Here is a 112929-nt window from a genome sequence, read left to right on the forward strand (position 1 = left end):
CATGGTCGAGGCCGCCCAGCACGCTCACCGTGATCCTGACAGGGTCTCCTTCATCGCCGCACTCCGCATCGCCCGCCGCTCCGTGGCTCAGGGCGTTTTTTCCCCCTCCCCACTTTGACCACGCCAAAGCGGTCTGGCGCCATGCGGTACTAGCCCTGATCCGACGGCTGAACCCCGCACGACGACGGCGTTCAAACCCTCGTGTCATCAAGCGCAAGGTCTCGAAATGGCCCGCCAAACGCTTCCATCACGCCGACTGGCCACAACCCCGCCACGAGCCAGAAATCACCCTTCACACGCTTAACTGAACGGTATTGCACTTAGGGGCGATCGCCTCCGATAGACCATTCCTCTTAGCAATCTGCCTCAACGGGCGGGTAGATTATGGGCAGATCTGGGGGGAGAGGGCTATGTTCACGACGCAGTGTGCGTGCGTTAGCGGTGACGCGACTCTCGCCCGGCCCGTCAGTGTCACCCTGGGGTTGTGGGTGATGAGGCCATGATGCGTGCGCGGGTTGATGCCGTCCTGGTCTGGACGATGGGCCTGTGTGCGGCGGCCTACCTGGGCGGAGTGGTCTGGCAGGGCGGAGAATCTCATCCGGCGGTGGATCTCTGGTTGTCGTTGTCGACGTCCTGGTCTCCCGCGGTGGTGTGTTGGCTGGCGGTCGCCCGGGCCGTGTCTCGTCGCAGGGAAGTCCTGCTCGCTGCTCTGGCGATGACCTTCCTGGCTGTCGGGGACACCTATTACGTCCCGTTGACCAGCGACTGGTCACCCTCGTTCCCCAACCCGGGTGACCTCGGCTACATGCTTTTCTATCTGCTGATGTTGGTCATGCTGGTCCTGCTGGTGCGCCGCGACGTTCGCGGGCAGTCGCGGTCGGTGTGGCTGGATTGTGCCGTGGGCTCGCTCGGGGCGGCCGCAGTGTTGGCAGTTGTGCTCAACCCCGTGATGGCCTCAGCCTTGGCGGGTTCCTGGTCGTTGGCCACGGCCGTGGCGGTCGCCTACCCGCTGATGGACATGTTTCTGATGGCAGCCGTCACGGGGATAGTGGTCGTGCGTGGTTTCCGTGGGGGCGATCGGCTGGTGGTGCTGGTCCTGGGGCTGATGCTTTACACACTGGCGGACATTGTCTACGCGTTGCAGGTGACCACGGATGCCTACATGCTCGGAACTCCACTCGACGCCCTCTGGGCGATCGGGATCGCCCTGATCGCGCTGTATGTGCACGGTTCGGAGCACCGAACCGTGTCGAAAGTTTCAGATCTGCCTGCCCCGACCCGTGCGGCGGCCCTGATCATGTCGGGGCTCGCCACCCTCGCTGGGCTCGGGGTACTGGTGATGGGCACTCGCACTTATATGTCTTCTCTGGCCGTTGTGTTGGCCGGGGCCACGGTTTTCGCGGCGGCAGCTCGCACTCCGGTGGCCTTTCGTCAGATTCTGCGGATGGCGGACTTGCGCCGTCAGGCGACGAGCGACCATCTGACCGGCCTGCCGAACCGGCGGGCGCTGTATGCACAAGCGGGCGCTCGGATGGGGGATCCGGTTAGTGAGCGCCACGCTTTGCTGTTGATGGACCTGGACAGGTTCAAGGAGGTCAACGACAGCCTGGGCCACCAGGCCGGAGACAGGCTGCTGATCCAGGTGGGTGGCCGCCTGAGCGAGCAGTTGCGTTCGGGAGACCTCCTGGTGCGTCTGGGCGGTGATGAGTTCGCGCTCCTGCTCGACGGCGCGGGCGCCGAGCAGGCCACCGCGGTGGCAGCCAAGCTCTGCGCGGCCCTGGCCGAGCCGTTCGCCCTGGATGACGTCGCAGTCCACAGCGCGGTGAGCATCGGCTTCGCCCTGTTCCCCGGCGACGGCCATGACCTTGACACCCTGCTGCGCAAAGCCGACGTGGCCATGTACAAGGCCAAAGCCTCTGGCGACGGCTTTCACGCCTACGGCGGTGGCGACGACACCGACTTCACCACGCAGCTGCGCACGGTCGATGAGCTGCGAGCCGCCCTGACGACTGGCCAGTTCGTCTTGCACTACCAGCCCAAGATCAACCTGCCCGCCGGCGACGTCCACGATGTGGAAGCCCTGGTGCGCTGGAACCACCCCACACGTGGCCTGCTCTACTCGGACGCCTTCCTGACTCTGGTCGAAGAAGCCGGACTCATGCGAGCCCTGACCCGAGTAGTGCTCCACATCGCCCTGGACCAGGCCGCCGTCTGGCTCGCGGAAGGCCGAAACCTTACGGTTGCTGTGAATCTCTCGGCCAGTTCCATGATCGACACTGACCTGCCCGATGAGGTGGCCGCCATGCTCATCGCCCGGCATCTCCCACCGGGCGTCCTGAAGTTCGAGATCACTGAGGAGTTCCTCATGGCCGACCGTGACCGGGCCCGGGACATCCTGACGCGGCTCCGCCTGCACGGTGTTCAGATCTCCATTGATGACTTCGGCACCGGGTACAGTTCGTTGTCTTACTTGCGGGACCTGCCCATTGACGAACTCAAGCTGGACCGTTCTTTCGTGACCCCCATGGTCGATGATGCCCGCGCCGCAGCCCTGGTCGCCTCGACCATCGGGCTGGCCCACAGTCTGGGCATGCGCATGGTTGCCGAAGGCGTCGAGAGCGCTGGCGCGTACGACGAGCTCGTCGCCCTCGGCTGCGACCAAGCCCAGGGCTATCACATGTCCAGGCCAGTGCCCGCCGACGAATTGAGCGTCTGGCTCAACGCCCGGGGCGCCATCGGCGAACTCACCGCCCCCGCCCGCTTCTGAGGATCACGGTCGCGAGGGTGAAGCCGGCGAACGCGTTGCACGCTTCGCACGCTGAACAGTTGAAGTCCCACGCCGATTTCCCGTGTCCGGCTACTCGCCGCGTGCTGCCTCGGCGGACGCCGTGCGCTTCTGGACTGTCAAGTAGACGACGAGCGCGAGGATCGCGGTGAGGAAGACGGCGCTCGTTCCGACGGTTCCGATCCCGAGGCCGCCATCGTGACGAGGCTGGGAGAGGTAATCGCCCAGGGACGCGCCAAGCGGGCGGGTCAGGATGTAGGCGACCCAGAACGCGACCACGGCGCCGCGCCGGGCGATGAAGTGGGAGCTGGCCACGAGCGCGATGGCTCCGGCGAAGATGAGTGCCGACACCCAGTAGCCCAGGTTCAGGCCTTCCGCGATGAGGTCACCGGCAGCGGTGCCCAGGGCGAAGGTGAACAGGATCGTCAGCCAGTAGAAGGCTTCCCGCCTCGTGGAGGTGATGGTGTGGATGGAGAGGGTCTTCTCGCTGGCATACCAGGCGATGAGGGTTGCCAGGAGGGCGGCGGCGAAGACGATGGTGGTGGTTTCGAGGCTGACACCGAAGTTGTCGGTCAGGTTGTCGGTGATCAGGGTGCCGACGACGCTGATCAGCACCACGGCGAGCCAGTAGATGCTCGGCGCGTGCCGGACGGAACGGAACTGTACGACCAGGGCGATGGCGAGGAGGGCGCCCATCACATAGGTCGTGTTGGTCAGGCCCAGGTTCAGGTTGGTGGCGAGGAAATCGGCGAAGGTCTCACCGACCGTGGTCGCCAGGATCTTGATGATCCAGAAGACGAGGGTCGGTTCGGGAACCTTGCTCATGCTCGATGGGCCGCGTGTGGCGACGGTTTCGGCCGTGCTGGTTGTCATGGACATCCTCAGGTCGTTTCGCGAAAGCGCCACCGGAACAGGGCGCGGAGAACAACCGTATGGGGGCGAAGCTGGCAGCAGCCCCGGCAAGTGCCGTTGAAGACGAGAGCATTCACAGAGTCGGGCACCGGCTTGATGGGCCGGGCGCTGTACTGGCACCTGTGAGGCTCTGTCCGGCTCCGCCGGCGGGCTTCAGTCACGCGGCTTGGGCATGCCGAACTCGTTGACCGGCCCGTCTCATGGCTGCGGTTTGTGCTCCGCCGGGCAGTTGAGGACCGCGTTCTGGGTGGAATGGTCAATGGTGTGCTCGGCCATCGGACGGCCGCAGACCGGACACACCGCCTCACCGACACGTTTCACAACCGCGTCGTAGGGGCCCAGGGGAGCCGGACCCATCGCCCGCACGAGTTTTTGATCCAACCAGTCGATGAAGTGCACGTATCGTTCGCCCAGGCCCTGCCCGTGAGTACCGGTGTCATTCATGCCGCGAGCGTAACGCCGCTCCCACTGCACGGATAGGCGCCGGCCCCGGTCCTCAGGTCAGAGCTCCCGGCAATGTCATTTCACGGCAACGATCTCAATCAACCGGATGTCCGGGTCCTTGGCGAGGAGGGTCGGACCGTGCTCGGCCAGGGCCTTGGGAATCGCGCCGGCGAGGTGCGCCTGCCGACCCTCTTCGGTCTCGAACGTGTCGAAGATCCCGAAGGTGGCGTTGTCCACCCGGAACGCGTACCAGGTGCGGGTCTCCGGCTCGCCGAGCACGATGTCCCGGCCTCCGCTGAGGAAGTCCCACACGTCCTGTTCCTTGCCGGGCTTCGCTTCGACGAGAGCCAAAACTCCGAATTCAAGTGCCATCGCGGTCTCCTCGCTTTTCGCTTTCGAATGGGCCGGCCGCCGGTCATGCCCAGATTCGGTTCCGGCCAGTGTCGGTTCTGCCCCGAGTCTAGGAAGTTGTCCCTGCCGCGGCAAGGGGTCACAATGTCGCGTGCTCGGCCGACTCGTCGAGGTCGTCGTGGTGGATGCGCTCGTCGAGGGTGCCGAGCGGCTGCCCGGTGCCGCCCCACTGCCCGGCGATGATCTCGGCGGCGATCGACACGGCCGTCTCCTCGGGGGTCCGCGAGCCGAGGTCGAGGCCGATCGGGCTGTGCAACCGGACCAGGTCGCCGTCGTCGAGTCCGGCCTCCCGGAGCCGGGCCAGACGGTCCAGGTGCGTGCGGCGCGAGCCCATCGCCCCGATGTAGGCCACCCGAGGCGCGCGGAGGGCCAGCTCGAGCAGGGGAACGTCGAACTTGGGGTCATGGGTGAGCACGCAGATGACCGAGCGTGAGTCCACGAGGCCGGCCGCGAACTGCTCGGCCAGGTAGCGGTGCGGCCACGCGACGATCACCTCGTCGGCGTCCGGGAAACGGGCGGGCGTCGCGAACACCTCCCGCGCGTCGCAGACGGTGACGCGGTAGCCGAGGAACGCGGCCAGGCGGGTCAGTGCGGCGGCGAAGTCGATGGCGCCGAACACGAACATCCGTGGCCGGGGCGCCTGACTGTTGACGAACACCCGCATCCCCTCACCCTGCCGTTCACCGTCGGGGCCGTAGGTCAGAGTCGTGTTGCGGCCGGCGGCCAGCAGACCCTGGGTGTCGTCGCTCACGGCTCGGTTCGCCCGGTCAGACCCAAGATCACCCTCGAACCCGTTCGGCCTGACCACGAGGTGCCGGCCGATCAGGTCGACATCCGGATGCTCGATCACCGTCGCCACCGCCACCGGACGGGAGGCAGCGATGTCGGCGCAGACGTGGTCCAGCTGGGCGAATGTGTGCTGCGAGACAGGCTCGACGAACACGTCGAGGATTCCGCCACAGGTCAGCCCGACCGAGAACGCGTCATCGTCGCTGATCCCGTACCGGACGAGGACAGGCCGGCCGTCCGCCGCGACCTGGGTCGCGACGTCGTACACCGCACCCTCCACACACCCGCCCGAGACCGAGCCGGTGACCGCTCCGTCGGGGGTGACCAGCATCGAAGCACCTGCCGGGCGCGGGGCGGACTCAAAGGTGCGCACCACTGTCGCGAGGCCGGCGGTGCCTCCGCTCCGCCAGCCGGGCATCAGGGCGTCGATGATGTCACGCATGGTCGACGGGGGAACGCATCATCGGGAGCTCCTGCGGCCGACCGCGCGGCCGATCCGGTAGGCGAGGAAGGCCACCCCGGTGAGGAGGCCGATCAGTTTCCCCGGGTTGCTGAGCTGGTCGGCCAGCATCCCCTTGGCGAGGTCCAGGGCGTTCAGGCTCGTGGCGGCCGTGCGCGGGGCCTGGTGTTGCAGCGGACGGGACACGGGAGGCGGCGACGTCTGCGACCCGGCCGGCGCCGCGGCCGGTTCGCCGGCGGCCGGAGGCGCGGTGGGTTCCGTTCCGGAACCGGTGACCATGGCCTGCAGGTTGTCTGCGAAGAGCGCCATCATCTGGTCGGTCACGCTGCCGATGATGCTCTTCCCCATGGCAGCGACCTTACCGGAGAGGTCCACCTCTGCGCTGACCGTGCCGGTGGTCGTGCCGTCCGTCTCGACGAGGGACAGGGTGGCGGTGCCCTGGGCTGTGCCCTGCCCGTGGGCCTCCTGGGCGCGGCCCTGGAATACGGCACGGTGCGCGGTCGCATCGCGCTCGATCACGTTCATCAAACCCTTGTACTGCATGGACACGGGGCCGAGTTTCACCTTCATTCCCACCTGGTAGGCGTCGTCGGAGAGTTTGTTGAGCACCTCGGCGCCGGGAACACAGCCGGCGACGCGCTCGAAGTCCATCAGGGTCTCCCACACCGTGTCGATCGGGGCCACAACGGTGAATGTGCTGTCGAGTTGCATTATTTCGTCCCTCTGTTCGCGGATTGTGGAATGCGGTCGGCGCGGATCGCCGCCGCCACTTCCGCCAGGGCCGTGTAGCTGTGACCGCTGACGAAGGCGTCGATGTAGGGCAGGGCAGCGGCCATGCCGCCCGCGAGTGGCTGATAATCCGGCGCCACTTTCCGAGGGTTGACCCAGACGATCCGGAAGGCCAGCCGCCTGAGCCTCGCCATCTGGGCGTCGACCTCTGCCGGGTCGTCCTGAGCCCAGCCGTCCGAGATCAGCACGATCACCGCTCCGCGGGCGAGTCCGCGTCGGCCGTGGTCGTCGATGAACCGTCGGATGCTTTCGGCCAGGCGGGTGCCTCCGGCCCAGTCCTCTGTGCCCGCAGCGGCCTGCGCGAGAGCCTGGTCCGGATCCCGCAGTGCCAGCTGCCTGGTGAGCCGGGTCAGCCTGGTTGAGAACACGAACGCCTCGGCCTGCGCGCCGGACACTGCGCCCTGGAGCAGGGACAGGAAGACCCTGGTGTAGGGCTCCATCGAGCCGGAGACGTCGCAGAGGAACACGAGGCGGCGGAGCCGGGGGCGGCGCCGGGCGTAGACGAGACGGGCCGGGTCCCCGCCCGTGCGGCCTGCGGCCCGCACGGTGCGCCGGAGGTCCAGCCGGGCGGTGCTCGTCGCGGAGGCCCGGGTGCGGCGACTCAGGCGCGTCGGCGTTGACAGGGAGATCCGCTGCACGAGGTGGCGCATCCGGGTGATCTCGTTGATGGTCAACTCGGCGAAAGACATGTCGTGCAGCCGTTCCTCGGCCGAGGCCATCATCAGAACCGTCTCCCGCTCCGGGCCGTCCACGCCGGAGGAGTCGCCGCCCGGCACGAGGGCGGGCGGCTGCGATGCGCGTTCGGCGCTGTCGGCTCCGAGCGGGCGGTCATCCGGCGGGGCCGGCCGGGAGCGGGGTTCGGCGCCGATCGACGGCGGGGCCGTGGTGTCGCCCCGGCTGTCGGCGGGGTCGAGAAGCCCGCCGAAGACCGCCGTGAACACTCCGTCGAAGACGGGCAGCTGGTCCTGGGAGGTGACCAGGACCACCCGGCTCGTCCAGTACAGCGGACCGAGGGCATACGGCGGGACGAGCCGGAGCGCCTCCGCCAGCCGGGCGGCTCGGTCCAGGGACACCGGGAGCCCTGCCCGGCGCAGAGCGGTGCTGAACCCGGCCGCAAGGGCGGCGGCCTCCACCCGGGGTTCACCCCGGACTGCCTGGGTCTCAGCCATGGTCCGCACCGATCAGCCACGCGGTCCCGCGCGAGCGGGCCAGGTCGAGGTCGTCGCGATTCTTGAGAATCGATCCCCAGGTGTGGTCGATGCTCGCCGGGCCGAGCCGGTCGACGCCCAGCACGGCCAGCGCCGACACCCAGTCGATCGCCTCCGCGATGCCGGGCGGTTTCGCCAGGTCGAGCGAGCGGAGCGCCGTGATGGCGGTCGCAGCCTGCAGGGCGAGCGGTTCCGCGCTGGACGGCACGCGTCGCCGCACGATCTCCGCGATGCGTTCGGGTGCCGGGTAGTCGATCCAGTGGTACAGGCAGCGCCGGGTGAGCGCGTCGTGCAGGTCGCGGGTGCGATTCGAGGTGAGGATGACGATCGGCGGGTGGCTGGCCCGCACGGTGCCGAGTTCCGGGATGGTCACGGCGGCCTCGGCGAGCAGCTGGAACGTGAACGCCTCGAACTCGGCATCGGCACGGTCGATCTCGTCGAGCAGCAGCACGGCCGGGCGCGGCCCCGGATGCTCGATGGCCGCCAGCAGCGGGCGTCGCAGCAGGTACTCCGGACCGAACAGCTCCGTCTCGGCCAGGGTCACGTTGCGCGCCTCGGCCAGCCTGATCCCGAGCAACTGGCGAGGATAGTTCCACTCGTAGAGGGCCTCGCCGGCGTCGATTCCCTCGTAGCACTGCAGACGGAACAGCGGCGTGTCGAGCACGCGGGCGAGCGCCTTCGCGGCCTCGGTCTTGCCGACGCCCGGCTCACCCTCGAGCAGGATCGGCTGCGGCATCCGCACGGCCAGGAACAGCGCGGTGGCCAGTCCGGAGTCCGCCAGATAGTCGATCTCGTCGAGCCTCGCCAGCAGGGAATCCACGTCGGGAATGAGCGCCTTCACCTCGTCTTCGGCGCCTGCGCGGGCCGACGGGGTCATCGTGTCCGCCCGAGTGCGCCGGCGACCCTCGCCTCAGGCTGGGCTGGCATACCGCTCCGGATCGGCGAGGAAGGCAGCGCGGCAGCCCGTTGAACAGAAGTAGGTCGTGAGCCCGTCGAGTTCCGCGTGGGGGGTGGTATCGACGGCGGCGACGCTCATGCCGCAGACCGGGTCGATCGCGGTCGCCGCCACGGCCACGGCCACGGCTGCCGCGGTTCCGGGCGATCGCTGCCCGGCACGCTCGGCGACCAGCTGGGCCAGGATCGACAGCGCGACCTCGGCCGGGGTCCTGGCGCCGAGGTCCAGCCCGGCCGGGCTGAACACGCGGGAGCGCAGCCCATCCTCGACAGTGAGGGAGGCAACCACGGCGGAACCCCGCTTCGCGCTGGCGACGAGGGCCACGTAGGGGACACCCGCACGGAGCGCGGCCTCGAGGGAGGCTTCCTCGTCGTGGCCGTGCGATGCCACGATCAGGGCAGCGTCGTCGGGGTGGGGTTCCGTCGCCGCGCCGTCCGCCAGCTCCATCTCGAACCCGAGCCCGGCGCCCAGCACCGCCAGGGCCCGCGCGACGGGGGTCGCCCCGACCACGACGACGCGGGGCGCCGGCACGGACGGTTCGAGGAAGATCTCGACGGCGCCTCCGCTCAGGCAGGGGTTCGACACCTCGACGGCGCCGTCCTCCCTGCTGTGCGACGGTTCCCCGGCGACGACCCGGAGCAGGAGCGGTTCGCGGGCGGACAGCGCCTGCAAGCCGTATTCCCGGACGGAGGCCTCCACGCAGGCGCCGCCGACGAATCCGTCCAGGTGCCCGTCGGCGTGAAGGAGCGCCGTGTCACCCGCGTGGGCGCTCGTGGGCCGCTGGGCGCGCACCACCGTGGCGCGCACGAACGCTTCGCGCCGACCGGCGAGTTCCTGGGCACGCTGTTCCAGTGCCCCGCCCACGACCGGCATCCTAGATCGGCGGCGTCGCGCGGCCCTGCATGGCGGCCCAGACCCTGGCCGGGGTGCACGGCATGTCCATGTGCGTGACGCCGAGTGGCGAGATGGCGTCCACCACGGCATTGAGGATGGCGGGCGGTGAGCCGACCGTTGCCGACTCGCCCACTCCTTTCGCCCCGATGGGGTGGTGCGGCGACGGAGTCACGGTGAACCCGGTCTCCCAGTTCGGAACCTCCATCGATGTGGGGATGAGGTAGTCCATGAACGACCCGCCGAGGTTGTTTCCGGCCTCGTCGAAGCCGATGAACTGCATCAGCGCCATCCCGACGCCGTCGGTCAGGCCGCCGTGCACCTGGCCTTCGATGATCATCGGGTTGATCCGGGTGCCGCAGTCGTCGACGGCGATGAACCGGCGCACCTTGACGTGGCCGGTTCCCGGGTCGACGTCGACGACGCAGATGTAGGCGCCGAACGGGAAGGTGAGGTTGGGCGGGTCGTAGGTCACCTCGGCGTCCAGGTTGCCGTCGATGCCTTCCGGCAGGGCCACGGTGCCGTGCGCGCCCATGGCTATCTCGGCCATGGTCTTGCCGACGCTCGGGTCACCCTTGACGAACCAGCGTCCCTTCTCCCATTCGAGGTCTTCCGGCCGGGTTTCGAGCATCGCGGCGGCGATGAACTTCGCCTTCTCCCGCACCTTCCGGGCGACGAGGGCGACCGCAGCGCCGCTGACCGGGGTCGACCGGCTCCCGTAGGTGCCCAGACCGAAGGGGGTCTGGTCGGTGTCGCCGTGCACCACGTCGATGTCCTCCGGGGGGATACCGATCTCCTCGGCCACGATCTGCGCGAATGTGGTCTCGTGGCCCTGGCCCTGGCTCTGCACGGAGATCCGCACGACGGCCTTCCCGGTCGGGTGGATGCGCAACTCGGCGCCGTCCGCCATGCCGAGGCCGACGATGTCCATGTGCTTGCGCGGGCCGGCTCCGACGGTCTCGGTGAAGAACGAGACGCCGATCCCCATCAGCTCGCCGCGGGCACGTTTCTCCTTCTGCTCCCGTCGCAGGTCGTCGTAGCCGGCGATCTCCATCGACAGTCGCAGCGCCCGCTCGTAGTTGCCGGAGTCGTACTCCCAGCCCGTCTTGTTCTTGTACGGGAACTGCTCGGGTTTGATCAGGTTCTTCAGGCGGAGCTCCGCCGGGTCCATCTCCAGTTTCCGGGCGAGCATGTCGACCATCCGCTCCACAAGGAGAACGGCTTCGGTGACCCGGAACGAGCAGGCGTAGGCGACCCCGCCCGGCGCCTTGTTCGTGTACACGCCGGTGACCTTGCAGTGCGCGGCCTGGAGGTCGTAGCTGCCGGTGAAGATGTGGAAGAAGCCGGCCGGGTACTTCGAGGGCTGCGCCGTCGCGTTGAACGCCCCGTGGTCGGCAAGCACGTTCGTGCGGAGGGCGAGGATCTTGCCGTCCTTCGTGGCCGCGATCTCTCCCTGCATGATGTAGTCGCGAGCGAACGACGTCGACATGAGGTTCTCCGAGCGGTCCTCGACCCATTTGACCGGGCGGCCGGTGACGATCGACCCGACGACGGCCAGGATGTAGCCGGGGTAGATGCCGACCTTGTTTCCGAAACCGCCGCCGATGTCGGGGGACACGATCCGGATCTTGTGCTCGGGAATGCCGGACACGATCGCGAACAGGGTGCGGTGCGCGTGCGGGGCCTGGCTGGTCTCGTACAGGGTGAGGGCGCCTTCGATCGGTTCGAAGTCGGCGACCGCCCCGCAGGTTTCCATCGGGGCCGGGTGCGACCGCGGATAGACGATCTCCTGTTTGACGATGACCTCGGCGGACGCGAAGACCGCGTCGGTCTCGGCGGCGTTGCCGGCCTCCCAGTCGAAGATGTGGTTGTCGGTGCGCCCCTCGATGTCGTCCCGGATGACCGGGGCCCCTGGGTCGAGGGCGTGGCGGGCGTCGATCACAGGCGGGAGAACGTCGTAGTCGACGTCGATGAGTTCGAGGGCGTCCCGCGCGGCATACCGATCCTCGGCGATCACGAACGCGACCTCCTGACCCTGGAAGCGCACCTTGTCGGTGACGAGCACAGCCTGCACGTCGGCCGACAGGGTCGGCGCCCAGGCCAGCTTGAGCCCGAGCAGGTCCTGGCCCGTGATCACCGCCACGACACCGGGGTGGGCGAGGGCCCGGGTGGTGTCGATGGAGACGAGCCGGGCGTGCGCCACCGGCGACCTGAGGATGGCGCCGTGCAGCATCCCGGGAAGCACGATGTCGTCGACGTAGTGTCCCTTGCCGCGCACGAAACGGGGGTCTTCCTTGCGCTGGATGCGGCCGTAGCCGATCGGGCGATCCGCGTCGCCGGCTGCAGGGTTCGGGGCGTGGGCCTCTGTGATGGTCATGCCGGGACCTCTTCTCCAGCGTTCTCTGTGACTACGGGGTGTTCGGCGGCCCATTTCACCGACCGCACGATCGTGGCGTACCCGGTACAGCGGCAGATCTGCCCGGAGATGGCCTCGCGGATCTCGGTGTCATCCGGGTGCGGATTCCGGTCGAGCAGCGCCCGCGCCGTGAGCATCATTCCCGGCGTGCAAAAGCCGCACTGCAGCCCGTGTTCCTCCATGAAGCCCTGCTGCACCGGGTCGAGGGTCGCCCCCGTCGCCAGACCCTCCACCGTGGTGATGGCATGGCCGTCCGCCATCGCCGCGAGCACGGTGCAGGATTTCACCGGGACGCCGTCCATCAGGACCACGCAGGTGCCGCAGTTCGACGTGTCGCAACCCCAATGGGTGCCGGTGAGTCTCAGCTCATCGCGGATGAAGTGGACGAGGAGCACTCGAGGCTCAATCTCACGGGTGATCTCATCGCCGTTCATGGTCATGCTGATCTGCATCGACTTCAGCCTTCCTGCGTTGTCGTGGTCTGGGTTTCGAGAGCTCGCGCACACGCACGACGCAGGACCCTGCGGGTGAGTTCATCGGCAAGGTGCCGTTTGTAGTCGACCGGTCCGCGCTGGTCGGCGACGGGCATCGAGGCCAGTGCGGCGAGCCTCCCGGCCTCCTCGAACAGCTCCTCAGAGGGCCGCCGGCCGCGGAGCACTGCCTCCGCCTCCGCGATGGTGCCGTCGAGGCCCACCGCGGTGAGGCCGATGGCCACATCGTCCACGGACCCGTCCTCGGCGAGGTTGACGGCTGCGCCGGCCGCCACGACGGCCCAGTCGCCGACCCGGCGTTCGACCTTCTCGTACGCGCTCCCCGCACGCGGACGGATCGGGAACCGGATCTCGACCAGCAACTCGTTCTGCGCGACTGCCGTCTCGTAGGGTCCTTTGTGGAATTCGTCCATCGTGAGGATGCGCTCGCCCCCGGGGCCGCGCACGACGGCCTGGGCGCGCAGAACGTCGCACACCGTGGCCAGGTCCTCGGCCGGGTCGGCCTGGCAGAGCGACCCGCCGACGGTGCCGCGGTTGCGCACGATGGGATCTGCGATCACCCGCTCGGCGTCGATCACGATCGGAAAGAGCCTGGCCACGTCGGCTGATTCCAGGAGCGTCGAGTGACGGGTTAGGGCGCCGATTCGTAGTTGGGTTGCCTCGGGGAGGATGAAATCGAGTTCGTACAGGTCGTTGATATCGATCAGCCACTCCGGCCTGGCAAGCCGCAGTTTCATCATCGGCAGGAGGCTGTGCCCCCCGGCGACCACGCGGGATTCCGGGCCGTGGCGGTCGAGCAGGGCGAGGGCGTCTTCGATCGTGCTCGCCCGTACATAGTCGAATTGAGCCGGAATTTGCACAATGCCTCCCGATCGCGGCGCGCCCGGTCTGATCGATGGGGCGGATTTGAGACTCATAGTGCTCCCGGGACCACGGGATGTCAATAAGGTGGCAGCGGTTCACAGGTCAGGATCACCGCCAGGAATTCGCACTTCTGCCGGGGTTTTAACTTCGCCGTGCGCAGACTGTCGAACCCACAGGACGGGTCATCGGGTTCTGCGCCGTGATGATTCTCCGCAATCCTCTGGACACCGGCATCCGACGGGCTCGACTCGACCTGTGCTGCCCAGTTCGACCCGGCAGGACCGCCCGCCGAATACTCCGGCGTGGTCGACACCCACCCCTACGCCAGCCTGGCGCTGTCTGATGCCGTGTACGTGGCCGATGCGGGCGGCAACGCCATCCTGCGCGTCGACTACGACGGAACCGTGTCCGCCGTGGCAGTGCTGCCGACCGGAGACCCGATCCTGATCACCGCTGAGATCGCCGCCGCCGCCGGCTTGCCCGCCTGCGCTGCGGACCACGACTACCGGTTCGAGCCGGTGCCGACGGACGTCGAACTCGGCCCCGACGGCTGGCTCTACGTCACGACGTTGCCGGGCGGGCCTGAGGACGCGAGCCTGGGCGCGCGCGGATCCGTGCACCGGGTCGACCCGGACTCCGGAGACGTCGAACTGGTCGCGACCGGGTTCGTCGGTGCGACCGGGCTGGCGGTGTCCCGCGGGTCCGGCAGGATCTACGTCGCCGAGCACTTCGGCGGGTCGGATGGCACGGGGCAGGTGTCCGTGTTGGAGAGCGGATCGGACACGCCGAGAGTGCTGACCGCGATCTCGTCGCCGGCCGCGATCGAACTGCGGAAGGGTGACCTGTACCTGACCACCGATTCGGTGGTGCCGGATGCGACCGGGGCGCCGCAGCCGATCGGCAAGGTGACCCGGATCGCGCTGGCCGGCGACCGCCACAGCGACGATTCGAGCCAGGACTGGAACCGGGACTCGCGCCACCACTCGACCGATTCCTCCGACGAGGAGTGAACGCCGGGTTCACGTCACATCTCAGGCGTCGGGGCTGAACCGATAGCCCATTCCGGCCTCGGTCAACAGGTACCGGGGCCGGGAAGGGTCCGGCTCGAGCTTCTTGCGCAGTTGGGCGAGGTACAGCCGCAGGTAGCCGGAATCGGTGCTGTGGTGCGGACCCCAGATGTCGGTGAGCAGGGACTGCCGAGGCACCAGCTTTCCAGGGTTCCGCAGCAGGAACTCGAGGATGCGCCACTCCGTGGGAGTCAGACGAACGGGCTCCGGCCGCCCGAGCCTCTGACGGCTGACGCTCCTGGCCGACAGGTCGACGGTGACGTCGCCGAAGACGATGACGGGTTCATCGTCGGCCGAGGACACGCGCCGGGTGAGCGCACGGATCCGGGCGAGCAGCTCGTCGATCGAGAAGGGCTTGGTGACGTAGTCGTCGGCCCCGGCGTCCAGGGCGTCGACCTTGTCGGCCGCGCCGCTGCGGCCGGAAACGACGAGGATCGGCACCTGCGTCCAGCCGCGGAGCCCCGCGATTACCCCCAGCCCGTCGAGGTGGGGCATCCCGAGGTCGAGCATCACCAGGTCGGGGTGGTGCTCAATGGCTGCGTTGAGTGCCGCAGTGCCGTCCTGGGCGGTGACGATGTCGTAGCCGCGGGCCGTCAGGGTGATCCGGAGGGCGCGGAGGATCTGCGGGTCGTCGTCCGCGATCAGGATTCTCATTCGGTTCCCTTCGGGGTCGGCGCGCGGTCGAACGCGGGGAGGGACAGCACCATGGTGAGGCCTCCGCCGGGAGTGTCCTCGGCGTAGAGCCTGCCGCCCATCCCCTCGGTGAACCCCTTGGCCAGGGCCAGTCCGAGGCCCAGCCCGGTGAGGTTGTCGGTGTCGCCGAGCCGTTGGAACGGCACGAAGACCTCGTCGCGCCGGTCGACGGGGATGCCGGGGCCCCGATCCACGACTCGGAGTTCGACGCTGCCCGCGAACTGGCTGGCGGAGACCAGCACCCGGGTACCGGGCGGGGAGAACCGGATGGCGTTGGCCAGGAGGTTGACGATCACCCGCTGGAGCAGGCCGGCATCCGCCAACACCGGCGGGAGGTCGGCGGGAAGGTCAAGTTCGACGCCGGCCGGACCCAGGCCGAGTTCGTCGAGGGCCGGCAGGATGACCTCGGGGGCGTCCACCGGGCCGAGGGAGACGGCGAGAACCCCGGCCTGGAGCCGGCTCACATCGAGCAGGTTCGTGACGAGGGCGGACAGCGCGGCGAGGCTCTCCTCGGCGGTCTCGAAGAGCTCGTCCCGGTCGGAGGGAGACAGGGTGACGTCGGTGGAGCGGAGCCCGCTCACCGCAGCGGTTGCCGCGGCCAACGGCCGACGGAGGTCGTGGCCGACGGCAGCCAGCAGGGCGCTGCGCATCCGGTCCGCTTCGGCCAGGGGGCCGATCGCGCTGGCCGTGCGGGCCAGGTCGCGATGCTCCAGCGCGGCGTCGAGCTGGCTGACGATCACCGCCAGCAGCCGCCGCTCGGAGGCATCGAGTTCGGCGCCGCGCAGCTCGAGCACCGCCCGGCTGCCCACCGGAACAGTCGAGACCTGATCCTCGTCCCCGGCAGTACCCGCTGCGGCGAGCACCTCGGGGCCGTCGAGGAGCCTCACCCCGGTGAGGTGGAACGCCTCCCTGGTGCGCGTGAGCAACGCCTTGAGCGCGTCTTCGCCACGGAGGACACTCCCGGCGACGGTCGCCAGGAGCTCCGATTCGGCGGCGGCGCGCAGAGCGCTGCGGTTGCGCCTGGCCGCCTGGTCGACGACGTAGCTGACCAGGCCCGCATTGACGAGATAGAGCACGAGGGCGACCGCGTGCAGTGGCTCGGCGATCGTGATCGTGTAGAGCGGCGCGACGAAGAAGAAGTCAAGCGTGAACCCTGACAGGAGGGCCGCGAAAAGCGCCGGCCAGAGACCGCCGACCAGCGCGACCAGGACGACCAGGAGCTGGTAGCTCAGCACCTCGCTCGTGATGGATTCCTCCGTGCGCAGCGCCACGAGCATCCAGGTGATCAGCGGGCCGCCGACAAGCGCCAGGGAGAGCCCGGCCAGGCGACGCTTCGGCGTGAGGGCCCCGCCCAGCCGGGGCAGGGTGATCGTGCCGCCGGCGGCCGAGTGGGTGACGACGTGAACGTCGATGTCCCCGGATTCGCGCACCACGGTCGCCCCGATGCCTGGGCCGCTGAACGCTGCACGCAGGCGGCTGCGGCGACTGGCCCCGACCACGAGCTGGGTGGCGTTCGCCGCGCGCGCGAAGGCGACGAGCGCGGTCGGGATGTCATCGCCGACGAGCTGGTGATAGGTTCCACCGAGCTTCTCTACCAGTGCGCGCTGGGCGGCGAGGGCGCCCGGGTGCGGCGACCGGAGCCCGTCCTGGCTGATCACGTGCACCGCGATCAGTTCGCCGCCCGCGGCGCGACCCGCGATCCTGGCCCCACGCCGAAGGAGGGTCTCACCCTCCGGGCCGCCGGTGAGCGCCACGACGACTCGTTCCCTGGCTTCCCACTTGCTGTCGATCCCGTGTTCGGCGCGATACGCCTGGAGCGCGGTGTCGACCTCATCGGCGAGCCAGAGCAGGGCGAGCTCGCGCAGTGCCGTCAGGTTGCCGAGCCGGAAGTAGTTGGACAGGGCCGCGTCGATCCGCGCCGCCGGGTAGACGTTGCCCTCGGCCAACCTGTCGCGGAGCGCCTGGGGCGCCAGGTCGATCACCTCGACCTGGTCCGCGGCACGCAGCACGGCGTCGGGCAGGGTCTCTCGTTGGGGCACGCCGGTGATCTGGTGCACGACGTCGTTGAGGGACTCGATGTGCTGGATGTTCACCGTGGAGATCACATCGATTCCGGCCTCGAGCAGGGCCTGAACGTCCTGCCAGCGTTTGTCGTGGGCCAGGCCGGGCGCGTTGGTGTGGGCAAGTTCGTCCACCAGTGCGATCTGGGGGTTGCGGCGGATGACCGCATCCAGGTCCAGGTCGGTCAACTCGACGTCCCGGTGCCGTACCGTGACCCGGGGCACGATCCCGAGCCCCTCGAGCATCCCGGCGGTGGCCGCGCGGTCGTGGGTCTCCACGACCGCGACCACCACGTCTTTGCCTTCGCCCTGCAGCCGGCGCCCCTCCTCGAGCATGGCGTAGGTCTTGCCGACCCCGGGGGCCGCGCCCAGCAGCACACGAAGCCGACCGCGTTTCATCGTCAGCCTTTCAGCCCCGCCAGGGCGAGATTCAGTTCGAGAACGTTCACCGTCGGTTCGCCCAGATAACCGAGTTCCCGTGCCGCAATCCTAGACTCGACCAGCCGCCGAACCTCCGCCACGGCCACGTGGCGGGCAGCGGCGACCCGGGTCACCTGCAGCCGCGCATAGGCCGGGCTGATGTCGGGGTCTAGGCCGGAGGCCGACCGGGTCAGGGCATCGGCCGGGATCCGATCGGGCGCCACCGCGTTGAAGTCGGCGATCGCACGTTTCTGGCGGACGATCTCGGACACCAGGGCGGGATTTTCCGGACCCTGGTTGCTGCCGCCCGACGCCGCGGCGTCATAGCCGGTGCCGGCCGCGGAGGGTCGTGGCTGGAACCATCCGGGGTGTGGCGCGCCGGTTGAATCGGTAAAGGATTGCCCGATCAGCGCGGAACCGACGACGTGCCCTCCCTGCCGGAGCAGAGATCCGTTCGCCTGGCCAGGAATGGCGGTCTGGCCGATCGCGGTCACGACCAGGGGGTAGGCCAGGCCGAGCGCGACGGTCAGAACGAGCATGGCGCGGAGGGCGACTCCGAAGTGGCGGGTGTTCGTGCGAGGTGAGGCCATGGTGCTGCTATCCGTTTCTTTGGGGCTCAGAACTCGTCGGGCTTCAGAACCCGGGAGCCAGGGCCACGACGAGGTCGACGAGTTTGATGCCGATGAAGGGGGCGATCACTCCGCCGAGGCCGTAGACCAGCAGGTTCCGGCTGAGGATCTGGGACGCGGCCAGGGGCCGGTAGGCGACGCCGCGGAGTGCGAGCGGGATCAACACGATGATGATGACCGCGTTGAAGATGATCGCGGACATGATCGCCGACGCCGGCGAGTGAAGTTGCATCACATTGAGCACCGCGAGGCCGGGGAAAACCCCCGCGAACATGGCGGGGATGATTGCGAAGTACTTCGCGAGGTCGTTGGCGATGGAGAACGTGGTCAGGGCGCCGCGGGTGATCAGGAGTTGTTTGCCGATTCGCACGATATCGATCAGTTTGGTCGGATCCGAGTCGAGGTCGACCATGTTGCCTGCCTCTTTTGCGGCGCTGGTCCCGGTGTTCATGGCCACGCCGACGTCGGCCTGGGCCAGAGCGGGTGCGTCATTGGTGCCGTCACCGGTCATGGCGACGAGATTGCCGCCCTCCTGTTCCCGGCGGATCAGGGCGAGCTTCTGCTCCGGCGTCGCCTCCGCCAGGAAATCGTCGACCCCGGCCTCGGCGGCGATGGTCTTCGCGGTGAGTGGGTTGTCCCCGGTCACCATGATGGTCCGGATGCCCATGGCCCGAAGCTCTGCGAAACGCTCGGCGATGCCTTCCTTGACGATGTCCTTGAGGTAGACCACGCCGAGGATGCGCCGGGCTCCGTGGCCGTCGGCCGCCGCCACGACCAGCGGTGTTCCGCCGACCCGGGAGATCCGGGCCACGGCATCATCCAGCTCACGGGACACGGCCGGGTCGAGCTCGGAGGTCTCCTGCACCCACGCGAGCACCGCCGAACCGGCGCCCTTCCTGATCGACGATCCGTCGGCCAGGTCGATTCCGCTCATCCGGGTCTGCGCGGTGAAGGGCACGATCTCACCCTCCAGGCTGCCCTGGTGCCGGAACCCGGTCGTGGCCGCGAGATCCACGATCGACTTCCCCTCCGGGGTCGGGTCGCTGAGCGAGGACAGGGCTCCGGCCCGCACCAGCTCCGACTCGACCACCCCGGCCAGCGGCGAGAACTCGCGCGCCTGCCGGTTGCCGTAGGTGATGGTGCCGGTCTTGTCGAGCAACAGGATGGTCACGTCGCCGGCGGCCTCCACCGCCCGCCCTGACATGGCGAGCACGTTGCGCTGCACAAGCCGGTCCATTCCCGCGATTCCGATAGCCGACAGAAGCGCGCCGATGGTGGTGGGGATGAGGCAGACGAGCAGGGCGACCAGCACAGGCACGCTGACGGCCGCGGCCGAGTACCCGGCGATCGGATTGAGGGTGAGCGTGACGACGAGGAAGACGATGGACAGGCCTGCCAGGAGGATGCCGAGGGCCGTCTCGTTGGGAGTCTTCTGACGAGACGCCCCCTCGACGAGCGCGATCATCCGGTCGACGAACGTCTCGCCGGGGTTGCTGGTGATCCGCACCACGATCCGGTCGGAGAGCACCCGGGTGCCACCGGTGACCGCACTGCGGTCGCCGCCGGACTCCCGCACCACCGGGGCGGACTCGCCCGTGATGGCCGACTCGTCGATGGTGGCGATTCCCCAGACGATGTCGCCGTCGCCGGGGATGAGTTCGCCGGCTACGACGACCACGGTGTCGCCGACCCTGAGGTCGGCGGAGGACAGTGTCACGAGGTCCTGTCCCTCCGCGCCGCCGTGAACGGCGGGGTCGTAGCCGGTCACCCGGTGGGCGCTCGTGCTGGTCCGGGTCTGGCGGAGGCTGTCGGCCTGGGCCTTGCCTCGGCCCTCCGCCACGGATTCGGCCAGGTTGGCGAAAACGACGGTGAGCCAGAGCCAGGCCGCGATGCCCGCGGTGAAGCTCGGCGGCACGGCCGCGCCCCCGGATCGGGCGGGGCCGCCGAGGAACGGTTCGGCGACGGCGAGCACCGTCGTCAGTGCGGCGCCGACCTCGACGATGAACATGACGGGATTGCGCCACATCCGGCGCGGATCGAGCTTGCTGAGGGCGCCGGGGAGGGCCGCGACCAGCTGCCGGGAGCCGATGGCGCCCGGCTTGGCGGTTCGCTTCCGCTCCGGGCCTGACCTCCCGTTCACGTCGGTGGAATCCGTGAGTGTCGTCATGGTGTTTACTGCAGCCCTTCCGCCAGGGGACCCAGCGCGAGTACGGGGAAATAGGTCAGGGCGGTGATGATGATCGTGACTCCGATCAGCAGACCGACGAACTGGGGCCTGTTGGTGGGCAGGGTGCCGCTGGTCTCCGGGACCGGTACCTGGCCGGCCAGCGCGCCGGCCAGGGCGAGGACGAAGACGATCGGGAGGAAACGGCCGAGCAGCATCGCCACGCCGAGCGCGGCGTTGAACCACGGGGTGTCTGCGGTGAGGCCCGCGAACGCGGAGCCGTTGTTGTTCGACGCGGACGTGAAAGCATAGAGAACCTCGGACAGGCCGTGGAGGCCCGGATTCGCGATCGAGGTTGCCTCGACATCCGTTCTCACCGCGGGGATGGCGAAGCTCAGCGCCGTCCCGGCCAGCACCAGGCTCGGCGTGACCAGGATGTAGAGGCTGGCGAGTTTGATCTCGCGCGGTCCGATCTTCTTGCCGAGGTACTCCGGCGTGCGGCCGACGAGGAGGCCGGCGATGAACACGGTGATCACCGCGAGGATGAGCATGCCGTAGAGTCCGCTTCCCACGCCGCCAGGGGCAACCTCGCCCAGCATCATGTTCAGCATCGGCATCATCCCGCCCAGGGCGGTGAATGAGTCGTGCATCGAGTTCACTGCCCCGGTTGAGCTGAGCGTGCTCGCGGTGGCGTAGAGCGCGGAGCCGGCGATCCCGAAACGGGTCTCCTTGCCCTCCATCGCGCCGCCGGCCGCTTGCGGGGCCGTGCCGGATCCGGACGACTCGAACACCGTCAGCAGGGTGAGCGAGACGGCGAAGATCGCGGCCATGGCGCCCAGGATCGCGTATCCCTGCCGCCTGTCGCCGACGATGGCGCCGAAGGTGCGCGGCAGGCTGAACGGGATGACCAGCATCAGGAACACCTGGAACAGGCTCGTCCAGGCCGACGGGTTCTCGAACGGGTGGGACGAATTCGCATTGAAGAAGCCGCCCCCGTTCGTGCCGAGTTCCTTGATCGCCTCCTGCGACGCGACCGGCCCGCCCGGAATCGTCTGGGTCCCTCCGCTGAGCGTGGTCAGGTCCGTGAAGCCGTTGAAGTTCTGGATGACCCCGCCGACCATGAGCACGATGGCCGCCACGATCGACAGCGGCAACAGCAGCCGCAGGATGCCGCGGGTCAGGTCGACCCAGAAGTTGCCGATCGTTCCGGTCCGGTGCGCCGCGAAGCCGCGGACCAGGGCGATCGCGACCGCGATGCCCACCGCGGCGGAGACGAAGTTCTGCACGGCGAGTCCCAGGATCTGGATGCTGTAGCCGAGGGTGACCTCAGGCGAGTAGGACTGCCAGTTCGTGTTGGTCACGAACGACGCTGCGGTGTTGAAGGACAGTCCCGCCGGGACGGCAGGCAGGCCGAGCGAGTAGGGCAGGATCGCCTGGGCGCGCTGCAGCGCGTAGAGCGACAGCACCCCGACGAGGGAGAACGCGAGGACGCTGCGCAGGTAGGACTGCCAGGTTTGAGAGGATCGAGGATCCACCCCGATCAGCCGGTAGAAGCCACGCTCGACGCGGAGGTCTTTCTGCGACAGGTAGAGCCTCGCCAGGTAGTCGCCGAGGGGCCGGTGCACCACCGCGAGGAGGAGGGCCAGGGTCAGCGCCTGGAGCACGGCCAGCCACACGACCATCAGAACCGCTCCGGCTTCACGAGGGCGAAGACAAGGTAGCCGACGGCGGCGACGGCAAGAACCGCCGCGATGACGTCAAAGACGATCACAGCCGCTCCACCCCCCGGGCGACGACCCAGAGCAGGGCGAACACGGCGATCACGCCGAGCAGGTAGACGAGGTCCAACACAAGAAATCTCCATCCGGAGCGAACCGTGCCCCTGGTCGGGGCCGGATACGAGTGGTACAGCACGAGTAGACACCGGCACTGACCCACGAGTCCGAGTCCTTACGATTCCCATGCGCCGCGGGCCGTGAACCTAACGGTTCCCGCTCAGGGACGAACCCCGCCGGCATCGACAAACGGCTCCGCACACGGCAGGATCGACGGCGCAGGGCTGCAACCCCGTTGCGAGGGGGAAACCGAGCGGGAGAGCCATGTTCGAGGACAGGAGCGATGCCGGCCGGAGACTGGCCGATCGGCTGGCGGTGCTGGACCTTCACGACCCGGTGGTCTACGCGCTGCCCAGGGGAGGTGTTCCGGTCGCCGTCAGGATCGCCGAACGGCTGCACGCCCCCCTCGACCTTCTCTTCGTCGGCGGTTCCGGAGCCGGCCGGTCAGCACGCCGCGAATCGACCGAACTGGAGCGCCGCCGCATCCGCTACCGCGGCGCCCGACCGCCGGTGCCCGCGACGGGCCGGGTCGCGCTGGTCGTCGACGACGGCATCGCGACCGGGGCCACGATCAGGAAGGCGCTGGCGGAGCTTCGGAGCCAGGGGGCCGCCCTGGCAGTGGTCGCGGTCCCTGTCGCACCGGCCCGGGTCATCGCCGAGCTCGGGGAGGTCGCGGACCGGGTCGTCGTCCTGGAGTCACCCGAGGACTTCTGGGCGATCGGCCCGTTCTACCAGGATTTCCACCAGCTCTCCGATGACGAGACCGTCGATCTTCTGCGCGAGTTCTGGGCCGGTGCGTGACACCGCCGGCGAAAACGCCGGCGCACGCGCGCGCACCGCCGTCGGCGGCACCGGGCAGAATGGAACGTGTACCTATTGGCCGGACGTACCGGCAACGGGGAGTTCCTCGTCGTTCCCCTCGACTCCACGGGGCTCGAGATCGCGCCCGCGCGCCGGCTCTCGTTCGCCGAGTTCCTGGGCGAGGTCATCGCGGCCGAAGAGGGGTCGCCTCGCTGGGTCTGGGAAGACACGTCGCGGCTCTACCCGTTGCTCCTCGCCGCGGGGGTGCGGGTGCAACGCGGCCACGACCTGCGCCTCTGCCACGCCATCCTCCGCCAATCGTCCCTGACGGCGACGAGCGACCTTGCCACGGCGGCCCCGAGCCGCTGGGACAACGGGCTCGTCGTTCTGCCGGAGGAACCATCACCCGGCTCGACCCTGTTCGACCTCGGCTTCGCCGAGGATGGGACCGCTGAGGCCTCATCGGACTCCGACGCGCAGGCAGAGTTCCGGCTGCAGCTCGCCGCAGTGGCCGCCTGCGCGGAGCCCGGTCGGCTCCGCCTCCTCCTGGCCGCCGAATCGGCCGGTGCCCTGATTGCGGCCGAGATGCAGTTCGCCGGGCTGCCCTGGCGCACCGAGGTGCACGACCGGCTCCTCACCCGCGAGCTCGGCCCGCGCGTGGCTCCCGGCCTGCGGCCGGAAAAGCTCGAGAGCCTGGCCCGCCGCATCCGAACCGAACTCGGCGACCCCCAGGTGAACCCGGATTCCCAGCAGGACCTGCTGCGCGCCCTCCAGCGGGTCGGCCTGTCGATGAGTTCCACCCGCGCCTGGGAGCTGCAGAAGCTCGAGCACCCGGTCATCGCGCCGCTGCTCGAGTACAAGAAGCTCGCCCGGCTTCTCAGCGCCAACGGCTGGTTTTGGATGGACACCTGGATCGTCAACGGCCGGTTCCACCCGGAGTACCTTCCCGGCGGGGTGGTGACGGGCCGCTGGGCCACCCGCGGTGGCGGAGCGTTGCAGTTGCCCAAACAGGTGCGCGGAGCCGTCATCGCCGACGACGGCTGGAAACTCGTCGTGGCGGATGCCGCGCAACTGGAACCGCGCATCCTGGCCGCGCTGTCGGCCGACACCGCCATGGCAACGGCGGGCCGGGGCACCGACCTCTATGCCGGGATCGTCGCCAGCGGCGTCGTCGAAACCCGCGACCACGCCAAGGTGGCCATGCTCGGCGCGATGTACGGCGCGACCACGGGGGAGAGCGGGCGCCTGCTGCCCCGCCTGGCCAGGGCCTACCCTCGCGCTCTCGCCCTGACCGAGACGGCCGCCCGGGCCGGCGAACGCGGTGAGACGGTGACGACCAGGCTGGGCCGTTCCTCACCCCGTCCGGGCGAGAGCTGGCTGGCAACGCAGGCGCAGGCCTACCACCCCGGGGCGACGGATGCCGACGAGCGCCGGGCGCGCAGCCAGGCGAGGGACTGGGGCCGATTCACCCGCAACTTCATCGTGCAGGGCAGCGCCGCGGAGTGGGCGCTCTGCTGGATGGCCGAGATCCGCCGGGAACTCCGCCTGCTGCGGGCACCGGAGGGAACCGTTCCGGGAGCCTCCCCGGTCTTCTCCGACGCCCCCCACCTTGTCTTCTTCCTGCACGACGAGGTCATCGTGCACACCCCCACGGGTCTGGTGGAGGAGGTCGAGCGGATCGTGACCCGGGCGGCGGCCACGGCCGGCCGGCACTTGTTCGGCGATTTCCCGGTCGATTTCCTGCTCACCGTCGCCACCGTCGACAGCTACGACCAGGCGAAATGAGCCGGTCCGCCTGAACCGAACCTGCCGAGGGGATCAGGCGACGGGCACGGGGCGCCGGCCGCGGCGCGGCCTCACGGCGCTCAGTCCGCGCTGGAAGGTGGCGGCGCGCGGATCCAGCAGCGACTCCCCGACGGAGTCCAGCCAGGCGACCGCGGCGGAGGCGAGGGCGGTGCGCGCACCGGCCTCCAGCAGCTCCTGTCCGATCGGGGACGCCTGGTTCCCGGAGGGCTCGGCGCTGGCGAGCCAATGCTCGCGGTAGCGCCCGATCAGGGCGAGGGAGTCGACGTGGGGGAGCGAGGAGGCGAGCAGCACCCGGTCGACGAGATCGTTCCACTCCTCGCCGCGCGGGCTCTCGACCGATATGAGCCAGTCCAGCGCCTCCGCCCGGCCCGAGGTCGTGATGCGATACAACGGCAGGCCGTCGGCTGTCGCCCCTCCCGACTCGACGGCCCCCTGCTTGACCAACCGCTCGAGGGTGCCGTAGATCTGGCCGACATTGACCGCGCGGCGACCGGCCGTTCGCGACTCCAGTTCGCCGTGCAATTGGAAACCGTAGGCCGGTCCAATGGTGAGGATCGCCAGCAGGGTGGTGCGAACGGACACAGGGCCTCCGATAGATTCCTCGATAACCATACCGAGTATGCCCAAGGCGATCAGGCAACGCCGCGCAGATCCTTGTGATTTCACGGTCGGCTGAGGCATAATTGCGCTAGCGGCCCAAGGGCCGTACAAGTTCACAGCTTCGCTGCAGTGCGCATCGTTTCAGCAGTGTTTCGTTCAGAGGTCGTTGGGGAAGACGCATCTCACAGAACGGAGAAGAAACGATGGCGGCAACAACGGCAACACAGACTCGCCAGGCACCGTCTGCGCGAGGAGTACTTTTTGTGCACTCATCGCCTCGTGCGCTGAGCCCCCACGTCGAGTGGGCGGTCGGTCGCGCGCTCGGTGAGGCGGTGAACTTCGACTGGTCAGACCAGCCGGTACTCAAGGGCGCCCAGCGGGCCGAGTTCTACTGGGAGGGCGAGCCGGGAACCGGCGCGACCCTGGCCTCGGCGCTGCGCGGCTGGGAACACCTGCGCTTCGAGGTGACCGAGGATGCCGGGCTCGGCACCGATGGCGGGCGCTGGCTGCACACACCCGACCTGGGCATCTTCTTCAGCCAGACGGATACCGCCGGCAATGTGGTGATCCCGGAGGACCGGGTGCGCAGCGCCATGGAACGCGCCGGGGCGAACGCCCTCGAACTGCACCGGGAACTCCGCCTGGCGCTCGGGCAGGCCTGGGACGACGAACTCGAACCGTTCCGCCACGCAAGCGATTTCAACTCCGTCGTCTGGCTGCACAAGGTCGGCTGAACGACATCGACTCCCCGAGGATGGCGCATGGCGCGTTGACCGGTTGACTCTTCCCGGTGGCGCGTGAGCGAAATACGAGGGATCTCAAAGAAATGACCCCGACCGGAACCCGGTCGGGGTCATTCTGTGCCACAGGGCCGGCGCGGCTACACCGAGCGGAACCCGACGACGGCGTTGTGGCCGCCGAATCCGAACGAGTTGCTGATGGCGAGGAGATCCCCGGCCGGAAGCGCCCGCGGCGTGGTCACCACGTCGAGGGGGATGTTCGGGTCCTGGTTGGCCAGGTTGATGGTCGGCGGCGCGATGCGGTCGGCGAGGGCGAGCACGGTGAACAGCGCCTCGATCGCGCCGGCGCCGCCGAGCAGGTGGCCGGTGGACGCCTTGGTCGCCGAGACGGGGATGCCCTCGAGCAGGTCACCGAAGACGCGGCGCAGCGCGTTGTATTCGGCGATGTCGCCGACCGGGGTGCTGGTGGCGTGCGCGTTGATGTGCGAGACATCCGACAAGGAGGCCCCGGCGTTGTGGATGGCCGTGATCATGGCGCGGGCGGCCGCCGAGCCCTCGGGGTCGGGGGCGGTGATGTGGTACGCGTCGCTGGTGACGGCGCCGCCGACGAGCTCGGCGTAGATGCGTGCCCCACGTGCCTTGGCGTGCTCCTCGGTCTCGACGACGAGCGCGGCGGCGCCCTCGCCCAGCACGAAGCCGTCCCGGGTGATGTCGTAGGGGCGGGACGCGGTCGCCGGGTCGTCGTTGCGCTTGGACAGCGCCTGCATGGCGGCGAAGGACGCAATCGGCAGCGGGTGGATCGCGGCCTCGGACCCGCCGGCGATGACGATGTCGGCGAGCCCGGCCTGAAGCCGGTTGTAGGCGTTGACGAGTGATTCAGTGCTCGAGGCGCACGCGGACACGACAGTGGTGATGCCGGCGCGGGCGTGCAGGTCCATCCCGATCGCCGCTCCGGGGCCGTTCGGCATGAGCATGGGGACGGTCATCGGGAGGACGCGGCGGGGGCCGCGCTCGCGCAGCGTGTCCCAGGCGTCGAGGAGGGTCCAGACCCCGCCGATTCCGGTGGCCCAGTCGACGGCAAGTCGTTCGGGGTCTGCCTCGGGGGAGCCGGCATCCGCCCATGCCTCGCGCCCGGCGATCAGGGCGAACTGGCTGGAGGGGTCAAGGCGTTTGGTCTCGTGGCGGGCGAGCACCTCGCTGGAGGGGACCTTCGCCTGGGCCGCGAACGTCACGGGAAGCTGGGTGCGCTCCACCCATTCATGGTCCAGCGTGCTGGCACCGGATTCGCCGTTGAGCAGGGCCGCCCAGCTTTCGGCGGCCGTGCCGCCGAGCGGGGAGGTCGCCCCGATGCCGGTGATAACGATCTTTTTGGTCATGACGAGACTCTCTATCAGCGTGGAAACGGTGGGCCTGACCCACAGATCAGGCCGGACGGCAGCTGCCGGCCGGCCTGTTCCTTGGTGGGGTTAGTCCTGTGCCTTGACGATGAAGTCGACGGCGTCGCCGACGGTCTTGAGGTTCTTGACCTCTTCGTCGGGGATCTTCACGTCGAACTTCTCTTCCGCGTTGACGACGATGGTCATCATCGAGATCGAGTCGATGTCCAGGTCGTCGGTGAACGACTTCCCCAGCTCGACCGTGTCGGCAGCGATGCCCGTCTCGTCATTAATGAGCTCGGCCAGGCCGGCAAGAACTTCTTCGGTGGACAATGCCATTTTTTTCTCCTTGGGGGTGTCTCTCGTATGACCGAGATTCAGTTTAGAGGTCTTGCGGGGGATCTACGGGAGGACGACGACCTGCGCGCCGAAGACCAGGCCGGCTCCGAAGCCGATCTGGAGGGCGAGGCCGCCGCTCAGTTCCGGGTGCTCCTGGAGCAGCCGGTGGGTGGCCAGCGGGATCGACGCCGAGGAGGTGTTGCCGGTGGTGGCCACGTCCCGGGCGATCACGACGGACGCCGGGAGCTTCAGCTGCTTGGCGAATTCGTCGATGATGCGCATGTTGGCCTGGTGCGGGATGAACGCGGCGAGCTGGTCGCTCTCGATTCCGGCGGCCTCGAGGGCCTTCTTGGCGACCTTGGCCATGTCCCACACGGCCCAGCGGAAGACGGTCTGGCCTTCCTGGCGGAGAGTCGGCCACTCGGTCTCGCCCCTGCGGTACTCCTGCAGGGTGCTGTTCATGGTGATCGCGTCGGCTTTCGACCCGTCCGAACCCCAGACCGTGCTGGAGATCCCCGGGTAGTCACTCGGGCCGATGACGACGGCGCCGGCGCCGTCGCCGAGCAGGAACGAGATGCTGCGGTCGGTCGGGTCGACCAGATCAGACAGCTTCTCAGCGCCGACGACGAGGGCGTAGTGCGCCACGCCGGTGCGGATCAGGGCGTCGGCCTGGGCGATCGCGTAGGTGTAGCCGGCGCAGGCGGCGTTCACGTCGTAGGCGGCGGCCGGGTTCGCGCCGACCCGGTCGGCCAGAACGGCGGCCATCGACGGCGTCTGGCGGCCGTTGCTGATGGTCGCCACGATGACGGCGTCGATCAGCTTCGGGTCGATGCCCGACTTCTCGATGGCCTCCCGGGCTGCATCCGTGGCCAGGTCGACGGCCTGGATGTCCTGGCCGGCCCGGGTACGGCTGATGATCCCGGTGCGCTGCTGGATCCACTCGTCAGAGGAATCGATCGGCCCGATGAGGTCAGCATTGGGAACCGACAGGTCGCCGCGGGCGGCGCCGACGGAGAGAATACGGGTGTACTGGGGACCGTGCGACTGCTGGAGTGTTGGCTTGGTCATGATCTCTTTCGGTCAGGCTTGGTTCTGCTGGTCGATCAGGTCGAACGCTGCGGACAGATCGTCCGGCGTCTTGATCGCGACGCTGGGCACGCCCTTGAGCGCACGCTTGGCAAGGCCGACGAGGGCTCCCGCCGGTGCGACCTCGATGATGCCGGTCACTCCCGCAGCGGCAAAGGACGCCATGCACAGGTCCCACCGTACCGGCGAAGAGACCTGGGCCACCAGCAGCTCGACGAAGCCGGCCCCGCTGGAGACGAGGCTTCCGTCCCGGTTCGACCAGATCGGCAGAGTGGGGTCGTGGGGGGTCAGCCCGGCAGCGACCTGGGCGAGTTGCTCGACCGCAGGCTGCATGTACCGGGTGTGGAAGGCCCCCGCAACCTGGAGCGGGATGACCCTGGCTCGGGCCGGAGGGGAAGCGGCGAGGGCAGCGAGGGCGTCGGGCGAGCCGGCCACGACGATCTGGCCGCCTCCGTTGAAATTCGCCGGTTCGAGCCCGAGTTCGTCGAGGCGGGCCAACAGCTCCGTCTCGTCGGCGCCGATCACGGCGCTCATCCCCGACGGCTCGATGGACGCCGCCCGGGCCATGGCGCTGCCACGGTCGCGCACGAAGCCGACCGCCTCGGCGGGGCTCAGGATGCCGGCTCCGGCGGCGGCCGTGATCTCACCGACGGAGTGACCGGCAATACCGGCGATCTGGCCGCGGCGTCCACCGGCGAGGAGGGCATCGAGGGTCAGCAGTCCCGCCGCGACGATCAGGGGCTGCGCGATCTTCGTGTCGCGGATCGTGTCGGCGTCGCTGATCGTGCCGTGCCGGACGAGGTCGATCCCACAGGCATCCGAGATCTCGTCCAGACCGGCGGCGAAGCCTGCGTCGCGGAGCCACGGCTCGAGGAATCCGGGGGTTTGCGAGCCCTGGCCGGGGCAGACGACAACAATCATGTGACCAGTCTCCCAAGCTCATTTCCTGGACGGGTGTCGAGTGCGCACCAAGTATTCGCGAAACGTTTGTTGATAATCACCAGATCGGACGTCTCGGTCACCGGCGTCGGGTGGAACCGTCGTGATCGCTGATCGACCCGATAATCAGGGCCGCTTGGAGGATAAGGGCCTCCCGCGCCCCGGTGGCGTCGTAGCCGATCACCTCGGACACCCGCTTGAGCCGGTAGCGCACGGTGTTGGGATGCACGAAGAGTTCTCGGGCCGTCGCCTCGAGCGACCGGCCGTTGTCGAGGTAGCACCAGAGGGTGGTCAGCAGTTCGGTGGAGTGCGCCTGGAGCGGGCGGTAGATGCGGTGGATCAGCGTCGCCCGGGCGAGGGGGTCGCCGGCCAGGGCTCGTTCTGGCAGGAGATCGTCGGCCTGCACGGGGCGCGGGGCGTTCCGCCAGGAGCGGGCGACGGCGAACCCGGCCAGCGCTGCCTTGGCGCTCTTCGACGCGTCGACGAGGTTGGGAACCTCGTGGCCGAGCACCAGGTGCCCGGCGCCGAAGCTCGGTTCCAGCTGAACGGCGATCTCCATGAAGCTCAGGGCGGATGCCGTGCCGATGGCCTCCTCGGCTTCGGTCGGTTTCGGGTGGGCCCGGCCGATGACCAGGACCAGCCGGTTGCCCTGCACCCCGATCAGCACGTCCGCGGCCATGTGCCTGGCCGAACGCCGCAGCTGGTCCACGTCGAGCATCTTCGGCGTCGTGCCGACGAGGACGCACACCTCGCCGTGACCGTGCCAACCGAGCGCGGCGATGCGGCTGGGCAGTTCGTCGTCGTACTCGCCGCTGAGGATCGAGTCGACGACGAGGGCCTCGAGGCGCACGTCCCAGAGGCCGCGCGCCTCCGCGGCCCTGGCGTAGACATCCGCGGCCCCGAATGCGATCTCCCGGGAGTACAGCAGAATGGCCTCCCGGAGGAGTTCGCTGCCGTCCTTCACCCGTTCCTCGACCACCTCGACGGTGACCCGGATCAGCTGCAGTGTCTGCTGAAGGCTGATCGAGCGGAGGAGTTCCCGGGGGGCCGCGCCGAAGACATCCGCCGCGATCCATGGTGTGGACCGCGGGTCGTCGAACCAGGAGATGAACGACGTGATGCCTGCCTGGGCGACCAGCCCGACGGCGGACCGCCGCCCCGGCGGCATGTCGCCGTACCAGGGCAGCGTGTCCTCGAGCCGTTTCAGGGTCGCCGTGGACAGCTCGCCGGAAATCGTGCGCAACCAGCTGAGCGTCTGTTCCTTTGTCTTCGGAGCGGGTGCCACGGGGCCTTAGCTCTCGCCCCCGGCCGAGCCGGTGGTGCCCGCGGTCACATCGTACAGACGGTACTTCGCGATCGCCTGGCCGACGAGACTGCGGTCCACCTCTCCGCGGCGGGAGAGCAGTTCGAGGGTGCGAACGACCATGGACGGTCCGTCGATCTTGAAGAAGCGCCTCGCGGCCGGCCGGGTGTCGGAGAATCCGAACCCGTCCGCACCGAGCGTTGCGAAGTCGCCGGGCACGAACTGGCGGATCTGGTCGGGTACGGCGTGCATGAAGTCGGTCACGGCGACGAACGGTCCGGCTGCGCCGGCGAGCTTCTCCGTGACGTACGGGGTACGGGGCGTCTCATCGGGGTAGAGGAAGTTGTGCTCCTCCGCGGCGATGCCGTCTCGGCGGAGTTCCGCCCAGGACGTCACCGACCAGACGTCGGCCGACACACCCCAGTCGGCGGCGAGCAGCGCCTGCGCCTCGAGTGCCCACGGCACCGCCACGCCGGAGGCGAGGAGCTGGGCCTTGGGCCCGGTGATCGGCGAGTGGTTGATGCGGTGGATGCCGCGGACGATACCGTCCACGTCCACCTCTTCCGGCTCGGCCGGCTGCACGGCCGGCTCGTTGTACACCGTGACGTAGTACATGACGTTCGGGTCGGGGTGCTGCCCGCCGTACATGCGCTCGAGGCCGGACCGCACGATGTGCCCGATCTCGTAGCCGTAGGCCGGGTCGTAGGACACGACCGCGGGATTGGTCGAGGCCAGCAGGGGAGAGTGGCCGTCGGCGTGCTGGAGACCTTCGCCGGTGAGGGTGGTGCGGCCGGCGGTCGCACCGATCATGAACCCGCGGGCCATCTGGTCACCCGCCGCCCACATGGCATCGCCCGTGCGCTGGAAGCCGAACATCGAGTAGAACACGTAGATCGGGATCAGCGGCTCACCCTGGGTGGCGTAGGAGGTTCCCACGTTGGTGAAGGCTGCCATGGCGCCCGCCTCGTTGATGCCCACGTGCAGGATCTGGCCCTGCGGGCTCTCCTTGTAGGCGAGCAGCTGGGCGTGGTCGACCGAGGTGTACTGCTGGCCGTTCGGGTTGTAGATCTTCGCGTTCGGGAAGAATGCGTCGATGCCGAAGGTGCGGGCCTCGTCGGGGATGATCGGCACGATCCGGTTGCCGAAGTCCTTCGCCCGGAGAAGCTCCTTGAGCAGCCGGACGAAGGCCATCGTGGTCGCGATCTCCTGCGTGCCGGAGCCCTTCTTGGTCGGCGCGTAGGTGGCGTCGCCCGGAAGGTTGATCTGGGTGTACTTGCTGCGGCGTTCCGGCAGGTAGCCGCCGAGCGCGCGGCGGCGCTCGTGCAGATACTGGATCGCCTCGTCGTTGTCGTCCGGCCGGTAGTACGGCGGAAGGTACGGGTTCTCCTCGAGCTGGGCATCCGTGATCGGGATGCGGGTGCTGTCGCGGAAGGTCTTCAGGTTGTCGAGGGTGAACTTCTTCATCTGGTGGGTCGCGTTCCGGCCCTCGAAGCTCGGGCCGAGCGCGTAGCCCTTGACGGTCTTCGCCAGGATGACGGTGGGCTGGCCCTTGTGTTCGGATGCCGCCTTGAACGCCGCGTACACCTTGCGGTAGTCGTGGCCGCCGCGCTTGAGGTTCCAGAGTTCGTCGTCGGTGTAGCCCTCGACGAGCTTGAGCGCGCGCGGGTCGCGACCGAAGAAGTGCTCGCGGACGTACGCGCCACTCTCGGCCTTGTACGTCTGGTAGTCGCCGTCCGGGGTGACGTTCATCAGGTTCAGCAGGGCGCCGTCGACGTCGCGCGTGAGCAGGTCGTCCCACTCGCGGCCCCAGACCACCTTGATGACATTCCAGCCGGCGCCGCGGAAGAAGCTCTCCAGTTCCTGGATGATCTTGCCGTTGCCGCGCACGGGTCCGTCGAGGCGCTGCAGGTTGCAGTTGATGATGAAGTTGAGGTTGTCGAGACCCTCGTTCGCGGCAACCTGGAGCTGGCCGCGGCTTTCGACCTCGTCCATCTCGCCGTCGCCGAGGAACGCCCAGACCTGCTGGTCACTGGCGTCCTTGATACCGCGGTTGGTCAGGTACCGGTTGGTCTGCGCCTGGTAGATCGCGTTGATCGGCCCGAGGCCCATCGACACGGTCGGGAACTGCCAGAATTCGGGCATCAGGCGAGGGTGCGGGTAGGAGGAGATGCCGTTCGGGCCGTGGGACTTCTCCTGGCGGAAGCCGTCGAGCTGGTCGTGGGAGAGGCGGCCCTCGAGGAATGCCCTGGCGTAGGTGCCGGGGGAGGCGTGGCCCTGGATGAAGACCTGGTCGCCGCCGCCCGGGTGGTCCTGGCCGCGGAAGAAGTGGTTGAAACCGACCTCGTACAGGGCGGCGGAGGACGCGTAGGTCGAAATGTGGCCGCCGACGGAGATGCCGGGGCGCTGGGCGCGGTGGACGAGGACCGCGGCGTTCCAGCGGATCCAGGCACGATAGCGGCGCTCGATGTCCTCGTCGCCCGGGAAGTCCGGTTCGTTCCCGGCGGCGATCGTGTTGATGTAGTCGGTTGTCGGCACCATGGGCACGCCCAAGTGCAGTTCCTTGGACCGCTTGAGCAGGCTCAGCATGATCTCCCGGCCGCGCTGGTGTCCCTGCGCGGCGACAAGCGAATCCAGCGATTCAGACCACTCCGCGGTCTCCTGCGGGTCCGCATCCGTGCTGTTCACCGAGTACGGGTCCTGGTCGTTGACAGTCACAATCGACCTCTCTGTCCTGGGCAGACCGTTGTTCTGTTCTGCCGAATTAGGCGTGCCGGATTGCGGTCGGGTGGGACCAATGGCACTTCGCAAGCCTACAGATTCCGGCTGTGGTCCGCGCACGCCGCTCTGCGGGCTCTTCGCGGGGTGCAAGGAGGCATTCTTGGTTCCCACAACCGGCGGGGCTAGGCTGTGTCGCTGCGCTCCACTTCACCGGTGGGCGAGGGAAAGGAAGCGCTCCATGGCTTTGGAAAACGACACGCAGGCACCCGACTTCGAACTGGTCAACCAGTTCGGGCAGCGCATCCAGCTCAGCCAGTTCCGGGGAGAGAAGTCGGTGGCGCTGGTCTTCTTCCCGCTGGCCTTCTCCGGAATCTGCAGCGGTGAGTTGTGCGAGCTGCGCGACAACATCGGGCTCTTCGCCGATAGCGCGGTGGAAGTGATCGGCATCTCGGTCGACTCGAAGCACACCCTGCGCGCCTGGGGCGAGCAGGAGAAGTACACGTTCAACCTCCTCGCTGATTTCTGGCCGCACGGTGCCGTCGCCAAGGAATACGGGGTGTTCCTCGAGGACAAGGGGTTCGCCAATCGGGCGACGTTCCTCGTCGATCGACAGGGCATCATCCGGGCGAGCTTCATCACCGCCCCGGGCGAGCCCCGTTCCCTGGGGGCGTATTGGGCCGCGATCGAGGAACTACAGCCCGCCTGACAGTCGGGTAGGGCCCGTCCTGGAACCGGCACGCGGCATCCGTGCGCTGAATCTGTATAGTGGTGAGCGACCCATCAGGGTCGAAGCGCAGGGGCCTTTAGCTCAGTTGGTAGAGCGCCACGTTTACACCGTGGATGTCATCGGTTCGAGCCCGGTAGGGCCCACCCCTGGACGCCGAATCTCCGCCCCGTTCGCCGGGCGGAACGGGGCTCATGATCGAATGTCCGGCAGCACCACGTTCACTGGCGCTGAGTGCCGCGATACGATGTGAGGAGTGCGGCGATTCGCGTCGCTCCCAGCCAGTACGGAAGCCATTCGCTCCATTGAGGAGCTGAGAGGTCGTGACGGCCCATGTTTCCCTGGCTCCCAGCCTGGATCCTCCACGCGCGTCGTCAGGTCGACGCCGGGGCGGGGGCGTGATGGCGTCCTCTGACCGTCGAGCCTTTGCCGCGGCCGCCCTGGAGCTTTCCGAGGCGGCGGAGGGCAACCCCGATCTCTGCCGGCCGTTCCTCCGTGCCCTCCCGATCACGGGCGCTGCGATTTCGACCCTCGGCGCTCCTTTCGGGACCGAAACCGTCTGCGCGAGCGACGACCGGGCCGCTCAGATCGACGAGTTCCAGTTCGACCTCGGCGAGGGTCCGTGCTGGGAGGCCCTGACGACCCGGCGGCCGGTACTCAGCGCCGACATCCGGCATACGTCGGGTTCCTGGCCGATTTTCGCCCGGGCCATCGCGACAACGGATGTCGGCGGTCTCTTCGCCTTCCCCATGTTCATCGGCTCGCTCAACATCGGCGCGGTAGACCTCTACTCCACCCGGCCCGGCAGCCTGTCAACGTCGCAGATCGACGACGCGACTGTGCTCGTGGACCTGGTCGCACGCCAGGTCCTCCGGCGAGCGTTGCCGGCTCGTCCGGAAGTGCCCGGTGTGATCGAGGAAGAGGGGTATTCGCGGCGGGTGGTGCACCAGGCAACCGGGATGCTGTTGGCGCAACTTGACCTCCCGGCGGCGGATGCATTGCTCGTGCTTCGCGGCTATGCTTTTTCTCACGGTAGGACGGTGCGTGACGTTGCAACTGATGTAGTGGCACGGAAGATCACTTTTCCGGCAGAATACGACGGCTCCTAGTGCGACGTCCTTCTTAGAATGGGTTCATGGTGACCAAGACACGTGAAGGTCAGTTGGTTGAGACCTTCGTCACTTTGGCGGACACACTCGTCGTCGGCTACGACATCGTCGACCTGTTGCACACGCTCGTCGACAAGTGCGCCCTCTTGTTCGAGGCGTCCGCCGTCGGCATCATCCTCTCCGCCGGCGAAAACGACGAACTCGAGGTTGTCGCCTCGACCAACGAGCGTAGCCGCCTCGTCGAAATCCTCCAGCTTCGGGCCGGGAACGGACCGTGCGTAGAGTGCTACACGACGGGCAGGCCCGTTGCGATCCCCGACCTCGACGTCGTGGCACCCCAATGGCCCAGGTTCCGTGCCGGGGCGCTCGAATTGGGCTTCAAATCGATGCATTCCGTTCCCCTCCGCCTGCGTCAGACGACGATCGGCTCACTCAACCTCTTCTGGGACCGCCTCGGTGGCCTGGGAGCGGACGATCTCCTCACCGTCCAGGCCCTCGCGGACACGGCCACGATCGGCATCCTGCAGGAGCGGGCCCTGCGCGAGAGCGGCGTCGTGCGGGCGCAGTTGCAGCATGCGCTCAACAGCCGGGTACTGATCGAACAGGCCAAGGGCGTCGTGGCGTACACCCGCAACTCGAACATGGAGGAGGCCTTCGACGTGCTGAGGTCCTACGCCCGGAACAAGGGCCTGCCCCTCGTCGAGGTGGCCGAAAGGGTCGTCAATCGCAGGCTGTCCCTCTGAGCCCGCCCGGGTGCCCGATTCCCGGGTGGCCGATTCCCGGGTGGCCGGCGCGAGGTGACTGGTCCTCGTGACTTGCCCCTGAAACACTCGCTCGCCGGCAGGGATCGCTTTATACTGAAAGCGCGCCCCAGACCCCGGCAGCACCGCCATTTGGTGAGCTTCGGAGGGACGACCATGAAACGCATTTTTCACCCGGGGGGTTCAGTCGTCACGGGCAGCGATCTTGCTGACGCGGTGATGGAATACGCCGAGTCGCTGAGCGGTCGGAGCCAGGTTGACGTGGTCGACATCCCCGTGCTCACCGATTCGGGCCTGCCGGCCCGGGCCCGGTTCCTGATCGGGGCGTCCAGCCAACTGGTGAGTGTGACGAGCGAGCCGATCCTTCGCGAACTCATCGAGTCAGGGACGTCCGAGGACCTGCGCCGCCGAGCGCTCGTCGGCGCGGATACGGCGCTGGTCGGCTGGACGGGCGACGGTCTCGACTCTCCTCAGTTCGACGAGTTCGACTACTGATCGTCATCCTCTCCCTCGAACGAGCCCGTTTCGTTGCCGGGACCTTGGCCTCTATCCGTCTCTGACCTGGGCGGCGACGATGGTGGCGTTGCCGGGCAGCGGAGGAGCACCTGATGAACAAGCGGATTGTGGTTGGGCTGAGCGGACGGCCGACGGACGAGGGCGCCATGCGGTGGGCCCTCGGGTACGCTGCGCCACGCCGGTTCGAGGTCGATCTCGTGCATGTGGTCGACGAAACCTGGGGAGACATCCCGGCCGGCTTCCGTGGCACTGCCCGGGCCCAGGCCGAGACAGAACTCGCCAGGGAACTGGCCGAAGCGGTCCGCCTGGAACCGAACCTCGACATCCACTCCACAGTGCTGGTCGGGTCCCCGACCGCGGCGCTGGCGAAGAGGGCCGCGGGCGCGGAACTCCTCGTTGTCGGCTCCCACGCCCTCGGCCGGTTCCGTGACTACGTGTTCAGCACTCGCGCCGCCCAGATCGCCGCTCGCGCGCCCGGATCGGTGGTGGTGGTCCCGGACCGCGCGGAGTCGCCGGGTCGCGGCGTCGTAGTGGGGGTGGACGGGTCTGACACCTCGCTGGCGGCCGTGCGGTTCGCCGCCGAGGAGGCCGACCGACACGATGAGCCGTTGACCGCCGTCTATTGCTGGAGCGCGCCGACCCCATGGACGGCGGAAACCGCGCTGATCGATTGGCCGATGGAGCCGGACGACTCCGACCGCCTCGTGCTGGCCGAGGCCGTTGCCGGGCTGGCCACGCAGTATCCGGACCTCGACCTCGACCTCCGCCTTGAGGTCGGACTTCCCCCAGAAACATTGGCCAGGGTCGCGGCCGGTGCCAGGCTGCTGGTCGTCGGCAGCCACGGAAGGCACGGCCTGCAGCGCTTCTGGCTCGGCTCGGTCAGTCAGGTGATCGTCCTCACGATGCCCTGCCCGGTGGCGGTGATCAGGCCCGCGCTGAGCGGGTCAGAATCGAGCAGGTCAGAATCGAGCGAGGCCGGACTGGGTGAGGCCGAATCGAGCGAGGCCGGACCGGGTGAGGCCGAATCGTCCTGAATGTACCGGTCGCGTCAGGCTCGGGCGATGAGCACGGGCACCGTGATATTCATCAGCACGTCGTGGGTGACCGAACCGACGACCGACTGGGTCACCGCGTGGGGGTGGGAGACTCCGAGGATCAGGAGCGATGCGCCGTTCCCGGCGTCGAGGAGAGCCTCCGCTGGTTCCCGGTGCACCAACCGGCGTCGAACCGTGATCAGCGGGGCGGCCTGTGTGGCGCGGTCGGCGGCGTCAGCGAGGAGCCGTTGGGCCGCACCCGTGCTGCCCGCCAGATCAATGGACGGGTGCACATGGCTCACCGGCAAGGCGTGCACCAGCAGCAGGTCCTGGCCCAGACGGGCGGCCTCGCGCGCCCCGCGAACGACGGCGGCGGCGGACCCGTCGAAGCGGTCGATGCCGACAACGACCCCCCGCCTGGTGTCGAAGGTGGTGTCGGGTGCGACCGCAACCGAGCAGCGGGCGGCTGCAGCCACCTGAACACTCCGGGAGCCGAGCACGCGCCCGTGCAGAAAACCGGTCTTGTGGGTTCCGACAACCAGGAGATCGTCGGAGGACGGCAGGCCGGCCAGGGTCCACGCCGGGCTGCCGTGCACGATCCTTGCACCCACGTCCACTCCCGGATACCGGCGCCCCGCCTCGGCCAGTTCGACATCCAGCAGTTCCCGGCCCCGCCGCTCGGCCTCGGCGGCATAGCCCGCTCCGAGCAGTCCCCATTCATCGTCAACGACGTGGACGAGGACGACCGGGCTGCTCTCTCCGGCCGCGCGGGCGAGTGCCCAGCGGATTGCTGCGCGACTCGGGCCGGATCCGTCAGCTCCGATATAGGTTGTCACGGCTCCACCGGGTCCGGCACGCGGTCAGGTCGCGGGATCACCGCCACGGGGCACTTGAGGTTGAGCAGCACGTCGTGGCTGACCGAACCGAGGAAGAGACTGCCGACCGCGCCACGGCCGTGCGTGCCGACCACGACCAGTTCGGCCTCCCCGGAAGCGCCGACGAGGACCATGGCCGCGGGACCCTGTTCGAGAACATCCCTGACCTCCAGCCCGGGGTGGGCGGCGCGCACGCGCCCGGCGGCCTCGGCAAGGATGGCGGAGTGAGCCTCCCTGAGCTCGGCGAACGGGATGACCGCCCCGTATTCGACCGCAATGGTGGCCGGAATCGACCAGGCGTGCACGACGTCGAGCACCCGTCCCCGTCGCACCGCCTCGCCGGCCGCGAAGGCGAGCGCTCCCGCGGCTGTGGCATCGTCCGCGAATCCGGCAACGATGCTCCCGGCCTTCGGCTTCCAGGTGGCGGGCACGACGACCACCGGGCAACGCGAGTGTGCGGCAAGGCGCAAGGGCAGGGTTCCATAGACGGCGCCGGCCAGGACCCCTGTCTTGTTCGTGCCGATGACCAGCAGATCAGCGGATTCCGAGGCCCTGACCAATTCATCGGCCGGCACGCCGCGTCGCACGTAGCTCGTCTTCTTGACGTTGGGGGCCTCATGCTCGACCCGCCGGGTCGCGTCGGCGAGAGCCCGTTCATAGACCGGCTGGAAGTCGTCGTCGGGCCTGCCCGCCGGGGCCCAACCCAGTTCGACGACGGTCGTCAGTTCGAGGTTCACGGGCTGGCCCTTCGCCCGTTCGAGGGCCCAGTCGAGGGCGGCCGTGCTGGCCGGGCCCCCGTCGATGGCAACGACCACTCTTTCGACCATGACCGGACTCCGTTCCATCCTGGAAAACCGCACCATTCCTCGGTCTCACCAAGGTTCGCAGGGTGAACCCGGTGGGGAAAGGGCCGAACGTCCCACGCGAGTAGAATCCGTGCAAGAGACCGAGAGGCGGACCATGGCCATGCCCCCTGAACGCATGCTCAGCACCGTCACCGACCGGCTTCCCCTCCTGGCCGCGGCAACCGAGCCGGAGGTGCGCCTGCGCAGCCTGCTCCAGGCCAGCCAGTCCGTGGTCGAGCAACTGGACCTCTCCGCCGTGCTGCGCCGCATCGTCGACGTCGCGGTCGAACTCGTGGGGGCGCGCTACGGCGCCCTCGGCGTGATCGGGTCGAACGGCGGGCTCGAGCAGTTCCTCCACGTCGGCATGCCGGATGGTCTGGCCGAACGGATCGGACACCTGCCGGTCGGCCGGGGTCTGCTCGGGGCTTTGATCGATGACCCGCAGCCGATCCGTCTGGCCAGGCTCGGAGACGACGACCGGTCGGTCGGCTTCCCGGAGGGACATCCGCCGATGGACGGTTTCCTGGGTGTTCCGGTGCGGGTTCGCGGAACGGTCTTCGGGAACCTGTATCTGACCGAACCGGCGGCGGGCGCCTTCAGCGGCGAGGACGAGGAGCTGCTCAGCGCACTTGCCGCCACCGCCGGGATCGCGATCGAGAACGCACGCCTGTTCGAGGAGACCCAGCGACACCAGCGGTGGTCGGCCGGCACCGCGGAGATCAGCGCGGCGCTGTTATCGGAACGGGCCGACGACCCGCGGGCGCTGCTCGCCGATCGGCTGGCGGCGATCGCGGATGCCGACCTCGTCTGCGTCGTCGTGCCCGGAAGCTCCGAGACACTCCTGGTCGACACCGCACGAGGCGTGCTCGCCGACCAGGTCCGCGGTCTCGTCTTCCCGGCATCCGCTGCGGTGTGCGGGCGGTCGCTGGAAAGCGGCCAGCCCTTCCTGACCTCCGGCGCGGCCGGGCATCCGGACGGGGCGATCCTGATCGGACCGGCCATGGTGATTCCGCTGCGGACGAGCGGTCGGCCCGACGGGGTGCTGACGGCGTCGCGCCGGGCGGGGCGACCCGGCTTCTCGCCCAGCGAGCTGGAGATGGCAACCGACTTCGTCGCGCAGGCCGGTGTCGCACTCGAACTGGCCAGAGGCCGGGCGGTGCGGCAGCGGCTGGCCGTACTCGAGGACCGCAGCCGGATAGCACGGGATCTGCACGACCAGGTGATCCAGAGGCTGTTCGCTGCCGGGCTGGGTCTGCAGGCCATTGCCGGCACGGTTGTCGAGCCGGACCTCAGGAATCGGATCCTCGACCAGGTCACGGCGCTCGATGCCGCCGTCTCCGAGATCCGGACGGCCGTCTTCGCCCTCTCGGCCCAGATCCACCCCGACCGGCCGTCGGTTCGGCACCGGATCCTCGACCTGCTCGCCGAACTCGGCCCGCTCTTCGAGAACCCGCCGCGGATCACCTTCTCCGGCCCGATCGACCTGCTCACCCCCGACGCGCTGGCCGACGACCTCGTGGCGGTCCTCCGTGAGGGGCTGACCAATGTGCTCCGTCACGCCGAGGCCAGCGAGTCAACGGTGTCCGTCGGGGTTGCCGGCGACACCATCACGGTCGACATTCTTGATGACGGGGTCGGGCCCCTCGGGGCCGACAGGTCAAGCGGCCTGGCCAATCTGGCGGCGCGTGCCCGGAACTGGCAGGGTGCGCTGTCCCTGACCGCCGTCGACACGGGCGGAAGCCTGCTTCGATGGAGCGGGCAACTCACCGCCGAACGGGAAGGGCAGGCACAATGATCCGCGTCTTCCTGGTCGACGACCACGAGGTCGTGCGCCGAGGCGTCGCCGATCTGATCAACGCGGAAGCCGATCTCGAGGTCGTGGGGGAGGCGTCGACGGCCAGGCAGGCGGTGGCGCGGGTCGCCGCGACGCTGCCGGACGTTGCCGTTCTCGACGTGCGCCTGCCCGACGGCAGCGGGATCGACGTCTGCCGTGCGATCAGGTCGAAGAACCCAACGGTGCAGTGCCTGATCTTCACGGCATTCGACGATGACGAGGCCACCTACGCCGCGGTTCTGGCCGGGGCGTCCGGCTACGTGCTCAAGGACATCCGTGGCCAGCGGCTGATCGAGAGCATCCGGCGGGTCGCCCTGGGCGAGACCCTGGTCACCCGGAAGGTTGCCGCGCACGTGGTCACCGCGCTCGGGACCGATCGGGCCGAACCGGCGGCAACCCTCACCGCCAGGGAACGCCAGGTCCTCGAACTCATCTCGCGGGGCCTGACCAACCGCCAGATCGGCGAACACCTCGACCTCGCGGAGAAGACGGTCAAGAACTACGTCTCCGGGCTGCTCGGAAAACTCGGGATGCAGCGGCGCACCCAGGCCGCCGTCTTCGGCGCCGAACTGCACCACCACGAACCGGCCGCCACGGTCCGGAATCGGTCAGTCGGTCCCGGTACGCTGGCCGAATGAAACCAGAGCGTATTGTGCCGGTCGTTCCCGGCCCCGGGCAGGAGTCGGTCTGGGACTACCCGCGTCCGCCCCGCATCGAGCGGAGCACCGAGCAGGTGGTGGTCCTGCTGGGCGGCACCGTCATCGCGGACACGTACGACGCGGTGCGGGTTCTCGAAACCAGCCACCCGCCGGTCTACTACCTGCCGCGAACGGCGTTCCGCCCGGGCAGCCTGGTGCCCGCCGACGGGCGGTCGATCTGCGAGCACAAGGGCCAGGCTGCCTACCTGACCGTGATCGCGCCCGGCCGGCGCGAGGAGGCCGCGGCCTGGACCTACCCGTCGCCGTGGGGCGGCTATGAGGAACTCGCCGACCGGGTGGCCGTGTACCCGGGCCGGATGGACTCGTGCACCGTAGACGGTGAGGTCGTGCAAGCGCAACCCGGGGACTTCTACGGCGGCTGGATCACCTCTCGGGTGGCCGGTCCGTTCAAAGGTGCGCCTGGCACGCTCGGCTGGTGAGCTCCCTGACGGGGAACTGCCGGCCGCGGCGCCCGGCGCTCAATCCGCCGAACAGACCTGAGCATTCTTCGATACAATGCGGCCATGCCCGAGTTCGCCTCGCCGGGGCAGGATCCCCTCGCACCTCCCGGCCCTGACGCCGCAGGCCCGGATCCGACCGGCCCTGGACAGCCCGGCCCTGCCCAGCCTTCCCTGGCTGCCGCTGGTCGTCCCAGCGGTGCATCGGGGGAGACCTCGACTGCCGGACCGCCCGCAACGGGATCTCATCCCGTGCTCCCGGCCGGCGTGGACGAGGACCTGCCGGACGACGCCGACGATGTGGCGGTCGGGGTCCCGCCGCCGCGAGCCAGTGCACGGGTTGAACCGGAGGAGACCGTGATCCAGGGTGCGCTGCGCCGGGGGCTTCGCCGCTGGTGGCCGCCGCGTTGAGACGCCGACCTCCCGCCCGGCCGCGCATCGGGCGGCTCAGCCGGAAGGCGGCTGAGCTCGGCCGACGGTAGGCTGGCGACGTGTCATTCTCGCTCGCCGCAGTCACCCGCACCGTCCACGAATTGTGGCCTCTGGCCGGGGCAGAAGGCTGGGACGCGCCCGGCCTGGCCAGCGGTGATCCGGCGCGCGGCGTCGACGCCATCCACCTCGCGGTCGACGCCGTGGCGATCACGGTCGACGAGGCCATCGAATCCGGTGCCGACCTGCTCCTGGTTCACCACCCCTTGCTCCTCCGCGGGGTCACGTCCGTTGCCGCCGACCGGTACAAGGGAGCACTCCTCAGACGTCTGATCCGGGCGGATTGTGCGCTGCTCGCCGCGCACACCAACGCGGACGTCGTCGCCGACGGTGTTTCGGACATCCTGGCCCGCCGCCTCGGCCTCGTCGACAGCCGGCCGATCACAGAAGGGTCGACGCCTGGAACGGGCATCGGACGCGTGGGACGGCTGGAACACCCGACCACGCTGGGCGGGCTGGCTCGCCGGGTCGCTGATCTGCTGCCCGCCACCGCCTCGGGCGTGCGGGTGTCCGGCGACTACGGCAGCACGGTGGAGACCGTGTCCGTGTGCGGCGGCGCCGGGGACTCGCTCCTCGGCACCCCGGGCGTGGTCGGAAGCGATGTCTACATCACCGCGGACCTGCGGCACCACCCGGCGTCCGAGGCTCGCGAACAGGCCCTCCTCAACGGAAACACGCCGGCACTGATGGACGTGTCACACTGGGCCAGCGAATGGCTGTGGCTGGACACCGCAGCCGATGCCCTCCGGGCGAAGCTGCCCGGAGTCCGCGTGACCGTCAGCGACCTGCGCACCGATCCGTGGGACTTCGTCATCGTGCAGTAACCTGCCCAGAACTCACCATTCCGTTCCAACTCAATACTGCAAGCCCAATACCCCGAAGGTCAGGACACAAGTGAAGGCATCTCCAGCAGAACAGAAGGAGCTTCTCCGGCTTCAGGCCCTCGACATCAGGCTGCAGCAGGTCGAGCACCAGACGAAGGCGCTTCCTCAGCACGCCGAGCTCAAGGAACTCGCCGTCACCGCGGACAAGACACGGATGACTCTCGGCACCCGCAGCGGCGCCGTGGAAGACATCCGAATCGAGCTGCGACGGATCGAGTCGGATGTCGACGTGGTCGAGAAGCGGATCGCACGGGACGCCGACCGGGTTCAGCACACCTCCTCGGTCAAGGACGTGCAGGCGCTCGAGACCGAGCTCACCGCGCTCCGCAAACGTCTCTTGGCGCTCGAGGAGATCGAGATCGCCGTCATGGAACGGCTCGAGGAGGCGGAGGCCGCCGTCGCTGAGGTGGAGGCTGATCGCGACGCGATCGCCGCCCGGGTCGCCGAAGCCGAGCAGGCTCGGGACCTGAGCCTCGCCGACCTGAACCGTCAGCTCGGTGAGTTGCGCCGGGACCGTGCGGCCATCGCCGGCAGCATCACCGACGAGCTGGCGGCGCTCTACGAGAAGCGGTTCGTGTCGGGGCGCGGCAACGCGGCGGCCCTGTTGCGAGCCCGCACCTGCAGCGGTTGCACGATGACCCTGACCGGCAGCGACCTGGATGCCGTCCGCTCCTCGCCGGCGGACGAGGTCCTGTTCTGCCCGGACTGCGGCGCGATCCTCGTGCGCACGGAGGAGTCCGGGATCTGAGTCGCCGTCCGCCCCTGTAGGATTGACTCTCGGAATGGGTCGGCAAGACGGTCGCGACATCCGGTGCCGCAGGGCAACGGATGGCGAGGAACGTCCGGGCTCCACAGAGCAGGGCGGTGGGTAACACCCACCCGGGGCAACCCGCGAGACAGTGCCACAGAAAGTAGACCGCCACCGGCTTCGGCCGGAGGTAAGGGTGAAACGGTGGTGTAAGAGACCACCAGAGGCCAGGGTGACCTGGTCGGCTTGGTAAACCTCGTCCGGAGCAAGGTCAGACAGGAAACGTCAAGGCGGCTCGCCGAGTTTCCGGGTAGACCGCTAGAGGGCTGCGGCAACGTAGTCCCCAGATAGATGACCGTCCATGGTGCTTCGCGCACCGGGACAGAACCCGGCGTATCAGCCGGCCCATTCCCCTACTTGGCCCGGTCTGCAGGGACCAGGCAAGTCCGTCAGCGGCGGAGCCACGGCCTCAGCGTCAGGCGCGGTTCTTGACGGCGAGAGCGGCCGCGCCGAGGATGCCGGCGTTGTTCCGGTGGACCGCGGGGATGATCGGTGTCTTCAGGTTCAGCAGTGGCAGGAACTGCTGGTGGTGCTTGGATACGCCGCCGCCGACGATGAAGAGGTCGGGGGAGAAGAGAGCCTCGAGGGTCGAATAGTACTTCTGCAGGCGGCCGGCCCACTTCTCCCAGCTCAGGTCTTCCCGCTCCTTGGCGGAGTACGCCGCCCTGGTCTCATAGTCGACGCCGTCGATCTGCAGGTGTCCGAGCTCCGTGTTCGGCACCAGGATGCCGTCGTTGAGCAGAGCGGTTCCGACGCCTGTCCCGAGAGTGGTCAGGATGACGACCCCGGGGACGCCCTTGGCGGCGCCGAATTGAGACTCGGCGTAACCGGCGGCATCCGCGTCGTTGACGAAGTGGATGGGGTGGCCGAGTCCCTTCTCGAACAGCTTCTCCGCGGCGAGGCCGATCCACTTGTCGGAGACGTTCGCCGCCGACATGGTGTGGCCGTTCTTGACGATGGCGGGGAAGCAGATCCCGACGGGGAGGTCGGGGGCCGCGGCCTTGTCGGAGACGGTCTTCAGCAGGTCCTTGACCGTGTCGACGATGTCGGCCGGACGACCGCCCTTCGGCGTGGGCAGCTTCACCCGATCGGAGAGGAGCGTGCCGGTCGACAGGTCGACCACCGCACCCTTGATTCCGGTGCCGCCGATGTCGATGCCGATTGCCGTGGTTGAACTCATGGTTAGAACCTACCGGTTAGGGAAGCGTCAGGATCTCGGCACCGGTCTCGGTGACGACGAGGGTGTGCTCGAATTGCGCGGTGATGCTCTTGTCCTTGGTGGTGACGGTCCAGTCGTCGGCCCACATGTCCCAATCGGGCGAACCCAGGGTGAGCATCGGTTCGATCGTGAAGACCATGCCGACCTCCATCACGGTGTCATAGACGGGCGCGGAGTCGTAGTGCGGGATGATCAACCCGGAGTGGAAGGCCTCGCCGACGCCGTGTCCCGTGAAATCGCGCACGACGCCGTAATCGAAGCGCTTGGCGTAGGACTCGATGGTGCGGCCGATCACATTGACCTGGCGTCCGGGGGCTACGGCCTTGATGCCGCGCGCGAGGGCCTCGCGAGTGCGTTCGACGAGCAGGGTGACCTCTTCGCTGGCCTGGCCGACGATGAACGTCACGTTCGTGTCCCCGTGCACGCCGTTCTTGAAGGCGGTGATGTCGATGTTGACGAGGTCGCCCTCCTCCAGCACGGTCGTGTCGGGGATGCCGTGGCAGATCACCTCGTTGACTGAACTGCACAGCGACTTCGGGTACCCGCGGTAGCCCAGGGTCGACGGGTAGGCGTCGTGGGCGACGAGGAAGTCGTGGCCGACCGCGTCGAGCTGTTCGGTGGTGACGCCGGGACGGATCGCCTGCCCGACCGCTTCAATCGCCCGGGCCGCGATCCGGCCGGACTCGCGGATGAGTTCGATCTTCTCCGCGGAGTAGACGTCCGACCCGGTGAATCGGGCCGGTGATTCCTTCCCGACGTATTCCGGGCGGGTGATGTGGCGGGGAACGGGACGGGTCGGGGACACCGTTCCGGGGAGCAGGTGACCGATGGAATCCTTAGGCATAGGATCAAGCTTATGTCCGAAGATGAGCGAGAGCAGTTCTGGTACAACATGCGCACCGGCGCGGTCGAACAGGGTTTCGAGTCCCCGTCCGTCGACCGGGTCGGCCCGTTCGCGACCCGGGAGGAGGCGTCGCACGCGCTGGAGAAACTGCGGGCGAACAGCGCCAAGTGGGCCGCCGACGATGCGGCCGAAGGGCGCTGACGCCTATTCGTAGCTGTGCTCAGGGCCCGGGTACGCGCCGGTCTGGACGTCGTCCTTGAACCGGTGCACGGCATCCGTCAGCACGCTGCGCACGTTCGCGTACTGGCGCACGAACCTCGGCACCCGGCCGTCGGTCATCCCGGCGAAGTCGGTCCAGACCAGAAGCTGGCCGTCGACGTCCGGGCCGGCACCGACACCGATGGTCGGGATCTCCAGCCGCGCGGTGACCTGCGCGGCAACGGTCGCCGGAACCATCTCGAGGACCACGGCGAAGGCCCCGGCCTCCTGCACGGCCAGGGCGTCCTCGATCAGGCGCTCGGCGTCGTCCCCACGCCCCTGGATGATGTGCCCGCCCAGGCCGTGCTCGCTCTGCGGAGTGAAACCGACGTGCCCCATCACCGGGATGCCGCTGGACACGATGCGCTTGATCTGCTTGTAGCTGCGAACCCCGCCTTCCAGCTTCACGGCGTGGGCCTGGGCCTCTTTCATGAACCGGACGGCCGTGTGCAGCGCTTCGGTCTGGCCGGTCTCGTATGAGCCGAACGGCATGTCCGCGACGACGAGGGCGCGGGTGACGGCGCGGGCCACGGCGCGGGTGAGCGGGATGAGTTCGTCGACGGTCACCGGGAGGGTTGTCTCGTAGCCGAACACGTTGTTGCCCGCGGAGTCGCCGACCAGGAGGAAGTCGATCCCGGCCGCGTCGAAGATCTGCGCCGTGAGCATGTCGTAGCTGGTCAGGCCGGTAATCGGGATGCCCTGTTGCTTGGCGTTGTGGAAGTGCCTGGTTCGCACCCGTTTGGGTCCGGCTGGCGCCGGGACAAACGGGTTCTGCGTGGTGACGGCTGCTGGCACGTCGGACGAGGTCGGCTCTGGCATGCCTCAAGTGTAGTCAGAGCGGCATTCGGGCGGTCGGCGGCCCGTTTCACCCCGGATGCGACGCCAGCCAGTAACCTAGGGAGCAACAAGAAGGGGCGTGAATGGACAAGCAGCGCGATTTCGTTCTTCGGACCATCGAGGAACGGGGCATCAAGTTCATTCGGCTGTGGTTCACCGACGTCGTCGGCACACTGAAATCGGTCGCCATCGCGCCGGCGGAGGTCGAGGGAGCTTTCGCGGAGGGGCTCGGATTCGACGGGTCCGCGATCGAGGGACTCACCCGCTCCTTCGAGGCCGATGTGCTGGCTCACCCTGACCCGACCACGTTCCAGATCCTGCCCTGGCGCGGGGAGGTCGACCCGACGGCCCGGATGTTCTGCGACATCACCACGCCGGACGGCCAGCCCGCCGTCGCCGACCCGCGCAACGTGCTCAAGCGCACCCTGGCGAAGGCGGCCGAACGCGGATTCACGTTTTACACACACCCCGAAATCGAGTTCTACCTGCTCAAGTCGTCCAAGTACGGCAAGAACGGGCCCACCCCGGTCGACTCCGCCGGCTACTTCGACAACGTGCCCGGCGGCACGGCGCACGACTTCCGGCGCCGATCGGTCCGGATGCTCGAGGACCTCGGCATCTCGGTGGAATTCAGCCACCACGAGGCCGGCCCGGGGCAGAACGAGATCGACCTCCGCTACGCGGACGCCCTGACCACCGCGGACAACATCATGACCTTCCGCACCGTGATCAAAGAGGTCGCGATCGAGCAGGGCGTGTATGCGACCTTCATGCCCAAACCGATGTCCGACCAGCCCGGCTCCGGAATGCACACCCACCTTTCCCTCTTCGAGGGCGACACCAACGCGTTCTACGAGGCGGGTGCCCAGTACCAGCTGTCGAAGACCGGCCGGCAGTTCATCGCAGGCCTGCTCAAGCACGCGCCGGAGATCACGGCCGTGACGAACCAGTTCGTCAACTCCTACAAACGGCTCTGGGGCGGTGACGAAGCGCCCAGCTTCGTCTGCTGGGGACACAACAACCGCTCCGCACTGATCCGGGTACCGCTCTACAAGCCGAACAAGGGCCAGAGTTCCCGGATCGAGTACCGCGCGATCGACTCCGCCGCGAATCCGTACCTTGCCTACTCCCTCATGCTGGCCGCAGGGCTCAAGGGGATCGAGGAAGGCTACGAGTTGCCGCCGGAGGCGGAGGACAACGTCTGGGGACTCAGCGACACCGAGCGCCGGGCGCTCGGCTACCGCCAGCTTCCCGCGAGCCTCGACCACGCCATCCAGTTCATGGAGGAATCCGAGCTGGTCGCGGAAACCCTCGGCGAGCACGTCTTCAACTACGTGCTGCTCAACAAACGCCAGGAGTGGAAGGAATACCGTTCCCAGGTGACTCCGTTCGAGCTCGACAAGAACCTGGAGATGCTCTGACCCGCGCCGAGGAAAGGGACGCAATGAAGCGGGAACCGCTGACCCTGACCGACCTGGCCCGGGTCGGTTTCGTCGAACTCGGCGAGGTCAGGGGCCGGCTCGAGGAGGTCGCCGATCTGGGCGGCCCTGAGCCGTCGGTTCTGCTGCCTCTGCTCGCCCGGACGGCGAGCCCGGACGGCGCCCTCACGGGGATGCTCGCGCTGCTCCGTCAGGCTCCGGACGAGTTGCGGGCACTGCTCGCTCGCCCTGATGCTCCCTTGCGCCTGCTCAGGGTCCTCGGCGCCTCGACCGGGCTGGCCGAGTTCTTCCTTCGGCATCCCGAGGAACTGGGAGTGCTTGCGGAGTCGCGCGCCGGCCTGCCCGACGGTGCGGCGCTGACGGCCGACCTCCTCGATTCGGTAGGCGCCGTCGACGGGTTCGCGGCGCTCGTGGACGACGCCGGCTGGGTGGCCCTGCGGGTGCGGTATCGCAGGCGCCTGGCCGAGCTGGCGGCGTTCGACCTGGAACAGGCCGACCCGGTGGCAGGCCTTGACGGCATCGCCCGGGCACTCGCCGACCTCGCGGCCGCTGCGCTCGAGGCGTCACTGGCCGTGGCCCGCAGCATGACGAGCGGGCCGGTGGCCGCGCCCGGGGTCTTCCCCGAGGCCGAGGTCCGGGCCACCAGGCTGGCCGTGATCGGAATGGGCAAGGCCGGCGCCGCGGAACTCAACTACGTGAGCGACGTCGACGTCATCTTCGTCGCCGAGGCGGACCCTGCTACGGAACTGGAAGCATCGCGGGCGGTCGACATCGCCACCCGGCTGGCGATCCTGATGATGCGGGGACTCAACCAGCCGACGATCGAAGCCGAGCTGTGGGAGGTCGATCCGAATCTCCGGCCCGAAGGCAAGTCCGGGGCGCTTGTGCGTTCCCTCGAATCCCATCTTGCCTACTACGAGCGCTGGGCCAAGAGCTGGGAATTCCAGGCCCTGCTCAAGGCCAGGCCCCTCGCCGGCCACCTGGACCTCGGCCAGCGCTACATCCAGGCGGTGGCCCCCAAGGTGTGGACCAGCGCAAGCCGCGAGAACTTCGTGGAATCGGTACAACGGATGCGCGAGCGGGTCACCGAGAACATCCCGGACGACGAGGTCGCGGTGCAGCTGAAACTGGGCCCCGGCGGGCTGCGCGACATCGAATTCACCGTGCAACTGCTCCAACTCGTGCACGGCCAGGCCGACCCCGCCGTGCGCCAGGCCGGCACCCTTCCGGCGCTGTCAGCGCTGGCGGACAGCGGATACGTCGGCCGGGCGGAAGCGGCCGAATTCGCCCAGGATTACCGCATCCTCCGGCTGATGGAGCATCGGCTGCAACTGGAGCGGCTGCGGCGCACCCACCTGATGCCCCGGGACGAGGCGAGCCTGCGCATTCTCGCCCGGGCGACGGGGCTGGCCACGAGCGCCCCGCAACTGACCGTGCGCTGGGCCGAGGTCAAGCGCCGCGTCCGCGGCCTGCACGAACGACTGTTCTACCGTCCGCTGCTCTCGGCCGTGGCCGCGCTTCCGGCGGAGGGACTCAACCTCACGAGTGCCCAGGCCGAGGCGCGGCTTGCCGCGATCGGGTTCCGGAACACCAAGGGAGCCCTCGGCCACATTGCGGCCCTCACCGGCGGGGTGTCCCGCCGGGCGACCATCCAGCGTCACCTGCTCCCGGTGCTCCTGCAATGGTTCTCCGAGGGCGCGGATCCCGACTACGGCCTGCTGTCCTTCCGGCGGCTCAGCGACAGCCTCGGGTCGACCTACTGGTTCCTGCGGATGCTCCGTGACTCGTCCGGCGCGGCCGAACGGCTCACCCGTGTTCTCTCCTCCTCCCGCTTCATCGGGGAACTGCTCGAGACCATCCCCGAGTCCGTGGCCTGGCTGGAGAACGAGGACGATCTGCGCCCCCGGTCGGTTGCCGTTCTCCAGGAGGAGACCCGTGCGGTGCTGGCCAGGCACGAGAGTCCCGACGCGGCGGCATCGATCATGCGCACCGCCAGGCGCCGGGAGGTGCTGCGGCTCGCCTTCTCCGCCATTCTCGGGCGGCTGTCGATCGACGAGCTTGCGGCCGGGCTCACCGATGTGACGGCCATCATCATCCAGGGGGTGACGGCCGCCATCCGCGGGACGAACCTGCTGGGGGAGCCGGACGGCCCCACCGACGGCATCGAATTCGCCGTGATCGGGATGGGCCGATTCGGGGGCGCCGAACTCGGGTTCGGCTCCGACGCCGATGTCATGTACGTCTTCCGGGCCGGCACGCTCGACGGGACCGCGGCGCATGACCGCGCGAAGTTCATCGTGCGCGAACTGAACCGGCTCACCGACGACAACCGCCTTCCGCTGGACCTGGACATGGGCCTGCGCCCCGAAGGCAAGAACGGGCCGGTGGTCCGTTCCCTCGAATCGTACGAGGCCTACTACCGGCGATGGTCGCTGACCTGGGAGGCGCAGGCTTTGCTGCGCGGCCGCGGTGTCGCCGGCGACACCGCGCTCCTCCGAGACTTCGACCGGGTCGCCGACGCGGTGCGCTACCCGGAGAGCATCGGTGAGCAGGAGGTGCGGGAGGTCAAGCGCATCAAGGCCAGGGTCGAGAGCGAACGGCTCCCTCAAGGTGCCGACCCGAACCGGCACCTCAAGCTGGGGCGCGGCTCGCTCAGCGACGTCGAGTGGTTTGTGCAATTGCTTCAGCTCCAGCATGCGGCGCGTATTCCGGCGCTGCGCACCTCGTCCACCCTCGGCGCGCTCCGGGCCGCCGTGGAGGCAGACCTGGTCAGCGAAGCGGATGCCGAGACGCTCCGGGCGGCCTGGCTGTTCGCCTCCCGGTGCCGTTCCGCGATCACCCTCTGGACGAACCGGACCGCGGACGTGCTCCCCGCCGACCGGATCCAGCTGGAGGGCGTCGCGCGGGTGCTCGAATACCCGCCCGGCTCGGCAAACCGGCTCGAGGAGGACTACCTGGCCGTGACCCGTCGCGCACGGGCAGTCTTCGAACGACGTTTCTACGGCCCCGTCGAACGCGCCGGGCCCTTCGCAGGCTGACCGCGGCCTCCTCTTCTCCGTTGCTCGCGTTCGGCTGAGGCCGGATCACGAGAAGGGCCGCACTCCCGGGGGAGTGCGGCCCTTCTCAGTGTCATCCTCAGTGCCATCGCTGCGACGACTGGTTCAGCCGCCGGTGCGGTTTAGACCCCGTAGTACAGTTCGTACTCGAACGGGTGCGGGCGCTGGGCCAGCGGCTTGATTTCCTTCTCGCGCTTGAAGTCGATCCAGGTCTCGATCAATTCGGGCGTGAACACGTTCCCGGCCAGCAGGAAGTCGTGGTCCTCCTCGAGGGCCAGCAGCGCGGCCTCGAGGGAAGCGGGAACCTGGGGGATGTTCTTGGCTTCTTCGGGCGGCAGTTCGTAGAGGTCCTTGTCGACCGGCTCGTGCGGCTCGATCCGGTTCTTGATCCCGTCGAGGCCGGCCATCAGCTGGGCGGCGAAGGCGAGGTACGGGTTGCCGGAGGCGTCGGGCGCGCGGAATTCGATCCGCTTGGCCTTCGGGTTCGTGCCCGTGATCGGGATCCGGATGGATGCCGAGCGGTTGCCGGCCGAGTAGACCAGGTTGACGGGAGCTTCGAAGCCGGGGACGAGGCGGTGGTAGGAGTTCACGCTCGGGTTGGTGAACGCGAGCACGGCCGGGGCGTGCTTGAGCAGCCCGCCGATGTACCAGCGCGCGACGTCGGAGAGTCCGCCATAGCCGGCCTCGTCGTAGAACAGCGGCTTGCCGCCGGCCCAGAGGGACTGGTGGGTGTGCATGCCGGAGCCGTTGTCGCCGAAGAGCGGCTTCGGCATGAACGTCGCCGTCTTGCCCCACTCGCTGGCGGTGTTCTTCACGATGTACTTGAACTTGAGCAGGTCGTCGGCCGCGTGCACCATCGTGTCGAAGCGGTAGTTGATCTCGCCCTGGCCGCCGGTGCCGACCTCGTGGTGGCTGCGCTCCAGGATCAGGCCGGCCGCGATGAGCTTGAGGCAGATGTCGTCGCGCATGTCGGCGTGCTGGTCGACCGGGCTGACCGGGAAGTAGCCGCCCTTGAACGGCGTCTTGTTGGCGAGGTTTCCGCCCTCTTCCTTGCGGCCCGAGTTCCAGGCGCCCTCGCTGGAGTCGACGGAGTAGAAGCTCGAGTACTGGTTGACCTCGTAGCGCACGTCGTCGAAGATATAGAACTCCGCTTCGGGAGCGAAGAAAGCGGTGTCGGCGATGCCGGTCGACGCGAGGTACTTCTCGGCCTTCTTGGCAACCTGGCGCGGGTCCTTCGAGTAGATCTCCCCATTGCGCGGGTTGTAGATGTCGAAGAGCATGATCAGCGTGCGCTCGGTGCGGAAGGCGTCGATGTACGCGGTGGTGACGTCGGGGATGAGCTGCATGTCGGATTCGTGGATCGACGCGAAGCCGCGGATGGACGATCCGTCGAACATCTGGCCGACCGTGAAGAAATCTTCGTCGACGGTCGACGCGGGGATGTTGAAGTGCTGCTGCACACCCGGCAGGTCGGTGAAACGGATGTCAAGGAACTTGACGTCGGTGTCCTTGATGAATTTGAGCACTTCTGACGAATCGCGGAACATGCGGTTTTACTCCAAACGACGTGGGCGTTAATCTCGAAAAGTCGCGCACTGCGGCTCCATTGAGGTTAGTGGGGCGGCATTACCCGACAGTGACGCTTATGTTTCACACATGTTACAGCGGGGGCGGCTCGCTAGACTCATCGCGTGTCTGCCGCATCCTCGAAACCGACCACCTTCGGACAGCTTCCGCCCAGCCGGTGGCCGGGGGAGCGCCTGGGACTGCCCAATCATGGCGCAGGCTCGGTCGGCCGGGTGGGCCGCCGGATTGCCGCGCTGGCGATCGACCAGGTCCTGGCCACGGGGGCCGCGTTCTGGGCCTTCGACTACACGTTCCCGGACTACAACGGGTTTGCGGTGAGCGGCATGTTCGTGCTGTTGCAGATCGTGTTCATTCCGACCATCGGCGGAAGCATCGGGCACCGGCTGGTCGGGCTCCGGGTGATCTCGCTGACCGGCGGCTGGGCCGGCGTCTGGCGCCCCGCGCTGCGTTCGGTGCTGTTGGGGTTCGCGATTCCCGCGCTGGTCTGGGACTCGGACCAGCGCGGATTCCACGACAAGATCGCCGGAACCGTCCTCATCCGCAGCTGACGGATGCCGGGCTCGGCTAGTTGCCGCGCTGCGGCCGGGCCTTCATCGGGTCGACGCCCTTAGGGATCGGGAGCTTCTTCGTCATGGACGAGAGGCGGTTGTTCACGGCGAGGACTTCGGCCTTGGTCAGGGTCGGCTTGATCCGGGTGAGGCGCCGGGCGAGCTTGTGCAGCGGAACGGCGTCGGGGTCCGGTCCGACCGAGATGACGGTGACGGCGATGCTGCCGCCCAGCCGGGTGACCATGCGCCGTTCCTCGTCGAGCATGCGTGCGGTTCGGGTGCGAGGGCCCTCGCTGATCAGCACCACGCCGCCGCGACCGACCGCGCGGTAGACCGCGTCCTGGGTCTTGCCGTTGACGGCGACGGGCATCTCGCTTCCGACCCAGCCGCGCTTGAGCGAGCTGCGGAGCACCGCGCCGACCGCGCCGGGCTGGCCCTCGATCTGCGAGTAGGCGGCCTTCTCGGCGCGGCGGCCCAGGATGATGAGCATGGCGAGGAGCCCGCCGAGGGCTCCCGCGATCACCCAGAGCACGATGGTGACCACGTTGCCGGGGGAGAACACGAACGCGAGCGCGAGGCTGATCGCGACCGGGATCAGGAAGGCCAGGATCATGAACAGGACGATGTTCGAGTCGTAACGCCTCGTCATCTGGAACACCTGCCACATTTGCTTCAAGCGGCCGGGTTCTTTGGGGGTGCGGGGAGTCTTGTCCTTGCTGCGTGCCATGGTTCCAAGACTACCGAGTCGCCCGCATGGAGGGTGACCGTTTTTCGGTTCAGCTGACGGCCTGGGCGAACCCGAGCGTCGCATCCGCCAGGTGGCGCAGCTCCGCCGGCACCTCACGACCGGTTGCCAGCATGGACTGGGCCCAGAGACGCCCGGCTCGGTAGGAGGAGCGCACCAGCGGGCCGGAGAGCACCCCGATGAAACCGATCGCCTCAGCCTCGTGCTTGAGCTCGACGAACTCCTCCGGCTTCACCCACCGGGCGACCGGCAGGTGGCGCGCGCTGGGACGCAGGTACTGGGTGATGGTGATGATGTCGGTTCCGGCGTCGTGCAGGTCCTGCAGGGCCTGGCTGACCTCCGCCCGTTCCTCGCCCATGCCCAGGATGAGATTGGACTTGGTGATCAGGCCCGCGTTGCGGCCCTGGCTGAGAACGTCGAGGGACCGGTCGTAGCGGAACGCCGGGCGCACCCGCTTGAAGATGCGCGGGACCGTCTCCACATTGTGCGCGAACACCTCCGGTTTCGCCGAGAAGACCTCGCCCAGGTGGTCAGGATTGCCCGAGAAGTCCGGCACGAGGATCTCCACGCCGGTGCCCGGGCTCTGCTGGTGGATCTGCCGGATCGTCTCGGCGTAGATCCATGAACCCTCGTCGGGCTGATCATCGCGGGCGACACCGGTCACGGTGGCGTAGCGCAGCTTCATCTTGACGACGGACTCGGCAACGCGGCGTGGTTCGTCCCGGTCGTACTCGGCCGGTTTGCCGGTGTCGATCATGCAGAAGTCGCAGCGCCTGGTGCACTGCGAGCCACCGATCAGGAATGTTGCTTCCCGGTCCTCCCAGCATTCGTAGATGTTGGGGCAGCCGGCCTCCTGGCAGACCGTGTGCAGGTCCTCGCTCTTGACGAGGTTCTGCATCTTCTGGTACTCGGGGCCCATTTTGGCCTTGATCTTGATCCACTCGGGCTTGCGCTCGATGGGCGTCTCCGCGTTTCTGATCTCCAGGCGGAGCATCTTGCGGCCCTCGGGCACGGCGCTCATGCCGCCACCGCCATGGCGCGGAGGAAACCGGCCCGGATCGGTTCGATCAGTTCGGAGGTGGCGACCTCACGGCCGAGCACGCGCGACATCGTCGTCACGCCGGCGTCCCGGATGCCGCAGGCGATGATGCGCCCATAGGCGTCCAGGGAATTGCTGCAATTGAGGGCGAATCCGTGCATGGTGACTCCTTCGGCGACGCGGATGCCGATGGCCGCGATCTTCTCTTCGAAACGGTCCGGACCGACCCAGACGCCGGAACGGCCGCGAACCTGGCGGCCCTCGATGCCGAACTCGGCGAGGACCTCGATCAGGATCCCCTCCAGCATCCGCACATAGCCGACGACGTCGATGGGCTCGGCCAGGCGCAGGATCGGGTAGCCGACCAGCTGGCCCGGTCCATGCCAGGTGATCTTCCCACCCCGGTCGACGTCGATGACGGGGGTGCCGTCCGTGGGACGCTCCTCCGGCTCCGTACGTTTCCCGGCCGTATACACGGCGGGGTGTTCGAGGAAGATGACGGTGTCGGGTTTCTCGCCGGAAACGACCGAACGGTGGACTGCGCGTTGGAGCTCAAGGCCCTCAACATACGGCACGGAGTTGGCGCTTAGCCCCGCGACGACAAAGTCGAGCATCAGGCCAGTCTAGGTCAGCTTGTCCTCGGCGTCTGCCGCCCTGGCCGGATCTCCCCGGAACCGGCACAAGCATCCGCGCTGCGTCGCCCGGGGGCGCAGAATCCGGCGGGTGAGGAACAGAGCGCGCCGTGACCCTGATCCGGTTCCGGCCGCCGGCGGCCCCGGCTCCGCAACCGGGTCGACGTGGGCTTCGACGTCCAATTCGGCGGAGGTCGGGGCGGTCGTCGCCGGGTACCGGGTGCTGCGCCGGCTCGGCGCCAGTGAACGCGCCGACGTCTACCTCGGCGTTTCCACCGCAGCGTTGCAGGGCGCCGTCGAGGCCGGCACTCGTCCGCCTGTGGCCCTGAAGATCTTTCGCCCGGAAACGGCTGGGGCCGTGATCGAGCGGGAATTCCGGGTGCTGACCGAATCGACCGGGAAGCGATTCGCCTCGCTCATCGACCTGGCCACGCTCTCCGACGGACGAGTCTGCATCGTGCAGGAGTATCTCTCCGGCAGCCGGCTGAGCAGGCTGTTCAGCGACGGCAGGCTGCTGGCGCCGGGGGAGGCGGTGACGATCCTGGCGCCGATCCTGGCGGCGCTGGCCGCACTGCTGGCCCTGGGCTACGTGCACGAGGGGCTGGCCCAGTCCGCGGTCATCTTCGATCGCACCGGGAGACCGGTTCTGACCGGGTTGGGGCGGCTTCGGGAATTGCCGCCGCCAGGACCGGAACTCCGAAGTTGTCTCGAGGAGGCGGCGTTGCGGGTGTCGGCCTTCGCGGGGGGAGTGCTTGATCGTGTCGAGACGAGCGGGGATTCGGCCGTGCCTGAACCGGCCGGATGGTTGGAGTCGATCCCTCCGGGGTTTCCCGTGCACCGCCTGCTCGACGAACTCGAGCGGCGGTTGTTCGCGTGGTCGCCGGCCTCGGCGGTCTTCTCGGCGGCGTCCCCCTGGGTGCCCTCCCCGGGGCGCAGGTCCGAGCGGGAGGCCGGCTGGGCCGCCACCGGAGCCCTCCGGGGCAGCCGGGCGGTGGCCGGCCCGGCCGGCGACCTTCAGCCGGGGAACGGCGATCGCCCCGAGCCGGGGCCTGCGCGGAGATCCGGCCGAGCCCGGACGCTGCTCGGCCGGCTCAACACTCTGCTCCGCGGCCTGACCGGTCGGCAGGCGGATGCCCGGCCGTGGCAGCGCCTGCGTCACCGCCTGTTCGTGGGACTCCGGGCACATCGAGGTCCGCTCCTCGTGTCTTCGCTGGTCGCCGCCGCGGGCGCGGTGTTGCTGCTCACGCTCGGCTATCAGCCCGAGGCGCGGGGCGGCAGTGCCGGCCCCGCCTCGGGCGCCATGTCCCCGGTGGCGGTGGGCGCGGCTCCCTCGTCGGTGTCCCCTCAGCCGGCCTCCCCGGCGCCAACCGCGGTGCCGGGCGACTTGGCGGCCGATCGCGCGGCCGTCGAGGGCGACGAGCCGGTGCAGGCGGTGCGGGTGCTGCTGCGCCTGCGCGCCGGGTGCCTCCGTGCGGCATCCGTGGCCTGTCTGGACGGCGTCGACCAGGCCGGATCCGCGGCGCTGGCAGCGGATGGGCAGGCCGCCCGGTCGTCCCACCAGGGGGATGCCGTTGCGTCCGCCGTGGAGGCCGGAGAATCGGCGCCGTCGCTGGTCGAACGCAGGGGAGGCATCGCCCTGGTGGCCATCGTCCTGACCGAGGCTTCCGCGCACGGAAACAGCAAACCGGCCTCGGTCCTTGTGGTCAAGGGCGAGGCCGGTTGGCGGATCAGGCAGATCTTCGACTACTGATGGGCGAACCCGTCGACTGCCGTGGTCCTCAGATGCCCAGGTTCGCTTCGAAGGCTCCGGCCTCGAGGCGCTGCTTCATCATGACGAGGAAGCGGGAGGCGTCCGCGCCGTCGATGATGCGGTGGTCGTAGGACAGCGCCAGGAACACCGTGGAGCGGATGGCGATCGAGTCGAGGCCGTCGGTGGTGACGACGATCGGCTTCTTGTAGACGACGCCGGTGCCCAGGATCGCGCTCTGCGGCAGGAAGACGACGGGCGTGTCGAACAGCGCGCCGCGCGACCCCGTGTTGGTGAGCGTGAAGGTGCCACCGGAGAGCTCATCGGGCTTGAGCTTGTTGTCGCGGGTGCGCTGGGCCAGGTCGGCGATCTGAGCGGCGAAGCCGGCCAGGTCGAGCTCACCGGCGTTGCGGACGACAGGGGTCAGCAGGCCACGCTCGGTGTCGACCGCGATGCTGATGTTCTCCTGGCTGGGGTACACGATCGAGTCGCCGTCGATGGTGGCGTTGATGATCGGGTTCGCCTGCAGCGCCTCGGCCGCGGCCAGGGCGAAGAACGGCAGGAAGGAGAGCTTGTTGCCGGTCTTGCTCTGGAAGGCACCCTTGACCTTGTCGCGGAGGATCGCCACGCGGGTCACGTCGACCTCGACGACGGTCGTCAGCTGCGCCGACGACTGCATCGAGATGACGGCGCGCTCGGCGACGACCTTGCGGAGGCGGGACATCGGAACGGTGGTGCCGCGCAGGGGCGAAACCTCGACGGCCGGTGCGGCCGGCGCCGCGGTCGCGGCGGATGCCGTGGCCTTGGCCGATTCGATGTCTTCCTTGCGGATCCGTCCGCCGACCCCGGTGCCGGAGACTGTGGAGAGGTCGACGCCGGCCTCGTTGGCGAGTTTCCGCACGATCGGCGTGACGTAGCCGCTGGTCCCGGCGTGCGAGCCGCGGGACACGGGCTCGGCTGCCGGCGCTGCTGCAGGGGCAGGCGCGGCCACGGGGGCTGCCACGGGTGCCGGTGCGGCCACCGGAGCGGCGACCGGTGCGGACACGGGGGCCGGTGCAGCGACCGGAGCCGCGACGGGCGCCACGTACGCCGGTGCCACGTACGCCGGTGCCACGGGCGCCGGTGCGGCAACCGGTGCCTCGACGGGCGCCACGTATGCCGGTGCCTCGGCGACCGGAGCCGCGACGGGCGCCACGTATGCCGGTGCCTCGGCGACCGGAGCCGCGACGGGTGCCGGTGCGGCGACCTGAGCCTCGGCGACCGGTGCGGCGGTGGGGGCCGCTGCTGCCGAGCCGTCTCCGATGGTCACCAGAGGGGTCCCGACCTCGACGGTCTCGTCCTCCTGGACCAGGATCGCCTCGATGATTCCCGCGATGGGGGACGGGATCTCCGTGTCCACCTTGTCGGTCGATACTTCCAACAGCGGCTCGTCGACTTCGACGTGGTCGCCCACGTTCTTAAGCCAGCGGGTTACCGTACCCTCTGTGACACTCTCACCGAGTGCCGGGAGGTTAACGGATTCGCTCATGCGTCTGTCTCCTTCAAAACCATTTGTCTGTAATTTGCTTACTGAGAGTGTGAGTGCCGGGATCTGCTACATCGCGTGCAGGGGCTTGCCGGCCAGGGCCAGGAAGGCCTCGCCGAGCGCTTCGTTCTGAGTGGGGTGCGCGTGCAGGAAGGGGGCGATGTCTTCGGGGTACGCCTCCCAGTTCACGACCAGCTGGCCCTCACCGATCAGCTCGCCCACGCGGGCGCCGATCATGTGCACTCCCACGATGGGACCGTCCGAGACGCGCACGAGCTTGATCGAGCCGCTCGTGCCGAGGATGGAACTCTTGCCGTTGCCGCCGAGGTTGTACTCGTACGTGGAGATCTTGTCGGCACCGAACTTCTCGGCCGCCTTGGCCTCCGAGTAGCCGACCGAAGCGATCTCGGGGTCGCAGTAGGTGACCTTCGGGATGTTGACGTCCTCGACCACGATCGGGTTCAGGCCCGCGATTTCCTCGGCGACGAAGATGCCCTGCTGGAAGCCGCGGTGTGCGAGCTGCAGGCCGGGCACGATGTCGCCGACGGCGTAGACGCCGGGGATGTTCGTGGCGAGGCGCTCGTCTGTGATGACGAAGCCGCGGTCGACCGTGATGCCGACCTCTTCGAACCCGAGTCCCGCGGTGGCCGCGCCGCGACCGACGGCCACGAGGAGGAGGTCAGCCTCGACGGTGGCGCCGTTTTCGAGGGTGACGACCACGCCGTTGTCGTCCTGGCTGACACTCTGGAACCGGATGCCGAGGGAGTACTCGATGCCGCGCTTGCGGAAGGCACGTTCCAACTGCTTGGAAACGGATTCTTCCTCATTCGGGACCAGGTGGGGAAGCGCCTCGATGATCGTGACGTCGGCGCCGAAGGACTTCCAGACGCTGGCGAATTCGACGCCGATGACGCCGCCGCCGAGGACGGCGACCTTGCGCGGCACGTAGTCGAGTTCGAGGGCGTGCTCGCTGGTGATGACCCGCCCGCCGATTTCAAGGCCGGGCAGAGACCGGGAGTACGAACCGGTGGCCAGGACGACGTTCTTGCCGACGATGGTGTCCTCGCCGACCTGCACGGTCGTCGGGGAGACCAGCCGGCCCTCACCGGCGATGACGGTGATGCCACGGGCCTTGATCAGTCCCTGCAGCCCCTTGAACTTGGAGGCGACGATCCCTTCGCGGAACGCGGTGACCGCCGGCATGTCGATACCGTCGAACTGGGTTTTCACACCGTACTTCGCGGAGTCCCTGCTGACGTCCGCAACTTCTGCGGAGTGCAGCAGCGCCTTGGTCGGAATGCAGCCCAGGTGGAGGCAGGTGCCGCCGAGCTTGCCCTTCTCGATCAGGCCAACGGTGAGGCCAAGCTGGACCGCACGCAACGCCGCTGCGTATCCACCGCTTCCTCCACCGAGAACGACAAGGTCAAAATTCTGTTCCGACACCCAGATACTCCCTCGTGCATCACAAACTCGGTTTGCCGGGCGTCATGGAAGACGACGCCGCAGGCATTCGCTGATCGGCAAGCTTATCTTGCCTCCTCGACTGTACTACGGGCGTGAAAAGTCCTCGGCCAGTCGAAGCAACGCTCGGAGCGAAATCCCGGTCGGTCCGACCCCCGTGAACCCGAACGCACTGCCCGTGTTGTGGGCCGGGCCGGCGATGTCCAGGTGCGCCCACGGGATCTTCACCGCGTCATCGCCCTCGCCGCGGGTACCGATGAACTCACGGAGGAAGACGCCGGCCAGCAGCATTCCGCCCGCGGCGCTGCCGATCTTCGCGTTCGCGATGTCCGCGACATCCGAGTTGAGCAGGGGACGGAGCTCATCCGGCAGCGGCATCGGCCAGGACTGTTCGCCGACGGCCTTGCCCGCTTCTAGGACCCTGGCGACCATGGTGTCCTCGCCCATCACCGCGTAGTACCGGGTGCCGAGGGCGACGATGGCGGCCCCGGTCAGGGTGGCCACGTCGATGATGGCGTCCGGCGCTTCTTCGCCCGCGGCGACGAGGCCGTCCGCGAGCACCAGGCGGCCTTCGGCGTCGGTGTTGAGGACTTCAACGGTCTGGCCGCCGCGGATCCGGAGCACGTCGTTGGGCCGGATCGCCGATCCGGACGGCATGTTCTCGGCGATGCAGAGCCACGCGGTGACCTTCAGGTCGAGCCTGAGCCGGGCCGCGGCCAGCGTGGCCGCCAGGACGGTGGCCGCCCCGGTCATGTCGTACTTCATGCCCACCATCGATGCCGGCGGCTTCAGCGAGAGTCCGCCGGTGTCGAAGGTGATGCCCTTGCCGACGAGGGCGAGGTGCCTGGTCGCGCCGGCCGGCGAGTAGGTGACCTTGACCAGGCGCGGCGGACGGGTCGAGCCCTGGCCGACGCCGGCGATCCCGCCGAAGCCGTCAGCGACGAGTTCATCCTCGTTCCACACCCGCACCTCGATCGGCAGGCCGGGCTGGGCGTCGACCGCTTCGACGGCGAGCCGGGCGAGGGACTCCGGGTAGAGATCTGACGGGGGAGTGTTGACGAGGTCCTTGATCAGGCTCACCGCGTCAGCGACGATACCGACACGCGTGGGGACGTCGCCCAGGTCCAGCCCGGTGTGCACGACGATCTCCTCGGCGGGGAGCTTGGTGGCGGCCAGGGAGCTGTGCCGGTAGGTCGTGAACGAGTACGCGCCGAGCGCCGCGCCCTCGAGGATGGCTTCGGCATCCTCCGCAGTCGTGGCCGGGAACGCGAACGCGACGGAGGATACCCCGGTGAGCTGGCGGACTGCGGATCCGGCCGCGTGGCGGAGGGCGTCGACCGTCGGCTCCTGTCCGATTCCGATGATGGCGATGCTGCGGGCCGCACCCACCGAGGCAGGCAGACGCACGAGCTGGTCGCGGCCGCCGGTGACGCCGAGGGAAGCGAGCTGCGCCGACAGGCCCGCGAAGGCAGGGTCGGCGAACAATACGCCGGTGTCGCCGGAGGAGGTCGCCCCGAGGATCAGGACGTCGACCTCGGAGTCGATTGCGGGCTGTGCGGACACGGAAAGGCGGGGAACGGTCATCCCTTGATGCTACGGGGCAGCCTGTTCGCTCTCGGCACCACGGCGCGGCGGTCGATTCCTTCGACGCACGGATATTGGCGTTTAGAGTTAAAGGCATGCGCGATCCTGGTGACCTTTACGAGCTGACCGCGGACGCCGAGCGCGTCCCGGAGGGCCTGCACCTGGTCGCGGGGCTGACCGGCTTCGCGGATGCCGGTGGCGCGGTCTCGCAATTCACGGAGTACTTGCGCAACACCCTCGACCATTCGGTGATCGCCGCGTTCGACGCCGATGTCCTCCTCGATTACCGGGCGCGCCGCCCGATCATCTACTTCGACCAGGACCACCTCACCGACTACCAGCCGGCCACCCTCCGGCTCTACCTGGCCCGGGACGAGATCGGGCAGCAGTTCCTGCTCCTGGCCGGCTTCGAGCCCGATTTCCGTTGGGATCAGTTCACGGCGGCGGTGCTCGAATTGGTGCGGCGTTTCAAGGTGTCCTCGACCACCTGGGTGCACGCGATCCCGATGCCGGTGCCGCACACCCGACCGATCGGCGTCACCGTGAGCGGTAACCGTTCGGACCTGATCGAGAGCATGTCCGTCTGGAGGCCGCACACCCAGGTGCCGGCCAATGCCCTCCACCTGGTCGAGTTCCGGCTGCAGGAGAGCGGGGCCTCTGTCGTCGGCTTCGTCCTGCTGGTGCCGCACTACCTGGCGGACACCGAGTTCCCGGCCACGGCCCTCTCCGCCCTCGAGAGTACGAGCGCCGCGACCGGCCTTATCTTCCCGTCGGATCAGCTCAGGGAACAGAACCGCGATTTCGTGGGGCGCATCGACGAGCAGGTGCACGACAACCCCGAACTCGCGAAACTCGTCGGCACGCTCGAAGAGCGCTACGACGCGTACATGGAGGGAAGCACCCTGCGGTCGCCGCTGACCGACGAGGCAGGCGAGCTCCCCAGCGCGGACGAGATCGCCGCCGAGCTGGAGAACTTCCTGGCGACCCGCCGCAGCCGGGACGAGGGCCCGCCAGCCTGAGCGGCGCCGGCCGGAGCGCCTGAACGTTCCAGAGCCCCGCGCGAGTAAGTTAGGGGCAATGAACTCGCGTCGCTCCTGGTTGATCTTCTCCATCGGGTCGTTCGCGTACCTGTCCGCCGTGCTGCAACGTTCCTCGCTGGGCGTTGCCGGGGTCGCGGCGACGGAACGCTTCGGCGGCTCGGCCGCCGTGCTCTCCAGCCTCGCGGTCGTGCAGCTTGTCGTCTACGCCGCCGCCCAGGTTCCGGTGGGCGTGCTGATCGACCGCTACGGTCCCCGGGTGCTCGTCATCTCCGGCACCGCGCTGATGGTCGGCGGGCAGCTCACCCTGGCCTTCGCGCCGACGATCGGCGTCGCCGTGGTCGGCCGGATCCTCGTCGGGGCCGGGGACGCGACGATCTTCATCTCCATGATCCGGCTGATCGGCTCCTGGTTCACCGGCCGGAGCGTTCCGCAGCTCTCCCAGTGGCTGGGCAATATCGGCCAGCTGGGCCAGGTCATGTCTGCGGTGCCTCTGGCCTGGGTGCTGCACACCTGGGGCTGGACGGCCGCGTTCGTGTCAGCGGCATCCGTTGCTCTCGTGGCGCTCGTCGTGGTGATCGTCGTCGTGCAGGACCGGCCGGCCGGCGTTCCGGCGGAGGATCGTCCGGCCAGCTGGGCTGCCGCGCTCGCCCTGCTGAAGCACAGTTTCAAACGACCGGGAACCCAGCTGGGATTCTGGTCCCACTATGTGACCCAGTCCTCGGGAACCGTTTTCAGCCTTCTCTGGGGTTTCCCGTTCATGGTCTACGGCCTCGGCTATGACCCGTCCCTCGCGGCCGGGATGCTGATGGTCCTGGTCGGGGCGGGCGTGATCGCCGGACCCATCCTCGGAATCCTGACGGCCCGCTACCCGCTGCGGCGCAGCAACATTGTTCTCGCCGTGGTCGCGCTGATGTTCACGGCGTGGGCACTCGTCCTGCTCTGGCCGGCGACGCCCCCGATGTGGCTGGTGATCGTGTTGCTGGTCGCCCTGGGCATCGGCGGACCGGGTTCGCTGATCGGTTTCGATTTCGCCCGCACCTTCAATCCGCAGCGGAGCCACGGCTCCGCCAACGGAGTCGTCAACGTGGGCGGGTTCACCGCGAGCTTCGTGATGGTGTACCTGGTCGGCCTGTTGCTCGACCTTCAGGACGGGTGGCGTGTCGCCGCCGGCGCAGCCAGCGACCTGTACTCGCTCGACTCGTTCCGGGTGGCGTTCTCCGTGCAGTTCCTGGTCGTCGGACTGGGGGTGGTCTTCCTGCTGCGGGCCAGGGCGCGCACGCGCCGGCAGCTCTCCGACGACGAGGGGATCGAAGTCGCCCCGATCTGGGTGGCGGCGGCCCGCGCGTGGCGCCGGCGGCGGCGGCCGGAATAGGATGCGCCTGGCTTGCCTCATACACAAAGCATGCAATAATTGTCAATAGGGCCCGTTCTGGTCCTGGGAGTATCGACAATCTTGTCGTTGCGATTAGCCCGGGACTTGACATGGGTCCTAGTACTGCCCAAAATCCACACTGCCCAGGTGTTGGACCGGCCAGCTCCACTTCGGCCGTTTCGACCCGGCAGCGCCGCCGGCGACAGCGCCACGGCATGAGAGGTGTTCGAATGGCAACCCGCACAAAATCCGAGCCAAGCGAAGAAACCACCGCGGCCGCGCCAGGCGTGGCAGAGACTGATTCCGCCGCGGTCAAGGCGCCCGCAAAGACACCCGCCAAAGCGACCGCTGCGAAGGCACCGGCAGCCAAGGCCGCCGCCGTGAAGAAGCCGCTCACCAAGGCCGCCGCCGCGAAGGCAGCCGCCGCCGTGGCCGCGAAGGACGCCGGCGAAGAGAAGCCGGCGCCGCGCAAGCGCGCCGCCACCAAGACCAAGGCTGCCGCGGGGTCCGATGACCACGATGAGCACCCTGCCGGCGAAGACGCTGATTCCGACGACGACGACACGGACGAAGAGGGCAAGAAGCGCGCCGCCGCGGCCGAGCCGCTCCCCAGCGGAGCGCTCGTGCTCTCCCTCGTCGACGACGACGATGAAGTCCCCGTCTACTCCAGCGCCATCACCGGTGCCACCGCCGACCCGGTCAAGGACTACCTGAAGCAGATCGGAAAGGTCGCTCTGCTGAACGCGGCCGAAGAGGTCGAGCTCGCGATGCGCATCGAAGCCGGCCTGTTCGCCGAAGACAAGATGGCCGTGATGACCGAGGCCGAGAAGAAGAGCGCGCTCGGGCGTGAACTCCAGTGGGTTGCCAAGGACGGCGCCCGGGCGAAGAGCCACCTGCTCGGAGCCAACCTCCGCCTCGTCGTCTCTCTCGCCAAGCGCTACACCGGCCGCGGGATGCAGTTCCTCGACCTGATCCAGGAGGGAAACCTGGGCCTGATCCGTGCCGTCGAGAAGTTCGACTACACCAAGGGCTTCAAATTCTCCACCTACGCCACCTGGTGGATCCGCCAGGCGATCACCCGCGCCATGGCCGACCAGGCCCGTACCATCCGGATCCCGGTGCACATGGTCGAGGTCATCAACAAGCTGGCCCGCGTGCAGCGGCAGATGCTGCAGGACCTGGGCCGCGAGCCCACGCCCGAAGAGCTGAGCCGTGAACTCGACATGACGCCCGAGAAGGTCGTCGAGGTGCAGAAGTACGGTCGCGAGCCGATCTCGCTGCACACCCCGCTCGGCGAGGACGGTGACAGCGAATTCGGTGACCTCATCGAAGACACCGAAGCGGTCGTCCCTGCGGACGCAGTCGGCTTCACGATGCTGCAGAAGCAGCTCGAAAGCCTTCTCGACTCGCTCTCCGAGCGGGAAGCCGGCGTGATCCGCATGCGCTTCGGCCTCGGCGACGGGATGCCCAAGACGCTCGACCAGATCGGCGACACGTTCGGGGTGACGCGTGAGCGCATCCGTCAGATCGAGTCGAAGACCATGGCGAAACTGCGCCACCCCTCCCGGTCGCAGTCCCTACGCGACTACCTCGAATAGGCGGCCGCGTGCGCTACGCACCGGCGATCCTCGTCGGCAGGGTTGTTCGGGTCCTGGCGAGATGGCGGAAACCGGGCGGGGGATCAGCGGTCCCCGGTCTCGTCGTCAACACCATCGCTCCGGGATTCCTGTCCCGCACCCTGAACGGCTTCCCCGGCGGACTGGTCATCGTGACCGGCTCGAGCGGCAAGTCCACCACCACGAAGATGCTGGTTGCCGCTCTCCGGGCGCACGGCCTGGGCGTGTTCACGAACGAGTCGACGGCCAACATCAGCCAGGGGCTCACCTCGGCGCTGCTTGAGCAGGCCAGCCTGGCCGGCCGGATCAGCGGCGACGTGGCCGTGCTGGAAATGGATGAAGGGCACGGCGCCCTGATCTCCGGGTCGCTGAAGCCCCGCGTCGTCGCGCTGACGAACGTGATGGTCGACCAGATCGATCGCTTCCACGATTCCGAGATGGTCGCGGCCATGCTCGGCAAGATCGCGTCCCGGGCCACCGGAACCGTCGTGGTGAATGCCGACGACCAGCACCTGGTGGACCTCGCTTCGCGCCTCGAGGGAGCCGTGGCCGTGTCCCGCTACGGCGTGTCCGCCGACGTCCTCGCGGCGAACCCGCGCGGGCTCGGCTACAGCGTGACGGCCGGCAACCGCCTCTCCCCCGCGGAGGGGATGCTCCTCACCACGGTCGACGGCCGCGACGCCACCGTGCTGGTGGACGGTGCCAGCTACGACCTGGGCCTACCCGCCCGCGGAACGCACTATGCCGTCGATGCGCTGACCGCCCTCAGCACCGCCCAGGCGGTCCTCGGCGAGCGTTTCGACCCTGCCGTGGCGGTCGCGGCCATCTCGGCGATCCCGCCCGTTTTCGGCCGGGGCGAGATCGTCACGGTACGCGGCCGGAAGGTCGAATTCGTGCTCGTGCAAAACCCCGCGAGCTTCCAGCTCAACGTGGACAGCCTCGCGGCCGGAACCGACCAGATCCTGATCGCGATCGGTTCGGATGTCCGTGACCCGTCCTACTTCTGGCCGGTCGACACGTCCGGGCTTGGCCGGGTTCTCTTCGCCTCCGGCTCGAAGGCGCTGGAAATCGCCCTGCAGCTTGCCTACGACGACGTCGCCGTCGAGCGGATCGAGCCCGACCTCGGCCGCGCCCTCGACGAATTCCTCGCTCTCCCTGACCCGCGGATCGGACTGAAAACCATCATCTTCTCGGCCGACTCCATGCGCCGCACCCGCGCCCACCTCGGGCTCGTCTCCAACAAGGCAGGGCGGGAGTGATGCGAGCGCTCACCATCGTCTCCGTCCTGCCCGAACTCCTCGGCACGAACGGCGACGCCGCGAACGCCCGGGTGCTCGCCCAGCGCGCCCGTTGGGCCGGTGTCGACGCCGAAATCATTCCGGTGCGCACGGCCGCCGATCTGCCCGAGCAGATCGACCTCGTCGTGATCGGTTCAGGCTCCGACACCGAGCTGGTCGCGGTGCGCGACATCCTCGCCACGATGACGGAGCAACTCCGCGCCTGGTGCACGGCGGGAATCCCCATCCTCGCCGTCGGCACCGGATGGGAACTGCTCAGCTGGGGCATCGAGCTCGGTGACGGCACCGTCGTCGAGGGCCTCGGAATCGTCACGGGCCGCGCGGTTCCCCGGTCCGCACGGGTGACGGACGATCTCATCGTCGACTCCCGTTTCGGCAGACTGGTCGGCTTCGAGAACCACGCCCGCGACTACGTCGGCGGCGAGGCGTCACCACTCGGCCGGGTTCGATCCGGAACGGGAAACGGCGCTGCCCGTGGCGAAACCGGTGTGGAGGGCCTCGTCATGGGGAACCTCGTCTGCACCCACCTGCACGGACCGGTGCTGGCGCGGAACCCTTCCCTCGCCGACCACCTGCTCAGCACGGCCCTGGCGCGCGCCGGCGCGGAGTACGTTCCGGGTGCACGAGCCGTCGCAGTCGACGAGACAGCGAAAGCCGGGCGCAATCAGCTTGCCGTGGCGTTGGGCCTCACCGCGGAGTAACCTCCCGCGGGTGGTTCGGCCCCCGGAACGCAGGCCCCCGGATATGGGAACGGCGCGGAACGACCGAGGTCGTCCGCGCCGTTGACCGCGCGTCGAAAAGGACGGGTAGTCGAACTGGACTAGGAGCGCTGGTCCTCGAGAAGTCGGCTCGACTCGTCGTGCCAGCTCTCGGCGATCGCCGCGAGCTTCTCCTGGTGCTTGCGGCCGTGGTGGGCGCAGAACATCAGTTCGCTGTTGTTGACGACGACTCGGATGTAGGCCTGGGCGCCGCACGCATCGCAGCGGTCGGCCGCGGTGAGCTGGTGAGGGGCGCTCTGCCCGTCGACGGAACTTTGGTCGATGGCACCATTTCCGGTTGCGATCTGGGACATGTTTTCCTCCTCCAGACTGATACCAAGTGATACCAATTTAACCTGTGCTCCATGTAAACACGGTCCGCCCCGGTTTACGACTCCGTTTGGTTGCATTTCGCTCACCGCGTAGACGTTCTGGGCAGGGTGTTGCTGGGGAGCCAGGCGCGTTCCGGTCGGTATTCTTGACAGTTGTGAGCTCTTCAGACTATTCCGCACGCCACCTGTCGGTCCTCGAGGGGCTCGAGGCGGTTCGCAAGCGCCCCGGCATGTACATCGGTTCGACCGACTCGCGCGGTCTGATGCACTGCCTCTGGGAAATCATCGACAACTCGGTCGACGAGGCGCTGGGCGGATTCGGTTCCCGGATCGACATCGTCCTGCACCCGGACGAGAGCGTCGAGGTCAGGGACACCGCCCGCGGCGTTCCGGTGGACATCGAGCCCAAGACCGGCCTGACCGGGGTTGAGGTGGTCTTCACCAAGCTGCACGCCGGCGGAAAGTTCGGCAGCGGATCGTATGCCGCCTCCGGCGGCCTGCACGGCGTCGGCGCATCCGTCGTGAACGCCCTGTCCGAGCGACTCGACGTAGAGGTCGACCGTGACGGCAAGACCTGGGCGATGTCGTTCCACCGCGGCGAACCCGGGATCTTTGCGGATACAGGGGAGAAGAGCCCCGACGCGCCCTTCACCCCGTTCGAGAAGCAGAGCGAACTCCGCGTGATCGGCAAGGTCAAGCGCGGGGTCACCGGTACCCGGGTGCGCTACTGGGCCGACCGGCAGATCTTCACCAGGGGAGCCGCCTTCCAGACTGAGGAGCTCCTCGACCGGGCCAGGCAGACCGCGTTCCTCGTTCCCGGCCTCGCCATCGACATCGACGACCGGCGCAGCGCCGAAGCGGTACACGAGTCGTTCCAGTTCGAGGGCGGCATTTCCGAGTTCGTCGACCACCTCGCAACCGACACCCCCATCACCGACACCTGGCGGCTGTCCGGGAACGGCAGCTTCACCGAGACCGTCCCTGTCCTGACCGACAAGGGCGCCATGGTGCCGACCGAACTGACCCGGGACTGCGCCGTCGACATCGCCCTGCGCTGGGGCACGGGCTACGACACCGTCGTCCGCAGCTTCGTGAACATCATCGCCACGCCGAAGGGCGGCACCCATCAGGCCGGCTTCGACGCCGGGCTGCTGAAATTCCTGCGGTCCCAGGTGGAGTTGAACGCCCGCCGCCTCAAGATGGGTTCCGACAAGCTGGAGAAGGACGACGTGATGGCCGGCCTGACCGCCGTGCTGAACGTGCGGCTCCCCGAACCACAATTCGAGGGCCAGACCAAGGAGGTCCTGGGCACACCGGCCGTGCGCGCCATCGTCGCCAACGTCGTCGCCCAGGCCATGAACGAGCGTTTCATCTCCACGAAGCGTGACGACAAGACCCAGGCGGCGGTCGTGCTGGACAAGATCGTCGCCGAGATGAAGTCCCGCATTTCCGCGCGGGCCCACAAGGAAACCCAGCGGCGCAAGAACGCGCTCGAGAGCTCGTCGCTGCCGGCGAAGCTGGTCGACTGCCGCAGCAACGACGTGACCACGAGCGAGCTGTTCATCGTCGAAGGTGACTCTGCGCTCGGCACCGCGAAGCTCGCCAGGGACAGCGAGCACCAGGCTCTCCTGCCGATCCGGGGCAAGATCCTCAACGTGCAGAAGGCCTCGGTGTCCGACATGCTCTCCAACCTGGAGTGCGCGTCGATCATCCAGGTCATCGGCGCCGGCTCCGGGCGCAGCTTCGACCTGTCGGCCGCCCGGTACGGCAAGGTCATCATCATGAGTGACGCGGATGTCGACGGCGCCCACATCCGCACCCTCCTGCTGACCCTCTTCTTCCGGTACATGCGGCCGATGATCACCGAGGGCCGAGTCTTCGCGGCGGTGCCCCCGCTGCACCGGGTGGTCGTGATGAACCCGGGCAGCAAGCCGAACGAGACCATCTACACCTATTCGGAGCCCGAACTGCACAGCGTGCTCGCCGGGTTGAAGAAGAGCGGCAAGCGTTACCAGGACCCGATCCAGCGGTACAAGGGGCTCGGCGAGATGGATGCCGACCAGCTCGCCACCACGACCATGGAACGCGCGCACCGCACCCTCCGCCGGGTCAGGGTGGCCGACGCGGAGATGGCAGGAAAGGTATTCGAACTCCTGATGGGCAACGACGTCGCCCCACGCAAGGAATTCATCATCGACAGCTCGGACAAGCTCAGCCGCGACCGGATCGACGTCTAACCATCGGTATCCGCCCCCTCCGCGGACGGGCTCACCGCCGGAACGGAGAAGGCCGTGCTCGGCAGGTCGGCCTCGTCGGCCATGATCGCGGCAACGATGCGCCGGGCGACCAGGTCGGGCGCGTGACCGGCGGGCAGCCGTGGCGCCGTTCCGGCGATCGGGTGCCCGGATAGTCCGGTCTCGGTGTGGCCCGGCCGGGCGTCGAGAATGCGGATGCCGCTCCGGCGCAGCTCCCGGCCGGCGGCCTTGTCGAAGGCCGCAAGGGCTGCCTTCGAGGCGGAGTACGCCGCCAGGTTAGCGGTCGGGCTTTCGCTCACGACCCCGCTCAGCGTCACCACGAAGGGGCTTCGCCCCGCCGCTGCCGACTCGGCCAGGGCCGCGCGGGCGGCCCGCAGCAACCGGATCGGGGCCAGCGTGTTCACGGCGAACAGCCGTTCCAGGGTCGGATCGGTCACCTCGGTCGCCGCCCCGAAGGCGACGACGCCGGCGGCGTTCACGATGCCGTCGAGGCGGCCGTCGACGGCGATCGCGCCGGCGACCAGGGCGACGATGTCGGCCGGGACGGCCAGGTCGGCGGTGACGATCGTCCCGGGAAGGTCAAGGGTCTCGAGGCTGCCCCTGTCCCGCCCGCTGAGGATCAGTCGCGCGCCCTGGTCGGCGAGCAGCCGGGCGATGTCACGGCCGAGGCCCCCTGAGGCGCCGACGACGAGGATGGATGCGTCACGAAGCTGGGTCATGCCGCCACCTTAGCCGGGCTTCCTGCCCGGCCGGTCCACCGGGGCGGCCCCGCGGCAAGCAGCGGGTGCCGCGGCGGTCAGCCGTTCTGTGTGCCGATCTGGGCGCCGATCGATCCGACCACGGCGTCCAGCATCGTGCCGGAGGCGTCGCGGCGGGAGCCGGATTCGGGGAGAGAACGAGGAGCCCCATCGGGGCCGACGGCGCGGGCCGGGAGCGGCCCGACCCAGGCCACGGACACGGTGTCCTCGCCTTTGAGGAAGCGGTGGGATCGCACGCCCCCGGTGGCGCGGCCCTTCGCCGGGTACTCGGCGAAGTCGGACAGTTTGGCGCTGCCGGGATCCGTTCCGGCGAGCGTCTGGCTGCCGGTGGCGATCGTGGCGACCACGGCGGACTCGGCCGCCTCCGGCGCCAGGCTCGTGAACCAGACCACCTGGGTGTCGGGGGCGAGCTTGATCCCGGCCATGCCGCCGGCCGTGCGCCCCTGCGGGCGCACCGAGCCGGCCGGGAAACGCAGCAGCTGGGAGTCGGAGGCGATGAAGACGAGTTCGTCGGCCTCGGAACCCTGTGCGGCGCCGACGACGACATCCTTCGGTTTCAACGCGATGATCTCGAAGTCGGGCCGGTTCGCCCAATCGCCTGGGGTCACGCGTTTCACGATGCCGGAGCGCGTGCCGAGCGCGATCGCCCGGTCGGAGTCGAGGGAGACCAGGGCGAGCACCTTCTCCTCCTTGTTCGGCAGGGCAAGGTAATCCCCGATGCGCACGCCCGCCGCGAGCTGGATCGAGGTCGGCGGCATCACGGGCAGGTCGACGGGGGAGAACCGGATGAGGCGGCCCAGGCTGGTCACGGCGCCGACCTCGGTGCGGCTGGTGGTGTCCAGGCTGGACAGGATTGCGTCGTGCTTGCTGCGGCGCTGTGCCGGGACGATCCGCTCGTTCAACGGTTCGTCGGCGGAGGGAAGGTCGACCCGGGCGATCCGGCCGGTCGTGCTGAGGTAGAGCCGGGTCGGGGTGTCGGTGACCTCGAGGATCGCGGCCGTGCGTTTCGCGGCGGCCCCGGCGATGCTCGGCCGGGCCTCGGTGAGCACGGTTCGCCGGGGGGTGCCGAATCGTTCGGCCACGGTGGCGAGCTCGTCGGAGACGAGGGTGCGGATGGCCTGCTTGCTGCCGAGCAGCTTCTCGAGGGCGGCGATGTCCGCGAGCAGCTGGTCGCGTTCCGTCTCCAGCTCGATCCGCGAGAACCGGGTCAGCCGCCGCAGCCGAAGCTCGAGGATGTACTCGGCCTGGATCTGGCTCAGGTCGAACACGTCGATCAGGCGGGTGCGAGCCTGGTCGCTGTCGTCGCTGGCGCGGATCACCTGGATGACCTCGTCGATGTCGAGGATGGCCACGAGCAGACCCTCAACGAGGTGCAGGCGTTCCTTGCGGCGTGCCAGCCGGTACGCCGACCGCCGGGTGACCACCTCGATCCGGTGGCCGACGTAGACCATGAGCAGTTCGCGCAGACCCAGGGTCTGCGGGCCGCCGTCGACGAGGGCGACGGCGTTGATGTTGAACGAGTCCTCGAGCGGGGTGACCCGGTAGAGCTGCTCCAGCACGGCCTCCGGGCTGAACCCGGTCTTGATGCCGATGACGAGGCGGAGTCCCCTGGTGCGGTCGGTGAGGTCGGTGACGTCGGAGATCCCGCTGAGCTTCTTCGAGTTCACCCCGTCCTTGATCTTCTCGATGACCCGCTCCGGGCCGACGAGGTAGGGCAGCTCGGTGACGACCAGCCCCGCCTTGCGGGCGGTGATCGCCTCGACGGAGACGCGTGCCCTGGTCTTGAAACTGCCCCGGCCGGTGGCGTAGGCATCTTTGATCCCGGCCAGGCCGACGATGGTTCCTCCGGTGGGCAGGTCGGGACCCGGCACGAACTCCATCAGGTCCTCGAGGGTGGCGTCCGGGTGCGCCAGGAGGTGCCGGGCGGCGCCCACCACCTCGATCAGGTTGTGCGGCGCCATATTCGTCGCCATCCCGACGGCGATGCCGCTCGCTCCGTTGACCAGCAGGTTCGGGTACGCCGCCGGCAGCACGTCGGGTTGGGTGAGCTGATTGTCGTAGTTGGGCACGAAGTCCACGACGTCCTCATCGAGGTTCTCCGTCATGGCCAGGGCCGGGGCGGCCAGGCGCGCCTCGGTGTAGCGGGGCGCGGCCGGGCCGTCGTCGAGCGAACCGAAGTTGCCGTGCCCGTCGATCAGGGGCACCCGCAGGGTGAACGCCTGAGCCATCCGCACCAGGGCGTCGTAGATAGCCGTGTCGCCGTGGGGGTGCAACTTGCCCATCACCTCGCCGACGACCCGCGCGCTCTTGACATGGCCGCGGTCCGGACGCAGTCCCATTTCGCTCATCTGGTAGAGGATGCGGCGCTGCACGGGCTTGAGCCCGTCCCGTGCGTCGGGGAGCGCACGGGAGTAGATCACCGAGTACGCATACTCGAGGAAGGACCCCTGCATCTCCGTCGACACGTCGACGTCTTCGATGCGCTCGGTGAAATCGGCGGGCGGCGTGCTGTTTGAACGGCTCATTCGTGAATTCTGTTGAGGCGTGCTGGCCTGGGGCAGGCACTTTCGGGTGGGCGCTGGAACGTGCGGCCTGGGTCTATGTCAGAATTGGCCGGATGCCCCCCATGCTACCGGCCCGCCAATTCAGTGCCCTGCGGCTTGCCGACGTTCTGACAAGTTCCCTGTCCTCGATCCTCGACCGGCCCAATGCCCTGGGCCTGGGGTCGGCCGGCCGGACCGTCGTGGTGCTGGCCGACGGGCTCGGGGTCGGCCAGCTCCGGGCGCGCGCCGGGCATGCGCGCTTCCTGTGCTCCCACCTCACGAAGGCGGGCGTGCTCGACGGCGTCTTCCCTGCCACGACGGCCGCCGGGATCGCCACCCTCACGACCGGTGTCGAGCCGGGGCGACATGGCCTGGTCGGCTACCGCGTGCGCGACGAGGCCAGGGACCGGGTCGTGAACCAGCTGACCGGTTGGGACGACGACATGGATCCGGCACGGTGGCAAAGGGAACGCACGGTCTTCGAGCGCGCCGCCGACGACGGGGTGCCCAGTTTCGCGATCGGGCCCAAGCGCTACACGGCGTCCGGTTTCACCCTGGCCGTGCTCCGCGGCGCCCGCTACGTGCCCGCGGAGACCCTGGCAGACCGATTCGCGGCCGCCCGCACGCTGCTCGACTCCGAACCGAGGGCACTTGTCTACCTGTATGTCCCCGAACTGGACATGGCCGCCCACGCGCACGGCTGGGAGTCCGCCCGGTGGCTGGCCGAACTGGAGGCACTCGACGCCGCGGTGGCGAGGTTCGCCGCCGGCCTCAGACGGGACGAGGGGCTGCTGCTTACCGCCGATCACGGCGTCGTCGATGTCCCGGCAACCCGGCATGTTCTTTTCGACACCGTTCCCGAGCTCGTCGGGGGAGTGCGCCACATCGGAGGAGACCCCCGATGCGTCCAGCTCTACCTGGAACCGGAGCGCGCCGATGAGGCGCCGGCCCTGGCCGAATCCTGGCGGGAAACCGAGGGCGACCGTGCCTGGGTGTTCACCCGGGCCGAGGCCGTCGAGGCTGGCCTCTTCGGCGAGGTAGCGCCGGAGGTGCTTCCGCGGATCGGAGACGTCATCGTCGCCGCCCGCAAACTGGTCGCCTATTACGACTCACGCGAACCGAACCAGTCGGCTCGCCAGATGATCGGCCAGCACGGGTCGCTCACCGACGAGGAACTCCGGGTCCCGTTGATCCGGTTCGGCGCGCACTCGGCCTGAGGCCGGCACCTGCCGGACCGGGCATGAGCCCGACCCGACACGGTACTCAGGCGGGGTACTGGCCGCGCTTCACCTGCGGCTTGGGCAGGCGCATCGGACGGAGCTGCAGCGCGCGCATGGCCGCGTACCAACGGACCCGTTCGGCCTTGGGCTCGCCGAACTTCGCCTTCACCTTGCGGGTGAGCGTGAAACCCAGGATGACGCAGTCGACCACCGCGACGAGGAAGAAGGCCCACAGCGCCAGGATGCCGTAGGTCTGCACCATCGGGTCGGGGAAGAACGTCAGCAGGATGACGAGGAACATCACCGGGATCATGAATTCGCCGATGTTGAAACGGGCGTCGACGTAGTCGCGGACGAAGCGCTTCTGCGGCCCGCGTTCGCGCTGCGGAAGGAACCTGTCGTCACCGGCGGCCATGCCGACACGGGCGCGGTCCCTGGCCTCGGCCGCCTTGCCTCTGGCCTGCTTGGCCGCGAGCTTGCGGTCGTCGGGCACCAGCGGGCGCTTGTTCAGCGCCTCCTGCTGCTTGCGGCTGGGCGTCGCTTGCCCCTTGCCGGACAGGTGACCGGCCGCGAGGCGGGCTTTCGTCTCCTCCACGGTCTCCATGGGGGGTTGTGCGTCTGGGTTCACAGGCTTAGCCACATCAGTTCCTTGCATTTGGTTGGCTTAAGATTACCCGATGACCGATATTCCAGAAACAGAACCGAATTCGTCGACAACGGCCGCGGACGGCATCCGGGCGGCCGTTGAGCGGGGCCTGCCGTCGACGATCGCGGACCTCTGCGCGCTCGTTCGGGTCCCGTCGGTGTCGTGGGATGCCTTCGACCGTGGCCAGGTGGCCCGCAGCGCCGAGATGGTGGCGGAACTGGCGCGCGGTTTGGGCGTGTTCGAGACCGTCGAGGTGAAGCAGGCCGGCATCCCGGGCGGCTCGGAACTGGGCCAGCCGGCGGTGCTTGCCACCCGGGCTGCCCGGAACGGCCGGCCGACGGTGCTGCTCTACGCGCACCACGACGTGCAGCCTCCCGGCAACGATGGGGACTGGGAAACGCTGCCCTTCGAACCGACAGTGCGCGGGGACCGTCTCTACGGACGCGGAGCCGCCGACGACAAGGCGGGCGTGATGGCCCATATCGCGTCGATCCGCGCCCTCGTCGAAGCGGTAGGACCCGATTTCGACCTCGGCCTCGCCCTCTTCATCGAGGGGGAGGAGGAGTTCGGCAGCCGGTCCTTCGCCACCTTCCTGGAGGAGAACCGGGAGGCGTTGCGCGCCGACGCCATCGTGGTCGCCGACTCGAACAACTGGGACATCGACACTCCGGCGCTGACGATCGCGCTGCGCGGCAACGTCACATTCAGGCTCACCGTCCGCACCCTCGACCACGCGTCGCACTCCGGCATGTTCGGCGGCGCCGTCCCCGACGCGATGATGGCCACGGTCCGTCTTCTGGGCACCCTGTACGCCGCCGACGGATCGGTGGCGGTCGCCGGGCTGACCAGCCACGACACGGCCACCCCCGAGTACTCGGAGGCCCAGCTGCGCCAGGAGACCGGGCTGGCCGCAGGAGTGAGTCCGATCGGCCACGGCTCCGTTCTCAGCCGGATCTGGTCGCAGCCGGCGATCACGATCACCGGCATCGACGCGCCGACCGTCGCCAACGCCTCCAACACCCTGTCGCCTGTGATCTCGGTTCGACTGAGCACCCGGATCGCCCCCGGCCAGCCCGCAGCGGATGCCTTCGCCGCCCTCGAGACCCATCTGCGCGAAAACGCCCCGTTCGGCGCGCAGATCGACATCGACGACGTCGACACGGGGGAAGCCTTCCTCGTCGACACGAGCGGCTGGGCCGTCACCGAGACCCGGCACGCCATGGAAGAGGCCTGGGGGCGCGCGCCGGTCGACATCGGCGTCGGCGGCTCGATCCCGTTCATCGCGGACCTCGTGCGGGTCTTCCCCGAAGCCCAGATCCTGGTCACCGGCGTCGAGGACCCCGATTCACGCGCGCACAGCCCCAATGAGTCACTCCACCTCGGAGTGTTCAAACGGGCGGTCCTCGCAGAGGCCTTCCTGCTCGGCCGGCTCAACCGGAGGGTCCAGCCGGCGGCTTCCTGACCCGCTCGGCCAAGTCGACGTCCGGATCGGGAATTCCGAGGGTGGTTTCACCGTTTCGCTGGGTAGAATCACGGTGGCAACCCGTAGGAGCCGGCCCAGGCCGGCTGCGCGGCGCCACCGATTGACAGCAGCGACGTGACGGGACCGTACCGACGCGAGATTAAGAGGAGCAGCATGACCGACACCATCGCCCAAACCGGCACCGCAGCGCACGGCGTGGGCCTCAGCGCCACCGCCGCCCAGAAAGTCCGCAGCCTGCTCGCCCAGGAAGGCCGCGAGGACCTGCGGCTGCGCGTCGCAGTGCAGCCCGGAGGCTGTTCGGGCCTGATCTACCAGCTCTACTTCGACGAGCGTGTGCTCGAGGGTGACGCGCTCGTCGACTTCGACGGGGTTGAGGTTGTCGTCGACAAGATGAGCGTGCCCTATCTCGACGGAGCGTCCATCGACTTCGAAGACACCATTGCGAAGCAGGGGTTCACGATCGACAATCCGAACGCCGGCGGAAGCTGCGCCTGCGGAGACTCCTTCAGCTGATCCGCAGCGGCTGAGCGCCGTCCCTGTCCGAACACACCAGGTCCGAACACACCAGGCACCTGGCGTGTCGCGGTTCGGCGGAGGGTCGGCGCCCGCGAATACTGTGACTGGAGGCGAATTCGTTATCCACCCGGCCGCGTTGGTGCACATCCGGAGCCGTCTCTCGCAGTAGGCTGGGAATCGAGAAATGCACTTCCAGTGAAGTGTCGTCGAGTCTTTCCGAAAGGTTACTGGTGCGCAAAAACCATCGTTTCCGATGGGCTGCTATTCCGATTGCAGCGTCGTTGGCCATTGTTCTGGCGGGGTGCACCCAAGCCCAGCTTCACGGCTTCCTCCCCGGCTTCGAAGAGGGTCAGCCGGCGGTGACCAACCAGACCGACCGTATCGGCGGGTTGTGGACGACGTCCTGGCTCGTGCTGCTCGTGGTCGGCCTGATCACCTGGGGTCTCACGATCTGGACGGTCGTCGTCTACCGCCGTCGCAAGGGCCAGACCGGCCTGCCGGTCCAGCTCCGTTACAACATGCCGATCGAGATCTTCTACACGGTCGTGCCCCTCATCCTCGTGCTGGGATTCTTTGCCTTCACCGCGCGTGACCAGGCCGCGATCGAGGCGCGCTTCGAGTCGCCCGACGTGAAGATCGAGGTCATCGGCAAGCAGTGGGCCTGGGACTTCAACTACGTCAACGAAGACGTCTTCTCCGCCGGCATCCAGGGCCAGCCCGACCTCAACGGTCCCAAGGGCTCGCTTGTCGAGTCCGAGATCCCCACCCTGGTGCTCCCCGTCGGCAAGAAGATCGAACTGGCGCTCGAGTCCCGCGACGTCATCCACTCCTTCTGGGTCATCGACTTCCTCTACAAAAAGGACATGATCCCCGACAAGACCAACTACATGTCGGTCATCCCCGAACGAATCGGCACGTACTCGGGCAAGTGCGCAGAACTGTGCGGCGAGTACCACTCCCTGATGCTGTTCAAGGTCAAGGTAGTCTCCGAGTCCGACTACGACGCATACATCCAGTCGCTGCGGGTCGCCGGCAATGAAGGCCAGCTCGACAACGGCTACAAGCGCAATCAAAATCTTCCGGGCACGACCGCCCCGACGGTTCAGGAGGGCAACTAGGCCATGAGTACCACCACTGCTCCCACCGCCCCCACCGCACCGGCCGCACCTCGGCGCGTGTCCGGCGTCGACCGCAAGGGCAACGTCCTGGTGCGGTGGATCACCTCCACCGACCACAAGGTCATCGGGTACATGTACCTGATCACCTCCTTCGTCTACTTCTGCCTCGCCGGCGTGATGGCCCTGGTGATCCGGGCCCAACTGTTCGAGCCCGGCCTGCAGGTCGTGCAGACGAAAGAGCAGTACAACCAGCTCTTCACCATGCACGGCACGATCATGCTGCTGATGTTCGCGACGCCGTTGTTCTTCGGATTCGCGAACTCCCTGATGCCGCTCCAGATCGGCGCGCCCGATGTGGCGTTCCCACGGCTCAACGCGTTCTCCTTCTGGGCGTTCTTCTTCGGCAGCCTCATCGCAGTCGGCGGGTTCCTCACCCCGCAGGGAGCGGCATCCTTCGGCTGGTTCGCCTACCAACCGCTGGCGAGCACGACCTTCTCGCCCGGGGTCGGCGGCAACCTGTGGATGGTCGGGCTGGGACTGTCCGGATTCGGCACCATTCTCGGCGCCGTGAACTTCATCACCACGATCATCACCATGCGCGCGCCCGGCATGACCATGTTCCGGATGCCGATCTTCACCTGGAACACGATGGTCACCTCCATCCTCGTGCTGATGGCCTTCCCGGTGCTCGCCGCCGCGCTCCTCGCCGCCGCCTCCGACCGGATCTTCCTCTCCCACATCTACGACCCGGCCAACGGCGGCGCCATCCTCTGGCAGCACCTGTTCTGGTTCTTCGGCCACCCCGAGGTGTACATCATCGCGCTGCCGTTCTTCGGCATCGTGTCCGAGGTGTTCCCGGTCTTCAGCCGCAAGCCGATCTTCGGTTACAAGACCCTGATCTACGCGACCATCTCCATCGCGGCACTGTCCGTCGCGGTCTGGGCGCACCACATGTACGTCACCGGTTCCGTTCTGCTGCCGTTCTTCTCCCTGATGACCATGCTCATCGCGGTACCGACCGGGGTGAAGATCTTCAACTGGATCGGCACCATGTGGCGCGGGTCGCTGACCTTCGAGACTCCGATGCTCTGGGCCCTCGGGTTCCTCGTCACGTTCACCTTCGGTGGGCTGACCGGTGTCATCCTCGCGTCACCGCCGCTGGACTTCCACGTCTCCGACACCTACTTCGTCGTGGCGCACTTCCACTACGTTATCTTCGGCACCGTCGTCTTCGCCATGTTCAGTGGCTTCTACTTCTGGTGGCCCAAGTGGACCGGCAAGATGCTCAACGAGAGCCTGGGCAAGTGGCACTTCTGGCTCCTCTTCATCGGCTTCCACACCACCTTCCTCGTGCAGCACTGGCTCGGCGTCGTCGGGATGCCCCGACGGTACGCGTCGTACTCGCCCGAAGACGGCTTCACCTGGATGAACCAGCTGTCGACGATCGGCGCGATGATCCTCGCCGTCTCGATGATCCCGTTCTTCCTGAACGTGTACATCACGGCGCGGAAGGCTCCGCTGGTCACCGTGAACGACCCGTGGGGCTTCGGCGCCTCGCTCGAGTGGGCGACGTCATGCCCGCCGCCGAGGCACAACTTCACCTCGATCCCACGGATCCGCTCCGAGCGTCCCGCCTTCGACCTGAACCACCCCGAGGTGGCCATGGCCGTCGGCATCGGCCCCGGCAAGGACGCCCCGGATGCCCCCACGTATGACGCAGCTTCGAACAAGGTGAAATAAATGAGAGCCAACGTCAACCTGCTCTGGATCCTCGCCGGCTTCTTCACCGTCGTCACCACCGCCTACGTCGTGTGGGGTCTGCTCGACCCCAAGCAGCACAGCGTCGAGTGGGCCGGCACCTTCGCCCTCGGACTCTGCGCCGTGTTCACCAGCTTCGTCGCGTTCTACCTCAGCCGGGTGCACGGCGCCCAGGGCGGGGAACTGCCCGAAGACCGGCTGGACTCCAACATCGACGACGGCGACCCCGAGGTCGGCTTCTTCAGCCCGTGGAGCTGGTGGCCGATCCTGCTCGCCGGCAGTGCCGCCCTGTTGTTCCTCGGCCTGGCCGTTGGCGTCTGGATCTCCATCATCGCCCTGGGGCTGGGAGTCATCTGCCTCGTCGGCTGGGTCTACGAGTACTACCGGGGCATGTTCGCCCGCTAGAACCCATCCCACGGCCGTTCACGGCCATCCGCTACGGCGCCCGCGACAGAGTCCGGGCGCCGTTTGCGTACCCTGACGTCGGCGCAGGCGCGGAGCGCGGGTCAGTCGCGGCGGCGGAACCCGAGCAGTTCGAAGGCAGCGGTCACGGGGCGATCGGCGTGCGGCTCCTGGGCGAGGGTGGCGGCATCCGTGTGGTGGGCCGACGGCCCCATTCCGACCAGGCTGGTCACCTGGTGGGGGTCGAGTGTGAGCAACTCGGACGACGTCCGCTGGGATTCGAGGATGAAGTGCACGTCGAGGGACGCAACCAGTTCGGCTGACTTGTTCGCCTGCACCCCGAGAGCGAGCCCGGCAGCGCGGAGCTCCTGCAGATGCGTCTCCTGCGGCACGACGACGACCAGGCGACCGCCGCGGCGGAGCACGCGGTGGAATTCGGAGGGATTGCGCGGCGCGAAGACGTTGAGGATGACGTCGACGACGCCGTCCCGCACCGGCAACGGCGCCCAGACATCCGCCACCAGGCCGTCGATCCGGTCGTCGCCGGCGATGGTGCGAGCGACGGCGACCGGGGAGAGGTCCATGCCGAGGGCCCGGGCGCCGTCCAGCTTGGCGAGCACGCCGAGCAGGTAGTAGCCGGTGCCGCAGCCGGCGTCGAGGACAGCGAGCGGGTTCTCCTGGCCAACCAGTTCGGCGAGGCTATCGCGGAGGGGCTCGTACCAGCCGGCGGCGAGGAAGGCGTCGCGAGCATCGAGCATGGCCGCGCTGTCGCCGATCAGGCGCCGGGAGCCGCCGGCCAGCGAGACGTAGCCTCGCTTGTTCGCGTCATAGGCGTGGCCGGTGGGGCAGCGCAGGACGAGCGCCCCGCCGGGCGCGAGGGGAAGAAAACAGATCGGGCACCGAAGCCACTCCGACAGGGTCTGGAGGGACATCGATGCCCGATCTGTTGTTGAGGCAGGTGCCTAGTGGTGGTCGCCGTGGGACTGTTCGAGTTCCGTGTTGCCGACTGGTTCGATCCGGTCCTCGAAGAACCAGCGGGACATGCCGGCACGCAGCTTCTGCCCGGTGGTGATCTTGCCCTGGGCGTTCGGGCGGATCATCAGCGGCTTGTAGTCGGAGTAGCTGACCAGCTTCCAGCGCTCGTACTCGTCGATCGGCTGGTGCACCTCGATGTATTCGCCGCCGGGAAGGCGCACGATCCGACCGGACTCGTAGCCGTGCAGCACGATCTCACGATCCTTCTTCTGCAACGCCAGGCAGACCCGCTTGGCGACGAAGAACGCGATGAACGGTCCCACGATCGTGAGGAACTGCATCGTGTGGATGACGCCCTCCATCGTGACCGAGAAGTGCGTCGCGATGATGTCGGAGGAGGCGGTGGCCCACAGGGCGGCGTAGAAGGTGACGCCGGCCGCGCCGATGGCGGTGCGGGTCGGGGCGTTCCGCGGGCGATCGAGGATGTGGTGCTCGCGCTTGTCCCCGGTCACCCAGGCCTCGATGAACGGGTAGATGAGCACCACGAGGATGAACAACCCGAGAGAGACCAGGGGAATCAGGATGTTGAACGAGAACGTGCGGTCGAGCCAGACGAATTCGAGTCCCGGCGGGATCAGGCGCAGCGCCCCATCGGCGAATCCGATGTACCAGTCCGGCTGGGTTCCCGCGGAGACGGGGGAGGGGTCGTATGGACCGTAGTTCCAGATCGGGTTGATCGTGAACAATGAGGCCATCAGCATCACGACGCCGAAGACGATGAAGAAGAAGCCACCGGCCTTGGCCGCGTAGACCGGGAGGACCGGGTAGCCGACCACATTCTGGTTCGTGCGCCCTGCACCGGGGTACTGGGTGTGCTTGTGGACCACGACGAACAGGAGGTGCATCGCGATCAGCGCGACGATGATCGCCGGCAGGAGGAGAATGTGCAGCGAGTACAAGCGCCCGACGATGGCCTCGCCCGGGAATTCACCGCCGAAGAGCAGGTAGGAGATCCAGGTGCCGACGAGCGGGATGCCCTTGACCATCCCGTCGATGATGCGGAGGCCGTTGCCCGAGAGCAGGTCGTCGGGAAGGGAGTACCCGGTGAATCCTTCGGCCATGGCGAGGATGAAGAGGATGAAGCCGATCACCCAGTTCAGTTCGCGCGGCTTGCGGAACGCGCCGGTGAAGTAGATCCGGAGCATGTGCAGGCCGATGGCCGCGACGAAGAGCAGCGCGGCCCAGTGGTGGACCTGGCGCATCAGCAGCCCGCCACGGATGTCGAAGGAGATGTCGAGTGACGACGACATCGCCGCGGACATCTCCACGCCCTTCAACGGGACGTAGGACCCGTCGTACTGGACGGGAGCCATGGACGCGCTGAAGAAGAACGTCAGGAACGATCCGGACAGCAGGATGATGACGAAGCTGTACAGCGCCACCTCGCCGAGCAGGAAGGACCAGTGGTCCGGGAAGATCTTCCGGCCGAGTTCCTTGACCGCCGTCGAGATGCTGGTGCGCTCGTCGATGTAGTTGGCGGCGACGGCCGTCAGGCCGCCGGACTTCTTGGTTTCGACCAGCTCAGTGGTCGTAGTTGTAGTGCTCAATGCCGCTCCCAGAAGCTCGGTCCGACGGGTTCAGTGAAATCGCTCTGTGCAATGAGGTAACCCTCTGAGTCTACCGCGATGGGCAGTTGGGGCAGGGGGCGCTTGGCCGGTCCGAAGATGACCTCACAGTGGTTCGACACGTCGAACTGAGACTGGTGACAGGGGCAGAGGAGGTGGTGGGTCTGCTGCTCGTACAGCGCCACCGGGCAGCCGACGTGGGTGCAGATCTTCGAGTAGGCGACGATCCCGTCATACGACCAGCCCTTGCGTTCGGGCAGTTCGTTGAGGTCCTCAGGCTTGAGCCGCATCAGCAGGACGGCGGCCTTGCCCTTTTCTTCCAGCTTGCCGTGCTCCAGATCCTGGAGCCCTTCCGGGATCACGTGGAAGGCGGAGCCCAGGGTGATGTCGGATGCCTTGATCGGCGTGCCGGTCGGGTCGAGGGCGAGACGCGTGCCCTTCTTCCACATCGTGTGGCTGAGAAGTGCTGCCGGGTTGTCGTCCTGCGGGCCGAGGCCGCGGAACAGCACGACCGCAGGAAGGGGGAACGCGATGAGTGCACCGATCAGGCTGTTGCGGATCAGGGTGCGTCGACCGATGCCGGATTCTTCGCCGGCTTCCTGGAATATCTCGACGGCCCGTGATCGGGTCTCCTCCGAGCCGCGAACGGGGTGGCGTTCGTCGATGCCCTCATGGTCGAACATCAGGGCCTTGCCCCAGTGCACGGCGCCGATGCCGATCGCCATCAGCGCCAGGGTGAGGCCAAGACCGATGAAGAGGTTGTTGGTGCGAACGGAACCCGGGTCCTCCGGGACGATCGGGAACGCCATGTATGCCGCGATGGCGAAGACGCTGCCCACGATCGACAGGTAGAACAGCGTGTACACGGTGCGCTCGGCCCGGCGCTCGGCGCTCGGGTCAAGATCGGTCACGCGAGGGCGGTGCGGCGGGAGGCCCGGGTTGCCCACGGCGTCCCGCACGACGACGGCGGTGCCTGCGGGAGCTCCTTCATGCCCGACGCCCGACGAGTCAGCAGCGGCCAGGTCCTTTCCGCTGTTATCGTCCTTGGCCATTGTTCTCCTTCATCGGCATTTTCATATACAAGTTGTTCGAGACCGGATGACCGGTCAGTTTGATCTCGCCGTGATCCACACGGTCAGGGCGACGATCGTCCCGAGGCCGAAGATCCAGAGGAACAGGCCTTCAGAGACCGGTCCGAGCGAGCCGAGCGCGTAGCCACCGGGAGAAGGGTTGTTCTCGAGGTACTTGAGGTAGGTGATGATGTCGCGCTTGCTCTCGGGGGAGATGTTCATCTCGTTGAAGACCGGCATGCTCTGCGGGCCGGTGACCATGGCCTCGTAGATGTGCTTGGACGTGACGCCCTCGAGCGACGGAGCGAACTTGCCCTCCGTCAGCGCTCCACCGGCGCCGGCCACGTTGTGGCACATCGCGCAGTTGATCCGGAAGAGCTCGGCGCCGTTGGCGGCGTCGCCCTTCTCATCGAGGAGGTTGGCTTCAGGCAGCCCGGGGCCGGGCGCGAGCGAGGACACATAGGCGGCGAGGGTGGCGATCTGCTCATCCGTGAACTGGACGGCCTTCTTCTGTGCCTGCGGCCCATTCATCTGCATCGGCATCCGACCGGTGCCGACCTGGAAGTCCACCGCTGCGGCTCCGACGCCGATCAGGCTCGGACCGCTGCCGGTGCCCTGCGCGGCCAGGCCGTGGCAGGTGGCGCAGTTCGCGGCGAAGAGCTTCTTGCCCTCACCGATCGTCTGCTGGGACGTGGCGCTGGTTTCGGCGCTGGCCGTGCTCGTGCTGAACGCGGCGTACGCTCCGCCCGTGAAGAGGAGGCCGATCGCGATGAGGGCGACGCTGGACAGAGGATGGCGGCGGCCGGCCTTGCGCCCGCCCGGGCTCTTGAGCTTCTTGATCGTGGTCATTTGTGCGTTTTCCACTTTCGACTGTCTACTTGAGAACGTAAATGACGAGGAACAGGCCGATCCAGACGACATCGACGAAGTGCCAGTAGTAGGACACGACGATGGCGCTGGTTGCCTCCTTGTGGCCGAAGTTCTTGACCGCGAAGCCGCGGCCGATCACGAGCAGGAAGGCCAGGAGACCGGCGGTGACGTGGATGCCGTGGAACCCGGTGGTGAGGTAGAACGCGGATCCGTACGCGTTGCTGGAAAGGGCGATGCCCTCCGACACGAGCGTGGCGTATTCGAAGATCTGGCCGGAGACAAAGATCGCACCCAGGGCGTAGGTGAGGAAGAACCACTCGACCATGCCCCACTGGCTCGGCTTCCAGCCCGTGGACCTCGCCTGCAGACGTTCGGCCGCGAACACGCCGAACTGGCAGGTCACGGAGGACGTCACCAGGATGAGCGTGTTCACCAGCGCGTAGGAGAAATTGTGCTTCTCCGTCTCGAACTGCCACAACTCCGGCGACGTCGACCGGAGGGTGAAGTAGATCGCGAAGAGGCCGGCGAAGAACATCACCTCGCTGCCGAGCCAGACGATTGTGCCCACAGCCACGCTGTTAGGCCGATTAACCACGGGCGCTGTGGCTGAATAAGTAATTGAAGGGCTCGTCACTATTCCATTATGGCCGATATTCGACGGGGTTTCGCTCAACCGGGCTTGCCTGTCGATCAAAATCCGGAATGACCACCCGATTGGAACAAAGACGCCCCCGGAGCACCAATTCGGGTGGTCGGCGGATCTCGCTTAAGATCGTTCCATGCTTGAATTCCAGTCCTGGCCCAACGTGATCAGCGCCCTTCTCGCCGGCGAGGATCTGAGCGTCTCCGACGCGGCGTGGAGCATGGAACAGGTGATGCTCGGGGAGGCCACTCCAGCGCAGCTCGCGGGATTCCTCGTGGCTCTGCGGGCCAAGGGTGAAACGGTCGACGAAATCGTCGGTTTCCGCGACGCGATCCTCGAGCACGCGGTACCGTTGGCCGTGAACCCGATGGCCCTCGACATCGTCGGAACGGGCGGGGACCGCTTCGGCACCGTGAACATTTCGACCATGGCCTCCATCGTCTGCGCCGGGGCCGGGGTGCCGGTGATCAAGCACGGCAACCGGGCGGCCAGTTCCGCGTCAGGCTCCTCAGACGTGCTCGCGGCGCTCGGAATCGACCTGACTCTCTCACCCGACAAAGTCGCAGCCATCCTTGACTCCGCGGGAATCACTTTCGCCTACGCCGCGGCGTTCCACCCGGGATTCCGCCACGCGGCGACCGCCCGGAAGGAACTGGGCATCCCCACGGTGTTCAACTACCTCGGCCCGCTCTGCAACCCGGCGCGCCCGGAGGCGTCCGCCGTCGGTGTCGCCAGCCTGGACCGGGTTCCGCTGATCGTCGGCGTCTTCCAGACCCGGGGCGCAACGGCCCTCGTCTTCCGTGGGGATGACGGCCTCGACGAGCTCACCACGACCGGCCACAGTCACGTGTGGGAAGTCTCGCGCGGGCTCGTCACCGAACACGACATCGATCCCCGGGAACTGGGAATCAAACGCGCGAAGATCAGCGAATTGGTCGGCGGCGACGCCGAGCACAACGCCGTCGTCGTTCACCGGATGCTCTCCGGCCAGGACGACGCGGTGCGGGACATCGTCCTGCTCAACGCCGCGGCCGGCCTGGTTGCCTTCGACCTCGCCAACGACCCCGCTCAGGCCCAGGTGAATATCCTCGATCGATTCCGCACGAAAATGGCCGTGGCCGCGGAGACCGTCGACTCCGGTGCAGCCACGGCCAAACTCGCCCAGTGGGTGGCGGCCAGCCGGGTCTGACCCGGCCGAACGCCACCCGCCGGCTGCCGATGACCAGCCGGGCTAGACGACGTCCTCGTCAACCCAGCCGAAGGTCTTGGTGACGGCCTTCTTCCAGTTGCGCAGCTGCCGGTTCTTTTCCTCCTCGCTCATCTGGGGTGTCCACCGGCTGTCTTCCTGCCAGTTCGCGCGCAGCTCGTCGAGGCTGCCCCAGAAGCCGACCGCGAGGCCGGCCGCGTAGGCCGCGCCGAGCGCGGTGGTCTCCGCGACGACGGGGCGCACGACCGGCACCCCGAGGATGTCGGCCTGGAACTGCATCAGGGTGTTGTTGGCGATCATGCCACCGTCCACCTTGATCTCGGTCAGCGGCACCCCGGAGTCCGCGTTGACCGCGTCCAGCACCTCCCGGGTTTGGAACGCCGTCGCCTCGAGCGCGGCACGGGCGATGTGGCCCTTGTTCACGAACCGGGTCAGGCCGACCAGGGCGCCGCGGGCATCCGAGCGCCAGTACGGGGCGAACAGGCCGGAGAACGCCGGCACGAAGTAGGCGCCGCCATTGTCGTCCACGGTCTTGGCCAGGGTCTCGATCTCCTCGGAGCTGCTGATCATGCCGAGGTTGTCGCGCAGCCACTGCACGAGCGCGCCGGTGACTGCGATCGACCCCTCCAAGGCGTAGTGGGGCGCGTCGGTGCCGAGCTTGTAGCCCAGCGTCGTGAGCAGCCCGTTCTTGGAGTGGACGATCTCGGTGCCGGTGTTGAAGATGAGGAAGTTACCGGTGCCGTAGGTGTTCTTCGCCTCGCCCTGGTCGAACGCGGCCTGGCCGAAGGTCGCGGCCTGCTGGTCGCCGAGGATGCCCGCGATCGGCACCTCCCGGAGCAGGCTGTGCTCATTGACGATGCCGTAGACCTCGGAGGAGGAGCGGATCTCGGGCAGCATCGACTTGGGCACGTCGAACGCGGCGAGGATGTCGTCGTCCCACTGAAGGGTCTCCAGGTCCATGAACATGGTGCGGCTGGCGTTGGTGACGTCGGTGGCGTGCACGCCGCCCTCGAGCCCGCCGGTCAGGTTCCAGAGCACCCACGAGTCGGTCGTTCCGAACATCAGCTGGCCGGCGTCGGCCTTGGCCCGGGCACCCTCGACGTTCTCGAGGATCCAGACGATCTTGGTGCCGGAGAAGTAGGTCGCCAGCGGGAGGCCGACCTTGGCCTTGAACCGTTCGACGCCGCCGTCGGCGGCGAGCCGGTCGACGATGGGCTGGGTGCGGGTGTCCTGCCAGACGATGGCGTTGTAGACGGGCAGGCCGGTGGTGCGGTCCCAGATCACGGCGGTCTCGCGCTGGTTGGTGATGCCTACGGCGGCGATGTCGTGGCGGGTCAGGTTGGCCTTGGACAGGGCCTGGCCGATGACCTCACGGGTGTTGTTCCAGATCTCCATCGGGTCGTGCTCGACCCAGCCGGCCTGGGGGAAGATCTGGGCGTGCTCGAGCTGGCCGGTCGAGACGATCGACCCCGCCTTGTCGAAGATGATCGCGCGGGAACTCGTCGTTCCCTGGTCGATCGCGATTACGTACTGAGCCATGGATAACTCCTTATTGTGTGGCGCGTTGATGGGTGACGCAAAAAGAGGGGCCGATCCAGAGACTGAATCGGCCCGTTCCGTGAGTTAGGTGAGGAGCGGCAGGAGGGCGAAGGACGCCCAGCCGGCGAGCAGCCCGCCGATGATCGGGCCGACGACCGGAACCCACGAGTAGGCCCAGTCCGACGAGCCCTTGCCCTTGATCGGCAGCAGGAAATGAGCGATCCGGGGTCCGAGGTCACGGGCCGGGTTGATCGCATATCCCGTCGGCCCACCGAGCGAGGTGCCGATGACGATGACGAGAATGGCGACGGGCAGGGCGCCGAGGGCGGCGAGGCCGCCGCTCTCACCCTGGCGTCCGCCGCCGAACGCGATCACCACGAACACCAGCACGAACGTGCCGATGATCTCGGTGACGAGGTTCCAGCCGTAGGAACGGATGGCCGGGCCCGTCGAGAACACACCCAGCTTGTTGGCCGGGTTGGGCTCCTGGTCGAAGTGCTGCTTGTAGGCGAGCCAACAGGCCACGGCGCCGAGGAACGCGCCCAGCATCTGGCCGGCGATGTAGACCAGCACCGAGAGGAAGCTGACGGTGACGCCCGAGCCGAACTCGGTCGCGCCGGAGGCCACCAGGCCGAGTGTGACGGCAGGGTTCAGGTGGGCGCCGGAGTTGTAGGCGACGGTGACACCCGCATAGACGGCAAAACCCCAGCCGATCGTCACCATGAGGAAGCCGCCGCCGAGTCCCTTGTTCTTGGCCAGGGCTACGTTGGCGACGACTCCGGTACCGAGGAGGACGAGCATCGCTGTGCCCACGACCTCCGACAAAAACACGACTCCAATATTGTCCACTGTGACCTTCCTTGGTGAGGCTGGAGATACCAGACGATCCCCTCGCGGTGAGCGGTTGGCAACACCATAGCGCGGTGGATTCGGGAGTGGAATAGGCAGGTGGCCGTGCCATTATCTGCCCCTTACCCGCGACCGCGGCAGCGCGTAAGTTGGGGGCGAACCTGCAAAACACACGCCGCGACCCGAATGCCGCGTCGTTTCGCCAACTCGATCGAAGGAAGAGTCATGAAAAAGCTCGTCAATGATCCGAAGAATGTCGTCAATGAGGCCGTCGCCGGGTTCGGGGCCGCCCACGCCGATCTCGTTCGGGTCTCCGCCGATCCCATCTTCATCGTGCGCAAGGACGCCCCGGTCGCCGGGAAGGTCGGGATCGTCAGCGGCGGCGGCAGCGGCCACGAGCCGATGCACGGAGGATTCGTCGGGCCGGGCATGCTGGACGCTGCTGTTCCCGGCCCGGTGTTCACCTCGCCGACTCCCGACCCGATCCTTGCCGCGACCAAGGCGGTCGACGGGGGAGCAGGCGTGCTCCACATCGTGAAGAACTACACCGGTGACGTGCTCAATTTTGAGACCGCCGCCGATCTCGCGGCCGCGGACGGCGTCGAGGTGCGCTCCGTGCTCGTCAACGACGACGTCGCGGTGAAGGACTCGCTCTACACCGCCGGTCGCCGGGGCGTCGCCGGGACCGTGCTCGTCGAGAAGATCGCCGGTGCCGCTGCCGACCGCGGTGACGACCTCGAATCGGTTGCACTCGTGGCAGAACGGGTCATCGGGCAGGTGCGCTCGATGGGGGTGGCCCTCACCCCCTGCGTCGTGCCCCACGCCGGGCAGCCGAGCTTCACCCTGGCGGAGGACGAGATCGAGATCGGCATCGGCATCCACGGGGAGCCGGGACGCGAGCGGATCAAGCTCGAACCTGCCGACGCCATCGTCGACCGCCTTCTCGGCCCGATCCTGGACGACATCCCCTTCGTGGCCGGCGACAAGGTCCTGCTGCTCGTCAACGGCATGGGTGGAACGCCACAGGTCGAGCTGTACATCGTGTTCCGGCGGGCGGCCGAGGTTCTCGCCGAGCGGGGCATCGAGGTGACGCGCACCCTGGTCGGGAACTTCACGACCTCACTCGAAATGCAAGGCATGTCGATCACCGTCCTGAAACTCGACGACGAACTCACCACCCTGTGGGATGCGCCGGTGCAGACCGCGGCGCTACGGTGGGGACGGTAGAGGGAGATCAGATGAAATTGGGTGCCACCTGGGCCAAGGCCTGGATCAGAAACAGCGCGGGCGTCATGAGCGAGCACCGGATCGAGTTGATCGACCTGGACCGCGAAATCGGCGATGGGGACCATGGCGAGAACATGGATCGGGGTTTCCAGGCCGTTCTGGCCAAACTGGATGCTGTTCCTGCCGAGGCCCGCCCGGGTGACGTCCTCAAGATGGTGGCCACGACGCTCATCTCGACCGTGGGCGGGGCGGCCGGGCCGTTGTACGGCACGGCGTTCCTGAAGGCCGCGATCTCGATCGCCGACGAGACCGACCTGGACGGAGCCGCGCTCGTGACTCTCCTGACGGCCGCCAGGGATGGCATCGTGCTGCGCGGCAAGGCCGAATCCGGCGACAAGACGATGGTGGACGCCTGGACACCGGCGGTCGATGCCGCCGGTGCCGCCCACGCCGCCGGGGCCGACGACCTGGCCATCCTGCGGGCAGCGGCGGACGCCGCAGAGGCCGGAGCGCTGGCCACCGAACCGCTCGTCGCCCGCAAGGGTCGAGCGAGCTACCTGGGCGAGCGGGCCATCGGGCACCGCGACCCCGGCGCCCAGTCGTCCGCCCTCCTGTTGAGGGCCGCGGCCGACACCGCCGCGGAGGCCTGAGCGTGGCAGAAGCGCCCCGGGTGGGAGTGGTCTTCGTGTCCCACAGTGTGAAGATCGCCGAGGGCCTCGTCGAGCTGGCGGCCCAGATGGCCCCGCACACCGTCCTCGTCGCAGCCGGCGGCACAGACGAGGGTGGGATCGGCACCAGTTTCACGCTGGTGCTCGCGGGGATCGAACGGGCCGATGCCGGGGCAGGCGTTGCGGTGCTCTGCGACCTCGGCTCGGCCATCCTCACCGCCGAGACCGCGCTCGACTTCCTCGACGAGGGCCTGCGGGCGCGCGTTCGAATCGTCGATGCGCCGATCGTCGAGGGGGGAGTGGCTGCGGCCGTGTCCGCGGAGGTCGGGGACAGCCTCGACGATGTGGTGCGAGCCGCCCGGTCGGCAGCCCCGGCATCCGCCGGATCGCCGCCCGTCGACACCTCGGCCGGCCCCGCCAGGGTGACCCGCACGGTCACCCTGACCAACAAGGACGGCCTGCACGCCAGGCCCGCCGCGGACTTCGTGAAACTGGCGAGCACGTTCGATGCCCGGGTCACGGTCAACGGCAAGGACGCCACGAGCCTGCTGGCGATCATGTCGCTCGGACTGATCAAGGGGAAGACGGCGGAGATCTCATCCGCAGACGCCCACGGTGCGGAGGCCGTTGAGGCGCTGGCGAACCTGCTGGCGTCCGGTTTCGGCGAGGAGTAGTCCCAGCACGGCCATTATCAGACAAGCGCGGGCTTGTCCAATCCGGCGTACGCTGTCGCCATGGTCCAGCACAACACGTCGCGGCGGCGCACGCCGCCCGCCCATCTCTTCGACTGGGTCGACCACACCCTGCGGCCGATCGCGAGTCCGCCCCCGCCCGGCGCTTTCGATGCCGACGACGCGGTGGCCCTCACGAGCTGCCCGGTCTGCGGGCACGCCATGCGGGAACACACAATCGTCCATGCCGCCCATGACAGCATCCTCAACTGCCCCGTCGCGCATCCAGGAGCGTGGGACCGGGACGCGTTCGAGCCGGTCAATGAATTCGGGATGGTGACCCGCCGTCGCCCCGACCGGCCGCAGACGCAGTGAGGACGGGCGGCGCGAGTGGCGCTCGTGAGATTGTCGAATAGTGGGGGGATCGGCACTTTCGAACAGTCCATGTGGTCGGCTCGCGAGCGTCGGCTCGCCGTGCCACTTCTTCCGCTGAGATGAAGGTCGGCCTGATGATTCGTGCGGTTCGGGCAACCGGTTGATGCTGCCCTTCTCACCCGCGCATTGCCGTCTGGGTGGCCATCCGGAGCGCCCTGCGCGACGATGGGGGAGCGGTCACGCACTCTTCGCCGGGTGACCGCGGCCCGCAGGTTCTCTTGACAAATAATATTGTCGGTGGCAGGCTGCGGTCATGTTGGATATCGCGGTGATCGACGGAGCCGGCGCGGCCGAAGCGTCCCTCGACCCGATCCGGAGCCGGATCCTCGCGGCACTGGGGGAGCCGGGTTCCGCCACGACGCTCGCGGCACGAATCGGGCTTCCGCGCCAGAAAATCAATTACCACCTGCGCGAACTCGAGCGACACGGCCTCGTCGAGCTCGTCGAGGAACGACGCAAGGGCAACATGACCGAGCGGATCATGCAGGCGACCGCCGCGAGCTTCGTGATCTTGCCGAGCGCACTCGGGGGAGTCGCCCCCGACCCTGGCAGGGGAGTGGACCACTTCTCGGCCCGATGGATGCTGGCGGTGGCCGCTCGCCTGGTGCAGGACGTCGGCACCCTGATCGTCCGGTCCGGCCACGCCCGCCAGCCATTGCCCACGTTCACTCTCGACAGCGAGCTCCGCTTCGCCACGGCGCAGGATCGGGCCGCCTTCGCGGCGGAACTCGGCCGGAGCGTCGCCGACCTCGTCGAGCGCTACGACACGCCCGCGGCGCCCAATGGGCGCGCCTACCGGCTCGTGCTCGCCCTGCACCCGCGGATCACCGCCGACGGAACGGCCCGGCACATCGCCGGGCTGGACACGCCGGGCGCCGACGCGCCCTCGACCAGTACCCATCCGGGCGTCCGCCCGGTGGCAGCCACGACCCAGGAGGAGCACTGACCATGAGCAAGGAATTCGAAATCGTCTGCGAGGGGGAGTTCCCGGGAACCCCGGAGCAGGTCTGGGACGCGGTGACGACGGAGACCGCGGCGTGGCTCTTTCCCACCGACGGGATGCCCGGGGAGGACATCGTGTCCGAACGCCCGACGCACTACGTCAACCGGATGGAGGGCGCGGACGGCTGGTTCAACCAGCTCGAACAGGTCATCGAGCTTCGCCCGGAGGGTCGCTCGTTCCTGCGCTGGGTGCACAGCGGGGTTTTCACGGAGGACTGGGACACTCAGTACGACGGCGCCAGCGCGCACACCGCCTTCTACCTGCACACCCTGGCCGAGTACCTCGAGCACTTCGCCGGGCGGCCGGTCGTCTTCGCGTCGGTGGACGGGCCGGCCGCATCCGCCGCTCCCGGCGCCTTCGACCAAGTGAAGGCCGCCCTCGGGCTCGTCGCCGGTGCCGCGGCCGGGGACAGCGTGCCGGCGGCACTGCCGGGGATCGCCTCGGATACGGCGGTGGTCGACTTCTGGAACGACAACTTCGTCGGTATTCGTACGGGTGATGCGCTCTACCGGTTCTTCGGACGCAACGCGTTCGGGGCGCCGGTCGGCGTCACCGTGCACCATTTCGGCGCCGCCGACCCGACGGCGCTGCAGACGTCCTGGCAGGACTGGCTGGACCGGATCTTCGACTGACCCGTCGCGCCCTCGGCTGGCGCTCCGCCGGACAAGTACTAGGGGAGTCCTATTCTGCAATTCCTGCAATAGATGACTTACTAGTTGACATAATGTGCATTATCGGTCATCTACCGAGAGGGGTCGAACGGGGTCTGGACGCTGTTCTCCGGTCCGGCTACCGTGTGCTGCAGCAGCGGCGATTGCCTCTGTGAACCGGCATGCCGACGATCCGGTACGAGCGTGCCCGGCTGCTCGCACGTTCGCACCACACCGACCCGATTGCGAGGAAAGTCATGTCCAACGGCATCGCGACATTCGACCTGACGATCGATCCCAGGAATTTGAGCAAAAGTGAGCTTATCAGTGTGAGGGTGGCGATGGGCCTGGCCGGACTCGTCGCCGTCGCGCTGGGGATCATCGTCCTCGTCTGGCCGGCCGCGACATTGGCGATCGTCGCCGGCCTTTTCGGCCTCTACTTCCTGTTCGGGGGCGTCGCCCGGGTGGCCCGCGGCGTGTTCATGACCGGCGCCACCGGCGGCATCCGGGTACTCAACATCCTGCTCGGCGTGCTGCTGCTGGTCGCCGGGATCATCGCGATCAGGAATCCCCTGAACTCCCTCGCCGTGCTCGGAATGGTGATCGGCATCTCCTGGCTGGTCGAGGGTGTGGCCGCGCTGGTGGAGACCGCCCCGGACGCCAGCAAATGGTTCGGCACGCTGTTCGGGGCCATCAGCGTCGTCGCCGGGATCTCGATCCTTCTCTCACCGATCGACTCGCTGGCGGTGCTCGTGCTCGTGGGTGGTGTCTTCCTGGTGATCTCCGGCGTCAGCCAGGTCGTGATGGGCTTCACGTTCGGGCGTGGGGCGCGGGCCTGACCGGAAGGTACCGGTCCCACCAGTCGAGGATGAGTTCCAGCCGCTGCAGTCGATGCCGGGGAGTGCCGCCACGGCTGAGTTCATGGTCCTCGCCGGGGAAGATGGCCAGCTCAGCCGCCACTCCCCCGCGTTTCAGGGCGAAATAGTAACGTTCCGCCTGGGATAGCGGGCACCGCAGGTCCTGTTCGGAGTGAATCAGCAGGGTGGGCGTGGACACCCGGTCGACCAGTTCCTGCGGGCTCTGGGCGTTCCGGAGTGCCTGGGAGGGTCCGAGGTACTCCTCGACGAAGAAATCACCGACATCGGATGTGCCCAGGAACGTCTCGGGATCGAGGAAGGCACGCTCAACGATCGCCGCCGTGAACCTCTGGTCGTGTGCGGTCAGCCACGCGGCGAGGAAGCCGCCGTAGGAACCGCCCATCAGGCCCAGCCGCCCGGCATCAAGATTCGGTGCGTCGGCCAGGGCGCCGGCCAGGAAGTCGAGGACGTCTGAGCGGTCGACGGTGCCCAGACGCCGCCGGATCACCCGGCCGTGCGTCTGGCCGTAACCGGCCGAACCGCGTGGGTTGCAGGCCAGGACGGCATAGCCCGCGTCGACGAGGACCTGGGTCTCGTCGGATACCGCGACGGTCACCTGCGCGAAAGGCCCGCCGTGGATGATGAGCACGACGGGGTGCGGCCCCGGACCGGGCGGGGTGGTCAGCCAGCCGTGCACCGGGTAGCCGTCCGCGGCGGGGACGGTGAGCTCCCGCGGACTCGCCAGCACGGTCTCCCGGAGGGCTGCCGAGAAGTCGGTCAGCCGTCGGGCGCGGACCGGTTCCACGAGCGCGAGGTCGCCCTCGGTCAGGGCGTCCTGGTAGGTCGCGACGATGCGGCCCGCCCGGGCGTCGTGGCCGGTGACGACGACGTCGTTCCCGGTCAGCGTCGCCGTCGCGCCGTCGAGGGTGGTGCGCACCAGCTGGACCCGGCCGCGGGTGCGGTTGACGGCCAGGACGGCGCCGTCCTGGGTCAGGCTGAGTGCCGTACCGGTGTCGAGATCGTACTCGTCGGGGTCGGTCAGCCGCACCGGCTCACCCCGTCCGGGATCAACCCGGTAGAGCGAGCCGCTGCGGGCGACGAAGTCGCGGCCGTCGACGCCGACGGCCTGGGCCAGGAACACGACGGACCCGTCCGGGGCCCAGTCGACCTGGGCGATGCTCAGGTTCGCGGCCCACGACAGCATCGTCCGAGCCGGTGGCTCTGGCCCAGCGCCGACCGGGTCGAGCGTGATCACCAGCAGTTCCGAACGGAGGTCTTCGTCCCGGCCGGGGTGCCGGGCAGAAATCGTGAGCAGCGCCGTACCGTCCGGTGAGAAAGCGATGCCCGCGTGGTCGAAGTCCCCCGTGGTGAGCCGCCGCGGTGCGACTGCGCCGGGCGGCAGGGCGGGGCCGCCCGGCGCAGCCAGGGTCGGGGCATCCTCGGCGGATTCAGGGGTGGCCGGGACGGCCCCGGGGACCGGGTCCGCGCCGGGATCGGGCGCGGGCACCAGGAAGACGTGGGCGCGTCGGTCGGTCGTGTACCCGATCGCGTTGGCCCGGTAGTGCAACGTCGTGATGATCCTCGGCGGTTCGGCCTCGGCGGCTAGACCCGGGACGGTGCCCAGCCGGCCGGGCTCCGGCACACGGGCGATATACGCCAGGGCTGCCGAGCCCGGCCGCCAGCGGAAGTCGGTGACGCCCAGGACCTCGGCGGTGGCCTGCACCGGCTCACCACCCGTTGCGGCCACCACGTGCAGCTGGGCCGGAGCGCCCGGGCCGCTGCGCAGGAAGGCCAGCAGCCGACCGTCCGGCGAGAACCGGGGAGCGGAATCCCGGTGGCCACGGGTCAGGAGACGCGGCTGGGGCTTCCCTTGCAGGGAAACGGTCCACAACTGCCCGACGTAGTCATCGGCGGAGAACTCCGGCCGGATGACGGACACGACCGCCCGGCCACCCTCCGGGTGGATGGTCGGGTCGGACACCGATTTGAGGAGCGGAAGGTCGGAAGCCTTCATCCCTGTGCTTTCTAGTCGGCGACCAGATCGGTCGTGTCGCCAACATAGCGCGTGTTGTCTGCCGGGATGGGCTCCACTGCGGCGAGGGCAACCTCGGCGGCGAACTCCTCCACGTTGTACAGACGCCCTGCCGCGTCCTTCCGGGCGTTCATGGTTCCCGGGCTGGCGCGTTCCAGCAGTGTGGCGGTCACAGTGCCTTCGATGATGTCGCCGGAGACGACGACGAAGCCGAGCCCGGCCTTGTCGAGTTCGGGAATCAGGGCGCGGAGGGCGTCCTCCCCCGCGCGCTTGCTGCGTGCGACCGGCACATACTCCGGCATGGTCTCCGCGGTGCCGAAGAAATGCGCCTGGTGGCTGGTGACGAACACGACGCGGGCGCCCTCGGCGAGCAGGGGCCGGGCGGTCGCCAGCAGGTTGAGCTGGGCATCCCGGTTGAGCTTCATCGCGTAGTCGTCGGCCATCCCGCTTTCCATGCCGCCGGAGGCATTCATGACGAGGATGTCGAGACCCCCGAATTCGCGGCGGATGGTGTCGAACATCTTCGTGACGGCATCGGCGACGGTGAGGTCGGCGCCGATGGTGATGGCTGTGCCGCCCTGGGCGCGGATGGCGTCGGCGACCTTGATCGCACGGGCCTCTTTGTTGCGGAAGTTGATGGCGACGTTTGCGCCTGCCCCGGCGAAGTAACCGATGGTGGCCGCACCGACCCCTCGAGACGATCCGGTGACGAGCACACGCTTGCCGTCAAGTGATCCTGCTGCAAGTGGATTGGTCACGCGAACTCCTCAGATAACGAATTGGTCTGGCAGACGACCTTACCAAGAAGCCTCCGCTCCCCTGTCCGACGCACCTGCTAGTTTCGTTAGGAGGGAACAGAAATGGGAGGGGACGCCATGGATGCGTTCGCAGCGGAATTCGCGTGGATCGTCTGGCTCGTGCTCGTCCTGCTCTTCGTCACCATCGAGATGGTGACGCTCGACCTCACCTTCCTGATGATGGCGGCCGGCAGCCTGGGCGCACTCGTCTCCGGCCTGCTCGGCGCGCCATGGTGGTTGCAGCTCGTGATCGCTGCCGTGCTGACGATCACCCTCCTGCTCGGCATCCGCCCGCCCCTGCTTCGGCTTCTCAAGCGCGGCGGCGACCCCGCCAAGACGAACGTGGACGCGCTGCTCGGCATCGACGGCCGGGTGGTCAGCTCCATCGGGGCCACCGGCGGCCAGGTTCGTCTCGCCAACGGCGAGACCTGGACGGCACGCCTGTCCCCCGGCACGGATCGCGTCGTCGAACCCGGCGAACGAGTACTCGTCACAGCAATCGACGGGGCGACCGCAGTGGTCATCCCGGCGGAAAGGAACGTTCCATGACCGATCCCGGCCAGATCATCGTGCAGGTGATTGTCTTCGTCGCAGTTGCGGCTCTCGTCCTGTTCGTCATCGTCACCCTCGCGAAGTCGATCCGCATCATCCCGCAAGCCAGCGCCGGCGTCGTGGAGCGTCTCGGCCGCTACCACAAGACGCTGATGCCGGGCCTGAACATCCTCATCCCGTTCGTCGACCGGCTGCGGCCGCTGATCGACATGCGTGAGCAGGTCGTGTCGTTCCCGCCGCAGCCGGTGATCACGGAGGACAACCTCGTCGTCTCCATCGACACCGTCGTCTACTTCCAGGTGACGGATGCCCGGGCGGCCACCTATGAGATCGCCAACTATCTCGGAGCGGTCGAGCAGCTCACCACGACCACCCTGCGTAACGTGGTCGGAGGACTGAACCTCGAAGAAGCCCTGACCAGCCGCGACAACATCAATGGGCAACTGCGCATCGTGCTCGACGAGGCCACCGGCAAATGGGGAATCCGGGTCGGGCGGGTGGAATTGAAGGCGATTGATCCGCCCCACTCCATCCAGGACTCGATGGAGAAGCAGATGAGAGCCGAGCGTGACCGCCGAGCCCTCATCCTGACCGCCGAGGGAACCAAGCAGTCCGCGATCCTGACCGCGGAAGGCGCGCGCCAGGCCGCCATCCTCTCCGCGGAGGGTGACGCGAAGGCGGCCGTCCTGCGCGCGCAGGGTGAGGCCGAAGCCATCACGACCGTGTTCAAGGCGATCCACGACGGCGACCCCGACCCGAAGCTGCTGGCCTACCAGTACCTGCTGACCCTGCCCAAACTGGCCGAGGGAAGCGCGAACAAGCTCTGGATCGTGCCCAGCGAACTCACCGAGGCGATGAAGGGCGTCGGTCGCGCGTTCGGGCAGTCGCCCGTGCCCGGCTCTCACGCCGGTGCGGACGGCGCGGCCGAGGCGCAGGGCCCGGCGTCCCCCGCCGCACCGCTCGCTTAGGCAGGCACCATGCCTGGGGGCAGGGCATCCTGGTTCCTGGACGGTTCCGTGCCCCGCGTGTTCGCCCATCGGGGGCTGTCCCTGAACGCCCCCGAGAACACCCTCCTGGCCTTCCGCCATGCCCTCCTCGCCGGCGCCACCCATCTCGAAACGGATGTCCGCGCCAGCGACGACGGCGTTGCGGTGCTCAGCCACGATGCGGATTTCGCCGTGCCGGGAGCGCGGATTCGGGTGAGCCGGCTCAGGATGGCCGAACTCCGACGGATCAACCTGGGCTGGGGGCAGCCATTCGCATCCCTCGCCGAGGCACTGGACGCGTTCCCGGACGCCCGCTTCAACCTCGACGTGAAATCGGATGCCGCGGTCGAGGCGGCGGTGGCCGCCGTCCTGGCGGCGAACGCCACGGACCGGGTGCTGATCACCTCCTTCTCCGAGGACCGCCGGGCACGCACTGTCCGTTCCCTTCCCGGGGTCGCCACCTCGGCGTCCTCCTTGCTCGTCGGCCGGGCGTTCGTGGCCGCCGAGCTCGGGCTCGGCGGCCAGGTGCGGCGCGCGGTGCTCGGCCTGTCCGCCATGCAGGTCCCGGAAACGGTCAGGTCCTTGCGGATCCTGACCCCGCGTTTCCTCCGGGCGATGCACGCCCTCGGCGTCGAGGTGCACGTGTGGACGGTCAATGAACCGGCGGCGATGCGCCGGCTCCTCGATGCCGGCGTCGACGGCCTGATCACCGACCGGAGCGACCTCGCGGTGGGCGTGATCGCCGACCGAAGCTGAGAGTTACCACCGAGAATCGACGTAACGGAAAGATAACGTCCAGCTTGATGGTTTAGAACTAAGAGTTGCATCGCGAGAGGAGACCACACAATGGCGGATCGCAGTTTGCGTGGCATGAGGTTGGGCGCACAAAGCCTTCAAAGCGAAGAGGGCGTAACCTTTTCACCACGAGTCAGTCACACGTACCTGTGTGCAACGTGCGCGCGGGAGACGGTGATGATCTTCTCGGCGGAGGCTGAGGCCCCCGACGAGTGGGAGTGCCGCTTCTGCTCACAGACCGCCACCCGGCTGGTTGACTCCAAGCCGGTGATCGTGGACCACTCCGACGAAAAGGTCCCGCGCACGCATTGGGACATGCTCCTCGAACGGCGCACCCGCGCCGAGCTCGAAGAACTTCTGGAAGAACGCCTGACCTTCCTGCGCGCCCGGAGGGGCCAGCAGAAGATCGGCGCTTAGCCCCTTCCAGCCTTTCCATCACTGCGCACCCGGCTTCGACGCCGGGTGCGCAGTGCGTTAAGCAGGCATAGGGCACAGCCGGCCAGTCCGAGCCCGGAGACGAACCACTCGAGTTCCCGGCCGCCGGACATCGCCGGTGTGACGGTGTCGCTGAGCGGCACGGTCTCGACCATGGCACCCGGCGCCCAGGTCGGCAGCCGGTCAAGGGTCTCGCCATCCGGGGTGATGATCGCGCTGGTTCCGACGGTGGAGATGTTGACCACGGTGCGGCCCGCCTCGATCGCGCGGAGCCGGGCGATGGCGAGTTGCTGCACACTCTCATCGGTGTACCCGAAGTCGGCGTTGTTCGTCTGGGCGAGGATGACCTGCGCCTTCCCCGAGATCATCTCCTGGACCAGCTGGTCGTCTGCGATGTCGAAGCAGATGGCTATCCCCGCCCTGATGCCGTCGATGTCGAAGACATTCCCCTGGGTCCCGATCGCATAGTCCCGGGAGATGAGGTCGATCAACTCGGGCGCGAACGGACGCCAGAACGCGCGATCGGGCATGTACTCGGCGAACGGCACCGGGTGCACCTTGTCGTAGATGTCGACGGCACCTTCTCCGGCCTTCCAGAGCAGGGAACTGTTGTAGAACTTCCCGTCACGCTGGGTGATCGTGCCCGCGACGATGGGTGCGCTCATGGCGGTGCCCAGGTAGTCCAGCACCTTCGCCGCGTCGGCGGAGCGGGTCGGATCGATGTCGCTCGCATTCTCCGGCCAGACGACGAAGTCGACCTTCTGGCCGATCAGGGGAAGCGTCGCCGAGGTGTGGTCGGCGAGGATCTGGCCGGGCGAGTACTGGGCGAACAGACCCGCATCCGACGCTCCCTGGACGGCGGCGATCCTGGCCGTTCCCGACGGAACGGTCGGCCACGCCGGCACCACGAGCAACAGGGCGACGGATGCCACGGCGATGCTCCACCGGGCGAGCGCGCCGACCTGCACCTCCCGCACCAGTTGAACGGCCAGGGTGCTCAGCCACACGATGAGGAAGGTCAGCCCCGACATGCCGACCCAGGCCACGAGGCCGTTGAACGGGCTCTCCGACTGGGAGATGGCTACCCGTCCCCAGGCGAAGCCGCCGTAGGGCCAGACGGCCGAAATCGCCTCGCGAGCGGTCCACAGGCCGGCGACGACGACCGGGACGACTCCGAGGCGCCCCGCGACGGTCGGCCACACCCGGGGGCCCACGTTGAGGACGACGCCGATCAGCGCGAGGCCGATACCGAAGAAAATGGATTCGAGACCGGCGAGGGCCAGCCAAGGCACCGGCCCCAGGTACAGGGTCAGCCAGCTGATATGGATCAGCCAGAAGGACAACCCCGCGACCATGCCGATCAGCAGCCCGGCCCACGGCCCGCGCCCGAGCAGGGCCACCATCATCAGGGCCACCCCGAGCGGCGCGAGGACCCACCAGGACCGGTCGGGGAATCCCGCGTCGAGGATGCCCCCGGTCGCGGCGGCGAGCATGATGGCCGCTTGCAGCGGCAGTTGCCGCCGCGCGGTCCCGTGATTCACCCCAACAGCCTAAGCGACGGACGAATAGGCCACGATGCCGCGGCGGATCGCGTCCATGGCCTGCCGGGCGGTGCGCCCGACCGGCCCGTCGGCCACCACCGACAGCTGGTCGAGCAGGTCGATGGTCTGCTTGGTCCAGCGCACGAAGTCCCCGGCGGCCATCTCCGCCTCGTCCAGGACGTCGACGAGGGAACCGGCACGCGCCCATTTCCACATGGCCAGGCTGAGGCCGACCGCCAGCGGATTGCTGCCGGGGAGCTTGTTGTCCCGCTCGAGGTCGTCGAGACGGCTCCACAGCTCCTCGGTCTGGTCGAGGGCCGGCCGGAACGCTCCCTTCGGCAGGTAGCGTTCGTCGATCATCCCCTCGTCCCGGCGCGGCTCGAAGACCAGCGCGCACGCCATGGCGGCCAGGCCGGCCGGGTCCAGGTCGTTCCACAGGCCGCGGCGCAGCGACTCAGCAACGAGCAGGTCCCGGTCCGCGTAGATTCGCCGGAGGATCAGTCCGCTCTCGCTGAGTGTGACGGCGCCGTCCGCGTCCTCCAGCAGGTAGCCGTAGCCGAGGAGAACGTCGGTGACGCGGTCGAACACCCGCGCGACGGCGCCGGTGCGGGTCGTGATCTGCTGGGTGAGCGCATCCGTCTCCCGCTTCAGCTTCCACCAGCGTTGCGCCCACCTCGCGTGCTGCTCCCGGTCGGGGCAGCTGTGGCAGGGGTGCGCGCGCATGCGCTTGCGCAGGCTGGTCAGTTCACGCTGGCGCCGCTCCCGGGCGGCCCTGGCACCGGTCTCGCCGGTCACGCTCTCCCGCTCCACATCGGTGAGTTTGCGTCGGATGGCGGAGTACTCGGTGAAGTCGCCCAGGTGGCACACCATCGACCCGGCGAAGCCGGCCAGGGATTCCTCCTGCTGGCGCACCTTGCGGGCCATGTCGACGACGGCCCGGTCGGCCTGGAACTGGGCGAAGGATGACTCGAGCACGTCCCGGGTGCGCTCCCGCCCGAATTGGTCGATCAGGTTGACGGCCATGTTGTAGGTGGGCTTGAAGCTGGAGTTGAGCGGGTAGGTGCGCCGCGACGCCAGCGAGGCGACCGCCTGCGGGTCCAGGCCCGGGGCCCACTGGATGACAGAGTGGCCCTCCACGTCGATGCCGCGCCGGCCGGCGCGGCCGGTCAGCTGGGTGTACTCCCCCGGAGTGATCGGCACTCGGGCCTCGCCGTTGAACTTCTCGAGCTTGTCGAGGACCACGGTGCGGGCGGGCATGTTGATGCCGAGGGCCAGGGTCTCGGTGGCGAAGACGGCCTTGACGAGCTTCTTCTGGAAGAGCTCCTCGACGACCTCCTTGAAGGCCGGCAGCATCCCCGCGTGGTGCGCGGCGACGCCGCGTTCGAGGCCGTCGAGCCACTCGAAGTAGCCGAGCACGCCGAGGTCCTCGTCGAGCAGGGTGCGGCAGCGCTCGTCGACGATCTGACGGATCTCTTCGCGCTCCCGGGCATCCGTGAGCCTCACCCCGGCCCGCAGCACCTGGCGCACGGCCTGGTCGCAACCGACCCGGCTGAAGATGAAGAAGATCGCCGGCAGGAGGTGTTTGCCCTCGAGCAGCCGCACGATCTCGGAGCGATCCATGCGTCCGGCATCGAAGGAGGACTGCCGGGGATTCCGGTCGCGGTCACTCCCCCGCCGGCCGCCGCCTGACCGGACGGCCACCCCGCGGCCACCGGCCTGCGCCTGCCGCACCAGCTCGGGGTTCACCTGATGGGTTCCGGCCGGGCCGGTGGAGTCGAACAGGTCGAGCATCTTGCTCTTGACGAGGACGTGCTGCTCGAGGGGCACCGGCCGTTCCTCGGAGACGATCACGTCGGTCTCTCCGCGCACGGCCTGGAGCCAGTCGCCGAATTCCTCGGCGTTGGAGACCGTTGCGCTCAGGGAGACCATCCGCACGTTCTGCGGGAGGTGGATGATGACTTCCTCCCAGACGGCCCCGCGGAACCTGTCGGCGAGGTAGTGCACCTCGTCCATCACGACGAAGGCCAGGTTCGTGAGCAGGTCGGAGTCGGCGTAGAGCATGTTGCGCAGCACTTCGGTGGTCATCACCACGACGCGGGCCTGGGGGTTCACGTTGGTGTCCCCGGTCAGCAGCCCGACTTGGTCAGCGCCGTATTCGGCGACCAGTTCCTGGAACTTCTGGTTGCTCAGTGCCTTCATCGGAGCCGTGTAGAAGACCTTCTGGGAGGTCCCCTGCATGGCCAGGTAGATCGCGAACTCCGCGATCAGGGTCTTGCCCGCGCCGGTCGGGGCCGCGACCAGCACGCTGTTGCCGGCCTCGAGCGAGGCGCAGGCGGCCAGCTGGAAGGCATCCAGTTCGAAACGGAGGCCGGCCCGGAAGGATTCGAGTTTCGGAGCCTTGGCGCGGGTTCTGGAGGCCGAGTAGCGTTCGGCCGGCGACTGCAGTGAGGTCATCGGATGCGCCTAAAGCGCCAGCTCCTGTTCGAAGGCACGGTTGCGCCGGGCGGCGCGCCGGTCATGCAGGAAGGCGACACCGTAGGCGGCGAAGTAGAGCACCACCATCGGGATGGCCAGGAGGAACATCGACACCACGTCTGCGGCCGGGGTCGCGATGGCGGTGAACAGGATGATCACGAGGATGGCCACCCGCCAGGACTTGATGATCGACTGGGCGCTGATGACGCCGGCGAAGTTGAGCAGCACGATGAACACGGGCAGCACGAACGCCACCCCGATCGCGACGACGAGTTTCAACACGAAATCAAAGTAGCTCTGCGCGGTGACCAGGGCGGCGTCCTGGGCCGGCGCGAAGCTCGTCATCAGCTCGACCACGTGCGGAAGCACGTAGAAACCGGCGGCGCAGCCGGCGAGGAACAGGGGGACGGCGGTGAAGAAGAAGCCGAAGGTGTACCGTTTCTCGGTGCGGGTGAGCCCGGGCACGAGGAAGGCGAAGACCTGGTAGAGCCACATCGGGCTTGAGACGACCAGGCCGACATAGAAGGAGATCTTCAGCTTGAGGTCGAAGGCGGAGGTGATGTCGGGGTAGTTGAGCTGGGCGCTGCGCTTCTGGGCGGTGGCGATCGTGTAGATCGGTTCGCGCAGGGCATCCCAGACGAAGTCGGACAGGAACCACCCGACGATGGCGCCGACCAGGATGCCGGCCGCCGCAAGGAAGAGACGCTTCCGCAGCTCGAGCAGGTGCTGCCCGAGCGACATCTTCCCGTCGGCGGCCTCGCGCCGAGGAGTGCGCCCTGGCACGTGGGTTATGACTTCGAGCTTGGGTCGGCGGGGCCGGCGGCCTTCGAGGAGTCGGTGCCCGTCGTTCCGGTGGTCTCGTCGTCCGGCTTGTCGCTCTTGATCTCACTCTTGAAGATCTTCATCGACTGGCCGAGGCTGCGTGCGAGAGCCGGAAGCTTGGGCGCGCCGAAGAGCAGGAGAACAATGACGAGGATGATCAGGAAATGCCATCCGGTCAGGTTGTTAAGCATGGGAGTCCGTCCTCTGGTTGGAAGGGGCGTGCTGCAACAGTTTACCTCGGGCAACCAAGCGATCCCGACGGAGCTGGCGGCGGTGCCGGCGCTCGGCGCGCCCCAGTTCGACGGCGAGGAGAACGTCGGCCGTCTCCTCGAACACGGCGGGCCGGAACCGCGGCCGCGGCGGGGCCTCCGGGGCGAGCTCGAGTCCCGCGACCTGCTCGGCGAGGGCTTCGAGCGCCTCCATCGTGCGCACGGCCTTTCGGAAGAGCACCTGGCCGAACCAGGCCAGCATCCCGAGCAGGACCAGGACCAGGCCGGTCCAGAGCAGGACCCAGCTCCACCAGGCCATCGGCTATCCCTCCCTGTCGCCGGGGACGGCTTCGTCGTAGCGCGCCGCGCCCGCAGCGGCCCAGTCCCGGGTGAGTGCCCGCGCTTCGGGTGGTCCGATGACGGTGACCAGGCCGGACAGTCCGGCGACGATTCTCTTCAGCCCGTGGAAGTGGGCCACCCGGATGCTCTGCCGCACGAGTCCGTCCGCCGCGTCGGGGCCGGCGCTCTGCGGCGCGTAGTCGGCGAGGAGCGGCACCGCGGCGGCCGGCAGCTCCACGACGACCTCGAGGTCGGAGTCCGAACCCTGGAACAGGGTGTCGGGAAGGGAACCGGCGGACCCCGAGCCGGCGGGGACATCCGTGACCCGGAGGCCGCTCATCCGGTCGAGCCGGAAGGTGCGCATGGCGCCGCGCAGATGACACCAGCCGCGCAGATACCAGTCCCGGTCGACGGACTCGATCCGCATCGGATCGACGTGCCGCGCCTCGTGACCGCCCCGGGAACTCAGGTAGTCGAATTCGATCTGCACCCCGCGCGCCACTGCCGCCTTGATCAGTGCGATCGCTTCTCCGGGTTCGGTGCTGGACACCACCACCTGGCTGGGAGTCGCCGAGGCGCTGCGCGTGAGCTTGGCCATCAGCGAGGCGATGGCCTCGACGTCCGCGTTCTCGGGCAGCGACGACAGGTACTGCAGGCCGGCGATCAGCGCTGCGGCCTCTCGGGCGGAGAAGCGGGGTGAGTCGTCGATCGCCACCAGGTGGGTGAGCACGATGTTGTCGTTGGTCTCGAATTCATCCCAGTGGATGTCGAACAGGTCGCCGTGCAGGTACTGCCGAGTCTCCCCGGGGATGCCCGACATCGCGATCAGGTTCACCGCGTCTCGTACGCGCTCCGGGGACACCCCGAAGTGTGCGGCGACCGTGCTCACACTGACGCTCTCGTGATCCATCAGGTACGGCACAAGCGACAGGAGGAAGGTCAGCTTGTCTGAGGCCCCAAGGGCAGGTCCGGCGTTCACTCGGTGCCTTCCTTCTCGGCATCGGATTCCAGGAACGCATCGGCATGCGCGTCCCTCACCCGGATCAGCCGGGCCAGGACTGCGGTCCGGAGCGCGGACGGGGAGCGAACGAGCACCTCAGGGCCGTAGCCTGCGAGCTCATCGGCCAGGATGTCGAGGTCGGTGTAATGGAGTGCCACGGTCGATTCGCCTGGGTCTCGGCCCGGCTCGACGGCCTGGCGTTTGGAGAGCCGCACCGCCGCATCGCTGCCCGGCTCGACCGTGATCTCGGCCAGGTTCGCCCTCCAGAGGGCGTCGAGTTCGGCCAGGGCCTCCTGGCCTTTGCCTGCGCCGCCGGGCACGAACGTCGCCCCCGGCACGGTCACCACCGGGCCGACGATTCGGGAGAGGAGGAACGTGCGGGTGGCCTGGGCATCCTCGTCCGTGCCGAACAGGTGCCAGCGTCCCTCGTGGAGCACGACAGCCTGCGGGGCAACCCGGCGGCGGCGTGGCAGGCCCTCCCCCGGTTTCAGATATTGGAATGCGACGATCTGCCCACGGTCCATCGCCTTGCTCAGCGGTTCGAAGGACGCGTCCCGCACGCGCAGCGTCGGCGAGTAGCCGAGCACCGGGTCCGTCGAATCGATGCCGAGCGAGTTGAGTTTGGTCAGTGCCCGGCGTGATTCCCCGGACAGCGAACCCTCCCGCCAGACCGTGGCGGCAAGCTTCAGCAGCATGAGTTCGTCAGCGGAGAAGCTCACGTCGGCGGGCAGCTCGTACAGGCCCTTGGGAATCCGGTAGCGCAGGTGGTGGTTGCTGCCCGGGTCGTCGGGCGGCTCCACCGTTTCCAGCGGGATTCCCAGTTCCCGGATGTCGTCCTTGTCTCGCTCGAACTGCCGTTCAAGGCTGGCGTTGTCCCCACCGACGGCATAGCGCTGCCGGTAGCCCTGAACGGTGGAGAGGATCTCCGCCTTGGTCAGACCGATCTCGGTGGCGATGAGCGCCAGAACGAGGCTGAACAGGCGTTCTTCGACCGAAACGCGGCTGGGCTTGTCGGGGATGGTGGACACGGTGCGAGTCTAGCGAACCGCCGCCTGCGCCTCCCGCCTAGCCGATCCCGAGGATGTCGGCGACGAAGACGAGCGTCGAGCCGGCCGGGATCGAGGCCTGGGCGGTGTCGCCGTAGCCCTGATCCGGAGGGATCACCGTGACGACCTGCGAGCCGACGGTCTGGCCGATGAGGGCCTTCGCGAACCCGGGGATGATGCCGCCCTGGGTTTTGGACCCGTCCGCGGCGATGAACTGCACCGGTCCGCCCTTGGCCCAACTGGAGTCGAACACGGTCTTCTCGGACCAGAGCACGCCCGTGTAGTGCAGGGTCACCGTGTCGCCCTCGGCCACCTTCGGGCCGGAGCCCTTCTTGAGCACGCCGATCTGCTGTTTCTTCGGCGCGGCGCCGGAGGGGATGGTGATGCCTGGCGTGCCGTCCGCAGCGAGCACTACCCCGGGCAGGCCGTTCGCGACGGGCTGGTCCGTGCCGTTCGCCCGCGGCAGGTAGGACTTGACCACGTCGATGACGAAGACCAGGCTGTCGTCTTTGCCGACGCCGATCTGCGCGTTGCCGCCCTGGGGTCCGAATGCGTCGTCGGGCGAGACGACCACGGCGACCCGTGAACCGACCTGCGCGCACTGGAGGCCCTCGGCGAGGCCCTTGATCGTCTTGTCGTTGAGCACGAAGGTGGTGGCGCTGGAGGCGTCGTACTTACTCTCGGTGATGACCTTGCCCGAGGTGCCGTTGTAGACGGACAGTTCGATCTTGACCTGCTGTCCGGGGACGAGGCCGGCTTCGGTGCCGGGGAGGATCTCGCTGCGCTGGGTCGTCTTCGTCTTCAGCGGTGTCGGGAAGTCGACCGTGGGGGCGCTGCCGGCCTTGCCGGTGACTGTGACCAGCCTGGCGGCGGCGCCGTCCGTGACCGGAGACTGGCAGGACCCGGCGGAGGCTCCGGCGCTGCAACCGCTGAGGACGGTCATCAGCAGCGCTGCGGTTGCGACGAGTGCAGGAGCTCTACGCACGGGTTCTCATTTCTCGGGGAAGTCCAAATGGTGCGGGGAATTGGGCGGCGAATCGAGGCCGGAGCCAATCCTAACCGGCGTCGGGCCGGCCGGACTTACAGTTAGTCGCCGGCCAGGTTGCGCGCCTTGGAGAGGGCCGCCCCGGTCTCAGCGATCCGCACCCTCTTGCGCATCACCTTGGGGCTGATGTTGCGTTCGCCGAGAGCGCCGGGCGTCCAGGCTTCCACGTCGGCGTCGGAGAAGTCCGTCTTCGACGGGCGGCGTTTGAGCTCGGGAAGGATGGTGTCGGGCGCGAGCCGCCTGGCGGTGATCAGGAAACCGGTGTGGCCGATCATCCGGTGGTCGGGACGCACGGCGAGCCCCTCGACATGCCAGCCGCGCACCATGGTCTCGTGCGAGTCGGGGTTCGTGTACTGGCCGGTCGCACGGATGGCTTCCGCCACCCGCGAGAGCTGGGTCACCGTGGCCACGTAGCAGAGCAGCACTCCGCCGGGCTTGAGGGCGGCGGACACGACCTCGAGGCACTCCCACGGGGCGAGCATGTCGAGCACGACCCGGTCGACGCTCTGGTCTGGCATCGTCTCCGGCAGTGTGTCGGCCAGGTCGCCGAGCGTGATCGACCAATTCTCCGGGTCGGCGCCGAGGAACGTGGCCACGTTGTCCCTGGCCACATCGGCGAATTCCGCGCGGCGTTCAAAGGAGGCGAGCCGGCCGGCTGGGCCGATCGCCCGGAGCAGCCAGATCGAGAGCGCGCCGGAACCGACGCCCGCTTCGACGACGGTGGCGCCCGGGAAGATGTCGGCCTGCGCGAGGATCTGTGCCGCGTCCTTCGGATAGATGATGGCGGCACCGCGGGGCATGGACATGACGAAATCGATCAGGAGCGGGCGCAGGGCGAGATGTTCGACACCGACGTTGTTGGTGACGACTGACCCGTCCGGAAGCCCGATGATGTCATCGTGGGCGAGGATGCCCCGATGGGTGTGGAAGACCTTGCCCGGTTCGAGCGTGATCGTGTTCAGCTTGTTCTTGGGGCCGGTCAGCTGCACCCGGTCGCCGATCCTGAACGGTCCGCTGTTCTGGATGACCTGGTTGTCGCTCATGCGTTGCTTACGTCCTCATTGTCGGCCGATTCGGAATCGGGCTGAATCGGTGTGCGTCCGGGGCGGCCGCGCCGCTCGCCGAACACGGCGGTGAAGCCCGCCAGGGACCGCCCGGAAAGGGACGGCCACAGATCGTAGTGGGCGCTTTCCGGGAGGGGGATCAGGTGGGGCACTCCGATGACGACCGCGCCGGAGGCGACGGCCGCGGCGATCCCCGGCAGGGAGTCCTCGACGGCGATGCACCGGACCGGGTCGACGCCCAGGTGCCCGGCCGCGGAGAGATAGGCCTCAGGGTGCGGCTTGCTGTTGGTGACCATGTCGCCCGCGACGATCGTGTCGAAGGCGGCGAACCCGACCAGGTCGGCGACCTGGCGGGCCATCCGTTCGGTGGACATGGTGACGAGCGCCATCGGCACGCCGGCGCTCTTGAGTTCGGTGAGCAGAGGCAGGGCTCCCGGGCGCCACGGCGGGCCGAAGTCGCGCAGGAGTTCCTGGACCCGGTCGGTGAGCCAGTTGACGATCGCGTCGGCGTCCAGGTCGACCCCGCGGCCCTGCAGGATCGAAGCGGACCCCCACAGGCCGGAGCCTACGAGCAGCATGCCGTCGCTGTGCGTCCAGACGCTGCCGAAGGATTCGACGAGTTCGGTCTCGGCGCGCATCCAGTACGGCTCCGAGTCGACGATCGTCCCGTCCATGTCCCAGAGCACGGCCGCAGGCAGGAGGGATTCGGGTCGGATCGGGTGCACGGAGTCCAAGTGTAGAGGGCACGGCCTATCCTTGACTGATGGTGCGCCGGGTGGCGCGCCCCCGGGATCGAGGTTTCAGGCAGTGACAGACTCCAACGGATTCCTCAGCGAACGA

General features: G+C 68.1%; 105 protein-coding genes, 1 tRNA gene and 1 other RNA gene (1 of these 107 only partly in view). 47 read left to right on the forward strand and 60 right to left on the reverse strand.

Annotated features, from left to right (window positions below; translation table 11 throughout):
* The first annotated feature begins 484 nt into the window (after window positions 1–484).
* Window positions 485–2767: a bifunctional diguanylate cyclase/phosphodiesterase gene (locus E3O48_RS03075; RefSeq protein WP_134537289.1), complete on the forward strand. Its 2283-nt coding sequence runs from the start codon at window positions 485–487 to the stop codon at window positions 2765–2767.
* Window positions 2768–2857: 90 nt separating this feature from the next.
* Here E3O48_RS03075 and E3O48_RS03080 read toward each other — a convergent pair whose 3' ends face one another.
* The 11 genes from E3O48_RS03080 to E3O48_RS03130 form a co-directional block, all read right to left on the reverse strand.
* Window positions 2858–3658: a hypothetical protein gene (locus E3O48_RS03080; RefSeq protein ID WP_198413020.1), complete on the reverse strand. Its 801-nt coding sequence runs from the start codon at window positions 3656–3658 to the stop codon at window positions 2858–2860.
* 237 nt (window positions 3659–3895) lie between these two features.
* Window positions 3896–4141 carry a hypothetical protein gene (locus E3O48_RS03085; RefSeq protein ID WP_134537291.1) on the reverse strand — a complete coding sequence of 82 codons (246 nt, stop codon included), beginning with the start codon at window positions 4139–4141 and terminating at the stop codon, window positions 3896–3898.
* A gap of 75 nt (window positions 4142–4216) precedes the next feature.
* Window positions 4217–4513, reverse strand: a complete 297-nt coding sequence (locus E3O48_RS03090; RefSeq protein WP_134537292.1) for a putative quinol monooxygenase — start codon at window positions 4511–4513, stop codon at window positions 4217–4219.
* Between the two features lie 118 nt (window positions 4514–4631).
* Window positions 4632–5783 (reverse strand): XdhC/CoxI family protein, encoded by a 1152-nt coding sequence (locus E3O48_RS03095; RefSeq protein WP_134537293.1) that lies wholly within the window; start codon window positions 5781–5783, stop codon window positions 4632–4634.
* An 18-nt stretch (window positions 5784–5801) separates the two neighbouring features.
* A complete protein-coding gene (locus E3O48_RS03100; RefSeq protein ID WP_134537294.1) occupies window positions 5802–6512 on the reverse strand; it encodes an SRPBCC family protein in 711 nt (236 codons plus the stop codon).
* Entirely contained in the window at window positions 6512–7759 is a 1248-nt protein-coding gene (locus E3O48_RS03105) for a VWA domain-containing protein (RefSeq protein ID WP_134537295.1), read from the reverse strand. The genes E3O48_RS03100 and E3O48_RS03105 overlap by 1 nt, the downstream gene beginning before the upstream one ends.
* Complete coding sequence (locus E3O48_RS03110; RefSeq protein WP_134537296.1) at window positions 7752–8675, reverse strand: MoxR family ATPase; 924 nt, start codon at window positions 8673–8675, stop codon at window positions 7752–7754. The genes E3O48_RS03105 and E3O48_RS03110 overlap by 8 nt, the downstream gene beginning before the upstream one ends.
* A 33-nt stretch (window positions 8676–8708) precedes the next feature.
* Window positions 8709–9626, reverse strand: a complete 918-nt coding sequence (locus E3O48_RS03115; protein WP_134537297.1) for an XdhC family protein — start codon at window positions 9624–9626, stop codon at window positions 8709–8711.
* 1 nt (window position 9627) lies between these two features.
* Complete coding sequence (locus tag E3O48_RS03120; protein WP_134537298.1) at window positions 9628–12021, reverse strand: aerobic carbon-monoxide dehydrogenase large subunit; 2394 nt, start codon at window positions 12019–12021, stop codon at window positions 9628–9630.
* Entirely contained in the window at window positions 12018–12512 is a 495-nt protein-coding gene (locus E3O48_RS03125) for a (2Fe-2S)-binding protein (RefSeq protein WP_134506334.1), read from the reverse strand. Before E3O48_RS03125 ends, E3O48_RS03120 begins: the two co-directional genes overlap by 4 nt.
* Window positions 12513–12517: 5 nt before the next feature.
* Window positions 12518–13411 carry a xanthine dehydrogenase family protein subunit M gene (locus tag E3O48_RS03130; protein ID WP_134537299.1) on the reverse strand — a complete coding sequence of 298 codons (894 nt, stop codon included), beginning with the start codon at window positions 13409–13411 and terminating at the stop codon, window positions 12518–12520.
* Between the two features lie 219 nt (window positions 13412–13630).
* Here E3O48_RS03130 and E3O48_RS03135 point away from each other — a divergent pair, with 219 nt between their 5' ends.
* Complete coding sequence (locus E3O48_RS03135) at window positions 13631–14425, forward strand: ScyD/ScyE family protein (protein WP_134537300.1); 795 nt, start codon at window positions 13631–13633, stop codon at window positions 14423–14425.
* A 21-nt stretch (window positions 14426–14446) separates the two neighbouring features.
* On the opposite strand, the gene E3O48_RS03140 is transcribed toward E3O48_RS03135, so the two are convergent.
* Genes E3O48_RS03140 through E3O48_RS17530 form a run of 7 tightly spaced genes read right to left on the reverse strand, consistent with a single transcriptional unit; the run spans window position 14447 to window position 22362 of the window.
* The gene (locus tag E3O48_RS03140; protein ID WP_134537301.1) at window positions 14447–15136 is read right to left on the reverse strand and encodes a response regulator; all 690 of its coding nucleotides are present in this window, start codon (window positions 15134–15136) and stop codon (window positions 14447–14449) included.
* A complete protein-coding gene (locus tag E3O48_RS03145) occupies window positions 15133–17634 on the reverse strand; it encodes an ATP-binding protein (protein ID WP_134537302.1) in 2502 nt (833 codons plus the stop codon). The genes E3O48_RS03140 and E3O48_RS03145 overlap by 4 nt, the downstream gene beginning before the upstream one ends.
* Window positions 17635–17636: 2 nt before the next feature.
* Entirely contained in the window at window positions 17637–18245 is a 609-nt protein-coding gene (kdpC, locus tag E3O48_RS03150) for a potassium-transporting ATPase subunit KdpC (protein ID WP_134537303.1), read from the reverse strand.
* A 43-nt stretch (window positions 18246–18288) separates the two neighbouring features.
* Entirely contained in the window at window positions 18289–20451 is a 2163-nt protein-coding gene (gene kdpB / locus E3O48_RS03155; RefSeq protein WP_134506347.1) for a potassium-transporting ATPase subunit KdpB, read from the reverse strand.
* A gap of 5 nt (window positions 20452–20456) precedes the next feature.
* A complete protein-coding gene (gene kdpA / locus E3O48_RS03160) occupies window positions 20457–22130 on the reverse strand; it encodes a potassium-transporting ATPase subunit KdpA (protein WP_134537304.1) in 1674 nt (557 codons plus the stop codon).
* Entirely contained in the window at window positions 22130–22219 is a 90-nt protein-coding gene (gene kdpF, locus E3O48_RS03165; RefSeq protein ID WP_134506350.1) for a K(+)-transporting ATPase subunit F, read from the reverse strand. The genes kdpA and kdpF overlap by 1 nt, the downstream gene beginning before the upstream one ends.
* The gene (locus tag E3O48_RS17530; protein WP_166788600.1) at window positions 22216–22362 is read right to left on the reverse strand and encodes a hypothetical protein; all 147 of its coding nucleotides are present in this window, start codon (window positions 22360–22362) and stop codon (window positions 22216–22218) included. The genes kdpF and E3O48_RS17530 overlap by 4 nt, the downstream gene beginning before the upstream one ends.
* 185 nt (window positions 22363–22547) lie before the next feature.
* Between E3O48_RS17530 and E3O48_RS03170 the strand changes: the two genes are divergently transcribed.
* Together E3O48_RS03170 and E3O48_RS03175 are read left to right on the forward strand one after the other, a co-directional pair.
* Window positions 22548–23084 carry a phosphoribosyltransferase gene (locus E3O48_RS03170; protein ID WP_134506352.1) on the forward strand — a complete coding sequence of 179 codons (537 nt, stop codon included), beginning with the start codon at window positions 22548–22550 and terminating at the stop codon, window positions 23082–23084.
* A 66-nt stretch (window positions 23085–23150) separates the two neighbouring features.
* Window positions 23151–24869 carry a bifunctional 3'-5' exonuclease/DNA polymerase gene (locus tag E3O48_RS03175; RefSeq protein ID WP_134537305.1) on the forward strand — a complete coding sequence of 573 codons (1719 nt, stop codon included), beginning with the start codon at window positions 23151–23153 and terminating at the stop codon, window positions 24867–24869.
* A gap of 33 nt (window positions 24870–24902) precedes the next feature.
* Here the strand turns inward: E3O48_RS03175 and E3O48_RS03180 are convergent, their stop codons facing one another.
* Window positions 24903–25472, reverse strand: coding sequence for a PadR family transcriptional regulator (locus tag E3O48_RS03180; RefSeq protein WP_166788601.1), 570 nt, complete (start codon window positions 25470–25472; stop codon window positions 24903–24905).
* Between the two features lie 221 nt (window positions 25473–25693).
* On the opposite strand from E3O48_RS03180, the gene E3O48_RS03185 reads away from it, so the two are divergent.
* Complete coding sequence (locus E3O48_RS03185) at window positions 25694–26224, forward strand: DUF3145 domain-containing protein (RefSeq protein WP_134506357.1); 531 nt, start codon at window positions 25694–25696, stop codon at window positions 26222–26224.
* Between the two features lie 146 nt (window positions 26225–26370).
* On the opposite strand, the gene E3O48_RS03190 is transcribed toward E3O48_RS03185, so the two are convergent.
* The 6 genes from E3O48_RS03190 to aceE form a co-directional block, all read right to left on the reverse strand.
* Complete coding sequence (locus E3O48_RS03190; protein ID WP_134506359.1) at window positions 26371–27606, reverse strand: beta-ketoacyl synthase; 1236 nt, start codon at window positions 27604–27606, stop codon at window positions 26371–26373.
* A gap of 90 nt (window positions 27607–27696) precedes the next feature.
* A complete protein-coding gene (locus tag E3O48_RS03195; protein WP_134506361.1) occupies window positions 27697–27945 on the reverse strand; it encodes an acyl carrier protein in 249 nt (82 codons plus the stop codon).
* Between the two features lie 63 nt (window positions 27946–28008).
* Window positions 28009–29013, reverse strand: a complete 1005-nt coding sequence (locus E3O48_RS03200) for a beta-ketoacyl-ACP synthase III (RefSeq protein ID WP_134537306.1) — start codon at window positions 29011–29013, stop codon at window positions 28009–28011.
* Window positions 29014–29025: 12 nt separating this feature from the next.
* Window positions 29026–29952, reverse strand: a complete 927-nt coding sequence (locus E3O48_RS03205) for an ACP S-malonyltransferase (RefSeq protein ID WP_134506365.1) — start codon at window positions 29950–29952, stop codon at window positions 29026–29028.
* A 97-nt stretch (window positions 29953–30049) separates the two neighbouring features.
* A complete protein-coding gene (locus E3O48_RS03210) occupies window positions 30050–31255 on the reverse strand; it encodes a CdaR family transcriptional regulator (protein WP_134506367.1) in 1206 nt (401 codons plus the stop codon).
* Between the two features lie 6 nt (window positions 31256–31261).
* Window positions 31262–33988 (reverse strand): pyruvate dehydrogenase (acetyl-transferring), homodimeric type, encoded by a 2727-nt coding sequence (gene aceE / locus E3O48_RS03215; RefSeq protein WP_134506369.1) that lies wholly within the window; start codon window positions 33986–33988, stop codon window positions 31262–31264.
* Between the two features lie 241 nt (window positions 33989–34229).
* Between aceE and E3O48_RS03220 the strand changes: the two genes are divergently transcribed.
* From E3O48_RS03220 to E3O48_RS03245, 6 genes are all read left to right on the forward strand, one after another.
* Entirely contained in the window at window positions 34230–34697 is a 468-nt protein-coding gene (locus E3O48_RS03220; RefSeq protein ID WP_134506371.1) for a peroxiredoxin, read from the forward strand.
* A gap of 91 nt (window positions 34698–34788) precedes the next feature.
* A tRNA-Val gene (locus E3O48_RS03225) sits at window positions 34789–34861 on the forward strand.
* 255 nt (window positions 34862–35116) lie between these two features.
* A complete protein-coding gene (locus E3O48_RS03230; RefSeq protein ID WP_134537407.1) occupies window positions 35117–35824 on the forward strand; it encodes a GAF and ANTAR domain-containing protein in 708 nt (235 codons plus the stop codon).
* A 26-nt stretch (window positions 35825–35850) separates the two neighbouring features.
* The gene (locus E3O48_RS03235; protein ID WP_134537307.1) at window positions 35851–36567 is read left to right on the forward strand and encodes a GAF and ANTAR domain-containing protein; all 717 of its coding nucleotides are present in this window, start codon (window positions 35851–35853) and stop codon (window positions 36565–36567) included.
* A gap of 174 nt (window positions 36568–36741) precedes the next feature.
* Entirely contained in the window at window positions 36742–37080 is a 339-nt protein-coding gene (locus E3O48_RS03240) for a hypothetical protein (RefSeq protein ID WP_134506377.1), read from the forward strand.
* A gap of 113 nt (window positions 37081–37193) precedes the next feature.
* Window positions 37194–38135 (forward strand): universal stress protein, encoded by a 942-nt coding sequence (locus E3O48_RS03245; protein WP_134537308.1) that lies wholly within the window; start codon window positions 37194–37196, stop codon window positions 38133–38135.
* 14 nt (window positions 38136–38149) lie between these two features.
* On the opposite strand, the gene E3O48_RS03250 is transcribed toward E3O48_RS03245, so the two are convergent.
* Window positions 38150–38971 (reverse strand): universal stress protein, encoded by an 822-nt coding sequence (locus tag E3O48_RS03250; RefSeq protein WP_134537309.1) that lies wholly within the window; start codon window positions 38969–38971, stop codon window positions 38150–38152.
* Window positions 38968–39837 carry a universal stress protein gene (locus E3O48_RS03255; RefSeq protein WP_166788602.1) on the reverse strand — a complete coding sequence of 290 codons (870 nt, stop codon included), beginning with the start codon at window positions 39835–39837 and terminating at the stop codon, window positions 38968–38970. Before E3O48_RS03255 ends, E3O48_RS03250 begins: the two co-directional genes overlap by 4 nt.
* Window positions 39838–39970: 133 nt before the next feature.
* On the opposite strand from E3O48_RS03255, the gene E3O48_RS03260 reads away from it, so the two are divergent.
* The 6 genes from E3O48_RS03260 (at window position 39971) to rnpB (ending at window position 45378) form a co-directional block, all read left to right on the forward strand.
* Window positions 39971–41650, forward strand: a complete 1680-nt coding sequence (locus E3O48_RS03260; RefSeq protein ID WP_166788603.1) for a GAF domain-containing protein — start codon at window positions 39971–39973, stop codon at window positions 41648–41650.
* Window positions 41647–42327, forward strand: coding sequence for a response regulator transcription factor (locus E3O48_RS03265; RefSeq protein WP_134506387.1), 681 nt, complete (start codon window positions 41647–41649; stop codon window positions 42325–42327). Before E3O48_RS03260 ends, E3O48_RS03265 begins: the two co-directional genes overlap by 4 nt.
* Window positions 42324–42827: a DUF427 domain-containing protein gene (locus E3O48_RS03270; RefSeq protein WP_134537312.1), complete on the forward strand. Its 504-nt coding sequence runs from the start codon at window positions 42324–42326 to the stop codon at window positions 42825–42827. The genes E3O48_RS03265 and E3O48_RS03270 overlap by 4 nt, the downstream gene beginning before the upstream one ends.
* Window positions 42828–43336: 509 nt before the next feature.
* Window positions 43337–44158, forward strand: a complete 822-nt coding sequence (locus E3O48_RS03275) for a Nif3-like dinuclear metal center hexameric protein (protein ID WP_134537313.1) — start codon at window positions 43337–43339, stop codon at window positions 44156–44158.
* A 70-nt stretch (window positions 44159–44228) separates the two neighbouring features.
* Window positions 44229–44966 carry a zinc ribbon domain-containing protein gene (locus E3O48_RS03280; protein ID WP_134537314.1) on the forward strand — a complete coding sequence of 246 codons (738 nt, stop codon included), beginning with the start codon at window positions 44229–44231 and terminating at the stop codon, window positions 44964–44966.
* Window positions 44967–45001: 35 nt separating this feature from the next.
* Window positions 45002–45378: RNase P RNA component class A (gene rnpB / locus E3O48_RS03285), an RNA gene on the forward strand.
* A 63-nt stretch (window positions 45379–45441) separates the two neighbouring features.
* On the opposite strand, the gene ppgK is transcribed toward rnpB, so the two are convergent.
* Together ppgK and map are read right to left on the reverse strand one after the other, a co-directional pair.
* Complete coding sequence (gene ppgK / locus E3O48_RS03290) at window positions 45442–46206, reverse strand: polyphosphate--glucose phosphotransferase (protein ID WP_134506395.1); 765 nt, start codon at window positions 46204–46206, stop codon at window positions 45442–45444.
* Window positions 46207–46222: 16 nt separating this feature from the next.
* Entirely contained in the window at window positions 46223–47089 is an 867-nt protein-coding gene (gene map / locus E3O48_RS03295) for a type I methionyl aminopeptidase (protein WP_134537315.1), read from the reverse strand.
* A 12-nt stretch (window positions 47090–47101) separates the two neighbouring features.
* Between map and E3O48_RS03300 the strand changes: the two genes are divergently transcribed.
* Window positions 47102–47290, forward strand: a complete 189-nt coding sequence (locus tag E3O48_RS03300; RefSeq protein WP_134506399.1) for an SPOR domain-containing protein — start codon at window positions 47102–47104, stop codon at window positions 47288–47290.
* Window positions 47291–47293: 3 nt separating this feature from the next.
* Here the strand turns inward: E3O48_RS03300 and panB are convergent, their stop codons facing one another.
* Entirely contained in the window at window positions 47294–48166 is an 873-nt protein-coding gene (panB, locus tag E3O48_RS03305; RefSeq protein WP_134537316.1) for a 3-methyl-2-oxobutanoate hydroxymethyltransferase, read from the reverse strand.
* A 101-nt stretch (window positions 48167–48267) separates the two neighbouring features.
* Here panB and E3O48_RS03310 point away from each other — a divergent pair, with 101 nt between their 5' ends.
* The gene (locus tag E3O48_RS03310; RefSeq protein WP_134506403.1) at window positions 48268–49605 is read left to right on the forward strand and encodes a glutamine synthetase family protein; all 1338 of its coding nucleotides are present in this window, start codon (window positions 48268–48270) and stop codon (window positions 49603–49605) included.
* A gap of 23 nt (window positions 49606–49628) precedes the next feature.
* The gene (locus tag E3O48_RS03315; RefSeq protein WP_134537317.1) at window positions 49629–52661 is read left to right on the forward strand and encodes a bifunctional [glutamine synthetase] adenylyltransferase/[glutamine synthetase]-adenylyl-L-tyrosine phosphorylase; all 3033 of its coding nucleotides are present in this window, start codon (window positions 49629–49631) and stop codon (window positions 52659–52661) included.
* Between the two features lie 140 nt (window positions 52662–52801).
* On the opposite strand, the gene glnA is transcribed toward E3O48_RS03315, so the two are convergent.
* Entirely contained in the window at window positions 52802–54226 is a 1425-nt protein-coding gene (gene glnA / locus E3O48_RS03320) for a type I glutamate--ammonia ligase (RefSeq protein ID WP_134506407.1), read from the reverse strand.
* Between the two features lie 144 nt (window positions 54227–54370).
* On the opposite strand from glnA, the gene E3O48_RS03325 reads away from it, so the two are divergent.
* Window positions 54371–54814, forward strand: coding sequence for an RDD family protein (locus tag E3O48_RS03325; RefSeq protein ID WP_134506409.1), 444 nt, complete (start codon window positions 54371–54373; stop codon window positions 54812–54814).
* 16 nt (window positions 54815–54830) lie between these two features.
* Here the strand turns inward: E3O48_RS03325 and E3O48_RS03330 are convergent, their stop codons facing one another.
* The 3 genes from E3O48_RS03330 to lipB are packed head-to-tail and all read right to left on the reverse strand — an operon-like array spanning window position 54831 to window position 57212.
* Entirely contained in the window at window positions 54831–55541 is a 711-nt protein-coding gene (locus E3O48_RS03330) for a DUF4191 domain-containing protein (protein ID WP_134506411.1), read from the reverse strand.
* A gap of 49 nt (window positions 55542–55590) precedes the next feature.
* On the reverse strand, window positions 55591–56580 hold the full coding sequence (gene lipA / locus E3O48_RS03335; protein ID WP_134506412.1) for a lipoyl synthase: 990 nt from the start codon (window positions 56578–56580) through the stop codon (window positions 55591–55593).
* Window positions 56577–57212, reverse strand: coding sequence for a lipoyl(octanoyl) transferase LipB (gene lipB, locus E3O48_RS03340; protein ID WP_134537318.1), 636 nt, complete (start codon window positions 57210–57212; stop codon window positions 56577–56579). Before lipB ends, lipA begins: the two co-directional genes overlap by 4 nt.
* Window positions 57213–57321: 109 nt before the next feature.
* On the opposite strand from lipB, the gene E3O48_RS03345 reads away from it, so the two are divergent.
* The gene (locus tag E3O48_RS03345) at window positions 57322–58980 is read left to right on the forward strand and encodes a hypothetical protein (RefSeq protein WP_134537319.1); all 1659 of its coding nucleotides are present in this window, start codon (window positions 57322–57324) and stop codon (window positions 58978–58980) included.
* 28 nt (window positions 58981–59008) lie between these two features.
* On the opposite strand, the gene E3O48_RS03350 is transcribed toward E3O48_RS03345, so the two are convergent.
* The 3 genes from E3O48_RS03350 to E3O48_RS03360 all read right to left on the reverse strand — a co-directional run bounded on the left by E3O48_RS03350 (window position 59009) and on the right by E3O48_RS03360 (window position 63547).
* Window positions 59009–60505: a 2-oxo acid dehydrogenase subunit E2 gene (locus tag E3O48_RS03350; RefSeq protein WP_134537320.1), complete on the reverse strand. Its 1497-nt coding sequence runs from the start codon at window positions 60503–60505 to the stop codon at window positions 59009–59011.
* A 66-nt stretch (window positions 60506–60571) separates the two neighbouring features.
* Complete coding sequence (lpdA, locus tag E3O48_RS03355; RefSeq protein WP_134537321.1) at window positions 60572–61945, reverse strand: dihydrolipoyl dehydrogenase; 1374 nt, start codon at window positions 61943–61945, stop codon at window positions 60572–60574.
* A gap of 105 nt (window positions 61946–62050) precedes the next feature.
* Entirely contained in the window at window positions 62051–63547 is a 1497-nt protein-coding gene (locus E3O48_RS03360; RefSeq protein ID WP_134537322.1) for a leucyl aminopeptidase, read from the reverse strand.
* Window positions 63548–63642: 95 nt separating this feature from the next.
* On the opposite strand from E3O48_RS03360, the gene E3O48_RS03365 reads away from it, so the two are divergent.
* The 5 genes from E3O48_RS03365 (at window position 63643) to E3O48_RS03385 (ending at window position 69574) form a co-directional block, all read left to right on the forward strand.
* Window positions 63643–64566, forward strand: a complete 924-nt coding sequence (locus E3O48_RS03365) for a proteasome assembly chaperone family protein (protein ID WP_134506423.1) — start codon at window positions 63643–63645, stop codon at window positions 64564–64566.
* Between the two features lie 58 nt (window positions 64567–64624).
* Window positions 64625–65959: a nitrate/nitrite transporter gene (locus tag E3O48_RS03370; RefSeq protein ID WP_134537323.1), complete on the forward strand. Its 1335-nt coding sequence runs from the start codon at window positions 64625–64627 to the stop codon at window positions 65957–65959.
* Window positions 65960–66069: 110 nt separating this feature from the next.
* The gene (locus tag E3O48_RS03375; protein ID WP_338145175.1) at window positions 66070–67557 is read left to right on the forward strand and encodes an RNA polymerase sigma factor; all 1488 of its coding nucleotides are present in this window, start codon (window positions 66070–66072) and stop codon (window positions 67555–67557) included.
* An 8-nt stretch (window positions 67558–67565) separates the two neighbouring features.
* Window positions 67566–68834, forward strand: coding sequence for a MurT ligase domain-containing protein (locus tag E3O48_RS03380; RefSeq protein WP_134506429.1), 1269 nt, complete (start codon window positions 67566–67568; stop codon window positions 68832–68834).
* Window positions 68834–69574: a type 1 glutamine amidotransferase gene (locus tag E3O48_RS03385; RefSeq protein ID WP_134537324.1), complete on the forward strand. Its 741-nt coding sequence runs from the start codon at window positions 68834–68836 to the stop codon at window positions 69572–69574. Before E3O48_RS03380 ends, E3O48_RS03385 begins: the two co-directional genes overlap by 1 nt.
* Before the next feature lie 119 nt (window positions 69575–69693).
* On the opposite strand, the gene E3O48_RS03390 is transcribed toward E3O48_RS03385, so the two are convergent.
* On the reverse strand, window positions 69694–69945 hold the full coding sequence (locus tag E3O48_RS03390; protein ID WP_231383299.1) for a hypothetical protein: 252 nt from the start codon (window positions 69943–69945) through the stop codon (window positions 69694–69696).
* 173 nt (window positions 69946–70118) lie between these two features.
* On the opposite strand from E3O48_RS03390, the gene E3O48_RS03395 reads away from it, so the two are divergent.
* Window positions 70119–72200, forward strand: coding sequence for a type IIA DNA topoisomerase subunit B (locus E3O48_RS03395; RefSeq protein ID WP_134537325.1), 2082 nt, complete (start codon window positions 70119–70121; stop codon window positions 72198–72200).
* On the opposite strand, the gene E3O48_RS03400 is transcribed toward E3O48_RS03395, so the two are convergent.
* Both E3O48_RS03400 and E3O48_RS03405 read right to left on the reverse strand, forming a co-directional pair.
* A complete protein-coding gene (locus tag E3O48_RS03400) occupies window positions 72197–72937 on the reverse strand; it encodes an SDR family oxidoreductase (protein ID WP_134506435.1) in 741 nt (246 codons plus the stop codon). The two genes, E3O48_RS03395 and E3O48_RS03400, sit on opposite strands and share 4 nt — an antisense overlap.
* Before the next feature lie 77 nt (window positions 72938–73014).
* Window positions 73015–75501 (reverse strand): DNA topoisomerase (ATP-hydrolyzing) subunit A, encoded by a 2487-nt coding sequence (locus E3O48_RS03405; protein WP_134537326.1) that lies wholly within the window; start codon window positions 75499–75501, stop codon window positions 73015–73017.
* A gap of 92 nt (window positions 75502–75593) precedes the next feature.
* Between E3O48_RS03405 and E3O48_RS03410 the strand changes: the two genes are divergently transcribed.
* Window positions 75594–76736, forward strand: a complete 1143-nt coding sequence (locus tag E3O48_RS03410) for an alkaline phosphatase family protein (RefSeq protein ID WP_174774742.1) — start codon at window positions 75594–75596, stop codon at window positions 76734–76736.
* 46 nt (window positions 76737–76782) lie between these two features.
* On the opposite strand, the gene E3O48_RS03415 is transcribed toward E3O48_RS03410, so the two are convergent.
* Window positions 76783–77343: a DUF3043 domain-containing protein gene (locus E3O48_RS03415; RefSeq protein WP_134537409.1), complete on the reverse strand. Its 561-nt coding sequence runs from the start codon at window positions 77341–77343 to the stop codon at window positions 76783–76785.
* 73 nt (window positions 77344–77416) lie between these two features.
* Here E3O48_RS03415 and E3O48_RS03420 point away from each other — a divergent pair, with 73 nt between their 5' ends.
* The 5 genes from E3O48_RS03420 to E3O48_RS03440 all read left to right on the forward strand — a co-directional run bounded on the left by E3O48_RS03420 (window position 77417) and on the right by E3O48_RS03440 (window position 82665).
* Window positions 77417–78847, forward strand: coding sequence for a dipeptidase (locus E3O48_RS03420; protein WP_134537327.1), 1431 nt, complete (start codon window positions 77417–77419; stop codon window positions 78845–78847).
* Window positions 78848–79021: 174 nt separating this feature from the next.
* The gene (locus E3O48_RS03425) at window positions 79022–79381 is read left to right on the forward strand and encodes an iron-sulfur cluster assembly accessory protein (RefSeq protein WP_134506441.1); all 360 of its coding nucleotides are present in this window, start codon (window positions 79022–79024) and stop codon (window positions 79379–79381) included.
* Window positions 79382–79614: 233 nt separating this feature from the next.
* Window positions 79615–80502 carry a cytochrome c oxidase subunit II gene (coxB, locus tag E3O48_RS03430; protein ID WP_134537328.1) on the forward strand — a complete coding sequence of 296 codons (888 nt, stop codon included), beginning with the start codon at window positions 79615–79617 and terminating at the stop codon, window positions 80500–80502.
* A 3-nt stretch (window positions 80503–80505) separates the two neighbouring features.
* A complete protein-coding gene (gene ctaD, locus E3O48_RS03435) occupies window positions 80506–82242 on the forward strand; it encodes a cytochrome c oxidase subunit I (protein WP_134506445.1) in 1737 nt (578 codons plus the stop codon).
* The gene (locus E3O48_RS03440) at window positions 82243–82665 is read left to right on the forward strand and encodes a cytochrome c oxidase subunit 4 (RefSeq protein WP_134506447.1); all 423 of its coding nucleotides are present in this window, start codon (window positions 82243–82245) and stop codon (window positions 82663–82665) included.
* A gap of 101 nt (window positions 82666–82766) precedes the next feature.
* On the opposite strand, the gene E3O48_RS03445 is transcribed toward E3O48_RS03440, so the two are convergent.
* Genes E3O48_RS03445 through E3O48_RS03465 form a run of 5 tightly spaced genes read right to left on the reverse strand, consistent with a single transcriptional unit; the run spans window position 82767 to window position 87836 of the window.
* Complete coding sequence (locus E3O48_RS03445; RefSeq protein ID WP_134537329.1) at window positions 82767–83594, reverse strand: methyltransferase domain-containing protein; 828 nt, start codon at window positions 83592–83594, stop codon at window positions 82767–82769.
* 30 nt (window positions 83595–83624) lie between these two features.
* Entirely contained in the window at window positions 83625–85244 is a 1620-nt protein-coding gene (locus E3O48_RS03450; RefSeq protein ID WP_174774743.1) for a ubiquinol-cytochrome c reductase cytochrome b subunit, read from the reverse strand.
* The gene (locus tag E3O48_RS03455; RefSeq protein WP_134537330.1) at window positions 85241–86314 is read right to left on the reverse strand and encodes a ubiquinol-cytochrome c reductase iron-sulfur subunit; all 1074 of its coding nucleotides are present in this window, start codon (window positions 86312–86314) and stop codon (window positions 85241–85243) included. The genes E3O48_RS03450 and E3O48_RS03455 overlap by 4 nt, the downstream gene beginning before the upstream one ends.
* Window positions 86315–86368: 54 nt before the next feature.
* Complete coding sequence (locus E3O48_RS03460; protein WP_134537410.1) at window positions 86369–87181, reverse strand: c-type cytochrome; 813 nt, start codon at window positions 87179–87181, stop codon at window positions 86369–86371.
* 25 nt (window positions 87182–87206) lie between these two features.
* Window positions 87207–87836 carry a heme-copper oxidase subunit III gene (locus E3O48_RS03465; RefSeq protein ID WP_174774744.1) on the reverse strand — a complete coding sequence of 210 codons (630 nt, stop codon included), beginning with the start codon at window positions 87834–87836 and terminating at the stop codon, window positions 87207–87209.
* 145 nt (window positions 87837–87981) lie between these two features.
* Here E3O48_RS03465 and trpD point away from each other — a divergent pair, with 145 nt between their 5' ends.
* A complete protein-coding gene (trpD, locus tag E3O48_RS03470; protein WP_134537331.1) occupies window positions 87982–89034 on the forward strand; it encodes an anthranilate phosphoribosyltransferase in 1053 nt (350 codons plus the stop codon).
* 42 nt (window positions 89035–89076) lie between these two features.
* Here trpD and glpK read toward each other — a convergent pair whose 3' ends face one another.
* Window positions 89077–90591: a glycerol kinase GlpK gene (glpK, locus tag E3O48_RS03475; protein WP_134537332.1), complete on the reverse strand. Its 1515-nt coding sequence runs from the start codon at window positions 90589–90591 to the stop codon at window positions 89077–89079.
* An 84-nt stretch (window positions 90592–90675) separates the two neighbouring features.
* Window positions 90676–91440, reverse strand: coding sequence for an MIP/aquaporin family protein (locus E3O48_RS03480; RefSeq protein WP_134506459.1), 765 nt, complete (start codon window positions 91438–91440; stop codon window positions 90676–90678).
* A gap of 225 nt (window positions 91441–91665) precedes the next feature.
* Here E3O48_RS03480 and dhaK point away from each other — a divergent pair, with 225 nt between their 5' ends.
* From dhaK to E3O48_RS03515, 7 genes are all read left to right on the forward strand, one after another.
* A complete protein-coding gene (gene dhaK / locus E3O48_RS03485) occupies window positions 91666–92667 on the forward strand; it encodes a dihydroxyacetone kinase subunit DhaK (protein ID WP_134506461.1) in 1002 nt (333 codons plus the stop codon).
* An 11-nt stretch (window positions 92668–92678) separates the two neighbouring features.
* Entirely contained in the window at window positions 92679–93317 is a 639-nt protein-coding gene (dhaL, locus tag E3O48_RS03490; RefSeq protein ID WP_134506463.1) for a dihydroxyacetone kinase subunit DhaL, read from the forward strand.
* A gap of 2 nt (window positions 93318–93319) precedes the next feature.
* Window positions 93320–94009, forward strand: coding sequence for a dihydroxyacetone kinase phosphoryl donor subunit DhaM (gene dhaM, locus E3O48_RS03495; protein WP_241982379.1), 690 nt, complete (start codon window positions 93320–93322; stop codon window positions 94007–94009).
* 60 nt (window positions 94010–94069) lie between these two features.
* Window positions 94070–94381: a hypothetical protein gene (locus E3O48_RS03500; protein WP_134506465.1), complete on the forward strand. Its 312-nt coding sequence runs from the start codon at window positions 94070–94072 to the stop codon at window positions 94379–94381.
* 313 nt (window positions 94382–94694) lie between these two features.
* On the forward strand, window positions 94695–95387 hold the full coding sequence (locus tag E3O48_RS03505) for a helix-turn-helix domain-containing protein (protein WP_134537333.1): 693 nt from the start codon (window positions 94695–94697) through the stop codon (window positions 95385–95387).
* 2 nt (window positions 95388–95389) lie between these two features.
* Window positions 95390–96076 carry an SRPBCC domain-containing protein gene (locus E3O48_RS03510; protein WP_370249047.1) on the forward strand — a complete coding sequence of 229 codons (687 nt, stop codon included), beginning with the start codon at window positions 95390–95392 and terminating at the stop codon, window positions 96074–96076.
* A 275-nt stretch (window positions 96077–96351) separates the two neighbouring features.
* Complete coding sequence (locus tag E3O48_RS03515; protein WP_166788604.1) at window positions 96352–96933, forward strand: HdeD family acid-resistance protein; 582 nt, start codon at window positions 96352–96354, stop codon at window positions 96931–96933.
* On the opposite strand, the gene E3O48_RS03520 is transcribed toward E3O48_RS03515, so the two are convergent.
* Both E3O48_RS03520 and E3O48_RS03525 read right to left on the reverse strand, forming a co-directional pair.
* Window positions 96905–98965: a S9 family peptidase gene (locus E3O48_RS03520; protein ID WP_134537335.1), complete on the reverse strand. Its 2061-nt coding sequence runs from the start codon at window positions 98963–98965 to the stop codon at window positions 96905–96907. The two genes, E3O48_RS03515 and E3O48_RS03520, sit on opposite strands and share 29 nt — an antisense overlap.
* 11 nt (window positions 98966–98976) lie before the next feature.
* Window positions 98977–99741, reverse strand: a complete 765-nt coding sequence (locus E3O48_RS03525; protein ID WP_134537336.1) for an SDR family oxidoreductase — start codon at window positions 99739–99741, stop codon at window positions 98977–98979.
* A 117-nt stretch (window positions 99742–99858) separates the two neighbouring features.
* Between E3O48_RS03525 and E3O48_RS03530 the strand changes: the two genes are divergently transcribed.
* The 4 genes from E3O48_RS03530 (at window position 99859) to E3O48_RS03545 (ending at window position 102530) form a co-directional block, all read left to right on the forward strand.
* Window positions 99859–100329, forward strand: a complete 471-nt coding sequence (locus E3O48_RS03530; RefSeq protein WP_134506895.1) for an NfeD family protein — start codon at window positions 99859–99861, stop codon at window positions 100327–100329.
* Window positions 100326–101300, forward strand: coding sequence for an SPFH domain-containing protein (locus E3O48_RS03535; protein WP_134537337.1), 975 nt, complete (start codon window positions 100326–100328; stop codon window positions 101298–101300). Before E3O48_RS03530 ends, E3O48_RS03535 begins: the two co-directional genes overlap by 4 nt.
* A gap of 9 nt (window positions 101301–101309) precedes the next feature.
* Complete coding sequence (locus E3O48_RS03540) at window positions 101310–102074, forward strand: glycerophosphodiester phosphodiesterase family protein (RefSeq protein WP_134537338.1); 765 nt, start codon at window positions 101310–101312, stop codon at window positions 102072–102074.
* Between the two features lie 90 nt (window positions 102075–102164).
* A complete protein-coding gene (locus E3O48_RS03545) occupies window positions 102165–102530 on the forward strand; it encodes an RNA polymerase-binding protein RbpA (RefSeq protein ID WP_134524827.1) in 366 nt (121 codons plus the stop codon).
* On the opposite strand, the gene lnt is transcribed toward E3O48_RS03545, so the two are convergent.
* The 10 genes from lnt to E3O48_RS03595 form a co-directional block, all read right to left on the reverse strand.
* Window positions 102527–104089, reverse strand: a complete 1563-nt coding sequence (lnt, locus tag E3O48_RS03550) for an apolipoprotein N-acyltransferase (protein WP_241982380.1) — start codon at window positions 104087–104089, stop codon at window positions 102527–102529. The genes E3O48_RS03545 and lnt overlap by 4 nt on opposite strands.
* Window positions 104090–104098: 9 nt before the next feature.
* Complete coding sequence (locus E3O48_RS03555) at window positions 104099–106543, reverse strand: RNA helicase (RefSeq protein ID WP_134537339.1); 2445 nt, start codon at window positions 106541–106543, stop codon at window positions 104099–104101.
* A gap of 9 nt (window positions 106544–106552) precedes the next feature.
* Complete coding sequence (gene tatC / locus E3O48_RS03560) at window positions 106553–107305, reverse strand: twin-arginine translocase subunit TatC (protein ID WP_134506899.1); 753 nt, start codon at window positions 107303–107305, stop codon at window positions 106553–106555.
* A gap of 47 nt (window positions 107306–107352) precedes the next feature.
* Window positions 107353–107577, reverse strand: coding sequence for a Sec-independent protein translocase subunit TatA (gene tatA / locus E3O48_RS03565; protein ID WP_134506483.1), 225 nt, complete (start codon window positions 107575–107577; stop codon window positions 107353–107355).
* Entirely contained in the window at window positions 107570–107914 is a 345-nt protein-coding gene (locus tag E3O48_RS03570) for a hypothetical protein (protein ID WP_134506485.1), read from the reverse strand. The genes tatA and E3O48_RS03570 overlap by 8 nt, the downstream gene beginning before the upstream one ends.
* A gap of 3 nt (window positions 107915–107917) precedes the next feature.
* Window positions 107918–108913, reverse strand: coding sequence for a YafY family protein (locus tag E3O48_RS03575; protein ID WP_241982381.1), 996 nt, complete (start codon window positions 108911–108913; stop codon window positions 107918–107920).
* Complete coding sequence (locus E3O48_RS03580; protein WP_241974464.1) at window positions 108910–109962, reverse strand: YafY family protein; 1053 nt, start codon at window positions 109960–109962, stop codon at window positions 108910–108912. The genes E3O48_RS03575 and E3O48_RS03580 overlap by 4 nt, the downstream gene beginning before the upstream one ends.
* Before the next feature lie 37 nt (window positions 109963–109999).
* On the reverse strand, window positions 110000–110965 hold the full coding sequence (locus E3O48_RS03585) for an FKBP-type peptidyl-prolyl cis-trans isomerase (RefSeq protein ID WP_134506487.1): 966 nt from the start codon (window positions 110963–110965) through the stop codon (window positions 110000–110002).
* 101 nt (window positions 110966–111066) lie between these two features.
* Window positions 111067–112068 (reverse strand): tRNA (adenine-N1)-methyltransferase, encoded by a 1002-nt coding sequence (locus tag E3O48_RS03590; RefSeq protein WP_134537340.1) that lies wholly within the window; start codon window positions 112066–112068, stop codon window positions 111067–111069.
* A complete protein-coding gene (locus tag E3O48_RS03595; protein ID WP_255453697.1) occupies window positions 112065–112814 on the reverse strand; it encodes an HAD family phosphatase in 750 nt (249 codons plus the stop codon). Before E3O48_RS03595 ends, E3O48_RS03590 begins: the two co-directional genes overlap by 4 nt.
* Before the next feature lie 82 nt (window positions 112815–112896).
* Here E3O48_RS03595 and E3O48_RS03600 point away from each other — a divergent pair, with 82 nt between their 5' ends.
* Window positions 112897–112929, forward strand: partial view of a PAC2 family protein gene (locus tag E3O48_RS03600; RefSeq protein WP_241982382.1) — the 5' portion only. The gene runs 921 nt beyond the window's last position; 33 of the gene's 954 nt are visible here — the first part of the coding sequence; its start codon is at window positions 112897–112899; its stop codon lies off the right edge, out of view.

Source organism: Cryobacterium sp. HLT2-28 (genome assembly GCF_004402495.1).
Classification (GTDB): Bacteria; Actinomycetota; Actinomycetes; order Actinomycetales; family Microbacteriaceae; genus Cryobacterium; species Cryobacterium mannosilyticum.

What these genes read in the sequence shown, in the direction of transcription:
- kdpA (WP_134537304.1), bottom strand. Translation starts at nt 22,130, where the DNA reads ATGGTCGTGTGGCTGGCCGTGCTCCAGGCGCTGACCCTGGCCCTCCTC.
- E3O48_RS03230 (WP_134537407.1), top strand. Translation starts at nt 35,117, where the DNA reads ATGGCGTCCTCTGACCGTCGAGCCTTTGCCGCGGCCGCCCTGGAGCTT.
- E3O48_RS03115 (WP_134537297.1), bottom strand. Translation starts at nt 9,626, where the DNA reads ATGCCGGTCGTGGGCGGGGCACTGGAACAGCGTGCCCAGGAACTCGCC.
- E3O48_RS03300 (WP_134506399.1), top strand. Translation starts at nt 47,102, where the DNA reads ATGTCCGAAGATGAGCGAGAGCAGTTCTGGTACAACATGCGCACCGGC.
- E3O48_RS03410 (WP_174774742.1), top strand. Translation starts at nt 75,594, where the DNA reads ATGCCCCCCATGCTACCGGCCCGCCAATTCAGTGCCCTGCGGCTTGCC.
- E3O48_RS03540 (WP_134537338.1), top strand. Translation starts at nt 101,310, where the DNA reads ATGCCTGGGGGCAGGGCATCCTGGTTCCTGGACGGTTCCGTGCCCCGC.
- E3O48_RS03530 (WP_134506895.1), top strand. Translation starts at nt 99,859, where the DNA reads ATGGATGCGTTCGCAGCGGAATTCGCGTGGATCGTCTGGCTCGTGCTC.
- E3O48_RS03455 (WP_134537330.1), bottom strand. Translation starts at nt 86,314, where the DNA reads ATGGCCAAGGACGATAACAGCGGAAAGGACCTGGCCGCTGCTGACTCG.
- tatC (WP_134506899.1), bottom strand. Translation starts at nt 107,305, where the DNA reads ATGTCGCTCGGGCAGCACCTGCTCGAGCTGCGGAAGCGTCTCTTCCTT.
- E3O48_RS03105 (WP_134537295.1), bottom strand. Translation starts at nt 7,759, where the DNA reads ATGGCTGAGACCCAGGCAGTCCGGGGTGAACCCCGGGTGGAGGCCGCC.
- kdpB (WP_134506347.1), bottom strand. Translation starts at nt 20,451, where the DNA reads ATGACGACACTCACGGATTCCACCGACGTGAACGGGAGGTCAGGCCCG.
- E3O48_RS03235 (WP_134537307.1), top strand. Translation starts at nt 35,851, where the DNA reads ATGGTGACCAAGACACGTGAAGGTCAGTTGGTTGAGACCTTCGTCACT.
- E3O48_RS03590 (WP_134537340.1), bottom strand. Translation starts at nt 112,068, where the DNA reads ATGAGCGACAACCAGGTCATCCAGAACAGCGGACCGTTCAGGATCGGC.
- E3O48_RS03510 (WP_370249047.1), top strand. Translation starts at nt 95,390, where the DNA reads ATGAGCAAGGAATTCGAAATCGTCTGCGAGGGGGAGTTCCCGGGAACC.
- E3O48_RS03460 (WP_134537410.1), bottom strand. Translation starts at nt 87,181, where the DNA reads ATGACCACGATCAAGAAGCTCAAGAGCCCGGGCGGGCGCAAGGCCGGC.
- E3O48_RS03260 (WP_166788603.1), top strand. Translation starts at nt 39,971, where the DNA reads ATGGCCATGCCCCCTGAACGCATGCTCAGCACCGTCACCGACCGGCTT.
- trpD (WP_134537331.1), top strand. Translation starts at nt 87,982, where the DNA reads ATGCTTGAATTCCAGTCCTGGCCCAACGTGATCAGCGCCCTTCTCGCC.
- E3O48_RS03570 (WP_134506485.1), bottom strand. Translation starts at nt 107,914, where the DNA reads ATGGCCTGGTGGAGCTGGGTCCTGCTCTGGACCGGCCTGGTCCTGGTC.
- E3O48_RS03515 (WP_166788604.1), top strand. Translation starts at nt 96,352, where the DNA reads ATGTCCAACGGCATCGCGACATTCGACCTGACGATCGATCCCAGGAAT.
- panB (WP_134537316.1), bottom strand. Translation starts at nt 48,166, where the DNA reads ATGCCAGAGCCGACCTCGTCCGACGTGCCAGCAGCCGTCACCACGCAG.
- lipB (WP_134537318.1), bottom strand. Translation starts at nt 57,212, where the DNA reads ATGCTCGACTTTGTCGTCGCGGGGCTAAGCGCCAACTCCGTGCCGTAT.
- E3O48_RS03080 (WP_198413020.1), bottom strand. Translation starts at nt 3,658, where the DNA reads ATGACAACCAGCACGGCCGAAACCGTCGCCACACGCGGCCCATCGAGC.
- glpK (WP_134537332.1), bottom strand. Translation starts at nt 90,591, where the DNA reads ATGGCTCAGTACGTAATCGCGATCGACCAGGGAACGACGAGTTCCCGC.
- kdpC (WP_134537303.1), bottom strand. Translation starts at nt 18,245, where the DNA reads ATGGCCTCACCTCGCACGAACACCCGCCACTTCGGAGTCGCCCTCCGC.
- E3O48_RS03085 (WP_134537291.1), bottom strand. Translation starts at nt 4,141, where the DNA reads ATGAATGACACCGGTACTCACGGGCAGGGCCTGGGCGAACGATACGTG.
- E3O48_RS03350 (WP_134537320.1), bottom strand. Translation starts at nt 60,505, where the DNA reads ATGAGCGAATCCGTTAACCTCCCGGCACTCGGTGAGAGTGTCACAGAG.
- dhaK (WP_134506461.1), top strand. Translation starts at nt 91,666, where the DNA reads ATGAAAAAGCTCGTCAATGATCCGAAGAATGTCGTCAATGAGGCCGTC.
- lipA (WP_134506412.1), bottom strand. Translation starts at nt 56,580, where the DNA reads ATGAGCGCCGTGCCCGAGGGCCGCAAGATGCTCCGCCTGGAGATCAGA.
- E3O48_RS03240 (WP_134506377.1), top strand. Translation starts at nt 36,742, where the DNA reads ATGAAACGCATTTTTCACCCGGGGGGTTCAGTCGTCACGGGCAGCGAT.
- E3O48_RS03125 (WP_134506334.1), bottom strand. Translation starts at nt 12,512, where the DNA reads ATGCAGATCAGCATGACCATGAACGGCGATGAGATCACCCGTGAGATT.
- E3O48_RS03170 (WP_134506352.1), top strand. Translation starts at nt 22,548, where the DNA reads ATGTTCGAGGACAGGAGCGATGCCGGCCGGAGACTGGCCGATCGGCTG.
- E3O48_RS03520 (WP_134537335.1), bottom strand. Translation starts at nt 98,965, where the DNA reads ATGAAGGCTTCCGACCTTCCGCTCCTCAAATCGGTGTCCGACCCGACC.
- E3O48_RS03100 (WP_134537294.1), bottom strand. Translation starts at nt 6,512, where the DNA reads ATGCAACTCGACAGCACATTCACCGTTGTGGCCCCGATCGACACGGTG.
- map (WP_134537315.1), bottom strand. Translation starts at nt 47,089, where the DNA reads ATGCCTAAGGATTCCATCGGTCACCTGCTCCCCGGAACGGTGTCCCCG.
- E3O48_RS03330 (WP_134506411.1), bottom strand. Translation starts at nt 55,541, where the DNA reads ATGGCACGCAGCAAGGACAAGACTCCCCGCACCCCCAAAGAACCCGGC.
- E3O48_RS03310 (WP_134506403.1), top strand. Translation starts at nt 48,268, where the DNA reads ATGGACAAGCAGCGCGATTTCGTTCTTCGGACCATCGAGGAACGGGGC.
- E3O48_RS03440 (WP_134506447.1), top strand. Translation starts at nt 82,243, where the DNA reads ATGAGAGCCAACGTCAACCTGCTCTGGATCCTCGCCGGCTTCTTCACC.
- E3O48_RS03220 (WP_134506371.1), top strand. Translation starts at nt 34,230, where the DNA reads ATGGCTTTGGAAAACGACACGCAGGCACCCGACTTCGAACTGGTCAAC.
- E3O48_RS03205 (WP_134506365.1), bottom strand. Translation starts at nt 29,952, where the DNA reads ATGATTGTTGTCGTCTGCCCCGGCCAGGGCTCGCAAACCCCCGGATTC.
- E3O48_RS03255 (WP_166788602.1), bottom strand. Translation starts at nt 39,837, where the DNA reads ATGGTCGAAAGAGTGGTCGTTGCCATCGACGGGGGCCCGGCCAGCACG.
- dhaL (WP_134506463.1), top strand. Translation starts at nt 92,679, where the DNA reads ATGAAATTGGGTGCCACCTGGGCCAAGGCCTGGATCAGAAACAGCGCG.
- E3O48_RS03500 (WP_134506465.1), top strand. Translation starts at nt 94,070, where the DNA reads ATGGTCCAGCACAACACGTCGCGGCGGCGCACGCCGCCCGCCCATCTC.
- E3O48_RS03545 (WP_134524827.1), top strand. Translation starts at nt 102,165, where the DNA reads ATGGCGGATCGCAGTTTGCGTGGCATGAGGTTGGGCGCACAAAGCCTT.
- E3O48_RS03200 (WP_134537306.1), bottom strand. Translation starts at nt 29,013, where the DNA reads ATGACCAAGCCAACACTCCAGCAGTCGCACGGTCCCCAGTACACCCGT.
- E3O48_RS03375 (WP_338145175.1), top strand. Translation starts at nt 66,070, where the DNA reads ATGGGTCCTAGTACTGCCCAAAATCCACACTGCCCAGGTGTTGGACCG.
- glnA (WP_134506407.1), bottom strand. Translation starts at nt 54,226, where the DNA reads ATGTTCCGCGATTCGTCAGAAGTGCTCAAATTCATCAAGGACACCGAC.
- ppgK (WP_134506395.1), bottom strand. Translation starts at nt 46,206, where the DNA reads ATGAGTTCAACCACGGCAATCGGCATCGACATCGGCGGCACCGGAATC.
- E3O48_RS03120 (WP_134537298.1), bottom strand. Translation starts at nt 12,021, where the DNA reads ATGACCATCACAGAGGCCCACGCCCCGAACCCTGCAGCCGGCGACGCG.
- E3O48_RS03400 (WP_134506435.1), bottom strand. Translation starts at nt 72,937, where the DNA reads ATGACCCAGCTTCGTGACGCATCCATCCTCGTCGTCGGCGCCTCAGGG.
- E3O48_RS03190 (WP_134506359.1), bottom strand. Translation starts at nt 27,606, where the DNA reads ATGACCAAAAAGATCGTTATCACCGGCATCGGGGCGACCTCCCCGCTC.
- E3O48_RS03185 (WP_134506357.1), top strand. Translation starts at nt 25,694, where the DNA reads ATGGCGGCAACAACGGCAACACAGACTCGCCAGGCACCGTCTGCGCGA.
- E3O48_RS03370 (WP_134537323.1), top strand. Translation starts at nt 64,625, where the DNA reads ATGAACTCGCGTCGCTCCTGGTTGATCTTCTCCATCGGGTCGTTCGCG.
- E3O48_RS03390 (WP_231383299.1), bottom strand. Translation starts at nt 69,945, where the DNA reads ATGTCCCAGATCGCAACCGGAAATGGTGCCATCGACCAAAGTTCCGTC.
- E3O48_RS03385 (WP_134537324.1), top strand. Translation starts at nt 68,834, where the DNA reads ATGCGAGCGCTCACCATCGTCTCCGTCCTGCCCGAACTCCTCGGCACG.
- E3O48_RS03140 (WP_134537301.1), bottom strand. Translation starts at nt 15,136, where the DNA reads ATGAGAATCCTGATCGCGGACGACGACCCGCAGATCCTCCGCGCCCTC.
- E3O48_RS03090 (WP_134537292.1), bottom strand. Translation starts at nt 4,513, where the DNA reads ATGGCACTTGAATTCGGAGTTTTGGCTCTCGTCGAAGCGAAGCCCGGC.
- E3O48_RS03095 (WP_134537293.1), bottom strand. Translation starts at nt 5,783, where the DNA reads ATGCGTGACATCATCGACGCCCTGATGCCCGGCTGGCGGAGCGGAGGC.
- E3O48_RS03420 (WP_134537327.1), top strand. Translation starts at nt 77,417, where the DNA reads ATGACCGATATTCCAGAAACAGAACCGAATTCGTCGACAACGGCCGCG.
- E3O48_RS03270 (WP_134537312.1), top strand. Translation starts at nt 42,324, where the DNA reads ATGAAACCAGAGCGTATTGTGCCGGTCGTTCCCGGCCCCGGGCAGGAG.
- E3O48_RS03110 (WP_134537296.1), bottom strand. Translation starts at nt 8,675, where the DNA reads ATGACCCCGTCGGCCCGCGCAGGCGCCGAAGACGAGGTGAAGGCGCTC.
- E3O48_RS03405 (WP_134537326.1), bottom strand. Translation starts at nt 75,501, where the DNA reads ATGAGCCGTTCAAACAGCACGCCGCCCGCCGATTTCACCGAGCGCATC.
- E3O48_RS03145 (WP_134537302.1), bottom strand. Translation starts at nt 17,634, where the DNA reads ATGAAACGCGGTCGGCTTCGTGTGCTGCTGGGCGCGGCCCCCGGGGTC.
- E3O48_RS03245 (WP_134537308.1), top strand. Translation starts at nt 37,194, where the DNA reads ATGAACAAGCGGATTGTGGTTGGGCTGAGCGGACGGCCGACGGACGAG.
- E3O48_RS03505 (WP_134537333.1), top strand. Translation starts at nt 94,695, where the DNA reads ATGTTGGATATCGCGGTGATCGACGGAGCCGGCGCGGCCGAAGCGTCC.
- E3O48_RS03535 (WP_134537337.1), top strand. Translation starts at nt 100,326, where the DNA reads ATGACCGATCCCGGCCAGATCATCGTGCAGGTGATTGTCTTCGTCGCA.
- E3O48_RS03315 (WP_134537317.1), top strand. Translation starts at nt 49,629, where the DNA reads ATGAAGCGGGAACCGCTGACCCTGACCGACCTGGCCCGGGTCGGTTTC.
- E3O48_RS03360 (WP_134537322.1), bottom strand. Translation starts at nt 63,547, where the DNA reads ATGACCGTTCCCCGCCTTTCCGTGTCCGCACAGCCCGCAATCGACTCC.
- E3O48_RS03265 (WP_134506387.1), top strand. Translation starts at nt 41,647, where the DNA reads ATGATCCGCGTCTTCCTGGTCGACGACCACGAGGTCGTGCGCCGAGGC.
- E3O48_RS03195 (WP_134506361.1), bottom strand. Translation starts at nt 27,945, where the DNA reads ATGGCATTGTCCACCGAAGAAGTTCTTGCCGGCCTGGCCGAGCTCATT.
- tatA (WP_134506483.1), bottom strand. Translation starts at nt 107,577, where the DNA reads ATGCTTAACAACCTGACCGGATGGCATTTCCTGATCATCCTCGTCATT.
- ctaD (WP_134506445.1), top strand. Translation starts at nt 80,506, where the DNA reads ATGAGTACCACCACTGCTCCCACCGCCCCCACCGCACCGGCCGCACCT.
- E3O48_RS03555 (WP_134537339.1), bottom strand. Translation starts at nt 106,543, where the DNA reads ATGACCTCACTGCAGTCGCCGGCCGAACGCTACTCGGCCTCCAGAACC.
- E3O48_RS03365 (WP_134506423.1), top strand. Translation starts at nt 63,643, where the DNA reads ATGCGCGATCCTGGTGACCTTTACGAGCTGACCGCGGACGCCGAGCGC.
- E3O48_RS03425 (WP_134506441.1), top strand. Translation starts at nt 79,022, where the DNA reads ATGACCGACACCATCGCCCAAACCGGCACCGCAGCGCACGGCGTGGGC.
- E3O48_RS03415 (WP_134537409.1), bottom strand. Translation starts at nt 77,343, where the DNA reads ATGGAGACCGTGGAGGAGACGAAAGCCCGCCTCGCGGCCGGTCACCTG.
- E3O48_RS03445 (WP_134537329.1), bottom strand. Translation starts at nt 83,594, where the DNA reads ATGTCCCTCCAGACCCTGTCGGAGTGGCTTCGGTGCCCGATCTGTTTT.